This window comes from Candidatus Bathyarchaeia archaeon, assembly GCA_041447175.1.
Taxonomy (GTDB): Archaea; Thermoproteota; Bathyarchaeia; order Bathyarchaeales; family Bathycorpusculaceae; genus JADGNF01.
In genome coordinates, this window is sequence record CP166960.1 from 383,365 (window position 1) to 498,707 (window position 115,343).

The 115,343-nt window shown below is 47.8% G+C and carries 111 protein-coding genes (1 of these 111 running past the window's edge); 36 read left to right on the forward strand and 75 right to left on the reverse strand.

The features are described 5' to 3' along the window. Window positions 1-1,405: beta-propeller fold lactonase family protein (locus ACBZ72_02000; protein ID XES77661.1), on the reverse strand; the 1,405-nt coding region annotated here is incomplete at its 3' end. A 277-nt stretch (window positions 1,406-1,682) separates the two neighbouring features. On the opposite strand from ACBZ72_02000, the gene ACBZ72_02005 reads away from it, so the two are divergent. Together ACBZ72_02005 and ACBZ72_02010 are read left to right on the forward strand one after the other, a co-directional pair. Then, the gene (locus ACBZ72_02005; protein XES77662.1) at window positions 1,683-2,549 is read left to right on the forward strand and encodes a hypothetical protein; all 867 of its coding nucleotides are present in this window, start codon (window positions 1,683-1,685) and stop codon (window positions 2,547-2,549) included. A gap of 27 nt (window positions 2,550-2,576) precedes the next feature. After that, window positions 2,577-3,167 (forward strand): LytS/YhcK type 5TM receptor domain-containing protein, encoded by a 591-nt coding sequence (locus ACBZ72_02010; GenBank protein ID XES77663.1) that lies wholly within the window; start codon window positions 2,577-2,579, stop codon window positions 3,165-3,167. A gap of 34 nt (window positions 3,168-3,201) precedes the next feature. Here the strand turns inward: ACBZ72_02010 and ACBZ72_02015 are convergent, their stop codons facing one another. The 7 genes from ACBZ72_02015 to ACBZ72_02045 form a co-directional block, all read right to left on the reverse strand. Next, window positions 3,202-3,897 carry a TIGR01548 family HAD-type hydrolase gene (locus ACBZ72_02015; GenBank protein XES77664.1) on the reverse strand — a complete coding sequence of 232 codons (696 nt, stop codon included), beginning with the start codon at window positions 3,895-3,897 and terminating at the stop codon, window positions 3,202-3,204. A gap of 147 nt (window positions 3,898-4,044) precedes the next feature. Then, window positions 4,045-4,278 carry a hypothetical protein gene (locus ACBZ72_02020; GenBank protein XES77665.1) on the reverse strand — a complete coding sequence of 78 codons (234 nt, stop codon included), beginning with the start codon at window positions 4,276-4,278 and terminating at the stop codon, window positions 4,045-4,047. 117 nt (window positions 4,279-4,395) lie between these two features. Continuing rightward, complete coding sequence (locus tag ACBZ72_02025; protein XES77666.1) at window positions 4,396-5,382, reverse strand: NAD-dependent epimerase/dehydratase family protein; 987 nt, start codon at window positions 5,380-5,382, stop codon at window positions 4,396-4,398. Window positions 5,383-5,506: 124 nt separating this feature from the next. Beyond that, window positions 5,507-7,063 carry an AAA family ATPase gene (locus ACBZ72_02030; protein ID XES77667.1) on the reverse strand — a complete coding sequence of 519 codons (1,557 nt, stop codon included), beginning with the start codon at window positions 7,061-7,063 and terminating at the stop codon, window positions 5,507-5,509. 88 nt (window positions 7,064-7,151) lie between these two features. Further along, window positions 7,152-8,624: an N-6 DNA methylase gene (locus ACBZ72_02035; GenBank protein ID XES77668.1), complete on the reverse strand. Its 1,473-nt coding sequence runs from the start codon at window positions 8,622-8,624 to the stop codon at window positions 7,152-7,154. Window positions 8,625-8,626: 2 nt separating this feature from the next. Further along, a complete protein-coding gene (locus ACBZ72_02040) occupies window positions 8,627-9,964 on the reverse strand; it encodes a restriction endonuclease subunit S (GenBank protein ID XES77669.1) in 1,338 nt (445 codons plus the stop codon). Further along, window positions 9,961-12,714, reverse strand: a complete 2,754-nt coding sequence (locus ACBZ72_02045; GenBank protein XES77670.1) for a type I restriction-modification enzyme R subunit C-terminal domain-containing protein — start codon at window positions 12,712-12,714, stop codon at window positions 9,961-9,963. The genes ACBZ72_02040 and ACBZ72_02045 overlap by 4 nt, the downstream gene beginning before the upstream one ends. Before the next feature lie 146 nt (window positions 12,715-12,860). Between ACBZ72_02045 and ACBZ72_02050 the strand changes: the two genes are divergently transcribed. Further along, window positions 12,861-13,100 carry a hypothetical protein gene (locus tag ACBZ72_02050; protein XES77671.1) on the forward strand — a complete coding sequence of 80 codons (240 nt, stop codon included), beginning with the start codon at window positions 12,861-12,863 and terminating at the stop codon, window positions 13,098-13,100. Here the strand turns inward: ACBZ72_02050 and ACBZ72_02055 are convergent. Next, window positions 13,092-14,063 carry a cobalamin biosynthesis protein gene (locus ACBZ72_02055; protein ID XES77672.1) on the reverse strand — a complete coding sequence of 324 codons (972 nt, stop codon included), beginning with the start codon at window positions 14,061-14,063 and terminating at the stop codon, window positions 13,092-13,094. The genes ACBZ72_02050 and ACBZ72_02055 overlap by 9 nt on opposite strands. Before the next feature lie 10 nt (window positions 14,064-14,073). Beyond that, on the reverse strand, window positions 14,074-15,213 hold the full coding sequence (cobD, locus tag ACBZ72_02060; GenBank protein ID XES77673.1) for a threonine-phosphate decarboxylase CobD: 1,140 nt from the start codon (window positions 15,211-15,213) through the stop codon (window positions 14,074-14,076). Between the two features lie 110 nt (window positions 15,214-15,323). Here cobD and ACBZ72_02065 point away from each other — a divergent pair, with 110 nt between their 5' ends. After that, complete coding sequence (locus ACBZ72_02065; protein XES77674.1) at window positions 15,324-15,875, forward strand: hypothetical protein; 552 nt, start codon at window positions 15,324-15,326, stop codon at window positions 15,873-15,875. Between the two features lie 93 nt (window positions 15,876-15,968). On the opposite strand, the gene ACBZ72_02070 is transcribed toward ACBZ72_02065, so the two are convergent. Then, a complete protein-coding gene (locus tag ACBZ72_02070; protein ID XES77675.1) occupies window positions 15,969-16,253 on the reverse strand; it encodes a hypothetical protein in 285 nt (94 codons plus the stop codon). 85 nt (window positions 16,254-16,338) lie between these two features. On the opposite strand from ACBZ72_02070, the gene ACBZ72_02075 reads away from it, so the two are divergent. After that, the gene (locus tag ACBZ72_02075; protein ID XES77676.1) at window positions 16,339-16,827 is read left to right on the forward strand and encodes an N-acetyltransferase family protein; all 489 of its coding nucleotides are present in this window, start codon (window positions 16,339-16,341) and stop codon (window positions 16,825-16,827) included. 41 nt (window positions 16,828-16,868) lie between these two features. Here ACBZ72_02075 and ACBZ72_02080 read toward each other — a convergent pair whose 3' ends face one another. The 4 genes from ACBZ72_02080 to cobT all read right to left on the reverse strand — a co-directional run bounded on the left by ACBZ72_02080 (window position 16,869) and on the right by cobT (window position 20,194). Continuing rightward, entirely contained in the window at window positions 16,869-17,657 is a 789-nt protein-coding gene (locus tag ACBZ72_02080) for an AIR synthase related protein (GenBank protein XES77677.1), read from the reverse strand. Then, window positions 17,654-18,175: an ECF transporter S component gene (locus ACBZ72_02085; GenBank protein XES77678.1), complete on the reverse strand. Its 522-nt coding sequence runs from the start codon at window positions 18,173-18,175 to the stop codon at window positions 17,654-17,656. Before ACBZ72_02085 ends, ACBZ72_02080 begins: the two co-directional genes overlap by 4 nt. 257 nt (window positions 18,176-18,432) lie before the next feature. Beyond that, a complete protein-coding gene (locus tag ACBZ72_02090; protein ID XES77679.1) occupies window positions 18,433-19,014 on the reverse strand; it encodes a hypothetical protein in 582 nt (193 codons plus the stop codon). 22 nt (window positions 19,015-19,036) lie between these two features. After that, on the reverse strand, window positions 19,037-20,194 hold the full coding sequence (gene cobT, locus ACBZ72_02095; protein ID XES77680.1) for a nicotinate mononucleotide-dependent phosphoribosyltransferase CobT: 1,158 nt from the start codon (window positions 20,192-20,194) through the stop codon (window positions 19,037-19,039). Window positions 20,195-20,207: 13 nt separating this feature from the next. Here cobT and ACBZ72_02100 point away from each other — a divergent pair, with 13 nt between their 5' ends. Continuing rightward, window positions 20,208-21,137: a ribbon-helix-helix domain-containing protein gene (locus ACBZ72_02100; GenBank protein ID XES77681.1), complete on the forward strand. Its 930-nt coding sequence runs from the start codon at window positions 20,208-20,210 to the stop codon at window positions 21,135-21,137. Here the strand turns inward: ACBZ72_02100 and ACBZ72_02105 are convergent. Further along, complete coding sequence (locus ACBZ72_02105) at window positions 21,134-21,316, reverse strand: hypothetical protein (GenBank protein ID XES77682.1); 183 nt, start codon at window positions 21,314-21,316, stop codon at window positions 21,134-21,136. The two genes, ACBZ72_02100 and ACBZ72_02105, sit on opposite strands and share 4 nt — an antisense overlap. A 535-nt stretch (window positions 21,317-21,851) precedes the next feature. On the opposite strand from ACBZ72_02105, the gene ACBZ72_02110 reads away from it, so the two are divergent. Together ACBZ72_02110 and ACBZ72_02115 are read left to right on the forward strand one after the other, a co-directional pair. After that, window positions 21,852-22,292, forward strand: a complete 441-nt coding sequence (locus ACBZ72_02110) for a hypothetical protein (GenBank protein XES77683.1) — start codon at window positions 21,852-21,854, stop codon at window positions 22,290-22,292. Window positions 22,293-22,619: 327 nt separating this feature from the next. Then, window positions 22,620-24,464, forward strand: a complete 1,845-nt coding sequence (locus ACBZ72_02115) for a heparin lyase I family protein (GenBank protein XES77684.1) — start codon at window positions 22,620-22,622, stop codon at window positions 24,462-24,464. Between the two features lie 142 nt (window positions 24,465-24,606). Here ACBZ72_02115 and ACBZ72_02120 read toward each other — a convergent pair whose 3' ends face one another. The 25 genes from ACBZ72_02120 to ACBZ72_02240 form a co-directional block, all read right to left on the reverse strand. Then, window positions 24,607-25,821 carry a MiaB/RimO family radical SAM methylthiotransferase gene (locus ACBZ72_02120; GenBank protein XES78640.1) on the reverse strand — a complete coding sequence of 405 codons (1,215 nt, stop codon included), beginning with the start codon at window positions 25,819-25,821 and terminating at the stop codon, window positions 24,607-24,609. A 109-nt stretch (window positions 25,822-25,930) separates the two neighbouring features. Next, window positions 25,931-27,166, reverse strand: coding sequence for a glycosyltransferase family 4 protein (locus tag ACBZ72_02125; protein ID XES77685.1), 1,236 nt, complete (start codon window positions 27,164-27,166; stop codon window positions 25,931-25,933). A 45-nt stretch (window positions 27,167-27,211) separates the two neighbouring features. Next, window positions 27,212-27,994 (reverse strand): polysaccharide deacetylase family protein, encoded by a 783-nt coding sequence (locus tag ACBZ72_02130; protein XES77686.1) that lies wholly within the window; start codon window positions 27,992-27,994, stop codon window positions 27,212-27,214. 202 nt (window positions 27,995-28,196) lie between these two features. Beyond that, on the reverse strand, window positions 28,197-30,659 hold the full coding sequence (locus ACBZ72_02135; GenBank protein ID XES77687.1) for a polysaccharide deacetylase family protein: 2,463 nt from the start codon (window positions 30,657-30,659) through the stop codon (window positions 28,197-28,199). A 19-nt stretch (window positions 30,660-30,678) separates the two neighbouring features. After that, window positions 30,679-33,366 (reverse strand): hypothetical protein, encoded by a 2,688-nt coding sequence (locus ACBZ72_02140; protein ID XES77688.1) that lies wholly within the window; start codon window positions 33,364-33,366, stop codon window positions 30,679-30,681. 94 nt (window positions 33,367-33,460) lie between these two features. Beyond that, entirely contained in the window at window positions 33,461-35,092 is a 1,632-nt protein-coding gene (locus ACBZ72_02145; GenBank protein XES77689.1) for an oligosaccharide flippase family protein, read from the reverse strand. A gap of 33 nt (window positions 35,093-35,125) precedes the next feature. Continuing rightward, complete coding sequence (rfbH, locus tag ACBZ72_02150; protein ID XES77690.1) at window positions 35,126-36,580, reverse strand: lipopolysaccharide biosynthesis protein RfbH; 1,455 nt, start codon at window positions 36,578-36,580, stop codon at window positions 35,126-35,128. Window positions 36,581-36,695: 115 nt separating this feature from the next. Next, complete coding sequence (locus ACBZ72_02155) at window positions 36,696-37,583, reverse strand: beta-1,6-N-acetylglucosaminyltransferase (protein ID XES77691.1); 888 nt, start codon at window positions 37,581-37,583, stop codon at window positions 36,696-36,698. Further along, window positions 37,576-38,727 carry a hypothetical protein gene (locus tag ACBZ72_02160; protein ID XES77692.1) on the reverse strand — a complete coding sequence of 384 codons (1,152 nt, stop codon included), beginning with the start codon at window positions 38,725-38,727 and terminating at the stop codon, window positions 37,576-37,578. Before ACBZ72_02160 ends, ACBZ72_02155 begins: the two co-directional genes overlap by 8 nt. Window positions 38,728-38,739: 12 nt before the next feature. Next, window positions 38,740-39,663 carry a glycosyltransferase family 2 protein gene (locus tag ACBZ72_02165; GenBank protein XES77693.1) on the reverse strand — a complete coding sequence of 308 codons (924 nt, stop codon included), beginning with the start codon at window positions 39,661-39,663 and terminating at the stop codon, window positions 38,740-38,742. Window positions 39,664-39,706: 43 nt separating this feature from the next. Further along, on the reverse strand, window positions 39,707-41,839 hold the full coding sequence (locus ACBZ72_02170) for a DUF2206 domain-containing protein (protein ID XES77694.1): 2,133 nt from the start codon (window positions 41,837-41,839) through the stop codon (window positions 39,707-39,709). Between the two features lie 59 nt (window positions 41,840-41,898). Further along, window positions 41,899-43,017, reverse strand: coding sequence for a glycosyltransferase (locus ACBZ72_02175; GenBank protein XES77695.1), 1,119 nt, complete (start codon window positions 43,015-43,017; stop codon window positions 41,899-41,901). A 98-nt stretch (window positions 43,018-43,115) separates the two neighbouring features. Next, entirely contained in the window at window positions 43,116-44,150 is a 1,035-nt protein-coding gene (locus ACBZ72_02180) for a Gfo/Idh/MocA family protein (GenBank protein XES77696.1), read from the reverse strand. 128 nt (window positions 44,151-44,278) lie between these two features. Next, on the reverse strand, window positions 44,279-45,460 hold the full coding sequence (locus ACBZ72_02185) for a glycosyltransferase (GenBank protein XES77697.1): 1,182 nt from the start codon (window positions 45,458-45,460) through the stop codon (window positions 44,279-44,281). A 37-nt stretch (window positions 45,461-45,497) separates the two neighbouring features. After that, a complete protein-coding gene (locus ACBZ72_02190) occupies window positions 45,498-46,853 on the reverse strand; it encodes a polysaccharide deacetylase family protein (protein ID XES77698.1) in 1,356 nt (451 codons plus the stop codon). 41 nt (window positions 46,854-46,894) lie between these two features. Beyond that, on the reverse strand, window positions 46,895-47,626 hold the full coding sequence (locus ACBZ72_02195) for a glycosyltransferase family 2 protein (GenBank protein XES77699.1): 732 nt from the start codon (window positions 47,624-47,626) through the stop codon (window positions 46,895-46,897). 22 nt (window positions 47,627-47,648) lie between these two features. Further along, on the reverse strand, window positions 47,649-48,110 hold the full coding sequence (locus ACBZ72_02200; GenBank protein ID XES77700.1) for an acyltransferase: 462 nt from the start codon (window positions 48,108-48,110) through the stop codon (window positions 47,649-47,651). A gap of 3 nt (window positions 48,111-48,113) precedes the next feature. Then, on the reverse strand, window positions 48,114-49,091 hold the full coding sequence (locus ACBZ72_02205; protein ID XES77701.1) for a Gfo/Idh/MocA family protein: 978 nt from the start codon (window positions 49,089-49,091) through the stop codon (window positions 48,114-48,116). Between the two features lie 28 nt (window positions 49,092-49,119). Continuing rightward, entirely contained in the window at window positions 49,120-50,223 is a 1,104-nt protein-coding gene (locus tag ACBZ72_02210) for a DegT/DnrJ/EryC1/StrS family aminotransferase (protein ID XES77702.1), read from the reverse strand. Window positions 50,224-50,317: 94 nt separating this feature from the next. Next, window positions 50,318-50,701, reverse strand: a complete 384-nt coding sequence (locus ACBZ72_02215; protein XES77703.1) for a hypothetical protein — start codon at window positions 50,699-50,701, stop codon at window positions 50,318-50,320. A gap of 226 nt (window positions 50,702-50,927) precedes the next feature. Further along, window positions 50,928-51,314: a hypothetical protein gene (locus ACBZ72_02220; protein XES77704.1), complete on the reverse strand. Its 387-nt coding sequence runs from the start codon at window positions 51,312-51,314 to the stop codon at window positions 50,928-50,930. 99 nt (window positions 51,315-51,413) lie between these two features. Further along, window positions 51,414-51,581: a hypothetical protein gene (locus tag ACBZ72_02225; protein ID XES77705.1), complete on the reverse strand. Its 168-nt coding sequence runs from the start codon at window positions 51,579-51,581 to the stop codon at window positions 51,414-51,416. Window positions 51,582-51,609: 28 nt separating this feature from the next. Further along, on the reverse strand, window positions 51,610-52,188 hold the full coding sequence (locus ACBZ72_02230) for a hypothetical protein (protein ID XES77706.1): 579 nt from the start codon (window positions 52,186-52,188) through the stop codon (window positions 51,610-51,612). Between the two features lie 128 nt (window positions 52,189-52,316). Continuing rightward, complete coding sequence (locus ACBZ72_02235; protein XES77707.1) at window positions 52,317-53,426, reverse strand: radical SAM protein; 1,110 nt, start codon at window positions 53,424-53,426, stop codon at window positions 52,317-52,319. 76 nt (window positions 53,427-53,502) lie between these two features. Beyond that, window positions 53,503-53,721: a hypothetical protein gene (locus ACBZ72_02240; protein XES77708.1), complete on the reverse strand. Its 219-nt coding sequence runs from the start codon at window positions 53,719-53,721 to the stop codon at window positions 53,503-53,505. Window positions 53,722-54,011: 290 nt separating this feature from the next. Between ACBZ72_02240 and ACBZ72_02245 the strand changes: the two genes are divergently transcribed. Further along, window positions 54,012-54,929 (forward strand): site-specific DNA-methyltransferase, encoded by a 918-nt coding sequence (locus ACBZ72_02245; protein XES77709.1) that lies wholly within the window; start codon window positions 54,012-54,014, stop codon window positions 54,927-54,929. Window positions 54,930-55,002: 73 nt separating this feature from the next. Then, window positions 55,003-55,323, forward strand: a complete 321-nt coding sequence (locus ACBZ72_02250) for a hypothetical protein (GenBank protein XES77710.1) — start codon at window positions 55,003-55,005, stop codon at window positions 55,321-55,323. A gap of 189 nt (window positions 55,324-55,512) precedes the next feature. Here ACBZ72_02250 and ACBZ72_02255 read toward each other — a convergent pair whose 3' ends face one another. Then, on the reverse strand, window positions 55,513-55,797 hold the full coding sequence (locus ACBZ72_02255) for a hypothetical protein (GenBank protein XES77711.1): 285 nt from the start codon (window positions 55,795-55,797) through the stop codon (window positions 55,513-55,515). A 140-nt stretch (window positions 55,798-55,937) separates the two neighbouring features. On the opposite strand from ACBZ72_02255, the gene ACBZ72_02260 reads away from it, so the two are divergent. The 5 genes from ACBZ72_02260 (at window position 55,938) to ACBZ72_02280 (ending at window position 64,293) form a co-directional block, all read left to right on the forward strand. After that, a complete protein-coding gene (locus ACBZ72_02260; GenBank protein ID XES77712.1) occupies window positions 55,938-56,138 on the forward strand; it encodes a hypothetical protein in 201 nt (66 codons plus the stop codon). Window positions 56,139-56,314: 176 nt separating this feature from the next. After that, on the forward strand, window positions 56,315-59,680 hold the full coding sequence (locus tag ACBZ72_02265) for a DNA-directed RNA polymerase subunit B (protein ID XES77713.1): 3,366 nt from the start codon (window positions 56,315-56,317) through the stop codon (window positions 59,678-59,680). Window position 59,681: 1 nt separating this feature from the next. Continuing rightward, entirely contained in the window at window positions 59,682-63,521 is a 3,840-nt protein-coding gene (locus ACBZ72_02270) for a DNA-directed RNA polymerase subunit A' (protein XES77714.1), read from the forward strand. Continuing rightward, a complete protein-coding gene (locus ACBZ72_02275) occupies window positions 63,518-63,859 on the forward strand; it encodes a 50S ribosomal protein L30e (GenBank protein ID XES77715.1) in 342 nt (113 codons plus the stop codon). The genes ACBZ72_02270 and ACBZ72_02275 overlap by 4 nt, the downstream gene beginning before the upstream one ends. After that, window positions 63,856-64,293 (forward strand): NusA-like transcription termination signal-binding factor, encoded by a 438-nt coding sequence (locus ACBZ72_02280; GenBank protein ID XES77716.1) that lies wholly within the window; start codon window positions 63,856-63,858, stop codon window positions 64,291-64,293. The genes ACBZ72_02275 and ACBZ72_02280 overlap by 4 nt, the downstream gene beginning before the upstream one ends. Window positions 64,294-64,370: 77 nt before the next feature. Here ACBZ72_02280 and ACBZ72_02285 read toward each other — a convergent pair whose 3' ends face one another. The 4 genes from ACBZ72_02285 to ACBZ72_02300 form a co-directional block, all read right to left on the reverse strand. After that, window positions 64,371-64,841 (reverse strand): hypothetical protein, encoded by a 471-nt coding sequence (locus ACBZ72_02285; GenBank protein XES77717.1) that lies wholly within the window; start codon window positions 64,839-64,841, stop codon window positions 64,371-64,373. Window positions 64,842-64,995: 154 nt separating this feature from the next. Beyond that, window positions 64,996-65,637, reverse strand: coding sequence for a hypothetical protein (locus ACBZ72_02290; GenBank protein XES77718.1), 642 nt, complete (start codon window positions 65,635-65,637; stop codon window positions 64,996-64,998). Further along, a complete protein-coding gene (locus ACBZ72_02295) occupies window positions 65,634-66,482 on the reverse strand; it encodes a hypothetical protein (protein ID XES77719.1) in 849 nt (282 codons plus the stop codon). The genes ACBZ72_02290 and ACBZ72_02295 overlap by 4 nt, the downstream gene beginning before the upstream one ends. A gap of 1 nt (window position 66,483) precedes the next feature. Continuing rightward, a complete protein-coding gene (locus ACBZ72_02300; GenBank protein ID XES77720.1) occupies window positions 66,484-68,412 on the reverse strand; it encodes an AAA family ATPase in 1,929 nt (642 codons plus the stop codon). Between the two features lie 359 nt (window positions 68,413-68,771). Here ACBZ72_02300 and ACBZ72_02305 point away from each other — a divergent pair, with 359 nt between their 5' ends. Next, window positions 68,772-72,014 carry a PAS domain S-box protein gene (locus ACBZ72_02305; protein ID XES77721.1) on the forward strand — a complete coding sequence of 1,081 codons (3,243 nt, stop codon included), beginning with the start codon at window positions 68,772-68,774 and terminating at the stop codon, window positions 72,012-72,014. A 151-nt stretch (window positions 72,015-72,165) separates the two neighbouring features. Beyond that, the gene (gene rnhB / locus ACBZ72_02310; GenBank protein ID XES77722.1) at window positions 72,166-72,828 is read left to right on the forward strand and encodes a ribonuclease HII; all 663 of its coding nucleotides are present in this window, start codon (window positions 72,166-72,168) and stop codon (window positions 72,826-72,828) included. Here rnhB and ACBZ72_02315 read toward each other — a convergent pair. From ACBZ72_02315 to ACBZ72_02350, 8 genes are all read right to left on the reverse strand, one after another. After that, on the reverse strand, window positions 72,825-73,052 hold the full coding sequence (locus tag ACBZ72_02315; GenBank protein ID XES77723.1) for a hypothetical protein: 228 nt from the start codon (window positions 73,050-73,052) through the stop codon (window positions 72,825-72,827). The genes rnhB and ACBZ72_02315 overlap by 4 nt on opposite strands. 50 nt (window positions 73,053-73,102) lie before the next feature. Further along, window positions 73,103-73,390 carry a helix-turn-helix domain-containing protein gene (locus ACBZ72_02320; protein ID XES77724.1) on the reverse strand — a complete coding sequence of 96 codons (288 nt, stop codon included), beginning with the start codon at window positions 73,388-73,390 and terminating at the stop codon, window positions 73,103-73,105. Next, window positions 73,387-73,626, reverse strand: coding sequence for a hypothetical protein (locus tag ACBZ72_02325; GenBank protein XES77725.1), 240 nt, complete (start codon window positions 73,624-73,626; stop codon window positions 73,387-73,389). The genes ACBZ72_02320 and ACBZ72_02325 overlap by 4 nt, the downstream gene beginning before the upstream one ends. Window positions 73,627-73,887: 261 nt before the next feature. Next, a complete protein-coding gene (locus ACBZ72_02330) occupies window positions 73,888-74,583 on the reverse strand; it encodes a fibrillarin-like rRNA/tRNA 2'-O-methyltransferase (GenBank protein ID XES77726.1) in 696 nt (231 codons plus the stop codon). Then, window positions 74,573-75,943, reverse strand: coding sequence for a C/D box methylation guide ribonucleoprotein complex aNOP56 subunit (locus ACBZ72_02335; protein XES77727.1), 1,371 nt, complete (start codon window positions 75,941-75,943; stop codon window positions 74,573-74,575). The genes ACBZ72_02330 and ACBZ72_02335 overlap by 11 nt, the downstream gene beginning before the upstream one ends. A 74-nt stretch (window positions 75,944-76,017) precedes the next feature. Beyond that, window positions 76,018-76,728, reverse strand: a complete 711-nt coding sequence (locus tag ACBZ72_02340; protein ID XES77728.1) for an ERCC4 domain-containing protein — start codon at window positions 76,726-76,728, stop codon at window positions 76,018-76,020. A 177-nt stretch (window positions 76,729-76,905) separates the two neighbouring features. Further along, window positions 76,906-77,877 (reverse strand): hypothetical protein, encoded by a 972-nt coding sequence (locus tag ACBZ72_02345; GenBank protein XES77729.1) that lies wholly within the window; start codon window positions 77,875-77,877, stop codon window positions 76,906-76,908. A gap of 112 nt (window positions 77,878-77,989) precedes the next feature. Beyond that, window positions 77,990-78,685 (reverse strand): hypothetical protein, encoded by a 696-nt coding sequence (locus tag ACBZ72_02350; protein XES77730.1) that lies wholly within the window; start codon window positions 78,683-78,685, stop codon window positions 77,990-77,992. Window positions 78,686-78,916: 231 nt separating this feature from the next. On the opposite strand from ACBZ72_02350, the gene ACBZ72_02355 reads away from it, so the two are divergent. From ACBZ72_02355 to ACBZ72_02365, 3 genes are all read left to right on the forward strand, one after another. Further along, window positions 78,917-79,642 (forward strand): nuclease-related domain-containing protein, encoded by a 726-nt coding sequence (locus ACBZ72_02355; GenBank protein XES77731.1) that lies wholly within the window; start codon window positions 78,917-78,919, stop codon window positions 79,640-79,642. Between the two features lie 123 nt (window positions 79,643-79,765). Continuing rightward, window positions 79,766-80,851 (forward strand): mechanosensitive ion channel family protein, encoded by a 1,086-nt coding sequence (locus tag ACBZ72_02360; GenBank protein XES77732.1) that lies wholly within the window; start codon window positions 79,766-79,768, stop codon window positions 80,849-80,851. A gap of 317 nt (window positions 80,852-81,168) precedes the next feature. Continuing rightward, window positions 81,169-81,864: a TIGR00266 family protein gene (locus ACBZ72_02365; protein XES77733.1), complete on the forward strand. Its 696-nt coding sequence runs from the start codon at window positions 81,169-81,171 to the stop codon at window positions 81,862-81,864. Here ACBZ72_02365 and ACBZ72_02370 read toward each other — a convergent pair. After that, a complete protein-coding gene (locus ACBZ72_02370) occupies window positions 81,861-83,399 on the reverse strand; it encodes an AMP phosphorylase (GenBank protein ID XES77734.1) in 1,539 nt (512 codons plus the stop codon). The genes ACBZ72_02365 and ACBZ72_02370 overlap by 4 nt on opposite strands. Window positions 83,400-83,564: 165 nt before the next feature. Then, window positions 83,565-85,019, reverse strand: a complete 1,455-nt coding sequence (locus tag ACBZ72_02375; GenBank protein ID XES77735.1) for a prenyltransferase/squalene oxidase repeat-containing protein — start codon at window positions 85,017-85,019, stop codon at window positions 83,565-83,567. 155 nt (window positions 85,020-85,174) lie between these two features. On the opposite strand from ACBZ72_02375, the gene rbcL reads away from it, so the two are divergent. Further along, window positions 85,175-86,398 (forward strand): type III ribulose-bisphosphate carboxylase, encoded by a 1,224-nt coding sequence (gene rbcL / locus ACBZ72_02380; protein XES77736.1) that lies wholly within the window; start codon window positions 85,175-85,177, stop codon window positions 86,396-86,398. A gap of 23 nt (window positions 86,399-86,421) precedes the next feature. On the opposite strand, the gene ACBZ72_02385 is transcribed toward rbcL, so the two are convergent. Together ACBZ72_02385 and ACBZ72_02390 are read right to left on the reverse strand one after the other, a co-directional pair. Next, window positions 86,422-86,880 carry a hypothetical protein gene (locus ACBZ72_02385; protein ID XES77737.1) on the reverse strand — a complete coding sequence of 153 codons (459 nt, stop codon included), beginning with the start codon at window positions 86,878-86,880 and terminating at the stop codon, window positions 86,422-86,424. Between the two features lie 23 nt (window positions 86,881-86,903). Next, window positions 86,904-87,824 carry a translation initiation factor eIF-2B gene (locus ACBZ72_02390; GenBank protein XES77738.1) on the reverse strand — a complete coding sequence of 307 codons (921 nt, stop codon included), beginning with the start codon at window positions 87,822-87,824 and terminating at the stop codon, window positions 86,904-86,906. Between the two features lie 56 nt (window positions 87,825-87,880). Between ACBZ72_02390 and ACBZ72_02395 the strand changes: the two genes are divergently transcribed. Beyond that, entirely contained in the window at window positions 87,881-89,062 is a 1,182-nt protein-coding gene (locus tag ACBZ72_02395) for a GH3 auxin-responsive promoter family protein (protein ID XES77739.1), read from the forward strand. Here the strand turns inward: ACBZ72_02395 and ACBZ72_02400 are convergent. Continuing rightward, complete coding sequence (locus ACBZ72_02400) at window positions 89,055-89,459, reverse strand: zinc-ribbon domain-containing protein (GenBank protein ID XES77740.1); 405 nt, start codon at window positions 89,457-89,459, stop codon at window positions 89,055-89,057. The genes ACBZ72_02395 and ACBZ72_02400 overlap by 8 nt on opposite strands. Before the next feature lie 127 nt (window positions 89,460-89,586). Between ACBZ72_02400 and ACBZ72_02405 the strand changes: the two genes are divergently transcribed. Continuing rightward, entirely contained in the window at window positions 89,587-90,090 is a 504-nt protein-coding gene (locus ACBZ72_02405) for a hypothetical protein (protein XES77741.1), read from the forward strand. Window positions 90,091-90,103: 13 nt separating this feature from the next. Here ACBZ72_02405 and ACBZ72_02410 read toward each other — a convergent pair whose 3' ends face one another. The 4 genes from ACBZ72_02410 to ACBZ72_02425 form a co-directional block, all read right to left on the reverse strand. Then, window positions 90,104-90,838 carry a dolichyl-phosphate beta-glucosyltransferase gene (locus ACBZ72_02410; GenBank protein ID XES77742.1) on the reverse strand — a complete coding sequence of 245 codons (735 nt, stop codon included), beginning with the start codon at window positions 90,836-90,838 and terminating at the stop codon, window positions 90,104-90,106. After that, window positions 90,835-92,736 (reverse strand): glycosyltransferase family 39 protein, encoded by a 1,902-nt coding sequence (locus ACBZ72_02415; GenBank protein XES77743.1) that lies wholly within the window; start codon window positions 92,734-92,736, stop codon window positions 90,835-90,837. Before ACBZ72_02415 ends, ACBZ72_02410 begins: the two co-directional genes overlap by 4 nt. Window position 92,737: 1 nt before the next feature. Continuing rightward, window positions 92,738-93,991, reverse strand: coding sequence for a glycosyltransferase 87 family protein (locus ACBZ72_02420; GenBank protein ID XES77744.1), 1,254 nt, complete (start codon window positions 93,989-93,991; stop codon window positions 92,738-92,740). Between the two features lie 95 nt (window positions 93,992-94,086). After that, window positions 94,087-95,355: a hypothetical protein gene (locus tag ACBZ72_02425; GenBank protein ID XES77745.1), complete on the reverse strand. Its 1,269-nt coding sequence runs from the start codon at window positions 95,353-95,355 to the stop codon at window positions 94,087-94,089. A 231-nt stretch (window positions 95,356-95,586) separates the two neighbouring features. Between ACBZ72_02425 and ACBZ72_02430 the strand changes: the two genes are divergently transcribed. Further along, on the forward strand, window positions 95,587-96,027 hold the full coding sequence (locus ACBZ72_02430) for a 30S ribosomal protein S12 (GenBank protein ID XES77746.1): 441 nt from the start codon (window positions 95,587-95,589) through the stop codon (window positions 96,025-96,027). Window positions 96,028-96,032: 5 nt separating this feature from the next. Beyond that, window positions 96,033-96,638 carry a 30S ribosomal protein S7 gene (locus ACBZ72_02435; GenBank protein ID XES77747.1) on the forward strand — a complete coding sequence of 202 codons (606 nt, stop codon included), beginning with the start codon at window positions 96,033-96,035 and terminating at the stop codon, window positions 96,636-96,638. A 41-nt stretch (window positions 96,639-96,679) separates the two neighbouring features. Here the strand turns inward: ACBZ72_02435 and ACBZ72_02440 are convergent, their stop codons facing one another. Next, entirely contained in the window at window positions 96,680-97,861 is a 1,182-nt protein-coding gene (locus tag ACBZ72_02440) for a GTPase (GenBank protein XES77748.1), read from the reverse strand. Window positions 97,862-97,986: 125 nt separating this feature from the next. Continuing rightward, the gene (locus ACBZ72_02445; protein ID XES77749.1) at window positions 97,987-98,289 is read right to left on the reverse strand and encodes a hypothetical protein; all 303 of its coding nucleotides are present in this window, start codon (window positions 98,287-98,289) and stop codon (window positions 97,987-97,989) included. Between the two features lie 291 nt (window positions 98,290-98,580). Between ACBZ72_02445 and tuf the strand changes: the two genes are divergently transcribed. From tuf to ACBZ72_02460, 3 genes are all read left to right on the forward strand, one after another. Beyond that, window positions 98,581-99,885 carry a translation elongation factor EF-1 subunit alpha gene (gene tuf / locus ACBZ72_02450; protein XES77750.1) on the forward strand — a complete coding sequence of 435 codons (1,305 nt, stop codon included), beginning with the start codon at window positions 98,581-98,583 and terminating at the stop codon, window positions 99,883-99,885. 596 nt (window positions 99,886-100,481) lie between these two features. Beyond that, a complete protein-coding gene (locus tag ACBZ72_02455) occupies window positions 100,482-100,805 on the forward strand; it encodes a hypothetical protein (GenBank protein XES77751.1) in 324 nt (107 codons plus the stop codon). A gap of 228 nt (window positions 100,806-101,033) precedes the next feature. Continuing rightward, window positions 101,034-101,303: an LSM domain-containing protein gene (locus tag ACBZ72_02460; protein ID XES77752.1), complete on the forward strand. Its 270-nt coding sequence runs from the start codon at window positions 101,034-101,036 to the stop codon at window positions 101,301-101,303. Window positions 101,304-101,308: 5 nt separating this feature from the next. On the opposite strand, the gene ACBZ72_02465 is transcribed toward ACBZ72_02460, so the two are convergent. Next, window positions 101,309-102,208, reverse strand: coding sequence for a serine/threonine-protein kinase RIO2 (locus ACBZ72_02465; protein ID XES77753.1), 900 nt, complete (start codon window positions 102,206-102,208; stop codon window positions 101,309-101,311). A gap of 148 nt (window positions 102,209-102,356) precedes the next feature. Here ACBZ72_02465 and ACBZ72_02470 point away from each other — a divergent pair, with 148 nt between their 5' ends. Further along, on the forward strand, window positions 102,357-103,061 hold the full coding sequence (locus ACBZ72_02470) for an RDD family protein (protein ID XES77754.1): 705 nt from the start codon (window positions 102,357-102,359) through the stop codon (window positions 103,059-103,061). Here ACBZ72_02470 and thiI read toward each other — a convergent pair. The 4 genes from thiI to ACBZ72_02490 all read right to left on the reverse strand — a co-directional run bounded on the left by thiI (window position 103,058) and on the right by ACBZ72_02490 (window position 106,292). Next, window positions 103,058-104,602 carry a tRNA uracil 4-sulfurtransferase ThiI gene (thiI, locus tag ACBZ72_02475; protein ID XES77755.1) on the reverse strand — a complete coding sequence of 515 codons (1,545 nt, stop codon included), beginning with the start codon at window positions 104,600-104,602 and terminating at the stop codon, window positions 103,058-103,060. The genes ACBZ72_02470 and thiI overlap by 4 nt on opposite strands. A gap of 397 nt (window positions 104,603-104,999) precedes the next feature. Further along, complete coding sequence (locus ACBZ72_02480) at window positions 105,000-105,467, reverse strand: hypothetical protein (GenBank protein XES77756.1); 468 nt, start codon at window positions 105,465-105,467, stop codon at window positions 105,000-105,002. Window positions 105,468-105,730: 263 nt separating this feature from the next. Continuing rightward, window positions 105,731-106,030, reverse strand: coding sequence for an archaellum operon transcriptional activator EarA family protein (locus ACBZ72_02485; GenBank protein ID XES77757.1), 300 nt, complete (start codon window positions 106,028-106,030; stop codon window positions 105,731-105,733). 46 nt (window positions 106,031-106,076) lie between these two features. Next, window positions 106,077-106,292 (reverse strand): hypothetical protein, encoded by a 216-nt coding sequence (locus ACBZ72_02490; protein ID XES77758.1) that lies wholly within the window; start codon window positions 106,290-106,292, stop codon window positions 106,077-106,079. A 171-nt stretch (window positions 106,293-106,463) separates the two neighbouring features. On the opposite strand from ACBZ72_02490, the gene ACBZ72_02495 reads away from it, so the two are divergent. Further along, window positions 106,464-106,889: a hypothetical protein gene (locus ACBZ72_02495; protein XES77759.1), complete on the forward strand. Its 426-nt coding sequence runs from the start codon at window positions 106,464-106,466 to the stop codon at window positions 106,887-106,889. Between the two features lie 68 nt (window positions 106,890-106,957). On the opposite strand, the gene ACBZ72_02500 is transcribed toward ACBZ72_02495, so the two are convergent. Next, complete coding sequence (locus ACBZ72_02500) at window positions 106,958-107,356, reverse strand: hypothetical protein (protein XES77760.1); 399 nt, start codon at window positions 107,354-107,356, stop codon at window positions 106,958-106,960. A 165-nt stretch (window positions 107,357-107,521) separates the two neighbouring features. Here ACBZ72_02500 and ACBZ72_02505 point away from each other — a divergent pair, with 165 nt between their 5' ends. Then, window positions 107,522-108,010 carry a DUF5752 family protein gene (locus ACBZ72_02505; GenBank protein XES77761.1) on the forward strand — a complete coding sequence of 163 codons (489 nt, stop codon included), beginning with the start codon at window positions 107,522-107,524 and terminating at the stop codon, window positions 108,008-108,010. A 5-nt stretch (window positions 108,011-108,015) separates the two neighbouring features. Here ACBZ72_02505 and tsaA read toward each other — a convergent pair whose 3' ends face one another. Further along, window positions 108,016-108,486, reverse strand: a complete 471-nt coding sequence (gene tsaA, locus ACBZ72_02510; GenBank protein ID XES77762.1) for a tRNA (N6-threonylcarbamoyladenosine(37)-N6)-methyltransferase TrmO — start codon at window positions 108,484-108,486, stop codon at window positions 108,016-108,018. Between the two features lie 62 nt (window positions 108,487-108,548). Between tsaA and ACBZ72_02515 the strand changes: the two genes are divergently transcribed. Continuing rightward, a complete protein-coding gene (locus ACBZ72_02515) occupies window positions 108,549-109,208 on the forward strand; it encodes a glycerophosphodiester phosphodiesterase (GenBank protein XES77763.1) in 660 nt (219 codons plus the stop codon). A gap of 66 nt (window positions 109,209-109,274) precedes the next feature. After that, the gene (locus ACBZ72_02520; protein ID XES77764.1) at window positions 109,275-110,066 is read left to right on the forward strand and encodes a DUF996 domain-containing protein; all 792 of its coding nucleotides are present in this window, start codon (window positions 109,275-109,277) and stop codon (window positions 110,064-110,066) included. A gap of 237 nt (window positions 110,067-110,303) precedes the next feature. Here ACBZ72_02520 and ACBZ72_02525 read toward each other — a convergent pair whose 3' ends face one another. Beyond that, window positions 110,304-110,753: a cyclic nucleotide-binding/CBS domain-containing protein gene (locus ACBZ72_02525; protein XES77765.1), complete on the reverse strand. Its 450-nt coding sequence runs from the start codon at window positions 110,751-110,753 to the stop codon at window positions 110,304-110,306. Window positions 110,754-110,836: 83 nt separating this feature from the next. Then, window positions 110,837-112,531 carry an MFS transporter gene (locus ACBZ72_02530; protein XES77766.1) on the reverse strand — a complete coding sequence of 565 codons (1,695 nt, stop codon included), beginning with the start codon at window positions 112,529-112,531 and terminating at the stop codon, window positions 110,837-110,839. A 236-nt stretch (window positions 112,532-112,767) separates the two neighbouring features. Between ACBZ72_02530 and ACBZ72_02535 the strand changes: the two genes are divergently transcribed. From ACBZ72_02535 to ACBZ72_02545, 3 genes are all read left to right on the forward strand, one after another. After that, the gene (locus ACBZ72_02535) at window positions 112,768-113,958 is read left to right on the forward strand and encodes a thiolase domain-containing protein (protein XES77767.1); all 1,191 of its coding nucleotides are present in this window, start codon (window positions 112,768-112,770) and stop codon (window positions 113,956-113,958) included. Beyond that, entirely contained in the window at window positions 113,958-114,359 is a 402-nt protein-coding gene (locus ACBZ72_02540) for a Zn-ribbon domain-containing OB-fold protein (protein ID XES77768.1), read from the forward strand. Before ACBZ72_02535 ends, ACBZ72_02540 begins: the two co-directional genes overlap by 1 nt. 113 nt (window positions 114,360-114,472) lie before the next feature. Further along, window positions 114,473-114,949 carry a hypothetical protein gene (locus ACBZ72_02545; protein XES77769.1) on the forward strand — a complete coding sequence of 159 codons (477 nt, stop codon included), beginning with the start codon at window positions 114,473-114,475 and terminating at the stop codon, window positions 114,947-114,949. A 79-nt stretch (window positions 114,950-115,028) separates the two neighbouring features. Here ACBZ72_02545 and ACBZ72_02550 read toward each other — a convergent pair whose 3' ends face one another. Continuing rightward, window positions 115,029-115,343, reverse strand: the 3' portion of a protein-coding gene (locus tag ACBZ72_02550; protein XES77770.1) for a hypothetical protein. Its footprint extends 24 nt past the window's final position; only the last 315 of its 339 coding nucleotides appear in the window; its start codon lies beyond the right edge, outside the window — the gene reads right to left on this strand; its stop codon occupies window positions 115,029-115,031.

Sequence of the window (115,343 nt, forward strand, 5' to 3'; positions counted from 1 at the left end):
TTGTGGTTGGGCTGGTTGCGTTTGGCGTTGTGGTTGGGCTGGTTGCGTTTGGCGTTGTGGTTGGGCTGGTTGCGTTTGGCGTGGTCATGTTGTTGGTGGGTGCCGTGCCTGTTTGGTTTGCGGCTGTTTGGTTGGCTCCGTTGCCCATGAGTAGTAGACCCGTGCCGTTATAGACCGCGTAAGAGGTGCAAGTGTTGTTTGTCACCTCACTCATGACCAGAATACCGTTGGATGTGAAAGCAAAAGCGTAAGGTCCAGGGTTGGTTGAGTTCACCATCATCGGTGGTGACGCAACGCCGTCCTGGTCAACCATGTACAAGTCAATCATGTCCGAATTCTTTTCTGCAACCACCAGCATGTCCCCGTCAGGGTTGAATCCTATCTGCTCGGGTGACGCATCAGCAGCTCCGCTCAAAGGCTGACTGGAACCCTCAATGTAAGTCAGGTTCCCCATGCTGTCAATCATGAACCCTGCAATGTTACCGTTTCCATCAGTAGGCGGTGTCTGTGTTTGGTTGGTGGGTTGAGTTGCGTTGGTTGGAGGTGTTTGGGTTTGGTTGGTTTGTTGGGTTTGGTTGCTTGAGGGTGTTTGGGTTTGGTTTGATGGTTGAGTCATGTTGCTGGGTGTTGTTTGGTTACTTGGGGGTGGTGATTGGCTTGTGGGTGGTCTTTGAGTTTGGTTTTGGGTCACATTATTTGATGATGTTTGGTTAGATGGCGGCATCAGATTAGTTGGAGTTGTTTGTGTTTGGTTGGTTGGTTGAGTTGTGTTGGTTGGGGTTGTTTGGGTTTGGTTGGTTGATTGGGTTTGATTTCCAGATGGAGTCTGGGTTTGGTTATTTGAAGGAGTTTGGGTTTGGTTTGATGGTTGAGTTACATTACTGGGTGTTGTTTGGTTAGTTGGTCCAGTTTGATTTGAGGGAGGCATCTGGGTTTGGTTACTTGTCTGTGTTTGGTTAGCAGCTGCTCCACCTGTCGTCATGTTGCCTGCCCCGCCTGCGTTAAGCACATAAACCATCTCGCCGTTCATGGTTAGGCTAATTGGCATTGTGCCCATCGAATCGACTTTGCTGACAAACGTCAAATTGTCTTCGTCCACTTTAAACACGGTGATTTCGTTGCTTCCCGCGTTGACCGCGAGAAGCCACTCGCCGTTGCTGCTAAGAATTACTGCTCCTTGACTGCCCAGTCTATCGCCTGTTCCCATTCCTTGAGTTGAAACATTGCCTACGAGCGTTAAGCTGCCGTCCATTCCTCGACTATAAATCATTATGGTGTTGTCTTCTGATGCATTGTCCATGGTGTAGACTACGCCGGTGGGTTGTGCATTGACGCTGAAGGTTGCGGCAAAAATTGCCAAAAACGCAATTGCTATGCTAAAAACTGCTACAAGTTTCCTTTTCATGAAATTTATTTCCTCCCATCAGTAAGTTGGGAGCGCAAGGGCATGTTTAGCAAAAATTTTCTCATAAACCTATGTTGGCGCTTCAGTAGAACTACGAATTGTAGCCTATCAAGTGATGCACAGTCGCTTATGCCTTTGTTTTGGTTGCTAACTGTTTTTTTCTGCGTGGTGTAGTTTAGAAACCTGCTGATTTTCTGTTTGCTAAATTTATAATCTGTATGGCGGATACGTAATCTTTTAAGCAATCTAAACAAATGCACGTAAAGCGTGAGCGGATATGAATAAGCCAAAAGTTGCGGTCGCCCTCCTAATTGTGATTCTGGTTTGCTCTTCAGGTATGAACTTTTATCAGTATACACAAAACACGGCGGCAACAGCCAAAAACGACGCTGCACAAATGCGGCTGGAAATGACTTCTCTGCTCAGTCAAGTACAACTTCAAGTGAACAATGAACTGAACAAACTTGACGCCGCATTAGCCGAGGCTTGTGCTCAACTTTCAACCACAGATTTGCAGGGTATTCAGGCGCGCAGTATTCTGAGCAGCTTAGCGGCAAGTAACCCTTTGATTGTGAATGCGGCGACCTGCGATGCTGAAGATGTGCTTTTGGCTGTTGAGCCTAGTCAGTACAGCAGCATTGAAGGCGAAGACATATCCGGTCAAGAACAAAACCTTCAGATGCATCAGACCATGCGTCCTGCCATGAGCGGCATGATTTTGCTGGTGGAGGGCTTCTACGGCGTTGTTCTGGTCGCTCCCATCTTTGATTCAGAAGCCACGTTTGTGGGCTCCCTGAGCATAGTTATTCAGCCCAGCCAACTCATCAAGGGCGTCGCCGAGTCAACCGTTGCAGGCAAGCCTGATTACTCGTTTTTTGCAATGCAGACGGATGGGCGAATGATATACGACGCCGACCCCGCCCAAGAAGGCAAAATGACCTTCTCTGACCCCGCCTACGCCAACTTCCCCGAGCTAATTGTTTTGGCGCATCAGGTGGCGGCGGAAAACTTTGGGTACGGCACATACCAGTACCATGAAACCCTCGCGTCACAGGATGTGGTGAAAAAGGAAGCCTACTGGGCAACCATCGGCATTTACGGCGCAGAATGGCGACTGGTCATGGTGCACGTTCTGGATGCATGACTAAAACACGAGGAGTAACTGAACCCAATGACACAAACCCTGATAAGCATCTTCACCCTGCTTGGAACAGCTTCTTTCATGATTGTACTCGCCCTTGTCCTGTCCACCTTTCTGTTTAAGCCACACACCACAAAAAACAAGACCCTTCTTGGAGTAGCCTTTGGCGTCCTCTTTGGGTTACTTGCAATCTACGGCACCCTAATGGGTACACCTCTTGAGGACGGGACGATAATTAATGTTCGGGAATTGGCAGTTATGGCTGCGGGCTTTGCAGGTGGACCCCTCGCGGGGCTCATAGCGGGCTTAATGGGCGGAATCCACCGCTACACCGTCGGCGGCGCGACCGCGTTGCCCTGTGCCATCTCCACAATCCTCATCGGAGTCATTGCAGGATTTGTTTCAGCCAAGCTATCTGGACGGCTTTATCTGGTGAAGGCGTTGGCGCTTGGGTTTGTGTTGGAGTCCGCGGCTATGGGCTTAATTTTGGCGCTGGTGCAGCCTTTCTCGGTAGCAGTTAGCATTTTGAGCCAAATTGCGGTTACAATGATTGCCGCAAACACGGTTGGTTTTGTTCTCTGGGTTTACTTGTTTAGAAAAGTGAGCCCCGAACAAACCTGACTTGCCATCCCCCGTTTAAAGAAGGACCGGTTTTTCATTTGAGAGCTTCTGTTATGTCGCTGATTTTTTCAAGGATTTTTTCTGCCCCTTTTTCACGCAACAGTTCCCGTAGGTTGCTTGCCGATACTTGAGGCGGAATACACCCAAACGCCCTAACACCTGCGCCCTTCGCGGAGGCTATATCGTCCACGCTGTCCCCAACATAAACCGCCTCCTGCATCCCCAGCTTCTCCAAAGCCAACCGAATCGGTAACTGGTCCGGCTTAGCTTTCTCAGGCGGGTAATCCTCCATCGCCACCACAGCATCAAAAAAGCTTTCTACGCCAAATTTTCTGAGAATGTAAACGGTTTCTTCTTTGGGTCTGCCGGTAACAATGCCTAACCGGTGCTCTTTGCGGAGGGTTTCCAGTTGCGGTTTAGGCAACAGCCACTTTTCATTTTCTATGAAGCCCAGCGTTCCCTCATTGCCAAGGTAGAGTTCCTGAAATTTCTGGACAACTTCCACTCTTGGCGGCGTTTTGCCTCTCTTTGCGATGATGGCTTGGGTGAGGTCCCAGTCGTTGTTGTAGCCGCCCTTCTGCTTGTACTCTTGAATCTCTTCAGGTTCGGCTTTAGTTCCTGTGAAGAACTCGACGGTTTCTTGGATGGCTTTACGGTAGGAGTCAGTAACGTCTACGAGTACGCCGTCCATGTCAAACAGCACAGCGGAGGAGTGGGCGGATTCTTTCAAGTTTCTTCCCTATAAGGCGTGGACATTTTGGGTATTAACCTTTTGCAGTGGGCTCCCTAAAGCCTGTCCGCCTTAAAAAGATGGGTCACGTGAAGAGGTCCCTTAAAGAAAGTATCTACCCAGACACGTTTCTCGGTTTAACCTAGATTATGTTGTTGCGGGGCTCATCTCGTTTTCCATAGAGGGTGGCTGGTGTCTAGCCATAACATGGCTCATGTAGTCCTCTCGGGAACTAAAAAGACTGCCACAGATGGGACATTTGAGCATGTAGTCCTCGGTCACTTTTGGTTCGGGAATGTTGATGTCTTGCATGCCGCCCGCCCGCGCCGTTCGAGTGTCGTTGCCGCCGTGAACGTTTGAGCCAGAATTACTCTTTGACAAGAACTCACCTCCACTACGCCAACGACAATGCATGCGGGTTTTTGTTCTTAAAGATATGTGACTGTGCCCACAAAGCAACAAAATACTTTTGCTTACCCGCGAACGCGTTTGCCGCTGTTAATTGTAAGGCGACATTTTCACAAGTTTCTTCATGATGACTTTTTGGAACAACACAATCGGCAATTTAAAAAACCTAAACGTCTCCTTCACCTGCTTAAAGTATTCGTCACTGACCTGATTTTGGAACCTAAATTCTTGCTGGGCTTCTTTAGTGTCATACCAGTCTAAATGATACGTGTTGATGTCTGGCGTGAAGTATTTGCGGTCAGGCACAGAAAGTGACAAAGACCCAAACAAACGGGATAAAAATTCGCCCCCGTGCATTTGCCAGCCGTTTTCTTCTCCACCCCCAAGAATATACGCTTGGTTTTTTTGAGTAGCTCCCGCTTTTAGCTTCTCCGCACCCGCAACCAAACCCGTCGCCACATCTTCAGCCATTATCATCTCAAGCCGCATATCTGGATGCATGTCAAAAATCTCCTCCAACAGCGGAAAAACGCTCACCAGCGACCATATGGAAAAGTTTGGAAGCACCCCTGCAAGCCTAAAAACCAGATAGTTGTCGGCGTTTTCTTTGAGGAATTGTTCGCATTTTATTTTTGATTCCTCATAATTCCCCGTTACCACCAAGGGGTCATTGCGGTTGACCAGTTTGTTTTGGAGTTGGGTGGGTCCCATCACGCTGGCTGACGAAGTAAAAACAAACGGGACCTCACGTTTTGTTGCTTTGATTGCGTTTACTAAATTAACTGTGCCTCCCAAATTAACATCCATTGTCAGTTCGCGGCGTTTTTTTGAGGCGGGAGGAATTATCGCTGCAAGATGAACCACTGCGTCGCATTCTTCAACCGCTTTTTTCACATCTTCAAAATTTCGAATGTCCCCAAACACCACTTTCTCAATTTTGTTTTGGTATTTTTTTGCGTCTTTGCGGGTTTTTTTGTTGTCTACCTCAAAAACCGTTACTTCGTGGGCTCGTTTGTGGGCTTCTTCTATGACGGCTTTTCCGATGTTGCCAAATGCTCCCGTGATTAGTAGTTTCATTTGTTGTTCCCCAGAGTTCTAGTACGCTGCGTTAATGAGCTTGTTGTCCCATCATGTTTGAGCATTCTAACGGTGAACCCGCCCTTTAGCCTTTCACCTGCTTTTTGTTTGTTCTCTTACGCATCTAAGGCTGTTTGTCCGCTTCTGAAGGTTTGGCTCGGGGGTCCCGCAGCAAGTCTTTGCGGAAGTCTTCGGCAAACGCCTCAAAATCCACCTCCGCAAAGGTAGGCGGCGCCGCCACCTGCAGGATTTTCTCCAACTCCAAATGTTCTTCCGCGGTCTGCAACGCTTTGGCGCCGAATTCTTCGTAGCAGATTTCCACCTCAGGAATTTTGCCTCGCCCCTCCACATCCACCACAGGAACTACCCCCAGCACCTGCACGCCCGCGTTTGCAAATGCGTCGTGGATGGCTTGTTTGACTTCGGGGGTGAGGTAGCCCATGCAGACGCGGTTGAGGATGACGCCTGCGGGTTTTGCTCCGAGGCGTTTGAGCAGGCTGATGTAGTTGAGGGCGCCCACCATGCCGCCTTCGATGCCTTCTTTGTCGCAGCCCACCACCAGCACCGTCGGCACGCCCAGGGACGCGGCGATTTCTGCCGTGGATCGCGGTGTGGGAATCTGCTTAAACAGCAGTCCCGTGAAGGCGTCCATGGCGCCCTCCACAACCACTAACTCGTAGTCCTCGGTTGCTTCTTTGAGGGCGGTTGTGTGGCGTTTCCAGCCGCAGCTTGCCACCGCCATAGACGAGTACCCATAGATGGGCTGCTTAATCAGGTAAAGTGCAGGAACTAAATCCCGAATGTCTGCGCCGACCTTCACCACTCCCACGTTCACGCCCCTTCGTTTGAGGGCAGCCACCAGTCCCGTCGTGAGGAAGGTTTTGCCTGACCCGCTCTCTAACGCGGTAACTAGCAGGGCGCGGGGCGGCTGGGGCTGTTTGGGGGTGGTTTTGGGGTGGAGGTTTGTGGCGATTCCGATTTCGTCTTTGATGGTGGCTTGGAGTTTGGCGTTTGCCCTGCGGATTTGTGCCTGTTCGGTGGGGGTTAGGTTGAGGGTTTTGGCGATGCCGTCGGTTAGGGCTGGGTTGTGGTCTAGCAGTGCGTGGGGCAGCACGCCCACCACGTTGCCCGCGGAGTTGGCGACGCCTGAAATGAGGTCTTTGGGTTGGCTGCGGTAATCCAAGTGCTGCACATGCGAGGTTAGGATGGGTTTGGCGTTTTTGCCCAAGGTGAGGTCGCCGTAGGTGTGGCAGTGAAACCCCGACGCCTTTGCGCCCACGGTGTCGCATAAAAAACTGCTGCCCGTTATGGTGGCGGTGACTTGGTCAGTGCAGATAAGCGGCTTAAACTCCACCTCCAACAGCCCCAACCCCTCCTTCACAATCGGCTTAGGCGAAAGCCGCCCCACATCAGTCCTCAAAGAAAGAATCTGAAAACCCGAGCATACGCCCAGCACAAACTTCCCCGAGTCCGCCATCCGCAGGATTTCCCGCTCTACGTTGCCTTGGATGGCGTGGGATTCCACTAAGCTGCCGCCTGGAATGACAAGCATGTCCAGCGTTTCGGAGGCTGGTTTTCCCTCCACAGTGCCGTCGGCTTGGACAAGGTCGGTTGGCAGGTTACCAAACGCTTCAAAGCAGGGCAGTGCACCAGGCACGTAGACTAAGCCGATGTGTTTCACTTGGGCTCCTCAGATGTTGGTTAATGGTGGCGGTTTATTTAATGTGGTAGGCTCCATCAACCAAGCTTTGGAAACGGAGCGGGGGCGGCTATTTTTCTGTTTGGTTAAGTTCCTCGGCTATGCTGCTGAACTGTTCCAGTGCGGCTTGCAGGTTTTCTGTGATTTCTCGGGCAATCACCTCTGGCGGCGGCAGGTTTTCGGTGTCCTCTAAGCTTTCGTCTTTGAGCCAGAAAATGTCCAGGTTGGCTTTGTCGCGTTGCATAAGCTCCGTGTATGTGTAGGGTTTGAAGCGGTCGGTGGGTTGGCGGTCGTGGCGGTTTTTCGGGTTATAGCAGGCGACGAAGTCTTTGAGGTCTTTGCTGGTGAGGGGGTTTGTTTTGAGGGTGAAGTGTTTGTTGGTGCGCAGGTCATAAATCCAAAGCTTTTCTGTCCACGGCTTTTCACTGGCGGGTTTACGGTCAAAAAAGAGCACGTTTGTTTTAACTCCTGGTTTATAGAATATCCCCGTCGGCAACCTAAGTAGGGTGTGAACATCACATTCGTCAAGTATTTTTTTGCGTATGGTTTCCCCTGCTCCGCCTTCAAAAAGCACGTTGTCTGGGACTACTATGGCCGCTCTGCCGTAAATTTTTAGGATTGTTTTGACATGTTGGAGGAAGTTTAGTTGTTTGTTGCTTGTTGTTGCCCAAAAATCCTGCCGTTCATAAGTTTGAGTCTCTTTGCTTGATTTGTCCTCACCATTGGTCACCGTGTAACTGGCTCTTTTGCCAAACGGCGGATTTGTCATGACCACATCAAAGCGTTTGCCCTTGTCATTGATAAGTGAGTCTCCCGTTTCTATTGGGCAGGGTTGGTCTGGCTCGCCGTCTATGCCGTGAAGGTACAAATTCATTACACATAAACGCACGACATTATCCACTATATCTTTACCAGTAAACGTATTGGAGCGCAGAAATTGTTTCTGTTCTACGTCTAAAGTTGGGTCCTTAGACATATAATCGTGGGCTGCAATAATGAAGCCACCAGTGCCACAGGCGGGGTCATTAACAGTCATCCCCACTTTGGGCTGCATAACCTCCACAATTGCTTTGATTAGTTGCCGTGGAGTGAAATATTCGCCAGCACCACTTTTGATGTCTTCTGCGTTCTTCTCCAACAACCCCTCATAAATGGTGCCTTTTACATCAATATCCAAGCCAAGCCAAGTTTCCCGATTTATTAGGTCAATTAGGCGTTTAAATTTGGCTGGGTCTTGAATCCGATTTTGAGCTTTGCGAAAAATTACCCCCAACAACCCTTTTTCCTTGCTCAAATCCTCAAGCAAATGGCGATAGTGAATTTCCAATTCTGCCCCGTCTTTAGTAATTAGGCTCTGCCAATCCAACCCTTCTGGAATTGTGGACGACTTGTTGAAGGGAGGTTTAGTTTGCTCATCAGCCATCTTCAAAAACAACAAATAAGTTAACTGCTCCACATAATCCCCATAACTAACCCCATCATCCCTAAGGACGTTGCAGTAATTCCACACTCTCTGCACAATAGGCGCTGCTTCACTTGACATATTTAGACAACTCCACTTGATTGGTTTTTTGATCTATTGCTTAAACGTTCAGTTTTAATACGTTCCACCAATTTCTCAGCTGTCTCATCGGCATGGTTTTGAGGCACCAGTTTCCCACTAAATGCTCGATTCAATATGCTTTGGCGTAAGGAGAAAGATTGCCGCAGGCTTTGCTCAAGTATTTGTTCGTTATACTCAATTATTGAAAAACCTGTTTGGATGTAATCTATGATTGCCTTCTGCTTTACAGAATCCAATAATGGAAACGGAATTTTTGATAAGCTCCCCTGACTTATCGTGTTTTGCCCCGCGCTTGATATTATGCTTGATTCAATATGCTTACGCGCTATTTGCGAATCAAAATAGTGCTTCACGTATTGTGACTCAATGCCTTTCTGCAAACGAATTCTTATCAAGTGGTCACAGAAAGCCCAAGGCTCCTTTTGGATAAAAACAACTAACTGTCCTGTATTACTTTTACTGCCATTAACCCTTATGCAAAGCAGGTCATTTTTGCTGAGTGAATACTTTTGTTCCTCATCATTAGTTAGCTTAATAGTCCGTGGAGCTTTGGCAGTTATAACTCCGTTTTCAATATCTGCAAGCCTGAGAACATTGATTGGTTTTCCTTCGTCGCTCCTTCTTTTTGATAAACCGTTCTGGTAACTTTCGACAACATTACTGAAGGGAACTATATGGTTGCCTTCAACTTGGAATGCTTGTTTTAAAACTGCTTGGCGGTAACGTTTAAGCTGCTTCTGCACCTCACGGAGCGAGGCGACGCCAGCATCCAAAAAAGAAAACAACTCCTCAACCTTACCAACAATACGCAACTGCTCATTGAACGGGGGTATATGGATTTCAAATTTCTTAATATCGTGCTGAAATAAATGAGGAACAGCGGTACCTGCTGTTTTCTGTCTAACCAATTCTTGAAATTTGGGACCCCTAAAATAGTAAAAAAGATATTTGGGAAGAATTGCTTTACACGATCTAACCACCAAGATTGATGAATTAACAGTAACCTTTGTAGGAAGATTTTCCACAAAGCCTATTTTGCCAATTGTGCCATCTTTGGTAACCAATACATCTTGGTTTCTAAGCTGAATTTCTGGGGATTCTTCATATCTAAAGTCACTTAGATGGTTAGTTACATCAAAATTAATCGAACCATTTTCAAGGATGTCTTTTACAGCTAATAGTGGAACCCCTTCTGTCAGGTATTCTTCTTTTTTTAAACCTCTCCAACCGATGCGTCCAGCAATAGATATGTAGTCTTCAAGGGTCACGGCTGTCCAGCCACCAGGTAATTTCTCAATAAATTTTTCCTGCAGGGTCATTTCGTTAGCACCGTGTTTAGTTCTTTAATTATGTTGTTTAGTTGTTGTCCGAAGAGTTTGTGGGCTTTGACTGCGCCTCCTTTCTGGTTAAACGGTGACAGCTCAAAGGCGTCTATGTTGATGGTTAGGCTGGTGGTTATGTGGTCTTTTATCATGTTTAGCCAGTCTTTCTGTTCAACCGTAAATGAGTGCCCCAGTTTTTCTTGGCTGTTTAGCCACTCACTGAAACGCCTATTTACCGCGTCGCTGAAAGGCTCCAAAACATCGGCACTGCCAACGGCAAATCGCACCAGCGAAACGATGTTGGTTAAAAGTTTCTGTGGACCTGCACCCTTCACTTTTGACTTTTCCAGTTGCTCGTAGGCAAGCCAAACAAGTTCAGGCGTTAAGTTGTAGGGGGGTTTTTTGATGGCTTCAGCTAACTCTTTGATGGCTGCATACGTTAGGTGCCTTTGCCCGTAGGGTTGACCATAAATCAGTTGCAGAGCAGTTAACTCATCCTTATTTTGTTCGATGAAGCCTTTGAAGGATTCAACGGTTAAACGGGCTTTCTCTGCAGCCTGCAAATCGTACCCCGCAAAAACTACCTCGTCTTTGCTTACGTTGTCGATGGTTTGTTCGTTTCGGCGTTTAACTTCGGCAAGGGTGTTTCTGAATTTTGGCGAATCAAACAGGACACATGCTGTTTTGGTGAGTTCTTCTGAAGCCTTCTGCACTTGCTCATTGGTCGGGTTTTCGGTCTGGAAAAGTTCTTTGGCTTTCTCCATGTGCTTGTCGGGGTCAACCGCATCAAACAATTCGTTAATGACCTGTTTGAGATTTTTGCCATTGCTCACGGCTTCAATTTCTTTTCGTGACGCTTCGTCCAGTTCGCGGTCAAAACGGGCAAGACGCCCAGCCAAAGACGTGAGTGTGTCCACATCTCGAATACCCAACGCCACTGAACCCAAAAGCCTGTCAAACGGCACACTCCGATTCCGCTCCAATGGTCGCGAGTCGGTCTTGTCGCTTTCACAAACCCCCACCGCATCCACGATGACAAACTGGGTTTTGTTTTCCACATCGGGCGTGACCGCTTTCAAATCCGTACTTGAAATCGTCCGCGTTCCGCGTCCCTTCATCTGCTCAAAGTAGACGCTTGAATGGATGTCGCGCATGAACAGCAAGCATTCTAGGGGGCGGATGTCGGTGCCTGTGGAAATCATGTCCACCGTAACGGCAATGCGGGGATTATAGCTGTTTCTGAAGCTAGAAATCAAGTCTTCCGTCCGCTCCCCCGTGGTTCGGTAGGTGATTTTCTTGCAGAAATCGTTGCCTTTGGCGAATTCTTCACGAATTATCTCCACGATGTCTTCCGCGTGGCTGTCATCTTTGGCAAACACCAGCGTCTTAGGGACCTCGCCCCGGGTGGGAAAAATCTCAGTGAACAGCTTATCCCGAAAAGTGCGGATAACGGTTCGGATTTGGTCCTTAGCCACAACGCTGCGGTCTAACTGCTTCGCGCAATACTCCAAATCGTCTTCTAGCTGCTCCCAACGTACCCTGCGGGTCTGTTTATCCCTTTTATCCACATAGAATCCCGCTTCAACTTTGCCGCCGCCTTGGGTGATTCGCGTGTTAATTCGGTAAACATCATACCCCACATTCACGCCATCAGCCACTGCGCGGTCATGCCCATACTCCATCACCAAATTCTGGTTGAAAAAGCCCAACGTCTGCTTGGAAGGCGTTGCAGTTAAGCCAACGATGAAGGCATCAAAATACTCCAACACCTGACGCCAGAGATGGTAAATTGACCTGTGACACTCATCCGTGACGATTATGTCAAACATTTCAATTGGGATGGCAGGGTTGTAGACAACGTCCACAGGCTTCATGCCGTTAAGCGACAGCTCAAACGCGGAGCCTTCCTCGTTCTCTTCGGGCAAGTCTTCGCCGCGGAGCATGGCGTAAAGCCGCTGGATGGTGGTTATGCAAACGCGGCTGACCCCATCGATATTGCGTGAAGTCAGCCTTTGGACGTTGTAGAGCTCGGTGAATTTGCGTCCATCATCGGGAGTCTGGTACTTTTGGAACTCCTGCAACGTCTGCTTGGCTAACGTGTTGCGGTCAACCAAAAACAAAACCCGTCGTGCACCGCCAAACTTGATTAACCTGTAAACGAAGGTGACGGAGGTGAAGGTTTTGCCGCTGCCGCTTGCCATTTGGATGAGGGCGCGGGGTCGAGATTGGGCAAAGGACTGCTCTACATTTGTGATGGCTTCAACTTGGCAGCCGCGTAAGCCTTCTTCAATTAGGGGCGGCATTGCTCGGAGCCTGCCGCGCAGGGTGTCGGGTTGGGTTAGCCATTCCTGCAGGGTTTCAGGGCGGTGGAATGTGAAGATGCGTCGGGAGCAGGAGTCGGGGTCACGTAAATCCCTAAAAAACGTCTCAGCGCCAGTGCTTTCGTAACCCAACGGCAGAGGGGTTCCAGCGCAGGGTACGTTTTCGGCTAAGCCCGAGAGGTATTTTGCGGTTTGCTCTGAAACCCCGCTTAAGGTGGTTCCTTCAGGCTTTGCCTCCAAAGCACCCACAGCGCGGCGGTCCACAAACAGCAAATAATCCGCCTCACCACAGGTCAAGGGAAACTCGCGGACAGCCACCCCCAAACCTGCCCCCAAATTCAAATCCTTAAAATCCTGAACTTGCCATCCAGCCGCTTTCAGCTGGGTGTCAATTTTTCTGCGTGCCCTCTCTTCAGGCGTCGTCATCAAGCAGCCCCAGACTTGCCCATTAGTAAGTGCCTTGTGTAGTTAAAACTTGCCCACCTACCTGCGGATTTATAAATTTATAAATTGATAAATTTCGTGAGCCTTCTTAAGCTGCGATTGCGCCATTTTGGGCAGGTGCATTTCACATGAAACAGGATGGGGGTGACTGCCAGAAAAAAACCAACACATTTTGGGGCTATTCCGAAAAAGTGCCCAATACAACAGGCAAAAAACCCGCCTATTTGCCGCCTATTAGCATCCAAATAACAATTCATTGCAGAACCTATAGAGGGGTAGGTCGACACGCAAGTTTTGCCGGGGAAAGCGTAGAGGGGGAGGGGTCTACCCGAAACGTAGCCTACCTACCGTGGGCAGACTTACAGTAGCAATGCTTCCAGTGCAATAATCGGAACAACCACTACCAGCCCAAACAGGAACGTGGTCACCTGCATTATCCGCCACGCCTTGGTGATGTCATCCGCAGAGAACCGCTCCGCATCGCCCAGCGCGTAGTGCCCCTCTTTCTCCAGCTGCGTGTTCAGGGCGCCCGCCATGGCAGATATGGTGTAGCCAGCGTTGGGGCTTGCCGTCTTGTTCCTGTCCCGTTTAAGGATGCGCCACGAACTGCGCCAATCCGCCCCCACCAAAGCCGAGGCAGCCACCATCAGAACCGCCGTAATCCGCGTCGGCACATAGTTGGTTATGGTGTCCATGCGTGCACTAAACCACCCAATATTCACGTTAACCGCGTCCTTGTAGCCCACCATCGAATCCAACGTGTTAATGACGCGGAAGGCATAGGCGCCTGGCACGCCAAACAAGGCAAAAAAGAAGAACGGCGAAGTGACGCCGTCCGTGGTGCTTTCTGCAATTGACTCCACGGCGGCAGAGACAATGTGGCGTTCGTCGAGCGTGTTGGGGTCGCGTCTGACGATGAAATGCATCCACTTCCGCGCCTCAGCCATGTCGCCACGTTTGAGGGCTTTTTCGATGGGGTGGGTGTAGTAGCGCATGCATTTGAGGGCAAACGTGGTTTTAAGCATCAGAGCTGCCATGATGATGTAGAGAAACCAGCCCACGACTGGAATGAGCCGCAATGCCCAGAGGATGGCAAAGGAGGCGCCCGCAAACAACGCCATCACCGACACGCAGAGCAAAACGCCGTTGGCTTTCTCCGTCTTAGGGTTTGAGCTTTTCAGGCGGGGTTTGAGGTAGTCTATGACTTTGCCCATCCAGACGGTGGGGTGGGCGCGGTCGGGGATTTCCCCAAATACGATGTCAATGGTGAAGGCTAAAACAAAAATCAGCACCGAGTCCACAAAGAAGGAGAAGTTAAAGAAGGGAAACATGCGTGCACTCTCAAACCTGCTTCTCCAGACTCACCTTCAACGCCGCCACCAGCCGCTCGTTCTCAGGATGCGTCTTGACTGCGACTCGCACAAAATGCTCATCTAAACCCGCAAAGGAGGTGCAGTCCCGAATCAGCACGCCCTGCGTGAGCATTTTTTCTTTGAGTTGGGCGGCGGTGAATCCGGTTTTTTGGATGTTCATAAATAGAAAGTTGGCGTCGGCTGGATAAATCTTCAAGCCTTTCACCCGCTTAAGCGCCTTGAGCAGGAAGGCTTTCTCTGCCTTTATCAAAGCCAACGTTTTTTGCAGGTGCGCCGCGTCGTTGAGGGCTGCAACCGCCGCCGCCTGCCCCAAGCAGTTTACGTTCCACGGCAACTTGGCGTTCATTAGCACGTTGATGATTTCTTTGGAGGCTATCCCATAGCCAATCCGAAGCCCTGTTAAGCCGTAGATTTTGGTGAACGACCGCAGCACAAACAGGTTCGCAAACTCGTTGATGCGGTTAATCATGGATAGCCCCTCGCCGTCGTCGACGAATTCAAGGAAGTCCTCATCCAAGAAGACCAAGATGTCGCGGTCCAGCGCCTGCTGGATGATTTCCGCAAGCTGGTCGGGCGGGGTTAGGATGCTGGTGGGGTTGTTGGGGTTACAGAAGTACACAATTTTGGTTTTGCCCGTCATGGCGCGCGTGAACCTTGCGGGGTCAGCCTCAAAACGGCTAGTTAACTTGACATACTTAACCCTCTCGCCAGTCTTTTTCACTGCGCTGTCGTATTCCCCAAACGAGGGCGCAGGCACCAGTGCGACGTCGCCTTTGTTCATGAAGGCTTCGGCAAACAGGTAAATCAGCTCCGTAGACCCGTTGCTCACAATGATGTTGTCTCTGCCTACGCCCGCGTAGTGGCTTGCGAGGGCGTCGCGCAGGGCGTTGGAGCATGAGTCGGGGTAACTGGGAATCATGCCAAAACCAGCAGTCACTGCTTGGAGAGCTTTTTCGGAGGGTCCCAACGGGTTAACGCTGGAGCTAAAATCCAAAATCTCCTCCCGCGTGCGCCCTGTTTTGCCAGCGGCTTCCAGTACATCTGCGCCATGAACGCAGGGCTTCAAACCACGAAAGTTCGCCTTCGCCAAATCCAACGCTGGTTTCATACGTCATCCCCAACACTTTTAGAAACGCCTAATAAATCCGTTATGAAACCCAAAAAGCATTTTCCCCTTAAACAAGCCCAAGAAGACAATTTGTTTTTGAGGCGTTTTTCTTGAATTGTGGAATACAAAAACTTAAAACTGAAATTACACCTCATTCAGATAAAAGAGCAAACAAAATGATTGAATACCTAAGCTTAGTACTTGGTGCAATTGGGACTATCACTGGAGTTCTCTCTCTTGTATGGAAGTTTGAGAACCAGAGACCAAAAATGAAAATTAAGGTAAAAGAGATTACACATACGTTTCATGAAACAAAATCTGGAAAGGAAATTCATTTTCTTGTGGATCTTGAGATATGGAATCACGGTGATAGAGGAACAACAATAAACAAAATTGAACTAGCATTTTCTGATGATAAAAAACGACACGTTTTAGAACAAGAAACGCGTGGAAGAGAAAACATGCGTACAGGTTTTTTTGGAACAAAAATAATTGAAGTTGAAAGAAAATGGGTAAACCCCAATGAGCTTATAGAAGAAAACCTTAATCTAACCGATGAATACACTGGAAGTGAAAAAGACGATATTCTTTGCATTATTACTCTTTATCACACCCGCAAAACTCTTAGAAGCGAAGCTATCTCTAAAAAAAAGCTTAATTGATTCTATCATTGGTTATACTATTATTCATTTAATTTGAGCAAGTTCAAATTTAATGGAATCGGTCACGAATAATTAGCTGGATGGAATTCGCTTTTAGTGGAAAGGAGAAAGAAGGTATGCAACAATTGTTAGTGGTTTTTTTATATTCTTCCTTAATTCTGATTGTGTCAACTTGGGCAAAGAAATCAACACGACGGTTGCTGGACCAGCCGACTTCTCAACATTAACTTGACTTTGTTCTGCGAGTTTGAATTTTAGTCCTGCCCCTTCCGCTAATGTTTCGATTTCGTGTGCGATACCTGTTGACCCGACAGGGATGATTTCGTGAACAAACTCGAGTTTGCGAAGCGCTAAAACGCTGTTAATTCCAAATCTCACACAAGCTCTGGGTTGTATTAGAAAAATATTTCTGCAAACCACGTTTCATACTATCAATTAGAGGTCTAAGCGAGTGGACAAAGTGGTGACGGAAAGAAAGGCAACTGTGGCAGATGTAGCTGCGATTACTGAAATCTATAACGAAGCTATCCTCAACACTACTGCCACATTTGATACGCAACCCAAAACCTTAGCTGAGCAGCAAACATGGTTCATCAATCATCAGCCCAGACACCCCATCATAGTTGCCCAACAGAATGGTCAAGTGGTGGGGTGGGCGTCGCTTAGCAAATGGTCAGACCGATGCGCCTACTGTGACACCGCTGAAGTATCCGTGTACGTCAGAAAGGAGTACCGTGCACAAGGAGTAGGCAGGCAACTGCTGAAAGTTCTTATTGATAATGGCAGAAACATTGGGTTGCACACCGTTATTGCTCGAATTGCAGGCGACAACCAAGCCAGCAGGCGCCTTTTCAGGTCTATGGGTTTTGAGGATATAGGCGTTATGCGTGAGGTCGGCAGAAAATTCGGCAAACTCTTAGATGTCTATTTGATGCAGAAAATCTACGACTAAACCCATTCTTCCTGAACACCTGTGAGTCGGGTTGGGTGCTTTCAGTTTGAAAGATGCGCAACACAGTTGATGGGTTTACTTACTGCGTTTTTCAGCTCAGACAGTTTCTGTTCGGATAATGCCGCTAAGACTACAGTTGCAGGACCCGCCGACTTCTTAACATCCACTTCCTGTTGCTCTGCGATTGTGAATTTGAGTTTGGCTCCTTTGGCTAAGGTTTCGACTTCGTGTGCGATGCCTGTTGAACCCACGGGGATGATTTCGTGAACAAACTCCAGCCGCCGCAACGCCCAAACGTCGGTTGACTCTGCAATTTTGCCTTGGTTTTCTTCGGCTAAGACTTCGGCTCCAACGCAGGGAACCCCAACAGCCACCACAACATCGCCTGCTTGGGCGGTGCCAATTTTAAGTTGCTCCTTGCGGCAGGTTCCCACAACCGTAACCCCAATGCCCGTCTGCTCCACCGCAATGTTCTTCTCCGTGCTGCCCGTCACCGCCAGCTTTGGGTCTAAGCCTGCCTTTTCTGCTTCATCTCGAATGCCGCGCAGGATTTCTGCACCCAGCGGTTCAGGCTCCACCCCCAACGCGTCTACAACGCAGACGGGGTTTGCACCAACAGCCAGAACCTCCATTAACGCCGCACGCGCCGTAAACTTGCCCAAAATGAAGCCGTCAACTTTCAGCTTATCCAGCGGCTTAGGACCAATGCCCCCCGCGGAGTCACAGCCCACAACCAGAACTTCGCCGCTGAGAAACTCAAAAAGCAGAACGTCGCGGTTGGTTTTTACAGGAAAAGGAAGAAGCGGGTTGGAGGGTGGGGTGGGGGTCAAAGTTTGAGTCTGCCTCTTATCCCAACATAGGCTAAGCCCGCAATAAAGACGTTTAGGACCGCCGCCGCAAACACGAACGGGATGAACGCCAACGCCAGGGTTAAGCCGTAGTTGGGGTCAGGCACCACCACAAACGTGAACAAGGTATTGATGATTACGCCTGCTGCGAGGGCGGGGATGAAGCCCCCGGTTCTGTTCATCTTGTTGATTATGCCTATTGCGGCGCCTGCCAGAGCCATGCCCAACGCGATGGGAAGATGGAAGTAACCAAGAGGAAACCCGCTGACCACAGCAGTTGCCAAATGCCCCAACCCGCAGACCAACGCACCCTCTTTGGCTCCGAAGTAGAGGGCAACAAAGAAGCCTGCGGCGGAGTCAAGGGCAAGCGAGCCGACGGGGCTGGGGATTTTGAGAAAGGAGCCCGCAGCGCACAGCGCAGTGAATATGGCTACGCGGGCAAGGCTCCACGTGGGGGAATTACGGGGAAGTTGGATTTGGGGTTGGGTTTTGTTTTGCATCTAAGTCAACCTTGCGTAACGGCGAAGGGTCTGAATAAAAGCATTTGCGCATACACTACACCTGTAGTGTGGCAACAATCAGAACCCATTAAACCCACGCGCCAAAACCCGACAACCCACGTCTTATCCTGCCAATCCACGACGTTTTACGCCGCAACCCAAACCCAAAACAAACCCCAAATCAAAAAAACAACCCAAAACGCGCCCTGCAAAAAAGGTAGGAGGTATAGAAGAAAAAACGCAAAAAGAAAAACGAGTTAAGTTAAGGGTTTGCCTTTGCGCCACTCCCAAAACGTGCCCACATACATGCCCCAACTCCGCAGCTTAGGCGAAATCGTCCGAAGCAACGCAGGACACGAAATCAGCACGATAGGCAAGTTAATGGCAAACGTGGGCACCAAGATTTCCACGGCCTGAGTCGCCGTGAACAACTGCGGCAAAACAGTGTACTGCCAAAGAATGTAGCCCGTGCCAGCCAACAAACTTACCGCGTACACACCCAAAAGGGCAACGAGGCTTTTGCGTTTGCCATCTTCAGCAGCCCGCGAAGGCATAAACACCCAGTTCAGCAGGTAAATCAGCAGCGCCACCACCGCTTCAAACACGCCCAAAAAGCCCAGCCCTTCGACAAAGGCGCCTCCCATGAAACCGCCAATCATGACGCCCACCAAGCCGCTCCAGCCAAACCAAACGGGGAAAACGCCCAGCAGTATGATTGGTAGGTAAAGCAGGGTAAAGTTGGGTAGCGTGACGGAGTAGGATAGAAAGAAGAATATGGCGTAGAGTGCGGCGGACATGGCCATTATGGAGGCTTGCTTAGATTTGCTTAGATTCTGCATGGCAATCAGCTTTTGGGCGTGCTTACTTGGAGTTTACTAGTTGCTCGTAGCTGCGCTCCACTTCTGCAAGCAAAGTCTGCTTGGTCACTGCGCCTTCGGATTTGACCATGGCAGCGATTGCTGTGCCGCCTATGCCAACGCCCTCCTTGACCACGCCAGCCTCGTAAGCACGCAACCCACTAAACCGCGAACCACCAAAATCAAGGTCCGCAGCCAACACAGGCACATCCGCAATCTGGCTCACTATGCCGTTAAGGTCGGAAGTTTTGTCCTCCACAATCCACCGTGTTGTGCCGATGGCAACATTGCCCAAAACTTTTGGGTTTAAGCCGTTGACTACGGCAAGAACGGCGGTCATTTGGGTTCCGCCAGCCATAACCACAGGCACACGCTCCGCCGCACCCAAAACCAAACCTGCAAAAACAGGCATCATAGGGTCACCCACAGCGGAAACCGCGCCCAGCGGGTCAGCCTTAAACGCGCCCACAGCAGCACCAGCAGCTTTTAACCCAGCCTCAACGGTTTGCAGCTTCAAATCATGCGGATTCCCAGGCATGCTACTGCTCACCTTGCCCTCCCCATGGTAGCCCATAGCCTGCAAAACCCCCAGCGCCGTCGTGGTGCCCCCAGGAATGCTCTCGCCAATGACAAGATAATCTGCGGTTTCCGACAGGATGCGCCCCGCCAGCTTAGCACGCGCCAGCACCTCAGCCGCATCCTCAACTGCCTTGCCCGTGCGAATGTCCTTTCCGGGTTTTGCGCCTACATCCAAATACGGCACGTAGGGCAGAACCCGTAGTCCAGCATTCACCGGCAGCGCGGTCATGCCTGCCAGTTTAAGCGCGGACATGGTGACCAACGCGGGGGTGGGGATGCCGTCGGGGGTGACGGGAACGCCGTTGATGCATCGGCATTTGCCCAGCAAGAGGAGTTCGATGTCGGCGGGTGGGGTGTAGTCGGTTATGTCGGGGTTTGCGCCTGCAGCTGATAACCCAGGGATTTTGGCGGTCTGCGTCGTGCCAAGCGTACAAATGAATTGAGGCTTTTTGCCCTTGAGGTTCTGAAGGAAGGCTTCTCCTTTTTGCGGTTCGTGTGTAAATATGATGTCTTGCATGGTTGTTTCCTGCGTCTTTTGGTTGCTGTAGTAACGGATAAAAGCCTTTGCACACACACTACACATGTAGTGTGTCCACGTGAAAGTCACAAACATACGCATCTCAGAAAAAATCCTCGACGAAACCGACCAACTCGCAAAACAACACGGACTCAACCGCTCCGAAATCATCCGCCAAGCCCTAACCGTATACCTACACCTAATCCAAAACGTCGGCTCCCTGCTCCGCCCAATAGCCTTCCAAGTCAAACCCGCACAAATCACCTACACCAGACGCGGCGACATCACCGTCATGCAAATTCCCACAGGACACGCCATCGTGGTGGGCTCCACCTCTTCAGGCGCCGTCGGACCAAAACCCCAAGACAAAGTCAAAGTGAAAGGGCGCATCGTAGGCAAATTCCTTGCACGCGTGGCATTAATGGATGTGGTTGCGGTAGGCGCGTTTCCCGTGCTACTATCCGTAACCTTAGGCGTCGAAAAAGAACCCACAGGACACGAAATCTTGGAAGGCATCCGCAGCGAAGCCGTGGTTTTGGGTTTAGACCCCAACCAAGTAGTGCTGGAGAAAACCGAAGAAAACTTCGCCACAGCCCAAACAGGTGCCGGCTTAACGGTGGTCGGCTTCGCAAACCAAGATGACTTGCGACTGGGCAAAACAGTACCCGGCGATTTGCTAGTGGCGGTTGGCAAACCCAAAGTCGGCGAAGAAGTGATTCCCGCAGAAGTTCACGGCGAAATCGCGGACCTGCGTAACATGGCAACGCTTTCCCAGCGACGCTATGTGCATGATATTGTAGCTGTGGGTTCACAGGGCATCGCGTATGAGGCGCGTATGATGGCGTTTGCGGTTGGGCGACAACTCAAATTTGCCGAGCAAACTGCGGTGGATTTGGAGAAGTCAGCTGGTCCAGCTTCGGTTGTGCTGGTCACTTTGGACCCAAAACGGTTGGAGGATTTGGTTTTGCTGCTACAAAAACCTGTAACGGTGATTGGCGAAATACTCTAACTTGACGGTGCATCGTCCTTTTGGGTTTGGATGGTTTTCTTCCATTTCTGCACCCATTCAGCGTTGCCCTCATCCATCGCCTGCAAGCATTCAGGGTCATTGGCATCAAGCTGAACTTTGGCTGAGTTCTGAAGCTTTGGGTTTTTGTTTGGCGTCTTTTTCCCCTCTTGTGCCTTCATTATACTTTTACGGCTAGTTTTTGGATATAAGGTTTAGGATAACCTACAGCCAACATCGCCTTGTAGCTTTCTGAGCAGTCTACCCCTGCAAATACTTTCCGCTCCGCTCGGATAGTTCAGAGTTTGTTTGTGCCCAAGTGGCATGCCGCTTGGTATGTAGCTTTGTGGGTTAGATGCATGTGGTTTTTTTCTGTTTTTGTGTGCACCTTATGAACATGAAAATTCAAATGGTGCCCGACTGCCTAAGTGAAAGTGGGTAGGCATTGTTGCGTGCCTACAAATGTAGCAAACTCTCAGACTACATTTCTGGCTAAAGAACCGCCCAAAACCCTAATTCAAAATCTCTGGGTCATGCGTAGGAAACATGCCTGCAACTGTGCCGCAGAGACGCCGTCTTAGCGGTGCTCAGGCTCAGATTCAACATCAAAAGAGGCTTGCAAAGGGGACTTAACAAACCCGCGAACTCTTATTTGCAGCAATAAATAAGTCAGCTTCAGCGAACTTACCGTAGAAACCAAGTGAGGGGACATCACATATGGTTAGACGTTCAATCTTTGATAGGATCTTTAAGGAAATGCAGACCATCCGCTTCCGGCTGGACGACTTAGAGAACACGATGGCCAGCTGGAACCCTCAACCCGTGACCATGTCCGAATCCAAGCTTATCAGTTTACCTGACCACCTGCGCAGAACATACATGGCTGTTGCCTCTAAGGGCGAATGCGATGCCATCCAAGTCAGCAACATAACAGGCAGATGCCGCGCAGTAGAAAGTGGCTACCTTAACCAACTTGCCCGTATGGGCTGGCTTCACAAACGCCGAATTAGTAAAACCGCACACTTCCGAGCCGTCTCTGAGAAAGTTCTTAACGAAACCCCACAAACCAAACCCAAAAATGAAAGCCCAAAAGACAACGTTTCCACTGGGGTACTGGATAATCAGGATGAAAACAGCTACTCCACCGCTTTGTACTGACAAAGATGTGCTGTAAGCCAGACCCAAGATAGGCGCGATTTAGCATCCGCTAAGGTTAACCGCAGCAACCAAACAGTTAGAATCTGCAGTTCCCAAACTAAACCGCCCTACGTTTGTGCTTGAGCAACGAAATAATGCCGTTTATTCTACAAACACAAAACCTCAACGTCTGTTTTTTCATACTAAATTTTAGATGCTGTAATTCTGTCTTTATTTAAGAAAATCGCCTTGATTTAGGTTTTTTAAGTCATTTTTTGTTTTTGTGATGAACACAAAGACATTGAGATATACTAAGTACGCAACCGTTTTCACGTTTCGTGAACAACGATGGCAAAAGGACAACTATTCAAAGCCTTAGCGATATCGCTAATTCTCTTGACAGCCCTCGCCGCAGTCGCCGCCATTAAGCCAACGCCAATCGCCAACGCAGCCACAACAGGAACCTTCGGCAACACCGCTGTTGGTCCCTACATTGACAGAACACCTGTAGGTGACAAGGACTCATGCAGGTATCAAGCAACCGAAACCGGAACAATAACTTCAGTCTCCATGTACATCCAGACCGCCAACGCCCCAGTAAGCTTTGCTGTTTACAGCGACAATAACGGGCAGCCCGACCAGCTTCTTGGTCAAAGCAGCTACGTCACCACAACTGGAAACAGCTGGGTGACCGCACCCGTTTCAGCACCTGTTACTGCAGGCCAAAACTACTGGCTAACGGTCATGTGTGACTCCATGGTTTACTGGAACTACGGTTTCGACGCAACAGCCGCAGCAGGAAACGGAGTAGAAGCATCCACAGCTTCCTATTCAGAAAGCTATGGTGATTTCACTCTCTGGGGACCTGCAACTTTCAGCATGTACGCAACCTACACCACAACAGGGTCTTCAACTCCAACAGCCACACCAACCCCAACCCCGACTCCAAGCCCTACCTCTGACCCACAGACAAACACCGCAACATTCGGATACACAACCGTTGGTCAATACACAGACAGAACCCCCTTAGACAACAAAGACTCATGCCGCTACCAAGCTTCACAAAGCGGAACCATGACCTCCATTTCCATGTACATCCAAACAGGAAACGCACAGGTTCGCTACGCAGTCTACAGCGACAACAACGGGCAACCCGGTCAGCTCCTTGGTCAGACTGACTTAGTCAACACCGCCGCCAACAGCTGGGTAACCGCTCCCATATCCGTGCCCATAACTGCAGGACAGTACTATTGGCTAACCGTCATGGCATCCTCAATGATATACTTCAACTACGACTTTACTTCACAAGCCATATCGGGCAACGGAGTAGACTCATCAATGACTTACTCAGAAAGTTATGGTGACTTTACCCTTTGGGGACCCGCTACCTTCAGCATGTACGCAACCTACACCACAACAGAGCCCACAACCCCAACAAACACCCCAACACCAACAGCAACTCCTACACCAACCCCAACTCAGACACCTACCCCAACAGCAACACCCACACCAACCCCAACCCCAACACCAACATCAACACCAACCAACCCATCAGCCACGCCAGTTTGGAGCACTGACGCAGAGATATCCAGTCTCAGCCAGCTAGGCATGAACTACTATGTTGAGCAAGGCGGTAGTGGCGACAGCGTACAAATAACTTCAGCAATGGCAAACAGTGGATCACGAAGCTTCCAGTTAAGCACCTCTAACGGTAGAATCGAACTAGACCTGTACCCAGGTTCAATGATACAAAACGACATCTACGTCAGCTTCTATGCCTACGTTCCCTCGTCATTCCAGATTGGAAGCTACCTAACTATATTCCAGCTGGAAGGCAGCATCCTGCCGAACTATGAACCAATCTGGGCATTCATGATACGCCCCGATAACAACAATAACGTCATACTATACGGCAGAGACAACAACGGCGACAAACTAGGAAACGACGGCGTACAAGCAGACAGCGGAATGTCTTTCCCACGTGACCAATGGGTACACATCGAATACTACACCCACATTGCAAGCAACGGCAGAATTGAAGCATGGATGAATGGCGCAAAACTCTGGGATGTTTCATGCGACACCTCAGGACTAAAGCTAACACCGATGTACTTCTCTCCAATGGTCTACGGCAGCTCAGGAACAATCTACGTTGACGATATCGCCATGTACAACACCAACATAAGAGGATAAACTCCTCTCCATACCCTTTTTTTATAAAAATTTGTAGTTTTCACTATCAACCTCCCTTGCTCACGAATTTTACATGAAGAAAACAAACGAGGTTGACAAAACGGCTTTAACGAACAGAAAACGTTTTTTGACTTTGGATATGCTACATTCTGTTTAACAGAATATTTTTTACTTTTCTAGGCGTGCGGTTATACACTGCTTTACGGTACAACTTGAGAAATCGCTGCCGTTTTACGTCCTTGGGCACTTTGGGCTCCAACTTTGCCGCGACTGTTCCCGGGCGGGCAGAGAACTCGTAAACTTCAACATAGTCAAAAGTGATCTCATCAAGCAGTCTCATGGTATCTTGAAATTCTTCGTCTGTTTCTGTGGGAAACCCAGCAATTATCTGTGTACGAATAATAATCGGTGGGTAAGCTTTGCGAATTGTCGAAATTAGATTTTTGTATTCCTCTACCGTGTAGTTACGGTTCATCAATTTCAAAATCCGGTTATTTCCAGATTCGGCAGCAAGTTCTACATACTTGATTTTCTTCGTTTCTAAAACCTCAATAAAGCCCTCCAGCATGTTTTTAAGGTGAAAGGGGTGAAAATTGCGCAGAAAAATGCTGTACTTTCCTTCCAAAGCAGTCAATTCTTTTAAGAGGTCTATAAAGTTACAACCCAAGTCAACTCCATAAGACCCTGGGTCCGTGCCCATTAAGCTGAATTTTCGGTAGCCTTGCTGTAACCCTAACTTAAACTCCTCTATGACGCTTTGTATGGGTTTACTTTTGGTGGGTCCACGAGAAATCCTAACTGCACAATAAGCACAGTTACTTCGACAGCCCGTGGATATCTTGATGTAGAAAATCGAGGGGTCCTTGGACCGCACCAAGTTAAATCGGGAGTTAAGGTAGCCGTCCCAACGTAATGCTGGTTTCTTCCAAATTTGACTTATCGCCGAGCCTTCAAAACGAACGTATTCAGGTGCGTTCTCTTTTGTTACCGGCCAAACTGTACCTAAATAATTCGCAAACGACTTATCTATTGGCTGCTTTAGCTTCAACACTTGCTGAAGCTCAGAAAGTTCTGAACCAAAAGAAATCTGACCTTGATACTCTTTCCTTAACCCTTCCAAATCAATTTTCGGAAGACACCCCCAGACAATCAACTGTTGCTCACTAGTCATTTTGCTCTGAATCTCTTTAATTATGCCAATCGAGTGGCTCTCAGTTTTGCTAGACCTCCCACACGCGTTAAACAGGATAAGGTCAGCTTTGTTCATGTTCCTTTCAACCAACCAACCGTTCTCCAGTAAGTACCTCTCTGCCCTAGCAACATCCAACCTGTTTTCAGGGCATCCGTTGCAGACCACAAAAACATGCCTACCTTTATTGGGTACTTTGTCAAAATCCAAATTTACACCCCAATTAATCGCGAGCAAACATTAACCGGGAAGCTTGTGCCTCTCTACAAGGCTTCAACTATGCCTTAAGTTGTAAAGGAGTACTAAGCCTTAAAAGGTACTCTTCAAAGCTTATGGCGACGCGGTCCCAACTGAATTTCTCGTCAACTATTGCCCGTCCCGTTGCTCCCCACTCAGGCAGCTTATCTCGATTATCATGAACATACGCAATGGCTTGTGCAACGTCTTTGGGCGATGCAGAGCTTATGTAAACCCCACATTTAGCTTCCCCCAGCACGTAACTGTTTGCAGGGATGTTTGTGGCTATGACAACTTTTTCCATGGCAAGGTACTCCAAAAGTTTTAGGGCGCACTGATTTCTCCACAACTGCACGTCAGGTAACGGCACCAAAGCAACATCGCATGACGCAATGTATTTGGGGACCTCTTTATGACTCACCCGATCGTGGAACATAACCATTTCCTTAACGCCGTATTCTTGTCGTAGTTCATCAATCCACGGATAACTCTCTTTGTCCCCAAGCATGAACAAAACCACATCAGGGTATCTCTGTCGAAGAATTTTTAGGCTTTCTATGCTTCCCGCCACGCCCCGCACACGACCAAACGTGTATGATGGACCCATCGAGCCATGGTAGAAAACAACAAATTTATCCTCAATTCCCAAGCTTTTCCGCAAACTGTCTTTATCGTATTTTTGTGGGTTGAAAAACTTCTTCGAAACGCCGCTGGTCCAGACACCTATACTTTGGGGGTTTAGTTTAAATTTGCTGCATATTTCTTGCCGCATCATGGGCGTAATTATTGTGATGCCGTCAAAGAACTTTTTTGACACCTTTATTGCTGTATTGAAAAGCCATGTTTCAGTGAAGCCACCGCCCACTGGTACACTTCGGATGTCTAAGACAATTTTTGGTCGAACAGGTTTGGGGATTGCAAGAAGAGATGTTGCGCACAGAAAGGTGGCGTCACGGGGCTCCACAATTATGTAGTCTTGTTTGGAGCGCAGACAGTAGACGGGTAAATAAAGGAAAAGCAGAATCGAGTACATGAACATAGTTATGGTTGCAACGTACCTCATGGGTATTGAGTGGATGTTCACCTCGTTTGCTTCAGAGACGTACTTCTCTTGGGTGTTTATTCCAAAAAGAGATGTTGCGTGCCCCCGTTCCGCTAATTTGCGCAGAATCTCAATTTGGGATGTTTTATGAAGGTCTCTGTCTAAAAGTAAAAAACTAACCCAGCAAATCTTTTTTCGAGAATCACCGTTACAGTTTGCCGTTTTTCTATACACCTATTTTCGTCAATATAACTGAAGCTGCATCTGGTAATTCTGCAGTTAATGGGCATCTTGTTTTGGTTTGAAGAAAGGTTCCACTTTCTTTTGTGCTGAAGCCATTGTTTCTAGACTTATCGTGCCGCAGTTTGCCTCACTCTGTGCATATTTTAGCAGTGGCCGAAACACTCGGTTTATGCTCCTCTCTATTGACAATTTTGAAACCCCAAAATTCCACAGATGAAACCACAAGTGAAGAGGCGCTCTTTTTAAAATGGCAATTTTCAATATTGCACATAAAATTGAAGAGTTTATGCTTTGGTCCAAGTTCAAGCTTGGGTTAATGTTGTACAGGTTGCCGCGTTTCTCTATTCGCATGCAGTCTAATCTGAAATTCCCGTAACTTCGATAGGTCTTGTAGCCGTATTTTTCTAGAAAGTCCAAGTGTGCTACGGCGTTTTTGGGGAAAATGAAGCTTGTGGGGGTCACATTGAAATCCTTCATTAAAACTCCCAGTTTATTTAGCTCGGAGTCCACTTCATGTGATGACATCTCGTTGAACATCTTGTGAGAAAAACCGTGTGAACCAATGTCGTGGTGGACACTGGACTTGATGACTTGTTCTAAAATGGTTCCGTCCACCTCCAAGGTTTGCCCCCGGATACCAAATGTAACCGGTACGCCGTACTGGTCAAAGAGTTCAAGAAAAAGCGGTAACGCCTTTTCCTCAATTTCACCGACGGTTTGTTCACTGAAATAGTTATGGACATTTCGGTCATTTCGACCTTTGTTTACTATTCCTACGACTCTGCTTCCTACGTCTACGTCAATGGAGAAAATGAGCATGCCTTGTTTCAGTTTTTGGATCGCTGTTTGGTCAGTTGAAAATAAAACTAAATGAAACAGTTGTGACACTACTGAACTGGGAATTTTTAGTTCTCTATGATATTCTTGAAATCCTAACAAAACTGTAACTTCCTGCGGAAAACCATTGTTTTCCACTCTTTAACTTTCAGTTTTTGGTGCCAAAGAAAATGGGTGTGACTATTTAATCTGTCAGTGTTACCGTGTCGATGTACAGGTTGTCGGCGCCCCAAGAATACGCGCAACCAACTCCAACGCGTCCTATGTTGCTTGAACCAAGGTTGACGTTTGCTTCATCTATTAGCAGTTCGCCGTTGCACCAACCCTGAAGTGCACCTGATGAGCCTACAGACACTCGCATCCTCACATTGTACCATGTGTTTGTGCTGAACACAAACGGTGCAGACGTGTAAATTTGGCCATTTGCGTAATTGGCAATCTGAAGAACCGCTGACTCAGGACCATAATAGGCGATGCGTAAATACGCAATGTTTGCTTCTCCGCCTTCGGTTTGGTACATTAATAATACGGGTTGAGTGTCACTGTTAAAGGTAGCGAAGTTTACATAGAGGTTTGCGTTAACCGCAGGCAAAGAATCTGCCATGTTCTGGTAAGTGTTTGCGTTTTGACCCGCAGCCGAAGTTGTTACATGCGCCGCGTTTTGGCCATCGTGAACTGGGCTGGTTGCGGTTTGTAGTGAACCGCCGCTGCTTGTTGCTGTTCCGCTCCATGCGTTAAAGTCTCCTTCTTCAAAGCCGTCGCTGAAAAGAGGCTGAGTTGTCTGTATGTACTTGGCGGTGGCTGTCATGGTGGAGGTTACTAGGAGAGTTGTGGGGTTGTTGGGGTCTATGTTCCCGTTATAGGTAAAGTTCTGGAAAGTGTATCCGATGGGCGCATTAACTTGAAGAGTGTGCGAGCCCTGTGACACGCTAAATGTTTCTCCCGCAGCCCCAACGGGGTTGTTATCGATTAAAACCGTTGCAGCAATCTGGATGCCATAATTATCGTACGCGTTAACCGTAAGTTCAAAAGTCGGAGGCGGTGGAGGCGGCTCACTGTTCCTGCTGATGTAACCCGTTGCAGCTGTGAAGTCGTCGCAGTAAGAAGTGAAACCAGCAGGAGTTGCTCCAGACGGGTTGCCTGCCTGTAAGTGTTGGGCATTGGTTGGCAGATTTTGTCCCAACGCCAACGCCATCAAGGTGTCGTCAATCCACAGGTTTGCAGCTCCGTCAGTGTTGTATTCTATCTCCAAAAAGTACCAATGATTCGGCTCTATGTTTGCCGGAGCAGAAAGGAACCAGTCACCGTTAACGTTTAACAGCCAGTAGTTATTACCGCCGAAGCTGTACATGCCGCCAGCGACCACATGGGTGTACGGCGTGTCATATACATTCATGAAGTAAGTTGCCTGGTCGTTTGATAATAAGGCTGGGAACTGAACATACCCTGCAAAAAACAAGTCATTGTAGCTGTTGTCGAGGAGTTTGTCCCAGTAAGAGTAGCCTCCGACTGCTTGAGCTGCATAAGAACCCATATGTGCCGGTGAAGAAACAACAGCGGGGGCGCCATCGGTCCACCACCAACTGCCAAAGCTTCCACTTTCAAAGCCGTCTTGGAATATTGCTGAAACACTGGTTGGGACAAAGTTTGCGGTTAAACTATGGAAGCTTCCTCCACTCTGAGCGGGCAACGTCACGGGGTTCCCAGTCAAGACGTTTCCGTCAAAGAGCCAACTGCTAAACCTGTAGTTTGGCGCTGGGTTTGCAGTTACTGTTAGCGGGCCAGATTCAATGTTTACTATGCCTGAAGGTGTAGTGTATCCTGTCAGTGGTGGATTTGAATTGATGGAAACCGACCAGCTTGTAGGTTCAGGGATGTTAGCCATCTGAGCCACCATTCCCCAGTTAAGCCGGTAGGGGTCATTGGCGTCTACAGCTTGTCCAATTATGTAGCTGGTTCCTGCAAGTCCTCTGGCGGCAAACATTGGCCAAGCAACCGTGTAGTCCGTGACCCACCCATCGTCAAAACTTATCACAACAACTGCTTTTTGGCCATCAAAATCCATGTAGGCTTGGCGCATCGTTAAAACCTCCAAGTTGCCTGCATCTTGCTGGGCTACTAAATAATCCAGCACTTGACCTAAAATCTGAGGTGTAGTTCCATAAACTGCAGGTGGATTAGTAACTTGGTGCGTGAACAAATTCAATAATTTCTTCTGAACCACCGCGTTATCAATTAACGCCTTCAACTGGTTAAAATCAGCATCAGCTTGCATACACGCCGCAGACATAGTAAACCAGTCTGGCACAGGGTACGGTTCAGGACCCGAACCACCAGTGGTTCTGCCCGTTAAACGGTACTGCGAAACAACACTTACCACCTGCTCGTTGAGGGCGCCAGTGGGGTAAGCAAGATGCAAGGGCGGCGGTAAACCGTGCGTTTGGAAAACAATATTCATTGATGTGAGTTCATTGGCGATTTGGATGGGCGTTAAAACCGTTAGGTCTGGGTGGGTGAGTGTGTGGTCTTCAAAGTTCCAGGCGGGCGACGAAAAAGCTTTCGTGGGAAATGCCAAGCCTGCAAGAGAGAATATGGTTGCAGAAACCAACAATGCTGCCAAAAATATAGAACATACTTTGCTTTGCACAATAACACTCTGCCCGTTTCTAACTCGCCCCCTGTCCTTTAAAAAATATGTTGCTACACTGGTGTGCCAACACAAATTTAAAAGCCAATGTTGTATCCTGCGTTTTCTCTGTTGACCTTTTTGGGCTGAATAACGATTTCACTTTTTTTGCTGTTTTGGGGTGTCTCCAGAGGATAATAATTACAACAGCTGCTGCCGTCACAGCAACCAAGACAATTGTCACCGTCCAATCAATTGGTTCTTTCGGGATTTCCACAGTGAAGTAAGCAGAAACAACTTCCACTTTATCCGTGAAATAGTCCTTAACGTAAACTCTCAGCATGTGCGGACCTTCTGTTAACCCACTTAACGTAGTGTTACCCGCAATCGTTACGTTATCTGCGTCATCTAAGTTGTAGGTTATCCACGAGGCAGAGCCATTTATGTTAAGCGTTAAGGGAACGTTGCTTAACGTAACGGTTCCATTTTCTGGCGAACTTAACAAAACCGAGAGTTCAGTTCCAACAGGTACATAACTCCAAAGTGCAGAGTAAACCGCGTCGCCCACTACAGTTATAGTTCTGGGGTTTGGTTCGTCACCGTCTGTCCATTGGGAGAACGTTAGTCTGGCGCCGCTTGGGTCAACGGTTGCGTTGGCGAAGATTGTGTGAACAGAGTTTTTAGTCCATGTGTAGTTGGTTTTAGTTGTTATTGGGGTGGATGAGTTATCTACGTATACTTCTCCGCCGTTAGGGTCAACTGTAACGGAATATGAAACTTTTTCGGGGCTGACGGTGAAGTAGACAGTGTCTGAGCGGGCAACGTTTTCGGATGAGTCTATGGCGGTCACGGTTATGCTGTGAGTTCCAGCGCTCAAATCCCGCAGGGTGACGTTTTGAGTTATAGCCACTTCTTCTTGTCCATCTAAACTGTAACCCAAGTAGATGGCTTCCCCTTGTACCTTTAGAGTCAAGGGAACATCAACAGTTGCGTAAGTTTGGTTTGTGGGAGAAATAACCGAGATGGAAACGGGCGTGGGTGTTGGGACGATAACTGTCTTCCAAACTGCAGTGTATGATGCGGGGCCTGTTACAATTATGGTTCGTGGGTTAGATGTATCTCCATCTGACCATTTAGAGAAGACCTTCTGGGCAAAAAGTGGATCTGAGGTGGTTTCAGCGAACAGTATGTGCATTGAATTTGATAGCCATTGGTAACTTGTTTGGGACGTAATCGGCGAGGAGGAATTATCTACGTATATTTGACCACCCGCAGGGTCTATAGACACTGTGAAGACTTCAACCTCTGTGATGTCATCGTCAGAATTCGCCAAAAACACAACTTCCCCAGAAACAGCGCCCACCGCCGAAGAAGCGTAACCCCCATGAACTTCAACAAAGTCTCCCTGCATCAGGGAATCTTGTTCGTCCGCCAATGAGTAATTCCATGAAACCTGGACAGTTTGACCTGCTTGCATTTCGCTTGTGGGGTCTGATATTACGTTTTCGATTCTGACTTGGTATAGGTTACCGGCTGTTGGGGACTTGGTTACGTTGAGGATTTCGCCGTTGAACGTGACATAGTCTTCTACAGCGCAGAACTGGAACCCGTCTGTGCTCGTTTCGTCGTTAGTTGACGCGGCAAAGTCCACGCGCCAGTACCCTGCAGGTCCATTGATTTTGGGCGCTAAACTGTACGTTTTGACCGAGAGCTGCTCGCTAACTAACGTGGTTGCTTTACCTGTGGGGTCGGTTAAGGTGAGTTTGCCGTATGCATCTTTGTTGACGGTGCAGTAAAGCTGCAAAGTGCTTCCTAGCTTGTAGCTTCCCAGGCAACCTTGTGGACTTGGGAGCTGCAGGTTGTCTCCTTTGTCGCTCCAAACGTCTGCATGTAATGGGGGTGGAGGTAGTCCGTTCCAAACTTCCAAGTCATCCACCCATAATCGGTAGACGGATTCATCAAGGATGTCATGGTAGATTTTGGCTATGGTGGTGAACCAACCGCCAACCTCGGGGTTTGTCATGTGCAGACTGTTCTTTTCTAGTATGGGGTCGTTTTGCCTTGCGGGGTCATCAATCCAAACCTTGATTACCCCTTCGGTTGCGTCGCGGTACACGTAGTATTGAAGGTTGAACCATCGTCCCACGGGCAAATCAAAATACGAAACCTCTTGTAACACGGAAAAAACGTTGTTTACATCCCGTTGAACAAGCCTAAGACCATACCCCGAATCTAAGGTGCTTTTGGTGACCATCACTGCAAAGTATGGCGCGTAAGCGGGGCTTGCCGTGAAAAGGGGGTCAATGATTTCAAGCCAATTCTCCCCCGAAAGGCTCATCTGGAAGTCCTCAGGCAAATATAGCCAAACCGAAATGAACAGTTCGTTATCAACAAGGTTTTCCATATTAATCAGATTGAATTCATTACGGTACCCACTGTCTACATCTAAACATACATCTCGGTTGCCGCTGTGCGGAGTTGGTGAATTTTCTTTAAGAGTGCCGTCGTCCATGAATACCTCGACGTTTTCGCCATCAAAGTCAAAGTAGTTGTCAATGCCCATGTTAAGACTGTGGCGATTCCTTTTTGTTACCGACTCAAAATCTGTAGAATAAACTTCTTGAGCCCCATCATCTGTGTCTCCTCGGATTACTGGTACAGAAATTGACGCAAGAAGAATTAGGAAAAGGCAGAAAATCAAGAACGCCCTCCTGAAGCTTTGCTTCATTTCTTGCACCGACAAATTCTGGCTTACATGTTTCTGAACGCTTCTGGCTCCCGCTCTAAAGAGACCTTGAAAATGAAGAGCATCCCCATTCCGTTTAGACCTCAAGCTGGCTCTTGCTCAAGGTTTGTTTATGCCGAATTTTGAGGGATTTCTCCATGAACCTAAACGGAATCTCAAGCATTTTGGACACCACACCTAAACCGGAAAGCATGGTTCTTAAGTTGTTGAGGTCCGCTTGGTTAATTGCCCCAACAAGGGGTGCACTGGATAGATACACTACAATGAAGGCAGTGAACCCGAAGAATAGCCGTAACCAGTCAGGTGCATAAAAAACACTTAGTAGAAGAGCGGTAGCAACCGAGGCTATAAGCGATGCTATGGCGATTTTTGCTGAAGAATGAATGTCCACTTTAACTTTGTAGTGTTTCCAAATCCAGTAAAGTCCCCAAATCATGCTGGGTACCGCTGCGAAAAGGTTTCCGAGTATACCTCCAACGACGCCATATGTGGGGACTAAAATGAAAGCTAACGGTAGCCCCAATGCTAACGTGAGGATGCCTTGTTTCATAAGCAGTTTTGTTTCGCCTACGCCTGCTAAAAAATTGCCTACACTGTAGTTTCCCACTAACGCAAAGAGGTTAACTGCGACTGTGAGCGCCAAGAAGTAGGGTGCAAAGGCATATTTGGGGTCGCCTGAGGGTAAGTAACCAAACAGGGTATTCACCATGGGCGTGGCCAGAATCATTATGGCTAACGTCGCAGGTACCATGAACACTGAGGTGTACTTCACTGAAGAAGCGAAAACGGTCTGCAATAACCCTTCATCTTTATCCGCGTTTAACTTCGAAAAAGCGGGGAACAGAACTGTGTTAATGGGTAAAGTGAGAAATGTTGAAAGAACAGCAAAATTTAACGCTGCTGTATAGTTGCCGTACATCAATGCCCCAGCGTAAATGAACATCAACGAGTTAATTACAAGTGGAAGTACGCCTATTACAAAATTGGAAACCATCAAAGGCGCGCCGAAAGCAAACATCGGTTTGATGGTTCTATAAAAGTGGTGTTTGTTACCTTTGCCTTTTTTCTGTAAAGGTCTGAGGAAAAAAACAAAAACAGCTGCTGCACCGATTGCTCCTGCCGCAACATATGACACTGCAGCTCCAATTATTGCTCCGTACACGCCGTATCCTACTATGACAAGAAGTGGTCCAACAGCGGTTTTAACGATGGCTTGGCACACCACCGTCAGGCTGTTGAGTTTCATGTTTTCGTACCCAACAAAGATGGAAGTGGCTGCAGCCAGAACTGCTCCTGCGAATATGGAGACTGACATGATGGCAATTAAGGGTGCGGCTTCAGGGGCGTTGAGCACGGTGGCTAAGAAGCCTGACAAGACGTAACACAGCAAAGATAATGCGGCGCCGCTGACCACCTCAAAAATCATGCCTGAAACAATTACTTCATGGACCTCTTCGTTTCTGTTTTCTGTTCTGAGGCTGGCTATCTGTTTGGTCATAGCCGAGTTTATTCCCCAGTCTCTGAAGAAATTGATGATTGAGGAAGGTATTAAGGCGACTCCGTATATTCCGTACTCTGAGGCGTCAGGTAACACCCGCGCTAAAAAGATGGTTCCAACAGCCATTATCACCGTGGAGAGAACCACGCCGACCATGAGCTGAAAACTGCCAGTAGCCGATGTCTTACCCATGCTCAATGCTTTATCCATTAAATCACCAAAACACGATGGCGAAGTGGGCGACTATTTTCCCAGAAAATTCTCCGCCGAGTTTGTCATGGGTGAATTGGCTACGTGCCTGTTGTTTCTTAAAAGTTGGAGTTCGCTGTTTGATTTTGGTTGAATCAGAGGAAACTGACAAATTGAGTGGAAGAAAGACTGAAAAACGTTACAAATGTACGTTATGTGGTTTTGGTTAAGTCCAGGGTAAACGCCTACAAAAAATGAGTTATGCATCACAAGGTCTGTGTTTGTGAGTTTTTGAGCAACACGGTAATTGGCGTTTAAATATGCGGGGTGCTTGATTATGTTGCCTCCGAAAAGCACTTTTGTCTCAATTTTACGTTTTATTAACCAAGTGACGAGGTCGCTTCGGTTAAACGGGGCTTCCTCGCGTATGGTTAAGGGAAAAGCGAACCAGCTAGGCTCACTTTCTTTGGACCATTTAGGCAGAATAAAGAATTCTTCATAGTTCTTGAAGAACTCATATAGCTGGTTAAAGTTTTTTTCTCGTTGTTTAATGAATTGAGGCAGCTTCTTAAGCTGAGCAAGACCCATGGCGGCTTGAATTTCAGTGGGTTCAAAATTGTATCCGATGTTTATGTAGGAGTATCTCAGGTCATAGTCTTGGGGTAACCCTTTGAGGTTGTATCTTTGTTCATAGCTTGCTGACCTAGGGCATGACCTGTCGGTGCAGCTTAGCGGAAAACACATGTTCATCACACATGCCCGTCCCCAATCTCTCATGGACCGAACAACCTTTGACAGGTTTTCGTTGCTTGTGACAACACATCCGCCTTCTCCCGTGGTTATGTGATGCGCTGGGTAGAAACTGAAAGTTGCAAGGTCCCCAAAAGAGCCAACCTGTTGCCCTGCATACTTAGACCCCAAAGCGTCACAAGCGTCTTCTATCACAATCAAATCGTGGTTCTGGGCAAACTCCAAAAGCAGCTTCATGTCATTGGGGTTTCCCAGAGTATGCGATAGCATAATTGCCTTGGTTTTGCTTGACAAGGCATCGGACAGGCAATCTGTTGACATATTGTATGTGCCCAAATCTGAGTCCAAAAACACTGGAACCAGACTATTCTGTAATATTGGATTTATCGTTGTCGGAAACGCCAAGGCAGGCGTTATAACTTCATCTCCTGGTTTAAGCCCGCCATTTCCATCAAGTCCATACCGCATTATAGCCGAGACTGAAAGCAAGTTGGCTGAAGAACCCGAATTAGACATAATCGCCTTTTTTGCACCAATTAGTTTTGCCAACTCTGCCTCAAACTGATTGGTATTTTTACCTACGCCGAATCGACCATCCAAAATGGCGTTTATCATTCCGTTGATTTCTTCATCGTCATATACTGCACCTGAATATTGAACGCCGAACCCTTGTGTCTGTTTTTTAGCGCTCATGGAACGCTGTGCTAAAATTTCTTTAATATTCTTAAAAATGGTTTTGCGAAGAGAAAGCTCATTCATCTAAAAACCTCGTGTTCAAAAATGTTTTTAAAGAAAAACTTGAGATTCTAAATCTTCAGTTTTTAATAACGGTGAACTGATTCAAATCAGGCTTTTTTGACGCTCTGCATAAACGTTAATTTATTTTCTCTTTTTGCAGATTTGTGTGGACTGCCTCGTCTATTCTTTGAAGTATGTTTGCGTCGGCTGATAGACTGAATTTTCGAGCAAAAAACTTGCCGCTGTTAAATGCGACTTCCAGGTCGGCTTGTGTCAAGATTTTTGGGTGTCCTTGGTCGCCTTCTTTCCAGTTGATGTATCGCATATTGTTGTTGATTAGTTTTGATTTGTAAGGTGAATTCGCTAAAACCGTCTGGAAAAACATCTCGTCTGAACCACCTGAACGTTTATAGAAGCTTTTTAGTCGAGGATTTGAATCAGCAAAATCTGCTGCGTACTCAATTTGTTCTTTTGGTAAACAGAACCACACAGAACCACCATAAGGTGAAAGGTTTCCCGGGACTTTTCTTATCAGACGCGGGATGCTAACAATTTTAGGGTAAGGTTTTCTACCGAAACTGAAAAAGTAGAAACGTTGATACAGCCTGTCTAACCCGCCGTTACCTGACCAGTGGGTGCAGGGTAATTTGAAGAACTCAAGATACCCCAAACTGGATCCTTCAAACGTCTTCTTTATTTCCCTAATAGGCTTGATGGGGTAACAGTCACCGCTCAGGTTGATGTAGTAATTATAGTCAAACTTTTTGAAGTATCTTGCAGCGTCCAGCAGGGCTTCAACGTTTCCAAACGAGCCCCATTTACAGAGTCTATGCGAAACCACGGTGAGGTTTGCAGATTGACAGTTTGCTTCAATTATCTGTTTCCATTCTGCGAATTTTTGCTTTCCGACTTTTTTGTCGAAATGAACGTAGAAGAGGTCTTCTTCGGTTTGGAGCCTGTTAATGAGCCTAACTACTCTTTCAGGCTCCTTATAGGTCAATATGCAGTACGCAAGTTTAACCATAACTCTGCCTCACTTCAACGGGAGACTTTTGTTTTAGAGTTTTAGCAAAAACGTCGTAAAGTTGGTCACCCACAACTGACGCGTCTTTTTTGAGGCTTTCCTTCAAGCCGTTTTGTTGAAGTTTCAAGTAAAGTTCAGGTTCATTGTATAAGCGGTTAATGTTTCTAATCAATGCGTCTGTCTCTTCTGAAACCAAAGCATTACTTCCGTTCTCGACGTAATTGTCGTGGTAATTCATGACAAGCGGGGTCTGTGTGCTCCAGCAGTCCCCTATAAACCCCCAACCGCCTTTCACAACCGGAGTGTAAGCATAGTAACTGCCAGCCATCAACCGCAACGCTTCAAGACGAGAAACACTGGACATATACTTCACCGCGCCGCCTGTTACCTTTTCAAGATGCTTAACCATTTCAGCATGGGGACCCGGACCGACAACCAGAAATTCCTCTGTTGGAGTTTCCTTTAAAATTCGGGGCAAGACCCATTCAAAAATCTGCGTGTTTTTTGAGCTAGATAACGAGCCCACATAAATTCCTCTGCCCTTCTCTTTGACTGAAGAAACCATTTTTTCCGATGGCACATGGCTTGGCCAGTGCAAAAAATATACAGGTTTACCAAACCGAGAGAGCACAGGTAACTTGTCGATGTCTTTTGGGTGACAAGTGATAATTGCGTCTGCTCTTTTGTTCAACCAACCCCAAAGTCTCCGACCGCTGGGCACCCCCAGAAAATTCATCGCAAAACTAAACTTGGTGGCTCTGTAGGCTTCTCCCGAGTTTATTCTGCCTGCATCCTCAACCAGCAGAACAATGGGCACATGTAATTCTTTTTGCAGCGCCAAAGCAAGGCGCATGTTGAGTTCTTGAGAGCAGAAAATCAGGTCAGGTTTTAGGTCTGAAGCGATTTTTAGGCATTGTTCAATTTTGGTTCGGGGAAAAGCAAACATGTCCATATGTGTGTTGTAAAGTCGGTGGATGGGTATACCTGCCATGTTTTCGTAGTCGGGAAGAGCCTCCTTTCCTTTAAACGCCATGTCTTTGCAGGCAATCACAGCCATTTGGGTGTCCTTTTCAAGTAGGCGTAAGAGCATTTGTGCGTTGTCGCATCGCTCGTTCATTCCCGGATATATAGACAGAACGTTCAACTGCAATCACCTTTAAAACGCAAGAGGCATTGAGCGTGCTGTTTTGTTAGTTTTTTGTTTGTGTCCATACCCCTCCAAGTCCGCGCGGAAAAAGCCAACAAACCCTGCGGCGTTCATGAAGAAGCAAAAGGGCGCCAAAAGAAAAACCGTCTTTTCAGGAAGCACCTTGTATAATGCGAGGGCGCTTTTTAGGCCTGTCCAAAAACCCAGCGGAAAGAAAAGCTCCCAACGAGCTGTTTGGTCTTTATGTTTATGGTAAACGAAGTGGCGTCCATAGCCGTACCAGAGGTTTTTACACCAAACTGCTTTCCACGTTTCAGGGCGGAATTTTCGGTAGTACTTCGCGGAGGGATTGGCTGAAACCGTCCATCCCGCTTTTTTTAGCCTGATAACCAGGTCTTGGTCTTCAGATGCGCCTTTGATTTCAGGGTCAAATCCGCCGACTTGCTTTACTGCTTTTAGCCGGAAAATTTCAAATCCGCCCAACGGAGTTACTTCCGGATGTAAATTGCCCAGATAAACCAAGTAGTATTCAAAGAGTGAGAGGAACGTGGTTTTGATGGGGGTTTCTTTTGCTATGGCTGCGGCTATTTTGGGGTTTTGCTCCATGAATTCAACGTGTTTGCTTACAAAGTCTTCCTTTAAAACGAAGTCGTCGTCAACCCAGACAATGTAGTTGCCTTCTGCGTTTTCGATTGCTATTTGCCGTGACGCCCCCAGTCCCCTATTTTGAACTTGGATTATGGCGGTTTTTATGTCGGTTTCTTTTGCGAATCGGTTTATGTTTTCTGGGATTCCGTTGGGTTCGTCTTCATCAACAATTACTAAGCTTAGGTCTTGGTGGGAGTAATTTTGCTGTGATATGCTTTGAAGGGCTGTTTCAACTCGTGTTCCTGAATGTTTAATGCATAAGCCTATCGTTACTTTGACACCCATCTTAAACCACATGTCTGTACATGCATTTTGCGAGGCTTTCCTGTCACGGACTGAAGTAAATTTCGCTGTTTCCATTTGAGTAAATTCTGTTCTTGTCTTGCAGTTCACTTGACACGTAAGTCATGTTCACAAGACCCTCGTAGGGGTCAACAAGGTAACCTTGAATGTTCATGGTCCGCAAGTACACATATGCATCTGGCGGCACGTTGGTGTCATTGCACAAAATGTTATTCATGTCAACCACTGTCAGTGCGTAGCCTCGTAAAACATGCTGTCGCGCATCAACATCTGCGTAGAGGCTGGTTTTGTTTGTCACGCAAGTCGCTAACCAGTTCGCACTGTAAACGTCACAGTCGGGAACATAAGCGCCATATAACGTTTGTAACACGATAGGGTCAGTGCTTGAAGTCATTTGGTTGTAGCTAAACGAGATGGATGCACCAGGGCTAAGGTCGTCAGTGACCTCGTAGAAGTAGCCCACTTTAACTAAGAAAATTAGCGCAAACAGGATGCAAAGAACTGCAATTGCACTCGAACGGGCTTTTGCTGGGTTCATGAAGTGCTTTGAAATCCATGATAGGGCAGTTATTCCTCCGTAAAAGCAAAGCGGAGCTAAAAGGATCAGTGCCAAGTGAAAGAACCTGAATTCAACAAAGGACTCCGCTAACGAGGGAACCACAAAAGTCAACACAAGAATTGAAAGAGCTGCAAACGCCATCAGAACATATTCCAGTTGGATGTTCAACTTCTTGTAGTTAAGAACCAGCAGAATGAAGCCGATGCCTATGAGTAAATAGGGTATTTTGCTTATGAAGTAGTCTGTGGCGTAGGTTAAGGTCATGGTGCTAAAGCTTGGGGCAATAAATTCAGAAACTGTGCCGCCTCTTGACGCGATGTCTGAAAATCCTGATGAAAACGTTGTTGAAAGATTAGTGATGAACGTGATGAAAGTTTGGTATAGCGAGGTGGAAACAAAGGTGTACCAGAAAGCTCCGAAGGCAAAAAGCAGCAGCAAAACTCTTGCGGTTAACGCTTTTTTGATTTCAAGCGGTTTAGTCAACTTAAATTTTTCCAACAGAAAGATAGCTACCCAAGCAACCACCGCGCAGAACATGAACACGTAAAACGTTGAGTAATGAGAAACCACCAATGCTGCGCCGAAGATGCCAATTAAGAGCTCCTTTTTCTTTGAGCTTAAACTGTATGTTAGAATGGTGAAAATTATCAAGACTAAAAACAGTTCGCCGACTATTTGTCGTCTTTCTTCGCCGAAAAACCGCGGGAAAATCATGAAGTAGAAGGCACCCAAAAATCCCGTGGCTATCCCAAAGTTTTGTTTGTACATTTGATACATAGTCAAAGGCACAAAAGCGTACAACAAAAAATATAGAATTTTGAAAATCCATTCCCCGTTGAGGTTTAGCAGTTTTGAGTACATTGTGGGCAGGATTGTTACGCTGAGCATAGAATTGTAATCGCTTAACTCAGACTGAGTTAAAGACAGAAACGGGTTCCACAACGAATGTGTATTTGCCGAGTTGAACACGTAAAATTCGCCGAAAGTGTCAAATCCCAACAAATTTTGGGTGATGAACTCTCTTTGAAAAATGAGGGAAACCGCTACAATTACTAGGATTGCTGGAAGAACGATGGAAGGCAAGGATTTTCTAAAAGAAAGCGCAACCCCTGCCACTACGACTATCAATGTTGCCATTAGAAGCAAGGCTAAACTGTTGTGGTAGGCTGCCCCATAAATTGAAAGGGCAAGAATCGCGGCTAGCATGCCAAACAGGGATAACTGCCAGAAATTTGGCAACGTGAAAGTGTACTTAAAGCCCGGGCTGTCCCGTGCAATAAAGGTGATAAGCAACAAAACTGCGCCCAGAACCACTAACAAAGGCATCAACGATAGTGGCTGGGAAAATCCCATTAGCGGTAGTAATTCATTTAGTGCTAACCCTAAAAACATGGAGAAAGCAATGCTTAACCCTACAGCGAGTACAAGAGTTTCAACCATGCTTTTCAGGTTGAGTTTGAGAATCCTAACAATCAGCAGTCCAGGCAAAAAAGAAACATAAATGAATCCAAACACAAGCCGAGCAATTGGAATGTCAAAAAATATTGTGACTATAGCCAGTGCCTGAATGATTAAAGCCGATTTCAGAAAATTATCCAAAAACTTACACCTTCAAAATGAGTTTCATCGTAGGAGTCTGTTTAACCGCTCATTTTTTTCTACCGAACCGTTTCTGCTAACCCTATCGATTTGACCATGTCGTGTAACACTTTTTTGCTGTCAAACTTTTCAACGACAACTTGCCGAGAAAGGCTCCGGATTTGTTGCTTTTTTTCTTCGGGGAGGACCAAGATTGAGCGGATTTGGTTGCTAAATGCCTCCGAGCTTCCAGGTGGCACCAGAAAGCCGTTAACGCCATTTGTTATCACGGAACTAACACCTCCTACATCGGTCGCGACTGGAATGCAGCCGCAGGACATGGATTCTATGAGTACACGCGGCAAGCCTTCAACATAGCTTGATAACGTAAAGATGTCGGCAAGGTTGTAAAGCTCTAAAAGTTCAGGTCTGTTTCTATAACCCAAGAATAAGACCGAATCCTGAAAACCCAGCCGTGCCGCAAGAGCTTCCAACGCTTTGCGTTCAGGTCCTGCGCCTGCAACCAGTAGCATGGTGTCTTTTGAACCAATAGTCTTTAGGGCGTTAATCAAGATGTCTACCGCCTTGTTTTTGTCAAGTCGGCACACCGCCAAGATGACGTTTTTGTCGGCGTCTATGTTCCATTTTTTACGTAGCTCACTTTTTGAGTTTAAAGGTCTGAAAAAGGAGGTGTCCGTTGAAGACGGTGCGAGAGTAACCGAAACGCCGTGCTGGCTTTCAATTTTCCGTTTTAGCTTCCAAGAGACGGCAAAGATTCTGTGGCAGTTTTGGTAAACAAACTCTTTTGCTATTTTTTGAGCGGGGCTGTTTTCGAAGTTCACGTCGCTGCCCATGGCGACCACGCAGAGACGGTAGTTAAGCATTCTACGCATCAGAGCCAAGGGGTACGCGTGCGTGACGTAGTAGCAGATTACCACGTCTGGTTTGCTGCGGTTTAGAGCATTAAAGATGGAGAAAAAATCTCTTACAAGAGTTCTTGGGTTGAGTAAGTTTCGAAAACTGGCATTTTGGCTGTTAATGTAAATAGGGTCAAAGAAGGTGTTCTGGGTGACTTGATTTAGTTTAGTTATGGTTTCTTCAAAGTTGGGCTTGTCTTCTTTCTTGATTAGTGGAGTTATAACAAAACTATGGTTGTACTCTTCAAAGAAGTTTGTCCAGTGCGCTAGTTCCACCTTCATTTCTTCAGCCCAACAAAAAAACAACACCTTCATTTAATCAAACCCAACTAACAACAAAACACTTTGGAACCAAAAACTGGAGGCTGCCTTGCGGGTGGTTATATTTGACTGCAGATGGTGTGAACTGCTTTTACGGTGTCTCTGCCGTCTTCACCGCTGGTTGGGAGCTCACTGTTGTTTTGGATGCCTTCAATGAACTTTGATATGAACGTGTAGTGTGCACTAACTGTGATGGGGTCTCGGATTGCTTTTACAAGTGTGGATGCTGTGCTACCGACGACAGAGAAAAGCTGTCTTGATAAGGCAATGTTGCTCATGCCTACAGATTTTGCGTCTAAGCCGTGGGGCTTGTAAACGATCACTGTTCGACCCCAAAGGTCGCCGGAAAGGGCTGTTTTTGTCCCCACGATTTCGAATGTGTCCCCATGCATAAACGAATTGCAGGTTACCGAAACTTCGCCGACTGCCCTGCCGTTTTCAAAAAGTACCTTCAGTTCGTCTTTGGGAACCCAGGCGGCGTCACCAATTTTTTTGCTTAAAACATCTCGAACCTCGCCACCTTTCAGAAAAGACAGAAGCAGATACACTGGGTGAGGAATGATTTCAAAGAAAATGCCTCCGGGAAGGCGATGACTCCAGTGGTCTTTGTCACGCATCGCGTCACTGTTTCTCATTTCAAACGTGTGAACGTTGACACTAAGTACGTCGCCTATGGCGCCTGAATCCACGATTTCTTTAGCTTTTAAAACGGCTGCATTACAGAGGTTCTGATGAACGATGCAGAGCCTTACGTTGTTACGTTTTGAGGCTTCAATCATCTCTTCAGTATCTGCTATACTCATAGCCATGGGTTTCTCGCAGATGACGTGGCATCCAGCATTCATGGCTTCCACCGCTAAGTCTTTATGCGTTGCAGGAGGCGTGCAGATGTCGACAACATCAAGTTTTTCCTTAGACAACATCGAAGTTTGGTCTTGGTATACTTTTTGTGCTCCAAACTTGCCGGCGAGTTTGGTTGCGGCAGGCAAGCGCTGGTCGCAGATTGCGGTTAATTCGACGTTTGTGTTTTTTTGGTAAACTGGCAGATGCGACTCTTCAGCAATGTGGCCAGCACCAACTAATCCAACTTTCAAATCATTCAACTTCCTTCAAAAATTGTTAATATTAATTTCCATTTTCTGTTTATGTCACATATAATTTTTTGTGACTGTGAAGACACAACAACAACCAGCAGGCTGTTTCTTTGCTGCTCTGTTGTCTGTCAGGAAGATGTTACCCGAAGCTCCGCCAAACCGCCAACCAGCAAGCCCTCCAACTGCGCCGCCAAAACACTAAAATCATGGTCTTTGGCGAACTCTCTGGCTTTTGCTTCTAATGTGGCACGCATTGTTTTTTGGCTTAGTATGTTTGTCAATTTTGTTACAAACTCCGTTGCGTTCCTGTACAGGAACACGTGTTCACACCCAAGAGCCGCGACTTCAGGGAGCGGCGTGGACAGCACCGGTTTACCGTATGCGGAGTAAACGAAAAATTTTTCAGGCAGACGGATAACCGAGAAAAAGCGGTCCAGCCGGTAGGGCATTATGCAGCAACAGGCTTCTTGCAGCTGCCTTTTCAGTTGCTGAGCAGAGATGTAACCAGTGACTTTGACTTTTGAAGCCAGATTCAGAGCTTGAACGCGGGCCTCAAACTGGTCCCGAAACGTCTGTTTCTGCCACGGACCAATAATGACCAAGTTGAGTGTGGGAAACTTATCAGCAAGAATGCTAAGTGCTTGCAGGGGGGTTTCAAAGTCCAGCCAGTCGTCAATTACGCCCATAACCACCAACGTTTTATCTTCTGGTGCATTTTGGGGGCTGTCATCTTGTGGGATGTTAGTGTTGACGCCGTTAGTGAGAAGATAGCAAGGTTTAGCCCTGTCTATTTTTGCTGCTGCTTGAATGAGCGACTGACAAACAGCTAAACACATGTCTGAAGCCTTGATGTTAAGTTTAGTTACAGCCAAGGTGACGCCTTCAACGAGTTTTTTTGCCACATCCGAAGAACCCGTATAGTAAACTGAAGCTGACTCCGGGAAATAATCCGAAAAATCAAACACCTTCAAAGTTGTCCTTCCAGCCGCAAGAAATGCAACCAACCCGCACAGGACGTTCTCGTTGATGACTACATCAATTCTAAGGCGCCTTATGGCTGCAAAAACTGCGGGGCTTTGCACCAGCGCGTTTAACGTGAAGAAAACGGCGGGGTCCCGTAGCGGAAGAGCTTTTGAACTAACAAGTTTCACGTTTTTGGGTTCCCGTTTGGGCGGTTGGTTTCGGTAAAGGTCAAAGTTCCACGCGTAAACTTTGTGTCCTCTTTGGGCGAGTTCTTCGGCTATGTAGTTTATGTGTCCTGCGCCTGCAGCTCTTGTCCAGTCATTGGTGGGTATGACCAAAATATTCATCAGTTCACGGCTTTACGGGTTTATGGTTGTGGGTAGGTTACTCGTTTATGAGGCTGCATGTTCTTGAGGGGACAGTGACAGTTGCTTTCGGGTCATCTGCAACTGCGCTCACCAACTCTTCGTAGTACTCGGTTTTTCCGTCGCCGAACTCGTAGTCCGGGTGTACAAGAAACATGCAGACGCCTCCTAAATCTCGAATTACGCTTGCCATAACCGCCCATGACCTGAGCACTTCTGCGGGTTTTAACTCTAAAACATGCAGCATTTGATGGTCCTGCGGCAGAGTTAAGGGAATCTCAGTTAAGCCGTTTAAGGTTAAAGGGTAAACAGTTCCAACGCCGTGAGGTCGCATCGTGTAGGGATGCTTTGGTTCCCATGACGGAATTGAAGTGTCATACTTGTAGCCCGCCTCAATTAAAGCCTGAATGATGGTTGGGTTATGTTGTAGAATTGGGGCGCGAAAGCCTTCGATTGGGTGTTGAGTGATTTTTCCTAGCGTCTTTTTGGAATCGGAGACTCTTTGGACAAGTTTTTCTTTAGATAAATGTGCCAGCTTGCCGTCGTGTTTGGTGTCGTGTGAACCTACTTCTCCATGGTTAGCAAGTGCTCGCAATGCGTCGCCATTAAGTTTGTATCGGTTTGAAGGCACATACCACGCTGAGCGGACGTCATATTTTTCCTCCACTTTCTTTAAAATTCGAGCTTGCTGTAACCCGTTAGCTGTTTCAACGTCATGCGTCAGAATACAAATATAGTTGTTGGAGAAGACAGGTTTCTTCTCTAAAACTTTACCTGAAGCTTCCTCAATTGCCCTTACTAAGGCGAATCTGAGAGCATCAATTGGGAGTTTGTCGCAGAATGACAGGTTTTGGACTCCTTTGTCGGCTTTTAGAAATAAATTGCGGATGCCTTTTGGTGCCAGCCCGTAAGGGAGTGGAAGTCGTGTGAAAAGTTGGTGAAGTTTTGATTGTTTCGGATTTAAAGTTCCCTCTATTAGGGAATTGAATTCGTTGACAACATCAAACTTTAAGACAACTTGGTCTTCTTCAGGTGCGATGTCTATGGAGGTGTTGTCGTCAAAGGCGGTGTTGTTTGGCATGTTGTAGCAGTACCGCGTTTTGGGGGTAATTGACAACGCAGTGAGGGGAGTTGCGGATACAAAAGCGAGTTGTCCTGGTTTGTTCACAAAGTCAATATGCGCGTTTTTTGTCCATTTTTCAAAGTGGGTGGACTCCGATGGAATAATTACGGAGGGTTTTTTGTCGCTTATTTTTTCTTTATAGTTGATGGCGACCTCAGCGTTTTCTGGTTCCACCAATGACACATTCCACGGTGAGAGTAACTCTCGAATGATGGGTGTATCAGAGGGTGGCGCCAGAATTGCAATTTTCACTTGATCACCGCAAAATAAAGAGAAACGTGGGCTAAGCTGTTCTATTTTCTTACGCCCGCTTTAAGGTATATAAGGGGTCCAACTATTTGCCACCAGTCATGAAGAGGCGAAATATTTGAGTACCCCCCTTTGTGTCTGAATGGATAAATCTTTGACACAGGCACTTCTTTAGTTTTATACCCCAAAGTCAGCGCCTTATAATGAATGTAATATTCAAGCTCGTAGCCATCCAGCCAGCTTTGGCTTATGTCAATTTGCTGATCTTGGAATAGGCTTAGCTTGTAGGCTCTAAACCCGTTTGTAACGTCGGTGCATCGGGATTTAGTTAGTAAACTCCAAACAATGGGGTACAGGCGGCTGAACATGCCTCTTAACAAAGGATTTTTTACGCGTTTTCCCCCATTAAGAAACCTTGACCCCTGAACATAGTCGTACTTTTCCTTTAAAATCGGCGCTAAAAGCCTAGCAATTTCGTTGGGTTGGTCTTTGCCGTTTCCAGCCATTATGACTGCTACATCATAGTTATTCTGGATAGCGTATTTGATGCCTTCACGAATTGCGGAGCCTACGCCTCTTCTTTTCTGTCGCCGTATTATGCAGACGGGAACAGGAGTTTTTGAAGCTGCTCTTTCAACTTGGTTGATTTCTGGTTGTGTTGCTCGGTCAATAACGATGCAAATTTCGTCAACAAATTTTTTTTTGAAGTTAGCTAAAACCTGCACCAGTTGACGCGTGTTATTGCAGGACGGAATTATGGCAATCATCCTGCACATAGCAGCATCCCTCCACGTCAACTTATATTCTTCCAATAATACGCGCTGGATTTCCAGCAACAACCACCCCCTCGGGCACATCTCTTGTTACAACCGAACCCGCTCCCACTAGCGCCCTCTTCCCCACAGTGATACCTGGCACGATTACACTGTTTGCCCCGATGGATGCACCCTTTTTAATAACTGTCGGTAATAGTTTCCATTCTCCTTGTGCCTTGGGGTACTTATCGTTCGTGAAGGTAACGTTTGGTCCGATGAACACGTCGTCTTCAATTGTGACGCCTGTGGGTATGAAAACGAAGGGTCTGATTTTGCAGTTGTCACCTATAACCACGCCTTCCTCAACGTAAACATATGAATCGATTTTGCTATTCTTACCCACTGTACACTTAAACAAGTTAACCAAATCAAAAACGCGGGTGCCCTCCCCAATTTTAGCCCCATTCACCACCGCGAATCTGGGCTCACTCTGCGGGTTCTGCATCTACTACTCCACTTGCTCCGTTTTGCCGTTTTCCATGGCTTTACGGGTAAGCTCCAAAAGCCTTACCACGTTGGCTCCGACGATGCCATTGTTTTTGTTCAAAAATGTGTCGCTGGATGCGCGTCCTTCCCTAATGCAACGGACAAAATGAGCTAACTCCGAGTTCATTGTGTTGCTTGGCACAACGGGTATGTCAAAGAAACTGTTGTTTTCGTAACCCGTAATCTTTTGGTTTATGCAGTCAATTTTTGCAAACCTGTCTGAACCCATAATCTGCACTTCTCTCACTTTAACTGGATGCAGCCAGCTCACTTCGATGTGAGCCATCAGGTTGCTTTTGAATTCGCTTGTGATGTAGGCTGTTTCTTCTTTTTGCCCTGTTCGGTGGGCTTTTGCCACACAGGTTACTTTGCTTGGCCAATCGTTGGTTAGGAAGTTTAGTATGTCAAAAGGGTGAGGCGCTAAGTCTGTGATTATGTCTCTGCCCGTCATCAAAGGCATAAGTGCGGTCCAAGTTAACTTGATCCAGTACATGTCACCAAACCAGTTGCTTTCCACCAACGTTTTCGCTTTCTCGATGGATGCATCAAACCTAAAAATGTGGCCTACAGAAAGTACCAATTTTTTTTCATGCGCCAAATCCACAAGTTTAATGGCTTCCAAGGAATTTAGGGTCATGGGTTTTTCTACTGTTACGTGTTTGCCGTGGTTGAGCGCTTCTTTGCAGATTGTGTAGTGAGTTACGCTGGGCGTGCATATGTGAACCGCGTCTATGTCTGGGTTTTCAAAAATTTCGTCAGGAGTTTTTGCCAGAAAAGGGACACCAAATTTTTCTTGACAGAACGCCAAGTTGTTGTCAAAAACGTCGCAGACTCCCAAAAGGTTGACGTGGGGGTCAGTTTCATGCATTAAAGCGTACTCTGAGGCAATTTTTTTGCCCCAATAACCTACGCCTATCACGGCAACATTCATTTTTTCCATTTTTTCATCTCCCTTTAAAAGACCAAAGTTACTTTTTGCGTGCAAAAAATTCATGAATACTTTGGGACACTTGTTCAATATCTGATGGTTTAAGGTCAGGGTACATCGGCAGGCTGAGGACTTCCTTGCAGATCTGTTCGCAGATGGGGAAATCGCCCTCCTTATAGCCGTAAAGCTGCCTGTAGATTGGTTGCAGATGAATCGGTATGGGGTAGTGGATGCCACATTGAATGCCCCTGCCTTCGAGGTGCGCCTTTAATTCATCTCTTTTTTTCAGTCTGATTGCATAAAGATGATAAACTGGAACGGTCTGGGCGTTTTCGCTTGGAGGCAATTCGATTTCAGATAAATCGCTAAGCAGTTCATTGTACCTGTTTGCTGCTGCCTGACGTTTTTTATTCCATTCTTCAAGTCTTCGTAGTTGAACTCGACCTACCGCGGCATTAGCCGTGTTAAGCCGTGCAGTCACGCCAATTAAGTCATGCTCGTAGTGTGAGATGCGTCCGCAGTCTCGTAGCTTAGCAATGCGGTTGGCAACCTCTTCATTATCGGTTACTGCCATGCCGCCGTCCCCGCCCACGGTCATGTTTTTTGCGGAATAGAAAGAGAAGCATCCTACAGAGCCGATGCTTCCGACGCGTTTGCCTTGGTATTTGGCGCCATGTGCTTGGCAGCAATCTTCCACCACAACACGTTTTCCGTCTTCAGTCAGTTCGGAAACTGAGTTTAAATCGGCAGGGTAGCCGTAGAGGTGGACCGGCATTAGTGCTTTAACCTCCTCAGTGAGTTCCTGCTTCATTTTTGCGGGGTCTACGTTGTAGGTTGCCGGGTGTATGTCGGCGAAAACTGGTTTTGCCCCTGCGCAGTAAATGGAGTTTGCGGTGGCGATAAACGAGAAAGGCGTCGTCACAACTTTGTCTTTGCAGGTTACACCCAACGCTTGCAGGGCAAGCTGTAGGGCAAACGTTCCTGAACTGGTTGAGACGGCACGTTTTACGCCGCAGTAGTGGGCAAATTCTTCTTCAAACTTGTAAACACTCTCGCCCAAAACGAATTTCTCGTTCTGTAAAGCATCTACCGCGGCGTTCTTCATTTCCTCATCAAAAACTGGTTTCGCTAAAGGAATTTTCATTTGATAAAACCTCGTACTTATGAGCGCCCGCAAGGTTGACAGGCATGGTGTCCCCTATCCAGATTTAGTTAACAAAAACTTGTAGCCGCAGAGGTTAAGTTTGAAGGTGCAGCCACCCTCGTCCGCTTTTTTTGAACCGTTTAGGCGGCTTACGTTCTGTGGGCTGCACTTTTTTTGGTTGCGTTTTTTTCTGCGGTTTAATCATCGTTTGGCTGAATTTTCCCCAGCCGCCAGTTTCAGGTTGTGGCGGTGGATATTTGGTGCCGGCGTGTTTGTGCTGTTTTAGGATTTCTCGGTATCGAAGAGGCTTATTTTTTCCGGGGTCGCCTACTACTGTGCCTTTTTCGATGAAGAGTAGGTTGTAGTCTCTGTCAGCTATTTTTTCACCGTGCACCTTGTCCCCTATCAGGTTGCGCCAGAGGTTTTTCCATTGGTCGTTGAATTCGGTGCGGAATTTTTTTTCTTCTGCACTCGCCACTGCAATATCCCTCCCTGACAGGAGCAGACAATTCATCTGTTTAAAAACTTCAACCCAAAAGAAGCGGTCAAATAATACGCTCTCAAGCAGCTTCTTAAGCATGTGTGATTGCAACAATACAACAACAACCGCACACATCTTCGGTGGTTTTCGCCTATGCTGATTTGGGTTGGTACGGTTATGTTGATGGTGGTGGGTTTCTTTACGGTGAAGTCGCCTTGAATGGTTAGATTGTTGAGCAATGTGTCCGTGGCGCATATGCGGTATTTGATTTGGCTTCCCGCTGGTTGCTTGGGGATTGTGGCTGTGCAGGTTTGGTTGCTGAATTGCATGGGCTCTTCCGTTGCAGTTGCCCATTGATCCATTGATCCAACGTGTACTGTAGGGTGGCGGAGGTTAAGGCGGTACCGTTGGTGGTGTAAGTGAGGGTAGTCTGGTTTTGGGGGGCAACCTTGTTAATTAGCTTGGTGGCGTTGGAGGGCATCAGGGTTGCTTCCCCGAATTGGGTTTTTATAAGCAGGTCAACTCTGCCATAGCCCACCTCAACGATGAGTACCAGTTGGTAGAGCGTTTTCTCTAAAGAAGCGTCGGTGGTGTTGTAAGTTAACTGCATGTCTTGACCTTTAACTTTAAATTCGCAACTAGCGTGGGCGACGCCGCGGTAACCGTCGCTGTTGAGGTTAAATCCGCCGACCGTTCCTGAGCGGTTGTCCTATAAACCGGGTTCCCATGGCAGAGGCGAATCGTTGATGATTAGCGAGTCGGGGTTGCTCATCTTGTAGAGCCTTGCCTCATACATGTCCAGCGTGTTGGGGACGTTTATGGTGATTTGAATGTTGGATGCGTCGGTGACAAACTCGTATGCCCATGCGGTATCCACTGCGGAGTCTCCGTTGGGGCGTTTGCCTTCAAGGGTTGCGGTGGTCCACTGGTTGCATCAAGTTTTCAATTGCCATGAAGGTAGCGGCTTGGGTGCTGTTGCTTTGGCGGGCATCGTTCTCCACCACAAAGGTGTAGTTGCCCGTGGTTTTGGGGGTGAAGAAGGTGTCGTTGACGCGTGTACCCAGATGTTCGGGGAGTCCTGCGGCTTCAGTGTGCTCGCTTTCCAAGATGCCGCGGGGGTCGTAGACGTAGATGTCGTAGTCGGTTTTGGGGGTGGAGCCGTTGTGAACCCAGTCACCGTAAATGTAGACATGGTAGTTATGTCCTGCGACGAGGGGTTCGGTGATGCTCCAGCGGGTGCCCATGGGGATTTGGGTTTCGTTGAAGAAGATGGGGAACACGGGTTTGCCCACGCAGGTATAGTTGCCTTTGGTGATGCTGTTAAGGTAAGTGTGGACAAACTGCGTGTACTCGGTTTGCTCTGTTGCGATGACCTGCGTGGTTTGGGCGCCGACCAAAGGAGACGCGAAAATCAGCGTCAACACGAGAGCTACCCCTAACAGAGCAAGCGCTTGAATTTCAGGTTTGACGCTTTGACAGTTCATCGCCTCTTCCCAGAGGCTTCTTTGACTGAAAACTGCCTATATCAATTATGAAAACAAGCTCTGAATCCAAAATCTGCAGATGAGGCGTTGTAGACGAAACATTGAAAAATAAAAAGCAATCTTGCGTTTCATGTGGGTTTATTGCTGTTGTCTTTTACCCAGTTGAGCATGGCTTTGTTGAACTCGCAATCGTATCCTGGTGCGTTGACGTCTCCCTGGTAGTAGTAGGCGCTTGCCGCGCAGCCTCCTCCACATATCTCTTGGAATTCGCAGCTTAGGCATTGGGTGATGTTTTGTTTTCTGGTTCGGCACTTTTTCATCTTTTCGGAGTTGTAAATTGTCAGAAGGTCATCGGTAAGCAGGTTGCCGCATGCCCAGTTGGGGTCGTTGTTGAATCTTCCACAGGGATAGACGTTGCCTACATGGTCTACGGCAATGATGCTCCAGCCTGCATCGCAGGGGTAGCATCGGTGACCCAAGTTGGGGGTTTTCTGTGCCAACCCAATCAGTGTATCCACGGTGTCTATTCTTGGCCAGCCCCTGGCTGCTTGGCGTTCATACAAGGAAATCACCGTTTTCGCATACTCGTCTGCACTAACGCCGTGCTCTGCTACAAAGTCTACGCCACCGCCAACGGGGACCGCAGGGTTTAGCATAACACCGTCAAGTTTGATTGAAGCAAAAAAACTCATTATTCTATCCATAACGTTGATGTTTTCTTTGCTTACCACACAGATGCAGCCAACGCTTTTTTGGGTTTTCTTTAGAATTTTTACGCCCCGCATTATGGCGTCAAATGTTTTTTCTGGGTCGCTGTTTTTTCGGGTCTTGGAATTAGCCAAAAAATCCCCATCTAACGAGAAGCCGACTGAAACTTGTTTTTCTTTGAAGAATTCTGCCATCTCCTGAGTGAGCAAGGTCAGGTTGGATTGCAAGCTCAGGCGGATGGTTTTTGAATCCCCCAGGTTGCCTCTCGTGAATTTGATGAGTTTTGACAGAGTGTCAAATTCCATAAGCGGCTCTCCTCCATGGAACACTATTTGGGTGAAATTCATGCTGACGTTGGCGATTTTTTCTAAAAGCTGTTTGCCTGCTTCAAAATCTAAGCTTGCCTGTTTTCTTGATGCTTTTCTGGCGCTGCAGTAGCTGCAGTTTAGGTTGCATCGTGTTGTGGTGCATACAATACAATATAGGGAGTTGAGGGTTTGGTGGGTGGCGTACGTTTTGGTGTGTGTCATAGCTTAGCTTCGCTGCCTTTTTGGTTCTGTGCTAAACCCTCTTTGGTCTTGTTCATTGGTTCTTTATCTCCATCGCTTAGGGAGATGGCGGGGGTGGATAGATTTTTTCTGCCCACTTGTCATGGTATGTGCTTCCGTCCTTCCATTCACACCAAACATCTGCATAGCCGCGCTCTTCTTTTTTGGAGCTTGGCCATGGTTTGGTCTGGAATTCTGCTTCAAACTGTTTGAGCGGCATCTCTGTTACCTCGCCTGTTCGCACGTTCCTAAGCAACACCTTTTTCTCCTCATTCATACAATTGGCACCTCCCTTTTTCTTCCCAAGTTTCAGTGCAACTGTCTGCGCATCTAGTATTTAGTTTTTTCCACTTTTTCCTCACATACTGGTTAATTTTTTATTTGTTTATTCATATTTGAATCTAAATCTGGCACTGAACTTTGAGACAAAACCGCGAAAAACCGAATCGGATTGTATCCTTAAGCATGTAGTGTAATCTTCTGTTTTGGTTGGCTTGTGCGTGTTTGTTGTTACCAAAAAAGTAAAACGCTCCGCATAAGACATACATAGAAAGGAACCGCCACACCATGCCCCCACAGACCCAGCACAAAATCATCCTCGGCAACAGTCAAAACATGCCCGAACTCTCAGAGGCCACTGTCCACCTCATGGTCACCTCGCCACCCTACCCCATGATACAAATGTGGGACAACCAGTTCTGCGAGTTAGACCCAAAAATCGCCGCCCTCTGGCAACAGCTAAAGCAAAAACCGCAGGAAAACGTTGTCACCCAAATCTACGACGCTATGCACGAAAACTTAGCCAAAGTTTGGGCGGAAACCTACCGTGTGCTGGTGGAAGGCGGAATCGCATGTATAAACATCGGCGACGCTACCCGCAGCGTAAACGGAAGGTTCCGCGTCTTTTGTAACCATGCCCGAACCGTTGAGCATATGGAGAAAATCGGCTTCACCACCCTACCATACATTTTGTGGAAGAAGCCCACCACTAAGCCGACTTACAAGGGCAAAGGTGCGTTCTTGGGTTCAGGTTTTCTGCCGCCAAACGCGTACGTGACGTTGGACTGTGAGTTTATTCTGATTTTCCGCAAAGGAAAACTCCGCAGTTTCCCACCAAAGGACCCCGACCGCTACGCCAGCGCGTTCACGAAGCCGCAACGGGACGAATGGTTCAGCCAAATTTGGCACGTTACAGGCACAAGACAAACCGCCGACGAGTTAGAACGAAGAACGGCGGCGTATCCAGAAGAAATCGCTGACCGGCTCATCAAGATGTTTAGTGTCCAAGGTGACACGGTGTTGGATCCGTTTGTGGGTTCAGGAACCACCGTAAAAGCTGCAATGCAAAACGCGCGAAACAGTGTCGGATACGAGGCAGACCCGAATTTGTTGGCGACTATAACAAAAAAGATCCGCGATACTGGCTTCAAATTGACTGTAATAAATAGCGAAAAAACTGAATTGATTCCTGAAAAAGGGTGTTGAACCAATCAAACAAGTGTATTCTTGGCAACTTTTTAATACAGGTTCAGCAAGTAACACCCAAAAGGTTTCAGTAATGGGTAAAAGCAATTCCGAGGAGCATCGTCCGTTTGGGTTTGGGAACACTTCCCGCAGGTTCAGCCAGTACAGCCTCAAACGGGAAAAAGGCAAAATCGCCAAAGACCGGTTCGCCTTTGAGCAAGCCCAAAAAGGAAATGACTGCACCAAAATTCGCAAGGATGGCGATTTTGTGGTTCAGGAGCGGGACTTTTTTGGAAACGAAATCGGGCAGCCCAAGGTTTATGACGTGAAATCGGGGAATACGCGGTTGACGGAGGCGCAGGCGAAGCGGAAACGACGGTTGGGTAGAGACCGCCACAAAGTTGTCAGATACTGAAATTACTGTTTTTTTGTAGGTTGCTCAGGTCAGTTTGTTTGAGGAAAGTTTTCTCGAAGAAGCCTCCTTAACGGTATTGACTGCTAGTTGAAACTAGACGTTTCAATATGAATGGTCGTTGGTAACGATGCACGTGCGAACATGCCTGACTTGATTTGACCAAGTTTCCTTTAGGCGTTTTGTTATTAGTTATGGTTTTATGGGTATGTCTTCCCAGTTGAGCATCTCAAACGGAATCAGAGTTTGAGTCTTTCGGACATAGGGCAGTTTTCGCATCTGCAGAATTCGGCGGTCTATGTCATATTTGTTTCCGCTCAGTATGACAATTAAATCGTAGACGCCGTGAACAAAATCAAGCTTCTCAACTTTAGAGTCTAAAATTAAACCCTCAGCGATAAGTTTGTTGGCGAACTCCTGTTCTTTTCCAGGCTCAATAGCCACAAGCACGTAAGCCCGACTGTTTTCGCTACTCACAAAATACACCTCAATAGAAAAATAGGTCAACGACGCTAATATAACTTGACAAAAGCGCTCATGAATAGCAATTTTGGGTTAAGCACATACTACCGTGTTGTGAAGCGAAAACTCGTCGCGGTAAACCTGTAGAAAACACCGTGACAACCTATAACTCAAACAAGCCTAACTCAAACCCCAACCCTACACAAGACCCAACAACCGTTTACACCCTGATGGGGGCGTGTGCGCAAAATTACGTGTTGGCTCCTCAACCGCGTCATTCAAACAAAACTAGCCACAAAAACAAACACGACACGCAAACAACCACCAAAACACAGACTAAAACCCTAAACACCTAATAAAAAGGTTTATTAGAACGTTGCGTAGCATGTGTTTGTGCTCTTAAATACATTAAAGACCCCCTTTTGCGAGTTGGACCCACCAAACTCGGAGGAATATGCACGTTTGAAAAAACCCGCACCAAACCACACATCAGGACACTTTCACAAACTAAACGGCGGGAGAGAAAAACAAATTGACTGAACTTACAAAAGAAGACACCCATCTGTTATTGAAGACCTTCTTTAACGAAAAAGGCCTTGTCCGCCAGCATCTCGACAGCTACAACGAATTCATTGACCATGGCCTGCAAGAAGTCGTCGACGAAGTCAACCAAATCCCCATCGAAATCCCCGAAAACCCCTACAGCGTCAAACTTGGCCAAATCTGGGTCATCGACCCCCAAAGCCGCATCACTGGACCCTACGCAACCGAAGTTGACGGCACCAAACACGAAATCTACCCCATGGAAGCCCGCCTCCGCAACCTTGCATACGCAGCCCCCATCGCGCTGGAAATGACCCCCATAATTGACGGGAGAGAGCAAGACACCGAATTAGTCTACATCGGCAATATTCCAGTTATGCTTAAAAGCAAACTTTGCTTCCTCAGCCAACTCAGCAAAGAAGAACTCATCTCAGCAGGAGAAGACCCAGACGACCCAGGCGGCTACTTCGTCGTAAACGGCTCTGAACGCGTCATCGTCGCCATGGAAGACCTGGCACCAAACCGCGTCATTATTGACCTTGACGAGAAAGGCACAAGCCCTGTTTACCAAGCAAAAATCTTCAGCACCACAGTAGGCTTCCGCGCCCGCATCGAACTTAAACTCAAAGCTGACGACGCCATATACGTCTCCATGCCTGGAGTTCCAACTGAAATTCCCTTCATAGTTATCATGCGTGCCCTCAACTTAGAAAAAGACAAGGACATCGCTGAGGCAGTTTCACTAGACAAGGACATCCAAAAAGAACTGGCTGCCTCCTTCGAGAAAGCCATCGGCGTCGACACACCCCAAGACGCCATCCTGTTCATCGGCAACCGCGTCGCCCACGGACAAGTTGAAGAGTACCGCCTCCAAAAAGCCGAAACCGCCCTGGACAAAAACTTCCTCCCCCACCTAGGCAGAACAGAAAAACAACGCAAAGACAAAGCCATATTTCTGGGCGAAATGGCAAGCCGTGTAATACAACTCAAAATGGGCAGACGCCAACAAGACGATAAAGACCACTTCAAAAACAAACGTCTACGCCTCGCAGGACCCTTGCTGGCTGACCTCTTCCGTGTTGCATTCAGAAACCTAACACGCGACATAAAATACCAGCTTGAACGCATAGGCGTCAAAGGGCCCATAATCACCGTCTCCGCCGCAGTGCGTCCAGGCATCATCACTGAACGTTTCCAGCATGCATTAGCCACAGGAAACTGGGGACGAGGACGCGTTGGCATAACCCAGCTGTTAGACCGAACAAATTACATTTCCACGTTAAGCCACCTGCGCAGGTTACAGTCCCCGCTTAGCCGTAGCCAACCAAACTTTGAAGCCCGAGACTTGCACCCCACCCACTGGGGACGTTTATGCCCCAACGAAACACCTGAGGGCTCCAATTGTGGGCTCGTCAAGAACCTTGCGTTGTCCTCTTCCATTTCGGTGGGTGTGAACCCTGACAAAATCAGGCAACTTCTTTTCGAGATGGGCACAGTTCCTTCACAAGAAGTTAACGAAGCTATGAAAATTAACGGCGCCAAAGTTTTCGTCGATGGCAACATCATAGGTTTTTGCAGTAACCCCGAAGATATGGTTAGCAGTTTTCGCGAAAAAAGGCGCACAGGCGAAATCTCCACCGAGGTCAACATAACCCACTTCACTAAAGCGCAAACTGAATCTGAAGAAGTCCACATAAACTGTGACGAGGGCCGCGTTAGACGACCCCTGATAATTGTGGAAAACGGGGTTCCTAAACTGCAGGCTAAACATTTGGAGCGCATAGCTTTAGGTGAATGGGCTTGGGAAGACTTAGTTAAAAACGGGTTAGTTGAGTATTTGGATGCTTCAGAGGAAGAAAACGCCTACGTTGCTATATCCCTTGACAAAGTTGGTCCAGAACATTCACATGCTGAAATTGCAACCTTCACTATTCTGGGGATCTGTGCTTCTACTATTCCCTACCCTGAACATAATCAGTCACCCCGTAACTCTTACCAAGCAGCCATGGCTAAACAAGCTCTAGGTATCTACGGAACTAACTTCCAAAACCGCGTTGACTCCCGCTCACACGTACTCCACTACCCACAAGCACCGCTGGTGGAAACTGAACTGATGGAAGTTATGGGCTACAAGCAGCGACCCACAGGTCAAAACTGTGTTGTTGCTGTGCTCAGCTTCGAAGGCTACAACATGGAAGACGCCATCATATTCAACAAAGCTTCCATCGAACGTGGTTTAGCCCGCTCAACCTTCTTCCGCATCTACGAGGCAGAATGCCGCCAATACCTCGGTGGACTAAAAGACAAATTTACAGTCCCTGAACCTGGCACACGTGGATACCGCGGCGAACAATACTACCGACTGCTGGAGCCCGACGGCATCATAAGCCTCGAATCAGCTGTCACTGGCGGCGATGTGCTCATCGGAAGAATCAGCCCACCAAGATTCCTTGAAGAATACAAAGAATTCGAAGTTAAAGGTCCCAGCATGCGCGACACCTCAGCCGACATGCGTCCATCCGAAAACGGTGTGGTTGACGCTATCTTTATCACCGAATCGGGCGAAGGCAGCAAACTCGTCAAAGTCCGAGTCCGTGACCAACGCATCCCCGAGTTGGGCGACAAATTTGCCTCTCGTCACGGACAGAAAGGCGTCATCGGCTTAATTGTCCCACAGGAAGACCTGCCCTTCTCTGACGAAGGAACCGTCCCCGACCTTATCATCAACCCACACGCTATCCCCTCCAGAATGACCATCGGGCAGTTTATTGAATCCCTTTCAGGTAAATGTGCTGCCGCCAGAGGCAAACCTGTGGACGGAACACCATTCACCAATGAAGGTCCTACAGAAATCCGAAACAGCCTTGTCAAGCTGGGTTTCAGCCACACAGGCAGCGAAGTCTTCTACAATGGAACCACTGGCGAAAAATTTGTTGCCGACGTGTTCATTGGTGTTGTCTACTACCAGAAACTGCACCACATGGTTGCTGACAAGATTCACGCTCGAGCCCGTGGGCAAGTGCAGATGCTCACAAGGCAGCCCACTGAAGGTCGTGCTCGCGGTGGTGGTCTTCGTTTCGGAGAAATGGAACGAGACTGCCTTATTGGACACGGTGCTGCTATGCTGCTTAGGGACAGGCTGTTAGAAGAATCCGACAAGTACACCTTATATATCTGTGAGAACTGCGGTCAAATTGCTTACTACGACATGAAACAACGCAAATACATCTGCAAGATATGCGATGAGAAAGCTAAAGTAGCACCAGTTATTGTGTCATACGCGTTCAAGTTACTGCTGCAAGAGCTTCAAAGCTTATGCATAACCCCCAAACTAAAACTAAAGGAAAGGGCATAAAATGGCAAGCGAGGAACTAATCCATAAAGTAGTTGACGAAATTAGCTTTGGCTTAATTTCGCCCAAAGACCTGCGTAAACAGTCGGTTGTCGAAATCCAAACCCCCGACACCTACGACGAAGACGGCGCTCCCATCACCGCTGGACTCATGGACGGAAGACTTGGCACCCTTGAACCCCGCCAACGCTGCAAGACCTGCGGCAACACCGCCATACGCTGCCCCGGCCACTTTGGTCACATAGAACTTGCCGTGCCCATCGTACACATTGAATTCACCAAAATCATCTTTGACCTTCTCCGGGCAACCTGCCGCACATGCGGACGCATACTGCTTTCTGATGAAGCGGCAAAGAAAACTCGCGCAAGAATCGAACGTTACATGGACCTCTTGGGACTTATTCCTGACGAGATTTACAAAGAAATCATCCAAGAAATCAAGACCAAACAATGCCCCCACTGCGCTTCAGGGCAATTCAAGATAACTTTTGAGAAACCCACAAAGTTCATTGAGCAGACTGAAGCTGGCTCTGAACCTTTGACGCCAAGCATGATTCGTGAACGTCTCGAACGCGTAAGCGATGAAGACTTGGAGATTTTAGGTTTTAACCCAAAAGTTGCCCGACCGGAATGGATGGTTCTGCAGGTTTTACCTGTTCCGCCAGTGTATGTGCGTCCTTCTATCACGTTAGAGTCTGGTATCCGCTCTGAGGATGACTTAACTCACAAACTTGTCGACATCATCCGCATTAACCAGCGTTTGAAGGAAAACATGGAAGCAGGTGCACCCACGCTTATCATTCAAGACTTAAGTGAACTGCTCCAGTACCACGTAACGACTTACTTTAACAATGAAGCTTCAGGCATTCCTCCTGCCCGCCACCGTTCAGGAAGAGCGCTCAAAACCCTTTCACAGCGGCTTAAAGGCAAAGAAGGTCGGTTCCGAAGTAACCTTTCTGGTAAACGTGTAGACTTCTCAGCCCGCACCGTTATCTCTCCTGACCCGAACTTGGACATAAACGAAGTAGGTGTTCCTCGAGATGTAGCCATGCGGCTTTCCGTTCCGGAGAAAGTTACTGCTTGGAACATCGAAGAGCTAAAGAAGCTGGTTATTAACGGACCTGAAAACTATCCAGGTGCGCTCTACATTATTCGCCCTGACGGTAAACGAATAAGGTTGGAGTTCGTTGTTGACCGAACCAAAATTGCAGAAGCCATAGAACTGGGCTTTGTCATTGAACGTCACCTCAAAAATGGCGACATTGCAATCTTTAATCGGCAGCCTTCACTTCACCGCATGTCAATTATGGCGCATTATGTGCGTGTTTTGCCGTACAAGACTTTCCGTATGCACCTTTGTGTTTGCCCACCTTACAACGCTGACTTTGACGGCGACGAAATGAACCTTCACGTTCCCCAAAGTGAAGAAGCCCGCACTGAAGCTTTGTTGCTGATGCAGGTGCAAGACCAGATTCTTTCACCCCGCTTTGGTGGACCCATCATTGGTGCCATCAGGGACTTCATCACCAGCGCCTACTACTTCACCCGTAGAAGTAACTTCCTTACCCGCGAAGAAGTCAGCCGAATTCTCACCGCCACAGGTTATCTTGGTCCTCTTCCTGAACCCGCAAAAACTGACCCTCAGCCAATGTGGTCAGGCAAACAAATCTTTAGCTTGTTCCTACCAAAAACGTTGAACTACGTTTTGAAGGCAAACATCTGCCAAGGTTGCGTTAAGTGCAAAGAAGAAGAATGTGAACATGATGCATACGTGGTGGTTAAAAACGGCGAGCTCGTGTCGGGTATTATTGACCGCCGCAGCATTGGCTCTGAGCAGTCCGAAAGTTTGCTTCACAGGATAATCAAAGATTACGGTACGCAAGCGGGACGAGAATTCCTCAACAAGATAACTCGTATGCTCAAACTCTTCATATCAATGCGTGGCTTCAGCTACACTTACGACCAATTGGTTCTTTCGCCTAAAGCTAGGAACAGAATCGCAAAGACCATGGACCGCATTGAACGCAAAATAGAAGAACACATCGCCAACTACAAGAGCGGCAACCTTCCACGTTTGCCCGGTCAGACGCTGGAGGAATCCTTTGAAATCTACGTCATGCATGAACTTTCTACAGCTCGAGACGAAGCAGGTAAAATCGCTGACGAAGACTTCACGCTGGAAAACGCTGGCATCGTCATGACTCGAACTGGAGCAAGAGGCAGCAGCCTTAACATCGGTCAGATGGCGGCTTGCGTTGGGCAACAATCAGTCCGTGGCAAACGTATCTTGAGAGGCTACGCTAGACGTGCACTACCGCACTTTGAGCCAGATGACCCCAAGCCGAGTGCACGAGGTTTCGTGTATAACTCTTACCAGACAGGTTTGACTGCCATCGAGTTCTTCTTCCATGCCATGGGCGGCAGAGAAGGATTGGTTGACACTGCCGTGCGAACACAGCAGAGCGGTTACATGCAGCGTAGGCTCATCAACGCTCTTGAACATATACGCCTTGAATATGACGGCACCGTGCGCGACTCTGCAGGCGATATTATTCAGTTCAAGTACGGCGAAGATGGTGTTGACCCCGCTAAAAGTGACCACGGCAAAGCTGTAAACGTCAGCCGTCTTATGGACGCCATCAACATAAGCGAAGAGAAAGGTGCGCCAGCCACTGCCGATTACATCAAAAAGCAGCTGAAAGAAGTGGAAGGGCAACTGACTCCCATTCTGGTGGATCAGCTTAAACAGCATTTGTCTAAAGGTAAATTCACCAAGAAAGGTGTTGACAAAGCAATCACCACAACCGCTGAGCGCTACAAACGGGCTTTGATGGAGCCAGGCGAAGCGGTAGGCATCGTTGCAGCGCAGTCAATTGGTGAACCTGGCACGCAGATGACTCTCAGAACTTTCCACTATGCAGGTGTCAAAGAGCAAAACGTCACTTTGGGTCTGCCACGTCTTATCGAAATTGTGGACGCTCGAAGAATCCCCTCAACCCCCATTATGACCATTTACCTTACAGGTGAATACCGCAAGAGCAAAGAGGGTGCGGTTGAGATTGCGCGTCACATCATTTACACGTCGCTTGAGAATTTAGCGTCAGAGATTTACGAGGACCCCATCAACGAGGAAATCGTGGTTGAGCTTAACAAGACCATGATGGAGGACCGCGCCATAACCATTGAGGAACTTGAAGAACGCGTGGAAATACAGAACGCCACAACTAAAGCTAAAGGCGATGACGTGCTCACGGTAAAACCCAAGAAAGTGGAAACAATCAAGAAGGTGCTGGAGAAAGTCACCAACTTCCACGTTAAGGGTGTTGCTGACATTCGACGTGTTCTGGTTACTCAGGAAGAGAACGGCGAATGGGTTATCCGCACTGACGGCTCTAACCTTTCAAAGGTTCTAGAGATTCCTGGTGTTGACACCTCCCGTACGACAACCAATAACGTCCATGAGATTGCCAAAACCTTAGGCATTGAAGCAGCGAGAAATGCATTGATAAACGAAGCAAAGGGCGTGTTGGAAGAACAAGGTTTAGACGTAGATGTCCGCCACGTTATGCTTGTGGCCGATATGATGACTTCTAACGGTGAGGTACAGCAGATTGGTAGACACGGCATCAGCGGCAAGAAATCCAGTGTCTTGGCGCGGGCAGCGTTTGAAATTACGGTTCCCAACATTGTTGAAGCAGCTGTGAAAGGTGACAGTGACCCGCTGGCAGGTGTGACCGAAAACGTTATAGTTGGTCAATCTATTCCGATTGGCACTGGCCTAGTAGAGCTATACATGTCAACCTTTGAAAAGCAAAAGAATTCAGGAGGAAAAACAGAAACATGATAGACATAGACAAAGCATTAGCATCAGCCGTGAAAACTGGCAAAGTTTCTTTCGGCGCCAACTCGGCATTGCTGAACGCAAAGACAGGCAAAGCTAAGATGATTGTTTTGGCTTCTAACTGTCCACAAAACATAAAAGACGAGATAGAATATTATGGTAAACTCTCAAAAGTCCCCGTTATGACCTATAAGGGTGCTTCCATGGATTTAGCCATTGTCTGCGGAAAACTCTTCATCATCTCGGCGCTCAGCATCAGAGAACCCGGGGACAGCGAGATTCTGAAATCCGTAGAAATGGAATACTACGAAAACCCTGACATTGTTGGAGGAACCGAATGACAACCGGCATTAAAATCACATGCGACGAAATGCGTTACATCGCTTTGTTTGAAAGCATAAGCGGCGCCAGCGTCAAAGACTGCATCATCGACGAAGCTGAATCACGTGCAATCTTTATCGTGAACCCTGGTCAAGTTGGTGTTGCCATCGGCAAGGGCGGACGAAACATCCACACCCTTGAAAAAATGACGGGCAAAAAGCATGAAATCATTGAGTACTCTGAGGACCCCGTGCAGTTCATAAAGAACGCCCTTAAACCTGCACAGGTTCGAGAAGTGCGCATCACCGAAAAAACCGACGGCAAAAAAATGGCGGTCGTCACGATTAACCCAAAAGACAAGGGCATCGCGATAGGCAAAAACGGCAAAAACGCCGAGCGTCTGCGCTTTTTAGCAAAACGGTACTTTGACATTCAGAACGTCAGCATCACTTAGCCACCCCACTGGGGTCACGCTAAGGGATGACGCGTCGCTTTTTGTAGTCTTAATGTTGGCGCGTTTTGTTGAACGTTTTATAAGTTGAGCCTTCCATTTCCTGCCTGTTTGTTTAGCTTTTTGACTGCCATTATGCTTTCTAAAAGAAACGCTGCTATGGCAATTCCTGTGATGGTCATGCCTATTGCATAGTAGGTTTTGACAACATCGGTTTCCCATTGCCAATGAATCGCCAAAACAAACACTTCCAAAAAAAGCAGAAACGCAAAGAAGAAACAGTAAATCATTGTTCGGGGTAAAAGTTTTCTTCCAACCCAGAAAAACCCGCCTACTTTAGCTTTCTTTTTAAGAATGTATTCGCCATACTGGTTTCTTGTCAATAACCCGTCTGATTCTAAATTTTGCAGGTGCCTGTGTGCAACGCTTGGACTGCTGAGGCTTAATCCATGCATGACTTCTCGTGGACCCAATGGCTTTCTTTGTTTAGCCACGTACATGTACACGTTAAACGCGAGCCCTTCAAGCTTCTTTTCGTGGCTGTTAGGCATAAAGGTCTTTCCCCGTTTTCCCCTTCCGAGCTTCTTCGCTTAAAAAGCCCGTTTTCTATATGCATTGATGTTAACTTGATGTCCAAAAACGTTTTTAGGGTTTGTGGTTCAAAACGGGGCCGCAAAGAAAATCCTTTATTTTGTGACTTCTGGGTTACTGACTGTTCTCTTCATCTTGCGCTTCATCTGTTTCAAGTTCTTCATCTGGTTGACTTTGTTTGGGTGTATTGTTTTCTTCTTCGCTTCTTAGCAGCAAATCAATCAATGCTTTTTCGTCCACTTCTGCGCGTGTTCGCCAATCCAGATACAACTGCTCGTTATCATCCTGTTGCAGGTAGCCATAGCGGATGTATCGGTCAAGGTTTAAGCCGACTTTCCAACCCGCGATTTTTTCTCCCAGCAATTCTTCTACGTCTCGGCGTGCAGCTTGCCCCTTTTTGCTGATGATGTAAGAGATGGTTATGGCTAAGCCTGCTAAGTCGTCTATTCGCCACCCAATCATCTTGGCTTCTTTAGGCTCTAACTCCCCACGCAGCGTCACGTAGAACCGTGCCTTATCCATCTCGTCCACTGTTGGTTTCTCAGGGTTCTTCTCCTGTTCATAAACGGTTTTAACCTGCAAATCCAGCGGCTTCAAAAAATCGTCCAGCAAATCCAAAACCTTCGGGTAGTCTGAGCCTATGGCTTTGTGGAGTTCCCAGCCTTTAACGCCGGGTTTTTGGTGCCTCCGATAAAAAAGCATATGTGTGGCACGTTTCATTTTCGCGGCGTATGCGCCTTTCTTTTTGGTACTCAACTTGATTCTCCTCTTTTCCACTTCTGCCAGCTTTCAAACGTAAGCGTTACAGGCACGGAGACAGCTTGCATGTTAAGTTTTACCGCTGGCTCCTCAAGGGGGAGGATGTAAATTTCTTCTTCCAGCGGGATTACCTCTAAGGTGGCGTACCCGTAAGTGACTAAGAAGCTGGTTATGTAGGCTCGGTGAACGGTCTGCTCGTAGGTTTCTGCACCCACCCAGTCCATATAAAGAAGTTTTCCTTCTTTACTTTCCTTTTCCGCTTTCTCCTTGAGTTCTGTCCAGAATCTATCAAGTTCGGCAGAGAACGCTTCATCTCGCAGAACATTTTGATCCACCAATTCTCCTCTACTGGCGACACCCGTTGCGACTTCAGTTACGGCTGTTTGCTCCCAGCGTTCCCTGATTGGCACAAGCGCATTCCAATACCGCATTGCGTCTGCCATGGCATGCAGGGTTATCTGCTCCTGCTCCACGATTGGGTGCCACGCCTTAAGAAACAGTTGAACCATTTCCTGTTTGTCTTTCAGGATAATTTTTTCTTCCAGCAAAAACGGGTCGGTATACAGTGAGGTGCTACGTTGTTTAACCCACTCACTTTGCAGCTTAATCACTGATGCTAAGTGGTGGATGGCTTCGGAGTCAAGATTAAGCTCTTCAGGTTGGTCCCACGAGGGAAAATACTCCTGAACAATGCGGATGATTTCGTCAACGTTTAGAAGGAAAGGGTCTACGGTGTGGGCTTCGATGCCCCTCATCATGTCGATGACCCGTTCAAGCCGGTCCCTGCCCAGTTTCTTAGCCTCTTTTTGTTCCTTTGGGCTCTTAGGGTTTTGTGCCTGCATTTCACTGCACCTCACGCACCATAGATTTGCCTTCCACATTCTGCACCGCAACGATGTTGGCGTTTTCCTGCGCAAACGTAACTTGGCTGGGCGTGATAACGATGTATTGGGCGTTGGCGTCTTTGATGGTTGATATGAGAATTTTGGCTATCATCTCGCGGTTGCGTGGATCCATGTGAATGTCATATTCGTCCACGGCTCGAAACGGCGACCGTACATGCTGCTGTAGGGCTAAAAGGAAACTCATGGTTGCTGTGGTTCGCTCGCCGCCGCTTTGTGTGTATGCGTTTAAGGGCACGGGTTTTCCGCCTTTGAAGCCCACCATAATCTCCAGTCCCGCGGTTTCAATGTCCTGAGTGTTACTCAAACGGACTTCACCTGTGGCGCGGGTTTGCCCCATAATCCGCTGGTACTCGCGGTTGACGCGTTCCAACAAATCCTGCATAACGTTGCGCCAACTCTGCATGCGCGCCGAAACCTCATCGAGGGCTTTTTGGCGGTTCTCAGCCACCATCTGCGCTTTCTGCTTAAGCTCCAAAAAGAGCTTACTGTAAGACTCATATTGCCGCTCGATGTCTTCTGAGACACTGGAAAGCGCGGCGAGGTGCCCGTCGGTGAGACGAATCTCGTCTTGAATGTCTGCGACATTCTTTGTAACAGCAATTCTCGCACCAGAATGCAAGGCCTTAGCAACCGCTGCGTCCAGAGCCGTTTGAGCGTTTCTGATGGCAGATTCAAGTTTGCGGAGCTCTTTGGTTGAGTTTTCTTTTCGGAACTCTAACAGTGCCAACTGGATTTTGTGTGAAACAATTTTGAGGGTAAGTGCCTCGGCTTTCTCTTCTGCAGTGGCGATTTTAGCTTGTGCATCACTGTTTTTCTCGTGGAAACCTTTGAGCTGTTGATGGCTGTTTTCGATGAGGCGTTGAAGATTCTCAGGACGCAAAAATTCAAGTTGACCCACGGTTTTGGTGCCTTGCAACGTTTCGTTTAGCAGTTGTGCTTCAGTTAACAGCTTTTCAGCTAAGGTAACTGTTGCTTCTTCGGAGGCGATTTCATGCTCCAGTTTTAGGCGTTGTTCAAAAAGTGCTTTACCTTCGCTCTTCAGCTTGTCCTGCTGGATGCTCTCTTTCTCCACTTGCTCTTTGTTGGTTTGGTTTTCTTTTTCGATGTGCTCCAACGTCTGCTGGAGTTTCTGTTTGTCAGCTTCAATGTCTTTTAGTGCATTTTCTTTACGTTCCACTTCTGCCCACGCGAGTTCGCGTTCCAAAAAGCGCCGCTTGGTTTGAAGCTGTTTTTTTTCTTGATATTTGTCGTATTGTTCACGCCAGTAGTTGAGGGTTTGCTCGGCGGACTCTAACAGTTTACCCACGGATTCGGATTGGCTTAGGATACGGGTTAATTTCTGCTGAGCTTGCACCACGTTTTCGCGGAACGGCTCCAATCCGACGGCGGCTTCCACCATGTGAAGCTTGTCGGTGTTGCTTAAAAGGCTGAATTGTTCCACCATGTTCTGGTGCATGATGATGAGCATGTTGTCGGGGTCCACGCCGAACCTGCCCAGCAGCCGCTGAACTTCCTGTTTGGTGGCGGCTTTGTTTTCCAGTTCAAACCAGTATTGTCCGTCGCGGCGGAGGTGGCGGGTGAGAAAGAGTTGGTCTTTGCTGTACTTGGCGACTGGGCGTCTGCCGTGTTGTTTACTGTTGTCTAAAACGACGGTGACGCGAGCTTGGTCGTTGCCCCAGCGGATGAGGTTGCTGAGTTTTTTGCTGCGCTCCGTGTAGGTTTGCCCTAACGCTACCGAGATTGCCAAAAGCAAGCTGGATTTGCCTGCTCCGTTGGGTCCAACGATGAGGTTGACGCCCTGCTTAAAGGAGACTCTAGCGTATTCGTAGCTCATGAAGTTTTGAAGTATAACTTCGGATATCAGCATTTTTGCGTTTAGCCTCGTTAGGAGCGAAAATATTAGGTGAATTCTCTCTTATTAAAACAAATTGCACAGAAGCAGTGAAATCTCCCGCAACGTTACGGCAGTTATTTTTGTTGGCGATTCATGAATTGTCTTTGATTGTTTGGTGCATGCTCCGTTGGGTCTCGTGAAGGACAACTCTTCTGCTTTTTCTCTTTATTGTTCGGTTTAGTAATTTTGTTGATAGCTGATTTGTGGCTCAGTTGAAATTGTAACTGTTGCTTCTTGTTTTCTTCGCATGAATAATTGGGTTTTTTCTATGCATATCGATAAATATCTGCTTGTTGTACACTTTAACCCTAATTTACAGGGAGGATTCTAAAATGCCTCATGTTAACAACGGGTCAGAAGGCTGGTTGTGTTCCCCTGAGAACAGTTTTCTGAGTCAACTATTTGCAAACATGATGGACGGATTCGCCTACTGCCGAGTAGTTTTTGATTCTGCCGGGAAGGCGGTTAATTATGTTTTCCTTGAAGTTAACTCCGCGTTTGAACGGTTAACTGGCTTAAAACGTGTGGACATTTTGGGAAAAACGGTCACTGACGCTCTTCTCGGCACCGGAAAAGACCCCTGCGAATGGATTAGGGTCGGCGAAAAAGCTACCACTACGGGGAAACCAGCGAAGTTTGAAGCATGTGATACGGCAACTGGCAAGTGGTTTTCGGTTTCCGGTTTTTCCCTAAAAAAAGGATATCTTGTCGCCATTTTCGAGGACATCACTGAACGTCGAAAGCTGGAGACTTCTCTTCGTGAAAGTGAGCGGCGGCTGAAGAGGTCACAGGAAATTGCTCATTTGGGAAGCTGGGAGCTTGACTTAGTTACTCGTAAGCTAACTTGGTCTGATGAGGTGTACCGCATTTTTGGTTTGAAGCCGCAAGCGTTCGAAGCAACATATGACGCGTTTCTTGCGGCGGTATATCCAGACGACCGAAAAAAAGTTGATGCTGCCTATTGTGGTTCGTTAAGTGATGATGGAAACGTCTACGAGGTTCTGCATCGGATTGTGCGCAATGATACCGGGGAAGTTCGTTACGTGCACGAGAAATGCGAGCATATTCGTGACGCCTCTGGCGTAGTTGTTCGGTCGGTTGGCATGGTGCATGACGTTACTGAACAAAAAAAAGCTGAACAGAAGCTTGCTGACAGTTTGAAACGGGAACGTTTCTTGGCTGATTTGGTGCGGAAAACTTCGGTTGCTGTCGGCGTAGCTTATCCTGATGGGCGACTGGGTCTGGTTAATTCTGCGTTTCAGGAGCTTACTGGGTACAGTGCCCAAGAGCTAAAAGATATCCGTTGGACTGATGTTTTGACGCCACCTGAATGGTGGGAGCTGGAAGCGCAAAAGCTTGCTCAACTTCAGCAGACTAAAACGCCTGTGAAGTACGAGAAAGAGTACCTGCGGAAGGATGGGTCTCGAGTGCCAATAGAGTTGGTTGTGCATCCTTTTTTTGATGAAGCTGGTCGTGTGACGCATTATTTTGGCTTCATAACCGACATTACTCAACGTAAAAAAGCTGAAGCAGATTTGCGTGAAAGCGAAGTTAAGTATCGAACAGTTGCCGACTTCAACTATGATTGGGAGTACTGGATTGCACCCGACGGCAAGTTTGTTTATGTCTCCCCCTCATGTGAACGAATAACCGGATATCGAGCCGACGAATTCCTCCAAGACCCCGAACTCTTCACAAAAATTATTTTATCCCAAGATAAAACAAAGCTTGGCGACCACTTTGACCTCTTAGAATCCGGCACCCCACATGAACTTGACTTCCGGATTGTAACCCGTGATGAATGCATTCGGTGGATTTCTCATGATTGTCAGACGGTGTATGATGATAAAGGCAAATGGTTGGGGCGGCGTGCCAGCAATCGAGATATAACTGAGCGCAAACATTCCGAAGAAGCATTGCTTAAGCTGAATCGTCATTTGCGGGCTATAAGCAATAGCACTCAGGCTCTTATGTATGCAAAGACTGAAGAGGCATATGCAAACAAAATCTGCGATATTCTAATCAACGACTGTGGTTATGTACTGGTTTGGGTGGGTTTTGCTGAGAACAATGAAGCAAAAACAGTTCGCCCCATTGCGTACAGTGGTTTTGACAAGGAATACATTGATGAGTTGAATGTTTCTTGGTCCCGAGATACACTGAGGGGACGGGGACCAGCGGGTATAGTTATTCGGACTGGAAAGCCTTACGTGTGTAGAAATCTGCTTGAAGACCCCTGCTTTGAGCCTTGGCGAACTAACGCAAGTTGCAGGGGTTACAAAGCATCAATTTCTCTGCCTTTGACCTCCTTTGAAGGTGTTACTTTTGGGGTTTTATCCATTTACAGTAGAACGGTTGACCTCTTCTCAGATGAAGAAATGACGCTTCTCACCGAATTAGCCCACGACTTTGCTTATGGTATTGCAGTGATCCGTCTTCGCAAAGAAAGAGAAAGAACGTATGAGCTAATGCGAAGACAAGCGGCGCTAATTGACCTTAACCCAAATGCCATAATAACTCGAAAGATAGATGGAACGATAACGTTTTGGAATCGCGGCGCCGAGACGTTGTATGGGTGGACCCGCAAAGAAGCTGTGGGCAATAACATTAACTTGCTTCTTAAAACTAAGTTGCCCCAATCACTACAATCCATAATCGAAGCTATCAATCTGTATAAACATTGGTCGGGTGAAATTCTGCATTACGCCAAGGACGGGAGGGAGCTTGTGATGCAAAGTTACTGGTTGGCTAAGTTCAACCAAAATGGCGAAATCTCCGAGTTAATAGAATCTAACGTTGATGTTACCGACCGTAAACAGATGCAAATTAAGCTTGAAGAATACAGCGCACACTTGGAGGAGCTTGTGCATGACCGTACCATCCAGCTTAGAGACGCAGAACGTTTAACAGCCATCGGCGAAACTGCAGGCATGGTCGGACACGACCTCAGGAATCCGCTTCAAACCGTCATCGGTGAGGCTTTTCTGGCAAAGGAAGAAGTAAAGCACCTGCCTGACAGCCCCACGAGACGCAACCTTGAAGAAAATATTGGAATAATTGCGGAGCAAATTGGTTACATGGATAAAATCGTTTCTGACCTGCAAGACTTTGTACGACCCATCATTCCCGACAAGAAATCGGTGAACCTATCAAAGCTTTTGATAGCGTCCCTTGACCAGATAAATCTGCCAAATAACGTTAAAGTCCAAACTAACATCAGCGAAAACATTCCTCCAGTTATGGTGGATAGCCAATTACTTAAGCGGGTTTTCTTTAACCTGTTCACAAATGCAGTTCAAGCAATGCCTAACGGGGGTAAGCTCACAATAAACGCCTTCGTTAAGAAGAATGATAAAGGGAAGAACCGTGTTCAGTTAGAAGTTGAAGACACAGGCGAAGGAATACCTGAAAGCATTAAACCAAAAATTTTCAGACCGCTGTTTACAACTAAATCCAAAGGGCAAGGTTTCGGCTTAGCGGTCTGTCGGCGTGTCATCGAAGCCCACGGTGGAATCATACTTTTTGATAGCCAAGAAGGGCGTGGGACTCGGTTTATTGTGGAGCTTCCCGCGTAACCTTTCACTCTTTTAGGATTAAGACACTTTGCCTTAAATGTAAACATCAGAGCACACGTTTACTTCCCATGAAAACATCAACTAAGAAATCGTTATGAAAACAATATAGCCTAGAACAACCATAGGCGCTTCGAAGAGGCGTACTCTACAGTTGCTGGTTGCAGGAATCGACGAAGCTGGAAGAGGCTGCGTAATTGGGCCACTAGTTGTCGCAGGATTAGCCGTCCAAGAAAAAAATATTGCCACCTTATCAGAGTTAGGTGTTAAAGACTCAAAACTTCTGCACGCCAAAAAACGCGAGGAACTTGTTCCAAAAATCTTGCACTTAGTTGAAAAACATTTTGTGATGAAGGTTTCTCCGCTGGAAATCGACCGCGCCGTTGAAAGCAAACGCAGGCTTCACAAGTTGAACCGGCTTGAAGCGGAAACAATGGCGCGAATCGTAACGGAACTGGAACCTGACGTTGTTTACGTTGATGCCGCAGATGTTGTAGCGGAACGGTTTGGGCAACACATAATGGAAGCCTCAACCTTCAAAACCCGCATTGTGAGCGAACATAAAGCCGACCAAAAATACACTGTGGTCTCCGCTGCAAGCATCATAGCCAAAGTTGAACGCGACAACACCGTTGCTGCTTTGCGAAGCGAATTTGGGGATTTCGGCACGGGGTACTTGGGTGACCCCAAAACCAAATTTTTCCTCATTCAATGGTTAAAAACAAACTTTGATTACCCTAATTGTGTACGCCAATCTTGGAAACCTGCAAAACAAGCCAAAGCTCAGCGGCACCTTAAACAGCAGACCCTTTTTTAAAGTTTGGCGACAGGTTCCTCAGCTGAACGCATTTCCGATAACTCATCTAAATGGATACACAAAATGTCTTTGGCTGACGGTTCGTTTCTCTCCGTGACCAAAACAGGATAAGCCACTATAACTTTGCATATGCTTAAAATCTCGTTGACACGTTCATCAAGGAATTTCTCCCATCCAGCCGCCACTGCCCCCAAAACCGCCAGCCGCTCTTCGGGCACGTTCAAAATGAAATCGAAGGGGCAGATGTACCTGGGAAATGTCGCAGTAGGCAAATTTATGGAATACTTTTTTGAGCATACGCTGCTCCTCCATGGTCCGCTTTGATTTTCGCAGTAAACAGTGCCCGTTGCTTTTGAGTGGGTTGTAGTACGTCTATGGGTTTAGCAACTGGAACACCAAGTGCCTTTGCAAGGTTGTAGGCAGAAGCCACTGACGCCTTCGCCATTCCCCGTTCGTAGCCGTACAATGTCCTGCGGGAAACCCCAACAAGCTCTGCAAGCTTTCCTATCGAAAAATCACGTTCTTTACGCCGCTGCTCAACCAGCATGCCATCAACTTTCACCGAGTAGCCTCCTGGGTCTGCATAATCAGTGGAAACGCGGTATGTTCAGCAACATTGCGCAGCGCCTTGGGCATAACCACAAAAACGGAGTAGCGTGAATAAACCGTGTCATCTTCCAGCATATATTGTGACCGCTGGCTGACAACAAGAGCTGCAGCAGAAACACGGTCAGCAATAACTTTGAGTTCGCGGCTTTCCTTAGCGGAGAAGGCATTCACCTCAGAGTAAACCTTCACTAAAGCTAATCGGTCACCTTTTTTGGCTGCAAAATCAAAACAGCTGCTCCGAGAACAACAAATTTGGGAAACCTCAAACTCGAGTCGACTAACGCTACCCTAAAGTGACAGCGTTTTCCATCTCCCAATAATTAATGAGGCTGTAACACCAAAAAATTCAGTGCATCAAGAAATATAAGTCATACTTGCAAAGCTGGAACATCAAATTTAAAAAAGACTGTAAAAAATAAAGAAACCGCCAGAGAAATGGTTTGTCAAAATTTATCTTTGAGCCACAATCATCGCGTGTGCAATATCATACGGCTCCAAATCCACCACTTGCACCACGTGGAACCCGCGGTTTTTGAGTACTTTGGCTTCCATCTGGTAAACCTCCGCGGGCGCTTTGGATACGTCAATGCTTTGGGACTTTACTGCCAGCAGTACCCAGCCGCCCTCCTTGAGGAAAACGTCGGCGTTGTCTGCCAAAACCTTTGCTTGCTCAGGTTGTGCAATGTCGCAGTATAGTTCGTCCATTTTGCCCGAGATGAACATGCTGTACTTTTGGGGCATACGCGCATCAGCCAAAAACGGCGACATATTCGTCCGGTAAGCAACCACGTTAGTCACCAAGTCGCGTAGGCTACGCTGCGCAAACTCTACACAGTAAACCTGTCCCTCTTCGCCGACTATGTCGCTGATGTGGCTTGGTGTGGTTCCCGAAGCTGCACCCAAATACAAAACACGATGTCCAGCCGCAAACGGAACCGTCTTTAGCCCCTTCAGAATTGCGCCTGCCAGCTTGCTGCGAAACGCGTCCCACACACGGTACTCTACGCCGCCTACACGGAGCAGCCGCTCACCGTACACGTTTCGTCCAAGCGCAAAATTTTTCGTAGCTAACCGCTTCGCACCATCCTCCAAAACAACCTGGAAGATTTCCGCAAAATCGGGATGCGGTTTGACTTTAATCTGCACGACTGCTTGGTCTCCGTTGCTTGTCGCCTTTGTAGTCGCGGCGGTTTTTGTCTTTGAATCTGCCGCCCTGTCGATCGCCACCGCGGAATCTGCCGCCGCCCCGTTTGTCCCTAAAGCCTCCGCCGCTTTTTCCTGCGCGGAAGTCTCTGCGGTCACGGAATTCCCGGGGGCGTTCTTGGAATTGGCGAGGTTTCTGCTCTTTCAATGGTGGTGGTTCAGGGTATTTCTGGCGGATTTCTTCGATGCGTTTGTCAAGGGCTTTTTTGAGTTTGTTACCCACGTATTCACCGTTGAAGGCGTCAATGCGTACCGCGATGGCGAGTTTGCCTGCGATGGCACGTGCGATTTTGCCGCGTTGCCACTTTTTCGCGTCGTGCACCAAGGTGTGCTGGAAAATCAAGCCGTGTTTAGGTGGACGTGCACCCGTTTTTATGCTGCGAAACAGTGCCTTTTCTGCGCCTAAAACCTGCATGGTGCTTGCGGGGCGGCGGGACAAGTTTTGTAGTCCACCTGCGATGGCTATGAGTCTTGCGCCCAGCAGTGAGCCGACGATGGTTTTGGTGTTAGGCGCAACTTCCTCCATGGTGTTCTCCAGGTAGGTTTCCATGTTTTCGCGGAGATGGTACATGTCAAGGATGTTGCGGCTAAGCGCTTGGACCTGTGCAAGGTCGGTTTCAGATAGGTCTGCGCCCATGCTGGATTCGGCTATGCGGTTGATTTGTTCAGTTTTATTTTTCGGGAGGTCCTCTTTTTCAAGGGCTTCTAATGAGAAGTTTTCTCGTGTGCCAAGGTCAAGAACTAAGCGTGCGTAGGTTTCATGTTTCTCGACCAGTCGGTCCAGTTCAGGGTAATGTACACCGTACCACTCGCGGAGTCTGCCCATGAACAAGTTTAAGGTGCGGTCAAGGTCGTCAAGGGTTTGTATTGCCTGGGCGATGATTAGGTCACGTTTTTGTGTTTCTCCTTTCACTTGGAGTTTGGCAACTTCTACGCTGACGTTATGGACCCAAAGGTTTAGGTCCTTGGCGTCTTTGGCAAAGCCGGTTTGGATGGCGATTTCCTGCATGTGACTATGTGCGCTTTGGACGTTTTGGGGAGATGCAGTTTCGGTGGCTACGCCAAGTTTGGTTTGGGCTTGGCTGGCTACTGCTTGGTTTTCAAACGCGAAGGCGTCATACCCGCTTATTTGGAGCTGTTCAATTAAGGCTTGGGCTTCTTCAGAAAGTGTGTCCGGTTCTATTTTTGCGATTTTTTTGGCTGCTGCCTGTGGCTTTTTGGGGTACACCTTGCTTGCGGCTACTTTGCCGTCTTCGTCGAAAGCCACAACGCCGAAGGGAAACTGGATAAGGATTGCTTTCATCGTGATGGTCAACCTGTTAGTGTCACAAACGTAGTATTCCACACTGTTTGCTAATAAATAGTTGCTGTATTGGTTTATTCTTTGTATGGGGTGGTTAGGATTTGTTTGACTTTGTTGGTTATTACTGGTCCTAATCCGTTGACGGTTTTGCTCCAGTCATCTACGTTAATGAGCGCGTTCTGCGGCGTCTGATATGACTTGAGGATAGCTGTAGCTTTTTCCCTGCCCACATTTGGCAAACTCGCAACAAAGTACAGTTGCGCCTCTGAAACCGTGTCATAATTCTTAAACGCATGCACCACAGGTGAGCGTTTCTCCACAACCTGCTCTTGACGCGCCGCAACGTAAAGAAAATCAATGGTTTCTTTCTGGCTAGCAGTATTCACCATGGCAACACCATTTTTGGCGATGTTAAACATGGCGCCCCAAATGGCAGTGGGCTGGATTTTGCTGAACTTGTAAATCATGGGCATGTACCCCTCAATGAGCAGTAGCGATTTGGGGTAGGCTTCTTTGAGGCGGAAAATCTGTTCAAACAGGTACCTGCGGGTCAGCGTGTAGACGAAGTCTTGGACGGTTTTGCGTTCCACTGCACACTGGTCGCTGAGGACGTAGTCGCCTTTTTCAAGGTTCTCTGATTTGACGGTGACGCCTTTTTCGCGCAGTCCTTTGACTATTTTGGCTGCGCTGCTGGCTTCGCGGCAATCCACGATTATGGTGGGTTCTTCGGGGTCGCCTTGTTTTTTTTCTTTCGTGAATGGAATGAGCGTTTCGGTGCCTGACATGTCACTTCAACTCGCAAGGAACCATTTATGCTTTGGGTGACGTTAATTTTGTTTTGCTCCCACTCGAAGAGACAGACCATTGCCCCATTGACTGTAGACTGAGTTTCTTGTTTTACATTTCCAAAAGGTGGTGTCTACCAAAAATTTAGCTGAATAACAAGAGAAAAAGAGGTTATGTTATTTTTGCTTGTTCATCAGTAGCAATGGTAGTCCTGTGAATAGGAAAATCAGGCACCACAGGTAGGGGTTGTGAGGGACAATCATCTCATACCACGCGGAACGGTTAACGGCAAACCCCCCCGCAACAAAGTAAACCGCTACTGCAAAGGCAAAGTAGCTGCCAAAAGCCACGCTGACGGCACCCACGCGTTTGAGGTTTATCGGGTTAGGCTGTTTTTTGATAGCTGGATACGCAACTGCCAACCCAAACACTGCAATCAAAAACAACCCAAACACCGAGGAAGCGAAGCCTAAAAAGTTCATGGGCTCCAGCACCAAATCCACTCCCCATGTGCCTATCATGCCTGCCCACTGCATCGTGGAGTTAAACCAGAAAACCACAAACAAATACGCCACCGCGACAATGCCGCTCCACCGCAAAAGCTCTGCCTTCGCTGCGTCGTGAACGACAAGGGACCGCAACTTAAACAGCACCGGAGGCATCACCAGCACCATGGCTAAACATGCCACGCCCGCAACAAAGAAAACCTCTGGCACGGGGGTTACCTCAAAGTACCAGACGTTGCCTCCTGTGGATGGGAACACCAATCCCAGCCACGCAGATGGGATAAACATGAGGAAGTAGCCTGCTTCTAAAGCCAGCGCGGCGGCGAGTTTGCGGCGAATTTGTGGCCACGCTTGGTTACCTTTTCGCCAAAACAGGAATGCACAGTAGACCGCAAGGATGCTTGCGCCAAAGCGAAGGACGCTGCCTACGCCTCCGCCGAGTTCACTGGAGTAGAAGGTGGCTATCCACCATGGCATCTCCATCAGGGCAGAGTATGTGGGAAAATTGCTGATGAGTTCATTGGCAAAATAGTAGCTTATGATTACGTCGTATAAGGCAAGAACAAAATATGCGCAGACTGCAATCAGGATTAGAAGTGCGGGTGAAAACCATTTCTGTTTAGCCTCTGGGTCCATGCTCATTTTGTACACCTGTTTTTGTTTAGGTGACTGTGGTTCTAATGGTTCACTGTGGAACAGTTTGTTCCTACAGCGGAACAGCATCCCCAAAATTTTTGATAACTCAAGAGGCCAGTTAATGATGGAGGTCTTCGTATTCTGTTTTGAGTTTAAGCCAGATTTTTCCTATCGCTGACCCAAAACTTGTGAAAACCGTAACAACTAACGTTTCGATGAGGACAAGATTTGCTGCGGTTAACCACTGCGGGTTATCAATCACGAAAATAGTGATGGCTGCCGCGAAGTAAAGCCCCACAAACCCCATGGCAAGCTGAGCGATATGCAGAAATTTCCGAGCCTGACATGCTTTTGCCTTAAGCCATCTCACCCAACGAAAAGTTAGTCGGTTCACATCAGGCAAATCGTCCAGCACCAGCGAGAGCCCTCCCAACATGAAGAACCGTCCAACGTTAACCGAAAGATTGGTGGAGTTTATCAGAAACATGTTGAGAAGCGAAACCGACGTGCCTAGCATGATCCAAACTGCTGAGAGGAACATGACAAAGAATCCGTAAACGTAGTGATGGAACCATAAGCGTCCTGTGTGGACCTTGCCAAAGTTTGCTGAAGGGAAAATATTCAAAATCGCCGCCACTATAAGCAGCCAAAAAAGGGCGCCACTGTGCACGTAAGGCGCGAAGGGTTCCCAGTGTGGGTATGCAGCATAGTAGCCTGACAGGATGCCTACGGCATAGGAAATGGTGACTAACGCATTAAAAATTAAGAATATACCCAAGATTTTGCGGCCGTAAACCGATATTGCGCGGTGCACTAGTCGAAATCCACCCTTTTTTGCATCTCGATTTGTATGGGTTTAATGCATTATAGTTTGTGGTGAACCCTTTAATTCTGTTATGGTTTTTTGCTCCTAAACGGAAGGTGCATAATCGAAAATCTGGGTTCACACGAGTTGTCCACAACCACTTTTCCGCCAAATGTCCTTGCATCTTGAGCGTTATCGGGAATCGGCATACTGAAATACTTTGACGCCTGTTTGCTTACAATGCGCAAGCTCAAGTCATCCAACAATTACCTGCGGAATCAAACTTGGAAAAACCTGTCAGCAACCATTCTATGCATCGTCGGGTTTGTGGCTCTTGTTTTTTTGGCTGCCTTCGAAAAGTTGGTGGGTTGGAGTTGGCCCGTGGATTTTTTTGAGCTTGCGGCTTTGTTGGGCTCCTTGGTTCCTTTGGGTGGAGCCTTTTTTTTCTGGGGCAAATACCGTGTTTTCAAAGGGGGCTTGGAGGGAGAAAAACGTGTAGCTAAAACTTTAAGCTCAGCATTATCCAACAAGTTTTACCTGCTAAGCGGTGTGGCTTTTGGACGTGGCGACGTCGACCAAATTGTGGTTGGACCTAACGGCGTGTTTGTGCTTGAAACCAAAAATTGGAGCGGCAAAATAGGCTGTTCTGGAGATGATTGGCAAAGAAACAAGGGTGGCAAATTCAAAGGTAGCCCAAGCATGCAGCTTAAACGTAACGTTTCCCAAGTTAAAACGGTAATCGGCAATTCAGAATTCAAAGCGTTAAATATTCCTGTTGTGGGAATTCTTGTCTTTGCAAACAGGCACGCTGACCTGCATTTAAACCGTCCAACCGTCGCCGTAACTAAACTGGATAAGTTAGTTCGGTACATACTGCAGTTTCCCGAAAGAGACGACTTTTCAGGTAACCTGCCTCGGCAGCTTGGGAAAGAGCTTCTTAAAAATGCCCGTAAATCAAGCACCTGACTCTCTCATCCCATCTAAACATTTGTTGTTGGCAGTGATTGTTCTTGTTTTTTCCGCTTTGAAATAACAAAAAATAAATTAATGTTGGCGTAGCCTACAGTTACAATTTGAGGGGGCTCTATAGTGTCGGAAGTAGTGCAGAATGGAACAGACATATCCCGTTTCCTACATGACACTCTGCGTTTGGATATGTTGACCAGCGACATTCTTGCTTCCGTTATCGTGTTCTCTATCGTTGCCGTTATTGGCTGGGTGGCTTACTACATTTTCAGCCGATATTTCTGTGCGTGGGCAAGCAAAACAGAAACCACCCTCGATGACAAAATTCTACAAAGCATAAAATACACCTCAATTATTTTAGTTGTTGTTATCGGCAGCTACAACGCACTTACCTCCTTAACCTTTCTGGCAGACTATTTCACAACAATATTCCAAATCTTCATCGTCTTATCCGTTCTTCTTGTTTCATACGCCATCACCCGCGTATCCAACGTCGTTGCAGACTGGTACTCACATAGGCAGACCCAGCGGAACGCGGACTTAAACAACCACATGTTTTTCGTGTTCAAAAAAATCATCCAAATACTGGTTATGCTGAGTGCGTTACTTGTAATCCTGTATGCGTTAAACATCGACTTGTCTGGTGTTGTTGTCGGTTTAGGTGTGGGAGGCATCGCCGTCGCTTTGGCAGTACAAAACACGTTAAGCGACGTGATGAGTGCTTTCTCCATATATTTTGACAAACCGTTTGAAATCGGCGACTTTATCGTGGTGGGTGAGCATGCAGGTACGGTAACTGCAATAGGCATGAAATCCACAAGGGTCAAGCTGCTTCAAGGTGAAGAACTTGTTCTGTCCAACCAAACGTTAACTTCTGCACAGATACGAAACTTCAAGAAACTGCAAAAGCGGCGCGTCGTCTTCAAATTCGGCGTCGTGTACAGTACGCCTCTGGTCAAACTCAAAAAGATTCCCGATATTGTACGCGGAATAATCAACAACATTGAGTTTGCGGACTTGGATCGAGTGCACTTCTGTGAGTTTGGTGACTTCGCCCTGAAATTTGAAGTAGTCTACTACGTTGTTGTAGGTGACTACAACAAGTACATGGATACGCAGCAGGCAATTTACTTTGCCATTAAGGACGCTTTCGAGAAGGAAGGCATAGAGATGGCGTTCCCAACTCAAACCCTCTTCCTCAACAAATAGCCGTCTTTTTCTTTTTGTTGCTTGAACTTTGCTGCGTGTAGACCCCTCTATAGGTTCTGCATAGAATTGTTATTTGGCTGCTAATAGACGGCAAATAGGTTCGCGTTAGCCTTTGAGACGCTACCTATCTACTTGGTGTTTAGGGTTTGGAGGAATTCTTTTATGGTCAATATTTGGTTTTTCTTGCAGTGACCTATTTTTAGAATGCGGTTATCACGTTTGTTCTCCTACGTTACTTCTGGAACCAATCTTAATGAATTGGGCAATCGTAAACCTCAAAAGCTCATGTCTTCACTCATAGGTGGGGATGAACAGACTTGAAGTACGAAATTAAATACAAGCCATCATACGCCCTGCTTGTCGTGAACTTGGATCAAGGCGAAACCATAACCGCTGAATCTGGCTCCATGACCTACATGGACCCTAGCATTGAGGCACACACTCGTAAACGTGAAAAAAGCTTCTGGGGCAGCCTCGGATTAAGCTTCATTGGCGGACAAAGCTTCTGGGTCAATGACTACACAGCAACCAGACCTAACGCCGAAGCAGGCTTTGTCGCCGCGCCCGTGGGGGACATCGAAAAAATCGAAGTTAAACCTGGACAAGGTTACATCATCCAAAAATCCTCCTACATCGCCAGCACTCAGGGCATCGACTTAGACATCAAATGGGAAGGCTTCAGCAAGGGCTTGTTCGGACAGGGCTTGTTTATGATTAAAGCCACAGGTGAAGGCCAGCTTTTCATTAACACGTTTGGCGCCATCGATACTCACACTCTGCAAGCGGGGCAGACGCTTATTGTGGACAACTTCCACCTGGTTGCGTTCAGTGACAGTTGCAGCTACAAAGTCACCAAATTCGGCGGACTAAAAGAGACTCTGCTTGGCGGCGAGGGCTTGGTCACCCAGATTACGGGACCTGGAGACGTACACATCCAAACAAAGAACATGAAGGAATTTGTGGACTGGCTCTGGACGCTGATAGAACCCCGCGTGCAAAGCAAAGCCCGCTAACTCCCCTTATTGTTTTCTTTTTTTGTTTTAAGTGGATACTGCCCCAACAGCATTTGTTCGTCAGGTTTGCGACTCAAAACCACAGGCTCCAACTTCTCTGCCAAAGCCAGCGCATTCTCCAGCTTGCTTGGACGCTCCGCATACACTTCAAACAGCACATCGCCTTTGGACACTGCATCCCCCAGCTTGGCTTTAAGCAGAATTCCCGCGCCCGCCTCTTTTGGGGTTCCTGCCGCCCGCGACACCTGCACGATGCCCTCCGTTTTAATCCACAAAACCCGCCCCTTTTCTTTGGCGTAAACTGCCGCATGTTCAGGTCCAACGGGTATGTCTTCGGGTTTGATGTTTGGGCTTCCCCCTTGGGCCTCAATGATTTCTCGCAGTTTGCATTCTGCTTTGCCTGAAAGCAGCATTTCTTGGGCTTTCTGGCGACCGTTCTTTTCCCCTGCTAACTCAAAGAGTATGCCTGCGATGCTGACGGCTTTGTCATGTACATCTGGGGGTCCGTTGCCCATGAGGGTGTTGAGGGCTTCGCGGGCTTCCAAAGCTGGTCCAATGCCGCATCCCAACGGTTGGTCCCCAAACGTTAACGCGCACTGCACACCAATACCTAAATGTTCACCTAGGTGCACAAAATCCGCCGCCAACGTGTACGCTTCGGTGGGCGTCTTGATTTTTGCGCCCATACCCATGGGAATATCCACCACCAGATGGGTTGCACCTATGGCTTTCTTTTTGCTCATGATGGAGGGCAAAAGCATCGGGTCAATTCCCAAGGGATACTCCACTCTGATGAGCAGGTCATCGGCAGGTGCAAGTTCAAGAGCACCGCCCCAAACCAAACAGCCACCCGTCTTCTTCACCACCCGCTTAATCTCCTCAATCTCAAGGTTAACCGGGCAGAGAGTTTCCACGCGGTCAGCAGTTCCAGCGGGCGAAGTGATGGCACGCGACGAGGTCTTAGGAATCGTAAAGCCCGCTGCCGCCACAATGGGCACCAGTATCATGCTGGTTTTGTCGCCTGGAATGCCACCGATGCTGTGCTTGTCAAGAATGGGCGGTTTTCCAAAGTTGAGGGTTTTGCCCGTCTCTACCATGGCGCGGCTCATGGCTTCAGTTTCGCTCATGCTTAACCCATAAACTTTGAGCGCTGTGACAAACGCCGAGATTTCAATGTCACTTAAATGCTGCTCCACCACGTCCTTGACGATGGTAAAAATTTCTTCGTTTCGCAGCCGCTGACCTCGCAGTTTAGCTCGAATGTTGCCCAGTGATTCAGGCATCGGAGCCAACTGAACATCTACGGTTTCGCCGCCAGTGACGCCCAGAGCGTGGGCGATTTCGAGGTAAAACCAGATGCGGTCGGCAGGAAAATCCGAAGCCAAGTTGGCTATGGCAATGACTTCTTTGCCGCCGTATGAAAGTTTGACGCGGTCAGAGGAATGGACGCCTAGCAAGGCGGCGGTTTCATCGTTTAAAATGACGATTCGTTTGCCGCCTGTGGTTATGTTCAAGACACCAGCGATAAGTTCCATGAGCTTCACACGTTGCGGTTCTATGTGGGTAGGAAGGGGTAGTTAAATGTTTCAAGAACCAGTGTTCACAAGAGCAAATGTTTCTACTGTAGCTCGAAAACTGGATTTGAATCGAAAAGATGCGCTAGGAAAGAAGGGAAACGGTTGTCGGCGTCAACCTTTGTTTTAGTCGTGTTTTGTTTTGTTCATTACATGAGAGAGGATTTCTGGGAATCCAATCAGCAAACACACAATCAGCCCTTCGGTTGTTTCGCCAATGTAGAGCAGGCACGTTGCCAAGACGATGAGCGCCCAGATGGGGAAATACATGTAGCAGAATCGGCTGCGCGAGATAACCTTCTGCTTAAACCCAGTAAACAAGGCACCAAACGTCAGCAGGTACATCCCAAACAGGGTAACCATGACGGCAACTTCAAAACTGACAGCTTCAGTTAAGTAAGACATTCCAATCAGCGACGAACCCAACAGCGGGAAAAGCACAACCAAAAACGTGCCACTCACGTAAACGCTGGTTTCTTTTCGGAAGGGCGAAACTATCGGCAGCGACCGCAGCAGCCCCGCTTTCTCGATGATGGCAAGTTTGCTGCTCATGACCGAAACGTACTCGTCAAGGTGCTCCTGCATATACGCCTGCGCATCCAACAGCCCCCGCAGGTACTGCACCGACGCCCAGGGTCTCACATCCAAGTGACCAACAGCTATGTCTGTGACTTCTTTGGACTGGTAAACCGCGTCAAATCTCTTGAGGCTTTCCACGGCTTCTATGACCTGCTTTATCTCAACCTCCCGCGGCATGCTTCTCGCAAAAGAAACCAAAGCCGAAACAACATGCGGTGCGTTAAACCAGGAAAGCCGCTGGTCCAAGCCTTCGCCAAAGTACTTTAAAGTATAGTTTTCGTTGACGGTGCGCCAAGTGCCGTTTTCCTTGAATTCCGACAGGAACGAATCGAGCGCTTTCTTGTAGTTTTTGGGTTTTTCTCCTAACTGGAACAGCACGGTCACGGCTTGGCAGGTGCTGGCATTGTTTATTTCCTGCATATTCCCCGAGAATCCCCAACGCCCCGTGTTCTTGTCCTGCGCGAGCTTAAGCCATGCAATTCCGCTTTCCAAAGCAGCCTCTATTTTTTCTTCGTGGAAAACCGTGTTTACCTGTTTTAGCGCCAAAAGAGTGAACGCGGTTGCCGACACAAGGCTGTCCTCATATTTCCATATGCCCCAGCCGTAGTCGTCGTTTTGGTTCTCTAAAAGCCAGTCTTTGGCTTTTTTGACGGCTTCACTCGTTTCAGGTTCCTCAAGGAAGAAGGAAAGCGCCAAAATCGCCATGGCGGTAGTGTCGACAAAACTGTTGCCTTTGTTGATGAGGGGCCAGCCGTCGCCGTAGTCGCCGCCGAGGTTGCGGTGCCGCAGAAGCCACTGTTTGGTTTTCTGAACGCGTTTATCGGTGGGTGGCAGGATTTGGTATTTGAGCAGTGTGTAGAGTGTTTCGGAGGTGGTCCACACGCCGCCTTGGTCGTTGGGTTTTTCAGCTGGGAAACCTCCGTCGTCGTTGTCGCCGGGCTTGTTGATTTGCCAGCTAAGCACTTCAGCTTGTTTGCGTTTTACCCAGTCGGAGTATATCAAAGGTTACCACTGTTTTGTAGCGTGATGAAATCCGCTGTTGAATTCTCCAAAAATAGAGTTGACTGGATTATTAAAGCTTAATTATTACGGGTCCTGATTGAAAGACAGGGTTTTTAAGCAAAAACGCCTCCCTATTTGCAGGAGAACCGACCGTTTTGAAGTACACAGACTTTGTAGACCTAACCTACAAACCTAAAGATTCAGATTTACTCTGCACTTTCACTTTGGAACCCGACGGCATGACCTTCATGGAAGCAGCAGGCGCCATCGCGGCGGAAAGCAGCGTCGGCACATGGACCGAACTCACCACCGAAAAACCCTACGTCAAAAAACTCGCCGCCCACGTCTACTCCCTAACGGACGGCACCGCCAAAATTGCCTACCCCCTCGAACTCTTCGAAGATGGCAACATGCCCAACATTCTTAGCAGCGTCGCAGGCAACGTGTTCGGGCTAAAAGCACTACGAAACCTCAAACTCATGGACCTGCAACTGCCCGCCGAACTGACTAAGAGCTTCAAGGGTCCCCGCTACGGCATCGAAGGCATCCGTAAACTCCTCAACGTCCAAGACCGCCCACTGGTCGGTACCATCATCAAACCGAAGCTGGGGCTCAAATCTGAGGACCACGCAGAAGTCGCCTACGAAGCGTGGGCAGGCGGCTGCGATATAGTCAAAGACGACGAGAACTTGAGCAGCCAAAAATTCAACCCGTTTGAGGAGCGGCTTCACGCGACGCTGGACGCCCGAGACCGTGCTGAAGCGGAAACCGGCGAGAAAAAAGTGTACATGATTAACATTACGGCTGAAATGGAGACGATGATGGAACGCGCGGACATGGTGATTGACCACGGCGGCAGATACGTCATGGTCGACATCCTCACCTGCGGCTGGAGCGCACTGCAAACCCTGCGCAAGCAGGACTACCGACTGGTGATTCACGCACACAGGGCAGGACACGCAGCCTTCACCAAGAACCCCCTGCACGGCATCGCAATGCGTCCCATAGCGGCGGTTGCCCGAGCCATAGGCGTAGACCAACTTCACGTCGGAACCGTCGTAGGCAAAATGAGCGAAACCAAAACGGAAGTGATGGAAAACATTGACGCCTGCAAAGCCCCCATGCACGGACTCAAACCGGTTATGCCTGTAGCTTCCGGCGGCGTCCACCCACGGCTTGTGCCCGCGCTGCTGGAGGTTTTCGGCAAAGACGTGGTTATCCAAGCGGGCGGAGGCATCCACGGGCACCCCGACGGCACCAAGACTGGCGCGTTGGCGATGCGGCACGCGGTCGACGCGGCACTGCAAGGCATCAGTCTCGAAGAGTACGCGAAAGAGCATGTGGAGTTACGCGGCGCACTGGAAACCTGGAAAGCATAAATTCAGGGGAACTCCATCCCCTTTTAGTTCGTTTTTTTCTTGCGGGGAATCCCTTGTACAGCTTCAATCAGTTTTGCTCCCGCGGGGTCTTTTGCGATTTGCTCTAAAATCAAGCCCACAAATGGTTCCTGCTTGGTCCGTGAAGGCGTCTCATACATGCCGCCTTGCCCCGTGCGGGCTACATATAGGAAGTCTTCGATGGGCAACCCAAAATGCGCCCCCTTATCCTGCAGCGTCGTGATGTAGCAGAGACAACGGCTACGGCGTGGAGGTTCAAGACGGTACCGATGCCCAAACGCACGCCCTGCCCTGCGGTTGATTAAGACGGTGTTTTTTGTGGCTAACGACAAAACCGCCTGCCACAGGGCGTAGCAGGATGTGCCTTCGACGGCACAGACGCGGCAGAATTTTGCCTTTCTGTTACCTCGCCAAAATGAACAGAAGATAGTGTCCATCTCAGGCTTAGAACTAACCTTCTCCAAACCATTCTGCCGCCTAAATTTAATTATTCAAAGACCCATGGGTAGACTCTGTGCATAACCTCTGCCACCGACTGGGGCGTGATGATGCCTTCTTCGCAGATTAACCCGCTAATCAGGTCCCGCGGCGTCACGTCAAAGGCGGGGTTGCGCACGGTCAGTTCGGCTGGGGCTTCTTTCCAGACTTCGTTGCGGCTGCGCTCCTCAATCCGCTCGTACTCGCCGTAGAGGGTGGCGGGGTCGAATTTGAGCAGTTCCGACACGGCGTAGAAGGGTTTGCGGGCTTCATGCGCCAAAACCGCAATCGCCGATGACCCAATCTTGTTGACGATGTTGCCCTCCGACGTGATGGCGTCGGCGCCGACAACCACCAAGTCCACATTATGCATAAGTGACCGCGTAGCTGAATCCACGATGAACGTGGTCTTTAACCCCAGCCCAAGCAGTTCCTTGGCGGTTATCCTGCCTTGAAACGCGGGTCGGGTCTCCGTGCAAACCACCTCGAAGCTTTTCCCGTCCGCCTTCGCCTTTGCCAGCATGTTGGTGACGGTGGAGCTGTGGCAATGCGTGAACACGGTCGAGCCGTCGCGGATGCGTTTGGAGCCGATTTCGGCAATGCGTTCCTTGGAGGCAGCAAGGTTCTGTTGGAATTTTTGGGCGCTAAAAGAAACCAAGTTGGCGAGTTCAATGACTTTGCGTTCGTCACTGTCCTCCACCTGCGTGATGACCCAGCGGACGGCGTTGCGCATCAGCGGCTCAGTCTCTCTTGCGGCAAACAGTAGGTCGCGGGCTTGGCAAAGCTCAGCAAGAAACTCTTTGCGGGTTGTGGCTTGGGTGTTTTCGGCTAAGGTTTGGTAAGCATTTAGGGCGGCTATGGCAACGTTTCGGGCGCCCTGCACTTGAAGCCTGTGAATTTTCTCTGCGGTTTCGGCGACGGATTCGTTCATGGGGGTCACTTTAAGAACGGTGTTTGTGGGATTATTTGGATGGCGAAACATATAAGGTGATTGAGACAACCTGCTCTGAGGGACGCAACGTGTTGCCTGAGGATGAGTTCATTGATGCCAGCACTATTCTGCAGAGGTTTGTGGGTCCATGGTATGAATCACTTAAAGACCCTGCGAAAGCGCAGGAGTTGGCTTTGTGGGATCTGCTCAAAAAATACGGTGTTACGGACTATGGTAAAACGCATAACGCCCCTCAGACCTCCAGCATTACGGATTACCAGAAAAATTTTCCCATAACCGACTACTACGGCTACCAACCCTACTTTTCCAAAGTCAAAGAAGGCAACTATCAAGCCTTTCTTTCTGAGGCGCCTGAATGTTGGGTCATGACCCGCGGTTCCACAGGCAAACAATCTAAAGTCCTTCCCGCTACCCCCACGCATCTGCGGCAGATTTTCCTCTGCGGCGCCCGAGCAATCATCCACTTTGCCATGCGCACGGAGAACTTTGAGGTGTTGACGGGAAACATTTTGAACTTGAATTTTCCCAGCAGCGTCCATACCCTGAACCAGAATGGTGCGGAGATGAATTACGGGTACAGTTCAGGCACTTACGCGCGGCTTAACCCCATGCTTAGCCAAGTTAGCTTGTTGCCGCGGCAGGAAGACATCGACGCGTTAGGCTCAGGCATCAGCAAGGCGGACTGGGAGCGGCGTTTTGAGTTGGCGTATCAGCAAGCGTTGGAACAAAACGTCGTCGCCACCATGGGCGTTACCCCAGTTGTGTTAGCGTTTGCTAAATACGTGCAGCGTAGGCACGGCAAAACACCCGCTGACCTCTGGAAGTTCCAAGCCTTATTCTGCACGAGCGTACGCAAAATCCAATTCAAATACGGACCCGTGTTGCAGAAGTACTTTGGCAAAGCTCCAATCGTGGAGATGTACACGGCTACGGAAGGCGTTTTTGGACAGCAATACGATGACTTGCCCTATATCACGCCAAACTATGACGCTTACTTTTTTGAGGTTGCCTTGGGTAACCGAGTGGTGCCGTTGCATGAACTCAAACGGGGTCAATGGGGCAAACTTATAGTCTCAAGTTGCATGTTGCCCCGCTACGACATCGGCGACATGGTTGAAGCGGCGGGAAAAAACTATTTCCGCATCTTTGGCAGAAACAACCTGTGGACGCTTTTGGAGCATCGGCTGTATCGGCTGTTTGTTGGGTGGCTCATCTAACGTTAGGTGAGGGGTGCCGTTTGCGTGCAGTCATAGCCATGTAGACAGCAACGATTATTATTGCAACTCCTACCACCAAAAGTATTAATGGGCCTTCAAAGTTGGAGGGTATGAAGTTGATTGCACGTAAGTAAGCCAAAAGCCCAATAACTATGACAATTATGCCTCCTATTAGCCATCCGACAAAGCCGGACTCGCCTTTTTCGTGTTTTTCACCTTTTTCAGGCTCGTTTTTTTCTTGTTTTTCGCCTTTCTCTGATTTTTCGTCTTTGTGGTAACTCGGCGGTGGAGGTGGCGGAGTAGGTCTGGGTGCTTCCATTTTCAGGGGTGCACCGCATCGAGGGCAGAAGGTCATGTTTTCTTCAACTTGGTTGCCGCATTTGGGGCAGTAAGGCATACTTTTCACCTGGTCTCTAGTTGACTATTGAATGCGTAAGTATTTAAAATATTCACTTAGGATATGCCTATAAAAAGTGTTATATCTTTAAGCCTCTGAATAGAAATTAGGCAAGGAGAAGCGGAATATGACTCAAACCCACGATACACGCGTTCACAAGAAACGCAGCGAAAGCCCCGTTGTTACGGCAGTATCCGTTGGGGGCTTTTTCATCGTGGTGGGCTTAGTTTTCGCCATGAACCCGGGTTTGATTCAAAGCATCGGTGACTTCTTTACCGACTTAACTTTAAAGGCAACCCCCTTCTTTGGTAACTCCCACTTTGCTCTACCCGCCCCCGAAAACCCTGCTGCCCATGAAACTCTCTACAACGCGATCTTGCAGTTTGACATAAGCATCGGCATCTTGCAAGTTATTCTGTTAGCGTTTAGGCTGATGCTTCAATCGCGTACGGGAAGAATCGCTGAAACCGTGGGTGACTTGGTGTTCTGGTTTGGCGCCGCTTACTTGGTGAGCACTTTTCTTCTGGTGGGAACGTTAGCGGCATGGTTCCAGTACTGGGCAGCGTTAATTGTGGTGGTCGGCTTCTCCATAATTGCCCGAGGCATAGTTTACTTGGCAAAAAACCATTAACCCTTGAGCGGTGTTACTCTTTTTTGAATTGCCACCAAAGCTTAAACACCTGTTTGCCCATGTTGTAGCTGTCCTCAAACAGGTTCACTTTGGTTTTACCCCCGCTTTTCCACTCAACCGCAATCTCTTTTATTTTGCATCCTTCACGGGCAGCCCTAACCAGAAACTCGGTGTCCCAGAACCAGTGATTTGCCCGTACCTCCCCAATCAGTTTCAGGGTCGGTTCACGTTTGAAGCCTTTAAAGCCGCATTGGTGGTCTCGAAGCTTGGAGCCTAACATTTGCCGCACCAAAAAGTTGTAGCTTTTGCTGCTTATGCTTCTGCGTAAAGTCCGTTCCACTTTGCTGTCAGGCAACATGCGGGAACCCGTGGAAAAGTCGTAGCCCTCAACCGAGATTGCCTCTACCAGTGGGCGAAGAAATTTGAGGTCAGTGGCTAAATCTAAATCCATGTAAACCAAAACTTTGCCCCTGCTTTGTCGGAATGCGTTGTTGAGGGCGGTTCCCCTTCCCAGTCGTTGTTCTCCGTGGATGTGTTTTACGTAGGGGTATTTTTGGGTGAGTTCTTCGGCGCGTTCAGCGGTTCCGTCGGTGCTGCCGTCCTCGGCGATTATGATTTCGTAGCTGCGGGTGAACTGGTTGAGGACTTCGGTGGTTTTTTCCACAGCGTCATCTAAGTAACCTACTTCGTTGTAGGCGGGAAACACCACTGAAACGTCTACGGTTTGGGGGTTGTTTGGTTTTGTCATGGCGCAAAGAACCAGCTTGGGAACCATTTCAGGTCATGTATATAAGAGATTGAAGTGGGCATGCCCGAGATTACGGGGTAGAACACTGCAAACAGCACAACCACGGCTGCAAAGAGGGCGATGGTGACTATTTTCCCTTTTCGGCTGTTCCAATGTTGATTGATTAAGTAAGCGGTGGCTAAGCAGAGGAAAGGCACGCTCACGTAGAAGTGGTAGATGAAGGTGACTCGGGATATGAACACGTAGGGAATCCACGAGAAAAAGAACATCGTCGCAATGAATATGGCTGATATGTCCCATTTCCGTCCTACCTGCTGCGGTTGGGCTTCAGGTTCTTCAGACTGCATGTTGAGGGTTTTGGTGGGTGCGTTAAGGGTTTGCTCTGTTTCGTCTGCTGGGGCTGCAGGTGGAGTATCCATGGCTGGAACAGGAGTCAGGTCAGGTTCATTTCGGTGGGTTAACCGTTTCTTTAAACCTTGTAAGAGTTCTTTTCCGCGAATAGCTCTCTCCGTCACTATGAGTATTGCGCCAAAGCCCACCCACCAAACCGCAGGGTTCCCCATGACTGAGATGGTTGAGTCTATGCTGTTGGGCAAGTAGGTTATGTCCAGCCAGAGGGGCACATATCCATGGGTGGCAACCATGAAGGGCCAACTCCACCACGCTGAAGCAAAATCGTGAGTCGCCACAAGAGTAGAATGATAATTGTACATGGCGAACTGCAGGTCGATGACGCCGTTGCCGTAGGTGCCTATGAAGGGGCGCCCAGTTAGCATGTCGGGTATGTACATCAAGAAGTACATGCCAACGCCTAACCCGATAAACCCAAGCAGCAGCAGGAAGGGGTGGTCAAACAGCGCCGCGTATTTTCGTCCCAAATTTGTCTTTAACCTCGATACATCTCTTATTCTAAGTGCCACCAGAAGCATCAGCATGCCCACGGCGCCGTATAAGGCAACCCACTTGGTTGAGAAACTTAGGAAAAAGAACATCACTGCCCCAAACAAAGGCCAAACAGACGTGCTCCAGCCCTTCTTAACGACGTTAGAGAAGTAGATGAAGAAGAACAGTTGCGCGACAAGGGCAAAGAACACGACGTAGGTGTCGGCGGTTCCCATGCGTGCCATGGTGAAATGCATGAAGTCAAAGGTTAACAGGAAAGCAGCGGCAAAGGCGCCAATCCATGTGCCAAACAGACGTTTGCCCAGCAGGTACATGACGGGAATCATGAGGGTGCCAAAGATTACTCCAATCAGGCGCCACCCGAACGGGCTGAACCCGAACACGACGATGCCTGCGGCTTGGATAAGTTTGCCCAGCGGCGGGTGGGTCCATTCGTAGGGTGACTGCAGATGCAGATATTGGCGTGCGGTGCGAACAAAGTAGATTTCGTCAAAGTAGGTTTGTCCCATGTAGGTGGCTGGTAAGTGAACTTTGGTTTGTTCGTCGATGAGGTTTTGTAGGTCAGGGTTAACGTTTTCTAAGCCTGTTATTTGGGTGATGTTTAGCAGTTGGCTGTTTGTGTCGGCGACTGCAATTTCCGCTATGATGGGGTTAGCAGATGAGGACTCAAAGTCAACCCTAAGGTGTTGGGTGGCTTGGTTAATTTTTACTTCGTTCCATTTGTAGTAATCAGTAAATGTTGCTCCAGAGGTAACCAGTTGCCAGTTGTCAGGTGAACCTGAATAAACCGTCACGTTGTAGGAGCCGTCTTCAAGCAGAAAATTAAGTGAACCCACATACTGCGACTCATCCAAAGTTAAGTAGAAACTTTGCCCATTGGAGAACGTGGCAGTCGACGTTGGGGTTTGGGTGTAGCCAAGGCTCCACGTAGACATTCCAAAGAATACGATGGACAGCACCGCAATTGTTAGCAGGTCTCTCTTGGTTATCTGCATTTTATGTCTCCCGTGATTTGGCGAAGTCCCCATTTGATGGCTTTAAAGTTGGACTGAGGCTTAACCGTGGTTTGCCCCGTAGCTCGCCTATCATCAGTACGAGAACGTATAGGAACGCTATTAAATTAATCAAGCTTACTGTTACCATCACAAGGTCACCTGACATTATGAACGTACCAGCGTTCAGAAAATCCAGCACATATGCCTGATTAACAAAACACGTTGCCGTTAAAACCACATACAACGGGCGGGTCCTTTTAAGAAGCGGAAACATCAAAGCCAACATCGCCATCGCGGGGAACAAGTATCGCTCATGAATTCGTGTGGGAAACATGAAGAAACCAAAAAACAGCACGAATGCGGCGAAGAAGATAAGCAGTTCCCGATTGCTGGGCGCCCGTTTATGCACCAGATATATTGTGAAAAGCGCCAAGGCTCCAAACATTGCCCAACCCGCGATGAACGTCCAAAGTACGTCGGGAACCCACATGCCCCCAAAACCCCACACGTTAAACGCGTTAAGCGTCGTGAATTGGTAGCCGCCGTAAGCACCAAAATAGATGTCCGTCAAGAAAGTAACTGGGTTGCTCCACTCAAACGGCAAAATCACCGCAAACACCGTAGCCGCTGCAACCAGAACCGACGTAACCAGACCTTTCCAGTCGGTTTTCCTCCAAACTAAAAAGAAAAACAGCGGCGCTAAAGCGATGCTTTGGGGTTTGGTCAAGATTCCTAGCATAAACGCCACCACCGATAGTTTAGGCTTCGAATAGAAAACCAAGATTAGGGATAAGACGAGGAAGAATGTGTAGATAGCGTCGAATTGTCCCCAAACTGCCGTGTTGAAGATGACGGCGGGGTTAAACGCGTAAAGCGCGGTGCCTATCAGCGCCAGTTTAAAGTTGGATTGCTTTCGAACAAAAGCGAATATAAGAAACGCCGTTGCCATGTCAAAAAGGTTTGCTGGCAACTTCATAACATAAGTGAAAGCGGTTGTCCCAAATACGGCAAGATGTTCAGCTAAGGAGCCAAACATCCAGAAGAAGTAAATGTTAAACGGCGGATAATCACACCACGTTTGCAAGTAGAAAGCTCTTAACCCGTAATTTGCTGCTGTCTGGAACCAAATCATGAAGTCAACCGTGTCAATCTTTGCGTATCCTTGATGAGAGAAAAACACCAGCCGAACCAAGAACGCAACCAAAAGCAGCACTGCAACGGTGGTTAACTCTCGTTTTGTGAACGGAATCTTCATTTTGGCTGCTCCTTACTGGTAAGCAGCTTCTTTTAAATAAAAGAGTTTTCGAAAAAATGCTAACCCGCAGAATCAGGTTAACCGTTGAACACGCATTATTTCCAGCTAAAGTAGCCTTCTTGAGTTGCCGCCTGAACGTTTGACCCCGCGATAAGTGTCGTGTTTTGGCTTTGGTCCCACATGATAGACAAGTACCTGCCGTTCATAGACCAGTTGCAGCTACCATAGTCGGTCGCTCCCGCAGCGTTTGCCATGTCATGGAAGGTCACGTAAAAGTCACTGGCGTCGCAGTTGCTGCTCCATTGAATGTTCCAAGTGAACAGGTAGTCGCTGTCTCTTTGATAGTAAGTGAAGTTGTCTCCTAACCAGCCCGCCGCGGATTGCTCAGCTTTGGTCTGGTTGAGCCATCGGTCCAGCATAACTTGAATGAAGTATTCGCCTAAGCGGTCGGATTTCTGGTTATAGCTGTTGGTAATCTGGCTCCAATTGTCTTCGGCAAGCGTCGGCGAATTTACGGGTTGGGCGGTTTGGTTCTCAAAGTACATGTCGGGGTGAAGAATCTGCGCTGTGGTTGCGGGCATGTTCTGGTAGGCGTCGTTTACGGTTTGCCAGCCGCCGCTGTCATGAAGCGCATTGACAAAGATTTTGCCTTTGTCGTAGGGGAAGAAGTTGAGCTGCCAGATGCTGTCGGGCATCGGGTGGATGGCGTTTAAGGCGGGGTTGTTTAGAAGGAAAACGGGTATGTTGTTGACCATCATCATGGAGTCTTCAGTGGCGACTGCGTCGTTTCCGTAGTTTTCAATGAAGTAGTCCCCCATGTACGAGGCGTCCCCCTCAATCAACGCCGTACGTGCCTTGTCCGCGTCAAACGTTGTCGCATACGGAAGGTTAGGCTGCCAAACATGCGTGAGTTCATGCACAAAGGTGGCTTCCGCGTCAGGCAAGTTGAACGGGTCAAAGTTTTCTTTAATAACGTATATGTCGTTTCCCAGTGTTGCGGCGCCCCAGTTTGCCGTCCAGTCAACCGTGGCTTGGTAGAGGCTGTCGGTTTCGTTAATTATGAACAGGGTTTTGTAGATGTTTTCTTGCCTCTGAATAAGCGCCAAGTTTGCATTCGCCGACGTTGTGCCCCACCGGTCCACCGCATCCTGCTTTGTTATCACGTAAAGGTGCACGTTGTTAGGCAATGTTACGTTACGGATTTGCTCCACTAACGTTTTGGCGTTTTGGAAGTCTTTTTGGGCTTGCGCCGTATAAGAGTCGATGTCAACGGTGTGCAGAATTTGGGCTACAGCAAAGGCGCTAACCAGAAGGGCTGCAATAAAGATGGTTGCCACGAAGGCAATTGTTTTCTTGTTTTTCACGTGAAGCACCAGACGGCACGGTTACCTTTAAAGTTGGGTTTTGGTGAAATAAAGTTTGCTCCAAAACTTCAAAGTTTCTTCCTCGCCGAAAAGGCTTTGTGCCTTAAGCTGGTTACCTTGGGTGTTTGTGGTGGCTTGAAGAATCAAACAACAAACACGGCAACTTTGTTGTTTCTTTAGTGCTGTTTAAATATAAGTGTTGGAATTCTAACTGTGCAAGAGGATAATCGAATGGGTTCAAAGTCACCACGAGGCGAGTTCGCAGCTCGAAAGCTCCAGAACAAACGGAAAGACTTCCGTTGGAGCGACAGATACTATAACCGACGCATGCTTATGCTAGACGAGAAAGTTGACCCCATGCAAGGTGCACCTCAATCTAGGGGTATCGTTCTGGAGAAAGTAGGCGTCGAATCCAAGCAGCCTAACAGTGCCGTACGCAAATGCGTAAGGACACAATTAATTAAAAACGGAAGAGTCATCAGCGCCTTTCTGCCCGGCGACGGCGCCCTTAACGTTGTTGATGAACACGACGAAGTCGTCGTAGAAGGCATCGGCGGCACCCGCGGAGGCGCCATGGGAGACATTCCTGGTGTTCGGTGGAAGGTCGTTATGGTTAACGGCGTATCTCTTAACGAGCTTGTCTACGGAAGGAAACAGAAACCCGCAAGGTGAGCATGATGAGCACAACAACAACCACCCCAGCCGCACCTGCCGCTCCAGCAGACATCAAACTTTTCGAGAAATGGAGCTTTAAAGAAATCAAAGTTAACGACCTCGGCTTGGCACGTTACATGAATTTAACCCCGATGGTTGCCCCCCACAGCATGGGTAGACATGAACACCAACGTTTCCGCAAGGCAAACGTGAACGTCGTTGAACGGGTCATCAACAACCTTATGCGCCCCGGCAAAAACAGCGGTAAAAAAGCCAAATGCACAAACATTGTCAAGCAAGCCTTTGAAATCATCAACCTCCGCACAGGCAAAAACCCCGTGGAGGTACTGGTGCGCGCTGTTGAAAACAGTGCCCCCTGCGAGGACACCACACGCATCAGCTACGGTGGAGTTGTCTACCACTTATCCGTGGATGTTGCACCCCAACGCCGCGTCGACTTGGCAGTCCGCCACATCACCGCAGGCGCAAGAGCAGCCTCAATTAACACGCCAAAATCCATTGAGGAATGCTTAGCTGATGAGCTTGTGCTTGCCGCAAACAACGACATAAAGAGCGCAGGCGTAGCTAAACGGCACGAAATTGAACGCGTAGCTCAAAGCAGCAGATAAACGCGTTTCTTTTCTTCTTTCCTTTTTCTTGCAAGAACTTGTTATTTAGTGTGGATTTCTACGATGTCGCCGTCTTCTAACGCAAACGTTAACCCAACTTTTTGTGGGCTAAAAACCAGCCTTTTTGCCCAAACTCTGGCGTATGCGAAGTTGTGCACAAATTCCCCATGAATGCTTTTAGCTAAATCCTGCAGGGTGGCTCCTTTTGTTAGCGTGAAGGGTTTGTTGCTGGGTTCACGTTTGCTTGGTTCCTTGGTGTAGATGCGTATGATTTCCATTGTGTCAAAGATGGCGTCTCCCAGCTTATCCATGCCCAGTTTTTGTTGGCAAGAGATGGCGATAATCGGGAGTTTGCCGTTCACAAACTGCGTCAGCCGCTGAAGATTGGCTTTGGCACCGGGCATATCCAGCTTGTTTGCAACAACCAATGTTTGCTTGAACATGGATGTTTGGAAGATGGTTTCTTCGATGTCTTCAAAGCTGACTTCACCGCTTATCTTAACAATCGCGTCGTTTATGCGGTAGCTTCGAAGCAGCTCCTCCACTTCCTTCATGTTACAGTCCAACAGCTTGCCTACAAGAACAATCCGCAGGGCGGTGCCTGTGTGTTTTCGGTCAATTTCCACTTTACCTTTAGGCTTGGTGGTAGCTATACGAGCTTTCTCTAGTTCTCCCAAAAGCAACTGAAGCTGCCACACAGGGTCACTACTGAGGTCAACCATCAAGATTAAGCCATCAGCGTTACGAGCCGAAGAGATAGTTTGAGTTCCCCAAAGTTTTCCATCAGCTGAACCTTCAGTAATCGCCGGAGTTTCCAAAATCTGCAGCTGAATATCTTTGTAGTTCATGATGCTGGGAACAGGGTCACGTGAAGTATATGGAACAGGCGAAACTTCAACTTTAGCATTTGTCACGGCGGCTAACAGGCTGCTTTTACCCACATTAGTCATGCCCAGCAATGCAATCTGTGCGGAGCCTCCTTTTTCAATGAAAAATTTGGGTCCGCCGCTTCTTAAGCCAACGCGTTTAGCTTTCTTGTCGTCTAAATCCTGACGGATTACTGCCATTTTCTTTTTTACTTGTCCTCGAAGCTTTAGTGTGCCTTTATGCTGGGGAACTGCCGCTAAAAACTCTTGGTATTTCTTCAGCTTCAGTTTTGGGTCATTGGTGGCTTCTACTTCAGCCCATTTGTCTTTTGCTTCGGGAGGCAAGTTAGTAGGCATAATGTTTCCGTTAGAGTAGTATATTTTCAGCTTAAATACAATTTCTAATCTATCAGTAAAAATTTTCCCTCAGATAACCAGCGTCAGGAGCCAATGTTGATTTAATCACCCAAAAAACCCGCTGTTTAGTTCATCCTTCCAGATTCGGCGGCTAGTTTTTCGGCAAGTTCCGCTCCCTTTACAGTGAGCTTGTACACGCGGTACGTGTTACGGTGGGTATACTTAATTTTTGACTTCACCAGATTAGATCTTTTAAGAAAACCCAAGTTTTTCTGGTCCCTGTTCGCGTCTGCTTGCCGAGTTCCTTCCATCCAGACTAAAACTTCCAATTGCTCCAGTTCAGAAATCTTCAAAAGTAGCCCCTTTATTCGCGGCAGATCCTCTTCAAGCTGCTCTTTTTCCTTTCTAAAGTTTTCTTGAGCAATCATGTCTAGTTCTGCCTTTAAATCTGTTGACAACAATAACACCAAATAATCAAAGTTGCTAACCCTATTTAAGCAAACCAGCCATCAAAAACCCGTGCATCCTGTGAGGAGGAGTTTTCTGTCATTTTTTGGTTATTCTCTATCGGATTTATAGGTGTTTTTTGTTTTAGTAAACGGTTTTGTTGCTTGTGTTGTAAAGGTTAGGCGGTATAATAAACTTAAAATAATTGGAGGACTGATGTGTTAACGAAATCACTAAAATTTAAGGAAACTCAAAAGTAGAGGAATGTAAAGATGAGCAAAAGCGAGAAACCCCACATTAACCTCATCATCATGGGGCACGTTGACCACGGAAAATCCACCACAACCGGCCACCTGCTCTACGATGCAGGAGCAATTGATGAAAGAACAATCAAAGCTTACCAAGAAGAAGCAGATAAAATGGGTAAAGGCACCTTCAAATTTGCATGGGTGTTGGACAACCTCAAAGAAGAACGCGAACGAGGTGTCACCATTGACCTTCGATTTCTACAGTTCCAAACTAAAAAATACAACTACACCGTTATTGATGCCCCTGGACACAGAGACTTCGTAAAGAACATGATTACAGGTGCAAGCCAAGCAGATGCTTGTGTACTTTTCTGCTCTGCTAAGAAAGGCGAATTTGAAGCAGGCATTGGTCCAGGCGGCCAAACACGTGAACACGCTTTCTTGGCTTTCACTTTGGGTATTCGTCAAGCAATAGTCGCAGTTAACAAGATGGATGACATATCTGTTAACTACAGCAAAGAGCGATATGACGAAATCAAGAACGAAGTTAGCCGCATGTTACGAATGGTCGGCTTCAAGGTTGACAAAGTAAACTTTGTTCCAGTTTCAGGCTGGACTGGCGAAAACCTCGTCAATAGAAGCGACAAGATGCCCTGGTACACTGGTCCAACCCTTATTGAAGCATTAGACATGCTCGAAACACCCGCTAAACCAACAAACAAACCCTTGCGTATTCCAATTCAGGACGTCTACACAATCACAGGCATCGGCACCGTTCCAGTCGGCAGAGTTGAAACTGGTGTCCTTAAAGCAGGCGACAAACTCATCTTCATGCCAAGCAACAAGACCGCTGAAGTAAAATCCATCGAAATGCACCACTCTTCAATACCCACGGCTGAACCAGGCGACAACATCGGCATGAGCGTCAGAGGCATCGCAAAGAACGAAGTTCACCGCGGAGACGTTGCAGGTGCAGTATCTGCTCCCCCAACAGTCGCAAAAGAATTCATCGGACAAATCATCGTTATCTACCATCCAACTGCAATCGCAGCCGGCTACACACCTGTTTTGCACTACCACACTGGACAAATTGCTTGCCGCTTCACCGAACTGCTGAAAAAGATTGACCCACGCACTGGACAAGTCACCGAAGAGCATCCAAGCTTCATCAAGACTGGTGACGCCGCATGGGTCCGCATGGAACCGCTTCACCCTATCGCTGTCGAAACCTACCTAGAATTCCCTGAACTCGGACGCTTCGCCGTCAGAGACATGGGCACAACAGTCGCCGCAGGCGTAATCAAAGAAGTGACCAAGAAGGGTCCATAAACCCTCCTTCATTTTTTGTTTTGAATCTTTTTTTGCATTGTTTATTATCATTTATAGAACAATTTTTTGTTTGTTCTGTTTTTTAAGCGTGAATTGTTGTTGCCCCTTGTAGCCACATATTCTTAATAGTTGTCTGCAGCATTCTTGTTTTCAGTCTCCACGAGGAGGAAAATAGTATGCAGTCAGAAATTCGCCGCGTAAGACGGCCCTTAACCAACAATGAATTAGATATCCTATTCATACGAAAGGACACGTCCGAAGATTTGAAGGGAGTTATCCAAAAAATTTCCCTCGAACATGTATCCATAGAAGAGAGGCGTAAGGAAGCCAATAAACCCCTTTATCTTGTGAGGTACGAGTAGCCGAGCGCGACTGTAACCTTCACACCTTTTGAATAGTTTACTTTGTGCCATTTTTTATTTTTGACGTAATGTAGCCTCCTTTTGCTTAAAATTGATTTTTCTGTTTTTTAACAGGGCTTTCTTTCCACCAAAAATCACTAACCAAAACCTTGTTTTTTGTTGTTGCTTTGTGGCAATCACATATTGTTTTAAGGCATAACCGCCAATATCGATAAACTAGGTCGAGGAAGGAGTATGAATCCTCAATTATGCATCTTAAAAGTAAAACCTACAAAAGATTACACAGCCAAAAAAGTCCTCCGCTTCGCCATTGTGGATCAAGACCGCGATAAAGTGTACCCCGCAAACTTTGTTTGCATTCTGCCACAACACATGAGCCCCGCAAATGCCGATTCAAGCGTCTTCTCCAAAACGTTTAAGGAACAACGCATAGAAGTCGCAAAAAAGCTTCTAAACGACGCCTTACAAAAAGAGACTGACCCCGCCGTCAAAAAAGAGATAAAAAACCGACTAAAACAGCTTGCTCCAAAACCTTGGCAACCAAGAAACTACCCCTAACCCCCTTCACATAAAACATCGCTGTCCCAAACTGGGCAGCCTGCCAGCTTTCCCTACTCAAGTTTCTATTTGTAAACGGGTCTAGTCGAAAAGAGCCGTAACTGCTTCTCCTTTGGACTCTACACTGCTGCGTTTCGTGTATGCTAACGATTAGGAATGGTCAAGTTTGCACAAACTTCACTTCCCTCTTCATAAAACTTTTATAGGTCGTGTTGGGTTGTGAAAGGTATGCATCCCAATTCATTTGATCACGGTGCCATGATGGAACCAAGCAAAAAACCCCTAAACGTCCTCATCAAGCAGCTCAACGGTAACATTGAAGTTGTCCTAAAGAACGGCTGTGAATACAAAGGCAAAATGATAAAAGTTGACGGCCACATGAACATCCTGCTGGAAGGCGCAACCGAATACAAAGATGAACAAATGCTCACCAACTACGGCAACGTGTTGCTACGCGGAAACAACGTCCTCTACATCGTCCTCGAAGGCAGACACTAAGGCGCCTAAAACTCCAACGCCTCAGTTTCTCCCAATACAAACTCAACTGCACCTTTTAAGCCGACTTTGAGCCTGAATCTGCGGGCAAAAAAATCCAGCACATTTTTAACATCTCGATCCAGCTTTTCCTGCGCATTTGGATGCGTTCTCAAAACAAACTGTGGCCAATCAATAATCAACACGTGCATATCTGGCTTCAAAATGATGTTGTATTCACTTAAGTCGCCATGAACCACACCCGCATCCAAAAACGCACGCCGCACATTGAACAGAATCTCCCTCAAAACTGCCGCTGCATCTTCAATTTTTCGCCATTTACTCAATTCGCCCCCTTCAATGACGCCCATAACAATTGTATGCCTGTTCTGATAAATAGGCTCGGGCACCGCAACTTGGTATCGGTGAACAAGGTTTAGGGCTTCAAACTCTTTTTCTGCTGCCAAACGGCTCTGAAACAGCCAGCCCGCACGGTCAAGCATGTATCCTCGTTTGCGTCTGGTTTGCCGAAAACTTATCCTGCCCAACCTGTGAAACTTTACCGCGACACGTGTTCCTTGGGGGGTTAACGCATCAAAAACATCCGCTTCTTTGCCTACGCCCAGCGGTTTGCCAAACGCTTGGAGCACTTGTGCTTTGACCATTGCGTTGATGGCTAAGCAGTCGTATGCTGAGTAGTTAATGGTGTAGCCGACGTATCCGCCTTGCATTCGGTAAATTAAGCCAAGCTTGTCTAGTCGGTCCAGTTCATAGTCGATGCGGTCCATGGGCACCTTGGCATATTTCTGGATTTGTCCAGGCGGAACGTATTCACGTTTACTCATGCCTGTCTCGATGAGCTGCAGGGTTCGCAGGTCCTCTGGCGTGAGGTTTCGAAATATGCTTACGGCAACTTCCGCAGACGACATACTTGAAAGATATGTTTCTATGCTTATAAGAATAGATTTTGGTCGGTTTGGGGGTTTGCTTATATTCTGGTTTGTGACCCTAACCTTATTAGGTACCGGCTGCACGTTAATTGAACCTTACCCAGAGTTATCCAGTTAGGTTTTGGGCATGTCAGTAGACCAAGAAAACGTCACAAAAGTCCTTTCAGTGTTGTCACACCGAATTCGCCGAGAGATTCTTCTAATTCTACGTGACAAAGGCGAAAGCAGCTTCACTGACCTCATGAACGCCCTAAACGTGGACACCGGCAAGCTGAGTTTTCACATTCGCAGTTTGCAGCCCTTTCTTGAGCAGACCGAAAACGGAAAATACACGCTTAGTAGAGCAGGCGAAGATGCCGTGCGCGTCATCCGTGATGTGGAGTCGTGGGCTGAAGTTGCCGATGTGGACCGGAAGGCGTCTTCGTTGCCTTTGGCGTCGTTTGCGAAGCGGTCCTTTGCTTTTTTGGTGGATTTCTCGATTATGTTTGCGCTTGCTCTGCTGTTTTTGCTTGAAGCCTTCATCTCGATGGTTACTGCGAACTGGTTTGTTGTTACCGTGAATGTGTTGTTTGTGGCTTTGGGGATTTTGTGGGTTTACTCAACGCTTCTGGAGGGCTTTAACGGGCAGAGCATTGGAAAAAGCCTGTTCGGGTTAAAAGTGGTGCAGACTGATGGCCGAAAACTTTCCTATGACCATGCGGCGGTGCGTAATTTTGGGAAGGTGCTTTTGCCCTTTGATTTGTTCTTTGGGTGGATGCTTAACGACCGCCGCTTCATTCGGTACTTTGACAAGTTTGCGGGAACAACCGTCATTGACCTACGAAAACATTAATCCCGTTTGAGGTCAACAACCACCGTCGCCGCCAACGCCGCCTTCACCATTTCGGTGATGTTTAAGGCTGCTTCCGCGTCTTTAACCATGTTTAATCGTGCCTGTGTTGAGGGCATGGAGGGCGCGGCGGTGCAGCCTTGCTCTTTTTTGATGGAGATTTCGTAGGTGCCGATTTTTTTGGCTAAAGCTTCTGTTTCCAGCTTATCAAACCCGAGCAGGGGGCGGTGGATGGGCATCTGCGTTGCGGCTTGGTCGATAACAAAGAGGTTGTGCATGGTTTGGCTGGCTTGCTCGCCCACTGCCTCCCCAGTGACTATGCCTAGGGCGTTTTCTTTTTGGGCGATTTCTTGGGCGATGCGGTACATGAGGCGCTTGCAGAGCAGGCACGTGAATTTTGCGGGGGTTTTTTGCTGTATAGTTTTGATGTTTTCACCGTTGGGCACAATGTACATTTTACGAATTTTTCCCGCGCTCCACTGGCTGAGTTGTTGGGCGTTTTCAATGGCTTTCTGCCTTGCGTGCTCGTCGGTGTAGGGGGTGTTGTCGATGTAGATGGGAGTTGGGGGACTGCCGCGTTTGAGGGTAAGCCAGCAGGCAACTGGGCTGTCGATTCCGCCGCTGAGCAGGCACACGGTTTTAGCTTGGGTGCCCACGGGGAAGCCTCCTGAAGCTTGGATTGTTTGGGTGTAGACGTAGGCTTCTTGTTCGCGGATTTCCACGGTGAGGGTGATTTGGGGGGTGGTGAGGTTGACTTTTGGGTTTTTCTGCTGCAGGTGGCTAAGGATTTGTTCGCCGAGCATGCGGCAGATGTCTTGGCTGGTGTAGGGGTGGGTTCCGACGCGGTGGCAACGAACCGCAAACGTCGTGTTCTCTTCGATGGCTTCTTCGGCGGCTTGGAGGGCGGTTTGGGTAATGTCGGCGGTTTCCGCGGTGGTTTGTTTGGCTGGGGAGAGGCTGCTTATGCCAAAAACCCTTGTGAGCGCCTGTGCGGTTTGTGCGGCTTTGGGGGTTTGGATGTAGATTCTGCCCCTCATGCGCACGAGCTTGGCGGGTTTAAGGTCTTGGGCTTCGAGGGTGTACTTGATGTTTTCGAGGAGTTGCTTTTGGTAAATGCGTTTGGTCCATTCGCTTTTTACGCCTGTCTCGCCGCTAAACCTGACAATAACTGTATCTGCCTGCGTGATAATCCTGACCTGCACACTTTTAATGTGGGAACAAGCCGCTACTGGAGATTTAACAGTTATGGCACCAAACTCCCGTTTCTGTTTGCATCCGTTTACAGAAACCCCCCATGGTGCTTTGGGTGGGTAGGCTACGTTTCGAGTAGACCCCTTCCTCTCTACGCTTTCCCAGTTCCGATGCTCTGACCGCAGATTCTGTCTGTATCGACCCTCCCCTCTATAGGTTCTGCAATGAATTACTATTTGGATGCTAATAGGCGGCAAATATGTCCGCGTTTCTCCTGTTGCATTGGGCACTTTCTCAGAATAGCCCAAAACAAAAAATGCCTTTTCTTTCTGAACTTCACCTCCACAAATCACGGCTTTTCACCAACCAAAACCTGTATGCTGTGGCTTAATAATCATTGCAAAATTTAGAAATTCATAAATTTACAAATTGAGATTAATGCTTTTACTTAAATAAATTTGCTGGTGTTGCATCAAAACATGAGCCACGCCCTCAAAGACCCAATATAACAAAAGGATGTAAAGTGAATGAATATGTGAATCCGTGACAGAAAAAAAATCATCCAAGGACTAAAACGCACAAACATACTCAAAGGCTACAGACTATTCCACAACTACATACGAACACACGAAAGTCTAAACGGCAAAACACCCGCTGAAGCATGCGGAATAACTGTGGAAGGCGAGAACAAGTGGAAAACTTTGATACAGAACGCTAGTAAGAAGAACCGAGAAATAAGGTAATTTGAAACTATGCCTTTTTACAGTAAGTGCAGGGGCGTCTTTTTTTGCAGTGTTTCTGGGCTTCATTCCAGTTATCTCTAACTTTCTGCAAGTATCCTTCTGTTATGTCTTTCAATTCAACTTCTCTGTAATTGGTGTATAAGATGTTGAGCCATCCTGTTGTATTTTCTTTTTCTCCACATTTTAACAGGTCTTGAGGCACATTTTTTGCAGATTGAAATTGAAAACAAATGTCATCCTTCCTAATCTCAGGACGAAGAATTATGCAGACTTTCTCTCCTCGTTCATCCCTTAAACCATAATACCAACAGACATGATTGCGCTTAGTATGCACTCTGGACTCGTAGATTATTAGTTCAGGGATTTTGTCGAGAAACTGTTTGCATTTAATGGCATACTCCCGATAATGTTCAATTTGGAAATACCAGTCCTGAAGAGGAGTCGCAGAAGTAACTTTTAGGCATTCATTACTCATAATAATCCCCAATTGCCAAGTATTTCTACAATTTGCCTTAAGAATCTTTTTGCGGCGCTTATCAACCGAAATTTGACATGGAAAAACCCCAAGAATTTTCATGTTGGTTTATCAACCGACTTTTGACAGCAAACCCCGAAACTCACTCATCAACCGAAGACTTGAAAGAACCCTCATCAGGGTTCTGTTAACTTAGCATGGGATGGGAAACTCTGTTAACTGTCGTGGGATGAACATTTCCCCCAAGAAGAGCCTCATAACCCTCACGAAGAGTCTTCAACTAATTTCTTTCCATCTTCTGTCAAGCTATAGAAAGCGTATCCCTTTGCTTCAGTTAATTTCTGAACAAAACCTTCATTGATTAATTTATCAAATTCTTTGTTAAATTGGTTGTCTGTAAGGTCTTTGCATATACGGATTCTTTGATTTTTTTCGTTACATAATGGTTCTACGCTTAGTCCTAATGCAACACAGCATTCACGATGAATGTGAATTCGACAACAGGAATCATAACTTAGTTGGCGTAGAATTGTTTGTCTTATGACTTCGCTATTATCTGACATAACCCTTCAAAAATAAAGTGGAAATTCTGAATAAAAAAATATTGGTTTACTTAGAAGCGTTTTGGATTATGGTTTTCCACTTGTTCTTTCCTTCAACGATTATTCCGCATGCTTCCGCTGGAGTCTTTCCATCTAAAGATAAGTGAGGTCGTACATAGTTGTGGTAAATCTGGTAGCCTTTGAGAATATCCGTATCTTTGGTTTTGAGTAAAAGCGAGAGATTCAGTATCCCACGATAATTAACATGAACCCCTAATCCCACAACAAGTTAACAGAACCCTCATCAGCAATATTTAAAAGGAGCTTAAAAATTTGTAAACCTTTCGTTTTTGGTCCATTGAGTGACGTTCTTTTCAGAGACTGCCTTTTTGGGTGGTTGTGGATATGTTCTTATAGGGTTTTGTGGTTGGTTTTTGTGTAGGAGTTTTGGAGTTTGACTTCTATTCCTGTCATCGGCGAGTTGACGGTTATGAATGTGCTGTTTTTCTTGATGGGCTTCATAATCCTGTGGGTCTTGGTTTCCGTTCCCGTCTATTTAGCAGGTAAAGTCGTCACTTCCGGGCAATCTACGTTGGGCGATGCCATGATAGCCACCGTGTTTGGTCCCATAGTGTACGTGGTCACGTTGCTGGTTGTGGATTTGCTCTTCAGCTCTATTCTTGGTTCCACCGCGTACATTGTGGCGTTGGTTTTGGCGTTCATCGCTTGGTTGGGCGTCTTCAAAATAAGCTTTGGCACCGGCTGGCTGGGCTCGTTAGCCATCGCCCTGCTGGCAATCCTTGTGTACGCCGCCATAAGCACCCTGTTTGGCATACTGCTGGACGTGGTGATTCCCGCGCCGTTCTTTCCAAAATTCTAACCGCCCCCGCATGCTACATGTATGGAGTATGCTGAGGGCTACGGAAAACAGAAGCCGCGTTGTTTGGCTTAACCTTGGTAGATGGTTGCGGTTTTGAGTGCTTCCAGAAGCGTCTGCACCTGAAGGGAAGTTAGCTCGCATTTTTCGGAGCTTTTCAGGAAGGGGAATTTTTCGTTGGCGTTTTTGATTATGTGCAGGTTTTCCCAGATGAGTTTGATGTTGCCTGAAAAGGAGTGGCTGTTAATTTCGCTTAGCCAGGTGCCTGTTTCAATTCGCGTGGCGCCCTCGCTTGCCGCCGTGAAGGGACCTACCAGCGATTGGTTTTGGGGGTTGTACATGAAGAGCACCGAGCCCTTTTTGATGGTTTCCACTTCGCCTTTGTGAGTGTCCGTGCACGTGTAGAGGCGTCTGCTAACGCATTGCCCAAAGGTTTTCTGGTCACAGAAAAGAACAAATCCTGAATACATAAGAAAACACTGGTTTAAGCTGCTTATAAGAATACTGCGCAGAGCCTCTATAAACTAAATAGTGCCCTTTTTGCTGTACGTAGACCATTCTGGTGGCAGTAGTTTGGGGCATTAATGCTTTTAAGGTTCCTTCACAGAAATAGTCTAGTGTGTGAGGGATACTTCTTGATTGAACAAGAAACAAAAATTTTGAAGCTCATGAGCGAAATCACGGGGCGCATGGACATGACAGAGTTCGCCAAAAAAACCGACCTGACCCCTAACCAGATTGTTGGGCACATGCAGCAGCTCGCCAAAGAGGGCTTTCTCCGAAAAGTCGGCGGAGGCTACGCCCTGACCGCGAAGGCGAAAAAAGTCCTCAAAGCCTCCGAGCCAGTGCCTGAAAACCTCAAATTCCAGTTCTACGTCGCATTGGGTCAACCACTTAATGTTTGGGCGGGAAGCATCCAAGAGTTCCTTGAGGTAATCCCAACCGTGGATGCTGCTTCACTGGAGTTCCACGTTGGCAGGGACGATTTTGAGAATTGGCTTCGAAACGCCGTGGGTGATGCCGACTTCGCAGAGGAGCTGGCAAAACTCAAAAGCAACAACCCCAAAGGCGAAGAGCTTAGAGCAGCAATTCTTGCTGCCGCCCAAAAAAACAACTACTTGTAAGGCAGTTACTCTTTTTTCGTTTTTTCTTCCTCCAACCTTAACCACCACTGCGGCAGTTTCGGTTTGTCTATCCTTTCCCATGTGTCGTAGGGTTTAATGTCTAATACAGGTGTGTCGTTGAAGGCGTCTAATCCGCGCACCGTCAAAACATTGCCCTCCACTTTAAGCAGCTCCACCAACGTGAGACCGATTGAGTTGGGATGGAGGTTGGTTCTTGCCGCGAACACGCCGACCAAGGGCAAATCGCTTCTGCCTCGGGGGTGCACGTGAAGCGTTTGGGTCTTTTCTTGGGGAATTTGGTGCATCCAAAACAGCACGTAAATGTGGGAGTAGTCGGTTATGCCGTCGAGGGCGGGTTGCAGTTGGGGGTCAATTACGATTTCGGCGGTTCGGGTTTTGTCTCTAACTTGGCTGCCGATGGCTTGGGTCTTTATGTAGCCTATGGGTTTTAGGGTTATAGTTGTGGGAGAAGACACGTTTTTCCCTCACAGTTGGAGGCGACTGAACCTATATAAGGCTTCAACCAGCCAGCATTGGTATGCTGAAAGTGGGTCACCGAGGCGCAAGAGCCTACGAGCCTGAAAACACCTTGCGCAGCTTCCAAAAAGCCATCGAACTGGGCGCTGATGCAGTAGAGTTGGATGTGCGCAAAACCAAAGACGGAGAAATCGTTGTCATCCACGATGCAGACGTGAAACGCACCACTAACGGCAAAGGCTTAGTCAGCGAACTCACCCTCCAAGAAATAAAACGCCTAAAAACCGACAAGGACGAGCACATCCCCACCTTAGCGGAAGTCTTTGACCTGTTGGGCAAGCGAGTAAAGATTTTTGTTGAACTCAAAGAAGCAGGGTTAGAAGAGCAGCTTTTGGCGTTAATCCAAAAGAAGGACCTTTTGGCGAATGTGGTTGTGGTGAGTTTTCTGGAGGACGCCTTGGCAAAGGTTAAGGCGCTTAACCCCCAAATTGAAACGGGGCTGATTTATGTGAAGCATAAAAACCCGATTAAAGCCGCGTTGGCTTTGAAGGTGCAGTGGCTGGTGACGCTTTACCGGTTTACGCATACGGCTAACGTGCAAAAAGCCCACGAGAACGGGTTGCAGGTTCTGGTTTGGACGGTGAACACGGCTGAGGAAGCCGAGGTGATGGCTAAGAAGGGTGTAGATGGTATAGCCAGCGACAAACCCGACATACTCTAAACTTTATACACGTTAAGGATACAAAAAATTTATCAGTTTAGAACCCAATGTGGGCTGGGGACTTTGATGTCGTTTGAATCAGGAAAAACCTTGGGAAAAATCAGCAGTTTACTAACCGTGATTTTACCCGTGATAGTGGTGCCCTTAGTTGTCCTTTTCATGTTCTTGGCGGTACCTGTGTCTTCAACGGGGGCAATCTTACCCGCTTTCGTGTTACCTTACGTTGCCCTTGCAGGTTTAGGGCTGGTCAGCTTCATCCTCTTCCTTTTAGCCATGCACAACCTATCAAAATACTACAATCGACCTGCAATCTTCAAAAACGTCCTATACGGAATTATCGTGAATATTGTTGGCGTAATTGTTGTTTTAGTGGTGGAATCTGCTTTCCTCACCATCGTTACAAGGCAAGTTCACGTTGACGTACCTAATGCTCTATCTAATGGTCCCTTAGCCGTTTCTTCAGTGCAATCAGTGTTCTTACCCGTCGTGTCGCTGCTGCTGACCGTGTTCATTTTCGGCATCATTTCAGCATTCTTTTACATGCGCGCCTTCAACGCTTTAAGCGAAGAATCAGGCGTAACCGCATTCAGAACCGCTGGGGTGCTGTACCTAATTGGCACTGTTTTAACCCTCGTCATGGTGGGTGCCTTGCTGGTTTGGGTTGCTTGGATTTTTGTGGCGATAGGTTTCTTCTCACTAAACTCCTCCCCCAAAACGGCGCCAGTAACCTCCACTAACTCCTCAGCCGAACAGCTTTCCTCCTCTACTTCGCAAATGAAATATTGTACGTACTGTGGAGCACCAAACAACACCGACGATATCTACTGTAACCGCTGCGGAAGAAGCCTCACAACCTAAGCGGCTAAGTCGCCTCTTTTTTGTCTTTTCGATGTGATGTTTCTTTTTCTCTCGAATTCTGCGCTTGTGGTCAAAAAGTTTTCTTCTCTTTGCCCTCAACGGGATATTACAAGAAACGACATGTGCTTGGGGTGGACTCAGAGGTTAATAAGCCGCAAAAACCACTGAGGTATTGGTGGAGCGCAAGAGAAGGAGAAGGCTTCCATCACACCCACTTCTGGCGGGTCCCAGGCAAGTCTATAAGACCACGCCACCCATGGGTAGCGCTTCCGGCGGGTAGCGCCCCATGGCATCCAATATTTCTTCGGTTAAGGTTTTTTTGCCGAGGTTCCGAACGAAGTCGGATGCTACGACGATGCCGACTAGCTTGTTTTGTTTGACGACTGGGAGTCGTCGGATTTGGTTTTTGGACATGAGTCGCGCGGCTTCTTTCAATGAGACGTCGGGTTCGACGATGACAAGGTTTTTGGTCATGATTTCGGAGACTTTGACGTTGTGAGGAAGGTTTTGGGCGACGATTCGGCGTACGATATCTCTTTCAGTGACCATGCCTACGGGGGTTTCGTCTTCCACGATGACGAGGCAGCCGATGGCTTTGGTGTTCATGAGTTGGGCGGCTTCCAGAACGGTTTTGTCCTCCGTTATGGTGATGACGTTTTTGGTCATGATGTCTTTAACTGATGGCATAAGTTCATTGAGGACAGTTTGGAGATAAAAGGATTTTTGCTAAGACTCAGGACGCAAACAAGGGTCCTTGGTCTTGGCAGTTGTTATGCAGTGTGGTTTTTAGGGGTGTCTTCTTGTGTTTCTTGTCCGTTAACGTAGTTTTTGCCTCTTAACGCGGAGCAGGCTGCTGCGATGAAGCACATGATGGCGCCAATGTAAAAGGCTTCCTGCAGGGCAACCATGAACGGCGACGAAATCGCTGTAGGGAAGAATACGGTTCCCGTGATGTAGTTGTAGGTGTTAGGCGGGATGGATGCCACCAAAGCTTGCGGCACCCCTTGCAGGATGGTTCCGATGGGGTTGTAGCCTAAAAACGCCCCGAAAAGTGCTCCTGCTGCGGGAGTAGATGCAAAGACTTGCCCCACCTGAGCGGGTGCGCCCGCAGTTGTCACGGCAGTGGATAGGGCTCCTGGGAGGGTGGCGGTTAGGGATATGATGATTATGGCGAAGAATATGCCTTGGCTGATGGTTTGTCCGCAGTTCTGCAGGGTTGCCCGCATGCCTGAGGCGACGCCGCGGTGTTCAGGTGGAACCGAATTCATGATGGATGCCATGTTGGGTGAGAAGAATATGCCGTTGCCTAAGCCTAGTACAAACAGGATTGCTGCGAAGGGCAAGTAATCAAAGTTGACTGGCAGCAACGCGAACAGTAAGAAGGCTACTCCAGAGATTATCATGCCTGCAGTGGAGAGGGTGCGGGCGCCGTGTTTGTCGCTGAGCCAGCCGCTGATTGGTCCTGTCAGGGCGATGCCTAGCGACATGGGTATCATGAATATGCCTGCCCAGAAGGGGGTGTCCTCGTAGCTGAAGCCATGCAGGGGTAGCCAGATGCCTTGAAGCAGAACAATGAGCATTATCATGACGCCTCCGCGTGCCATGGCGCCAAGGAACCCTGCAAAGTTGCCCATGCTGAAACTTCTTATTTTGAACAGGTCCAAGCGGAACATGGGGTCAGGGGCACGTTTTTCAATGAATGGAAACGCGATGAGCAGGGCAATTCCAGTGACAAGTGAGCCGATGACCCATGGGCTGCCCCAACCCATTGGTGAGTCGCCGTAGGGGACCAGCCCGTAAGTGATGCCCACCAGCAGTAGGGTTAGACCTACACCGAAGGTTATGTTGCCCCATAAGTCCATTTTCTGGTGGCGTCTAACGGTGCCTTGTTCTTTGAGTTTCCAGTACGACCAGACTGTGCCCGCAATGCCCACTGGGACGCTGACAAGGAAGACTAGTCGCCAGTCATAAACTGCCAAAACACCGCCCAGAACCAATCCGACCAGGGAGCCTGCGAGGAAGGCAACTTGGTTTATGCCCAAGGCTTTGCCGCGTTCGTTTGCGGGGAACGCGTCGGTTATGATGGCGGCGCTGTTGGCGAAGAGGAAGGCTGCGCCGATGCCTTGGATTATGCGGAAGACTATGATTTCGATGGCGCCTAAGTCGCCTTGGTTAGGCGTTAGAAATAGTAGGATTGAGCCCACCGTGAATATGGCAAATCCAAGGTTGTAGAGGCGTACTCTGCCGAACATGTCGCTGATTCGGCCAAATGTCACCAGCAAAGTGGCGGTGACGATGCTGTAGCCGAACATGACCCACAGCAGGTACTGGAAACTGTTGAAGGGGTCAATGTTTATGCCTCGAAAAATGCTGGGCAAAGCAATAAGGACGATGGTGCTGTCGATGGACGCCATGAGGACGCCCAGAGTCGTGTTTGATAGAGCTACCCATTTGTATTGAACCATAATGTCGCCAGGTTAAACTTGAAGTTTAAGCTGCACTCAGCTGTATTATTCACTGCCATGTATTCAGAGAAGATATAAACCTTCCGAGCCAACTTGCCCCAGAACCACAACTAACTGTGAAGACAGCGTCAGCAGCCTTCCTTTTTGATTGGTGGCTTTTTGGGCGCAAACGTTTTAGGACAGCATCCCCCTTTGCATACTCTTTAAACGCCACCATTGCACATTATGGCGTACGGATGGGAAACCAAGGATTGAATGGAAAACCGCTTGTCTCCATAGTCAGCGCAGGCTTATCCAAATTCGGCAAACACGAAGGACTCTACGCCCGAGAACTCTTCAGCTACGCAGCCAAAGAAGCTTTTGACCGCTGCCCTAAACTGGAACCCAAACGCGACGTGAAAGCCATGTTCATCGGGCACATGGGCGAAGCCTACGAACATCAAGGACACACAGGCTCGGCAGTTGCTGACTGGGCAGGGCTTTTGGGTGTTGCCGCCACACGAACCGAAGCCGCATGCGCCTCAAGTGGAGCAGCCCTGCGGTCGGGTATTTTTGCGGTTCTTTCGGGCTTAGCCGATGTGGTTATTGTGGGAGGTGTGGAGAAAATGACTCACAGAAGCACCAGCGAAGTAACCGAATACCTTGCTATGGCTTCCGATTACCCGTTTGAACAGTTCCACGGCATCACTTTTCCAGGTTTATTTGCGTTGATGGCGACGGCGCATATGAACGCTTACGGAACAACACAGGAGCAAATGGCAAAGGTCGCCGTGAAAAACCACCACAACGCAAGCCTCAACCCAAAAGCGCACCTGCAAAAAGAGATAACCGTTGACAAGGTCATGGAGTCTAAGATGGTGGCATGGCCTTTCAAAATGTATGATTGCTCTCTGATTACTGACGGCGCCAGCTGCGTGGTGCTTGCCAAGCCCGAGTTAGCCGCCAAATACACCGACCAACCAGTGCACATAGTTGGTTCGGGACAAGCCAGCGACACCATCGGCTTGTACGAACGCAAAAGCCTAACCAGCCTGCAAGCCACCAAAACCGCAGCAAAAACCGCCTACGACATGGCAGCCGTATCCCCCGCGCAGGTTCAGGTGGCAGAAGTTCACGACTGCTTCACTTACGCTGAGCTTATGGCGTACGAGGACCTTGGATTCTGTCCTGTCGGCGAAAGTGGAGCGCTGATTGACAGCGGCGAAACCTGCCTCGGCGGACGCTTGCCCGTGAATACCAGCGGAGGCTTAAAAGCCAAGGGGCATCCCGTGGGAGCCACTGGAACTGCGCAAGTTTACGAGATTTATCTGCAGTTGACTGGGCAAGCCGAAAAACGCCAAGTCAAAGACGCCAAGTTGGGCTTAACCCATAACGTTGGCGGTTCAGGTGCCACTGCAACCGTACACCTCTATAGGAGCGACGCTTAATGAGTACCCAAGTGCCCTTTACAATTGAGCAGTTCTACAAGTTTCTTGCTGAAGGCAAGTTGATGGCGGCAAAATGCCAAAAATGCGGAAAAATCCACCTGCCCCCCAGACCCATGTGCGACAACTGCTATGGCCAAGATTTTGTGTGGATGGAGGTTTCAGGCAAAGGCAAACTACTAACCTACACAACAATTCATGTGGCGCCGCAGCAGTTTCAATCGTTGGTGCCATACACGGTGGGGATTGTGGAGTTAGAAAACGGGTTAAAGCTGCCCGGCATGATTTCAGGCATACCCCCAGAAGCCGTGAAGATAGGCATGGCGCTGAAGGTGGAGTTCAAAGCCTGTGACGTGGGGCAGACATGGCCACAGTGGCAACGGTACTGCTTCAAACTCACCTAACTTTGCGTTTTATTTAACGTTTTTGCCTATCTGTGGTGAACCGCAATTTTTATTTACCATGTAATAGAGTTTTTTGTTGAGGTATCTGCACGAACAAACTCGTGCTTTTAACGTTGTCAATTATTATTGTTGCGACGGCGCTTATCGAAGCTGTAATTTTTTTGCGCGTCTACCGTTTTCCATTCATCTACGTTACTTTTCTTGGTTTAACTTTCCCCTTGTCTCATTGGATTGGCTGGGCAGGCGCCCTATACATCATCATCACAAGCCCAATTCAACCCATTGTGAAACGAAAAGCTCCACAGCGCTTCCGCACCTTTTTATCCGTCCACATGATTGGGAATTCTTTGGCGTTTCTGCTAGTTTCCATCCATTTTGCACAGCAAATAACCCGACCAGCATCAAATTATCCTGACCTCGGCACCGGCATAGCCCTCTACGTAGCAACAACCCTTCTGGTAGCAACAGGTATCGTTCTTTATGCTGGTATGACCAAAAAATACTCCAAATCACTGCGTTTTCTACACCCCGCCTTTGCCATAGCATTTTACTTGATTATACTAGTTCACATCCTCAAAGGAATCCTCTGAGTTAGTTTAATGCTTCACAATGATAGCTTGGTCGCCATAAGTCCAGTGATGGTTATTGAACAAAAAGGAAACTGTGGCTTTATCCGAAAATAAAGCCCAAAATTAAGCCTATTATGAAACCGATACCCAGCGGAAGCATTCCAAAGAGCAGAATTGCTTCTTGAGCGGCAATTGGTCCGTATTGTTCTACTAGTCCGCTCAGAGTGCTTAGACTTAAGCCGAAGAAGCCAAAGTATGCGATGACTGTGACGATTACGCCGGCTATGATTGCCCATTTGAGAACTTTTTTGATGAGGTAGCCCACGACTAAGCCAATGATTAACGGAATAGCCATGACTGCTATGGTTGGAAGCCCGCCCAATGAACCCGTGATGCGCCCTAAAAGGTCGCTGAT

Coding starts and splice junctions, on each gene's coding strand:
- ACBZ72_02005 (XES77662.1), top strand. CDS start 1,683: ATGAATAAGCCAAAAGTTGCGGTCGCCCTCCTAATTGTGATTCTGGTT.
- ACBZ72_02010 (XES77663.1), top strand. CDS start 2,577: ATGACACAAACCCTGATAAGCATCTTCACCCTGCTTGGAACAGCTTCT.
- ACBZ72_02025 (XES77666.1), bottom strand. CDS start 5,382: ATGAAACTACTAATCACGGGAGCATTTGGCAACATCGGAAAAGCCGTC.
- ACBZ72_02035 (XES77668.1), bottom strand. CDS start 8,624: ATGTCAAGTGAAGCAGCGCCTATTGTGCAGAGAGTGTGGAATTACTGC.
- ACBZ72_02040 (XES77669.1), bottom strand. CDS start 9,964: ATGACCCTGCAGGAAAAATTTATTGAGAAATTACCTGGTGGCTGGACA.
- ACBZ72_02045 (XES77670.1), bottom strand. CDS start 12,714: ATGACGACGCCTGAAGAGAGGGCACGCAGAAAAATTGACACCCAGCTG.
- ACBZ72_02050 (XES77671.1), top strand. CDS start 12,861: ATGAAACAGGATGGGGGTGACTGCCAGAAAAAAACCAACACATTTTGG.
- ACBZ72_02055 (XES77672.1), bottom strand. CDS start 14,063: ATGTTTCCCTTCTTTAACTTCTCCTTCTTTGTGGACTCGGTGCTGATT.
- cobD (XES77673.1), bottom strand. CDS start 15,213: ATGAAACCAGCGTTGGATTTGGCGAAGGCGAACTTTCGTGGTTTGAAG.
- ACBZ72_02085 (XES77678.1), bottom strand. CDS start 18,175: ATGCAAAACAAAACCCAACCCCAAATCCAACTTCCCCGTAATTCCCCC.
- ACBZ72_02090 (XES77679.1), bottom strand. CDS start 19,014: ATGCAGAATCTAAGCAAATCTAAGCAAGCCTCCATAATGGCCATGTCC.
- cobT (XES77680.1), bottom strand. CDS start 20,194: ATGTGTAGTGTGTGTGCAAAGGCTTTTATCCGTTACTACAGCAACCAA.
- ACBZ72_02105 (XES77682.1), bottom strand. CDS start 21,316: ATGAAGGCACAAGAGGGGAAAAAGACGCCAAACAAAAACCCAAAGCTT.
- ACBZ72_02110 (XES77683.1), top strand. CDS start 21,852: ATGGTTAGACGTTCAATCTTTGATAGGATCTTTAAGGAAATGCAGACC.
- ACBZ72_02115 (XES77684.1), top strand. CDS start 22,620: ATGGCAAAAGGACAACTATTCAAAGCCTTAGCGATATCGCTAATTCTC.
- ACBZ72_02130 (XES77686.1), bottom strand. CDS start 27,994: ATGCTCATTTTCTCCATTGACGTAGACGTAGGAAGCAGAGTCGTAGGA.
- ACBZ72_02140 (XES77688.1), bottom strand. CDS start 33,366: ATGAAGCAAAGCTTCAGGAGGGCGTTCTTGATTTTCTGCCTTTTCCTA.
- ACBZ72_02145 (XES77689.1), bottom strand. CDS start 35,092: ATGGATAAAGCATTGAGCATGGGTAAGACATCGGCTACTGGCAGTTTT.
- rfbH (XES77690.1), bottom strand. CDS start 36,580: ATGAATGAGCTTTCTCTTCGCAAAACCATTTTTAAGAATATTAAAGAA.
- ACBZ72_02155 (XES77691.1), bottom strand. CDS start 37,583: ATGGTTAAACTTGCGTACTGCATATTGACCTATAAGGAGCCTGAAAGA.
- ACBZ72_02165 (XES77693.1), bottom strand. CDS start 39,663: ATGGGTGTCAAAGTAACGATAGGCTTATGCATTAAACATTCAGGAACA.
- ACBZ72_02175 (XES77695.1), bottom strand. CDS start 43,017: ATGAAGGTGGAACTAGCGCACTGGACAAACTTCTTTGAAGAGTACAAC.
- ACBZ72_02185 (XES77697.1), bottom strand. CDS start 45,460: ATGAATATTTTGGTCATACCCACCAATGACTGGACAAGAGCTGCAGGC.
- ACBZ72_02195 (XES77699.1), bottom strand. CDS start 47,626: ATGTGCAGGATGATTGCCATAATTCCGTCCTGCAATAACACGCGTCAA.
- ACBZ72_02200 (XES77700.1), bottom strand. CDS start 48,110: ATGCAGAACCCGCAGAGTGAGCCCAGATTCGCGGTGGTGAATGGGGCT.
- ACBZ72_02205 (XES77701.1), bottom strand. CDS start 49,091: ATGGAAAAAATGAATGTTGCCGTGATAGGCGTAGGTTATTGGGGCAAA.
- ACBZ72_02210 (XES77702.1), bottom strand. CDS start 50,223: ATGAAAATTCCTTTAGCGAAACCAGTTTTTGATGAGGAAATGAAGAAC.
- ACBZ72_02220 (XES77704.1), bottom strand. CDS start 51,314: ATGCAGTTAACTTACAACACCACCGACGCTTCTTTAGAGAAAACGCTC.
- ACBZ72_02230 (XES77706.1), bottom strand. CDS start 52,188: ATGAACTGTCAAAGCGTCAAACCTGAAATTCAAGCGCTTGCTCTGTTA.
- ACBZ72_02235 (XES77707.1), bottom strand. CDS start 53,426: ATGACACACACCAAAACGTACGCCACCCACCAAACCCTCAACTCCCTA.
- ACBZ72_02240 (XES77708.1), bottom strand. CDS start 53,721: ATGAATGAGGAGAAAAAGGTGTTGCTTAGGAACGTGCGAACAGGCGAG.
- ACBZ72_02245 (XES77709.1), top strand. CDS start 54,012: ATGCCCCCACAGACCCAGCACAAAATCATCCTCGGCAACAGTCAAAAC.
- ACBZ72_02250 (XES77710.1), top strand. CDS start 55,003: ATGGGTAAAAGCAATTCCGAGGAGCATCGTCCGTTTGGGTTTGGGAAC.
- ACBZ72_02270 (XES77714.1), top strand. CDS start 59,682: ATGGCAAGCGAGGAACTAATCCATAAAGTAGTTGACGAAATTAGCTTT.
- ACBZ72_02275 (XES77715.1), top strand. CDS start 63,518: ATGATAGACATAGACAAAGCATTAGCATCAGCCGTGAAAACTGGCAAA.
- ACBZ72_02280 (XES77716.1), top strand. CDS start 63,856: ATGACAACCGGCATTAAAATCACATGCGACGAAATGCGTTACATCGCT.
- ACBZ72_02285 (XES77717.1), bottom strand. CDS start 64,841: ATGCCTAACAGCCACGAAAAGAAGCTTGAAGGGCTCGCGTTTAACGTG.
- ACBZ72_02295 (XES77719.1), bottom strand. CDS start 66,482: ATGCAGGCACAAAACCCTAAGAGCCCAAAGGAACAAAAAGAGGCTAAG.
- ACBZ72_02300 (XES77720.1), bottom strand. CDS start 68,412: ATGCTGATATCCGAAGTTATACTTCAAAACTTCATGAGCTACGAATAC.
- ACBZ72_02305 (XES77721.1), top strand. CDS start 68,772: ATGCCTCATGTTAACAACGGGTCAGAAGGCTGGTTGTGTTCCCCTGAG.
- ACBZ72_02335 (XES77727.1), bottom strand. CDS start 75,943: ATGAAAGCAATCCTTATCCAGTTTCCCTTCGGCGTTGTGGCTTTCGAC.
- ACBZ72_02340 (XES77728.1), bottom strand. CDS start 76,728: ATGTCAGGCACCGAAACGCTCATTCCATTCACGAAAGAAAAAAAACAA.
- ACBZ72_02345 (XES77729.1), bottom strand. CDS start 77,877: ATGAGCATGGACCCAGAGGCTAAACAGAAATGGTTTTCACCCGCACTT.
- ACBZ72_02355 (XES77731.1), top strand. CDS start 78,917: ATGCGCAAGCTCAAGTCATCCAACAATTACCTGCGGAATCAAACTTGG.
- ACBZ72_02370 (XES77734.1), bottom strand. CDS start 83,399: ATGGAACTTATCGCTGGTGTCTTGAACATAACCACAGGCGGCAAACGA.
- ACBZ72_02390 (XES77738.1), bottom strand. CDS start 87,824: ATGAACGAATCCGTCGCCGAAACCGCAGAGAAAATTCACAGGCTTCAA.
- ACBZ72_02400 (XES77740.1), bottom strand. CDS start 89,459: ATGCCTTACTGCCCCAAATGCGGCAACCAAGTTGAAGAAAACATGACC.
- ACBZ72_02405 (XES77741.1), top strand. CDS start 89,587: ATGACTCAAACCCACGATACACGCGTTCACAAGAAACGCAGCGAAAGC.
- ACBZ72_02410 (XES77742.1), bottom strand. CDS start 90,838: ATGACAAAACCAAACAACCCCCAAACCGTAGACGTTTCAGTGGTGTTT.
- ACBZ72_02415 (XES77743.1), bottom strand. CDS start 92,736: ATGCAGATAACCAAGAGAGACCTGCTAACAATTGCGGTGCTGTCCATC.
- ACBZ72_02420 (XES77744.1), bottom strand. CDS start 93,991: ATGAAGATTCCGTTCACAAAACGAGAGTTAACCACCGTTGCAGTGCTG.
- ACBZ72_02430 (XES77746.1), top strand. CDS start 95,587: ATGGGTTCAAAGTCACCACGAGGCGAGTTCGCAGCTCGAAAGCTCCAG.
- ACBZ72_02435 (XES77747.1), top strand. CDS start 96,033: ATGAGCACAACAACAACCACCCCAGCCGCACCTGCCGCTCCAGCAGAC.
- ACBZ72_02440 (XES77748.1), bottom strand. CDS start 97,861: ATGCCTACTAACTTGCCTCCCGAAGCAAAAGACAAATGGGCTGAAGTA.
- ACBZ72_02445 (XES77749.1), bottom strand. CDS start 98,289: ATGATTGCTCAAGAAAACTTTAGAAAGGAAAAAGAGCAGCTTGAAGAG.
- tuf (XES77750.1), top strand. CDS start 98,581: ATGAGCAAAAGCGAGAAACCCCACATTAACCTCATCATCATGGGGCAC.
- ACBZ72_02455 (XES77751.1), top strand. CDS start 100,482: ATGAATCCTCAATTATGCATCTTAAAAGTAAAACCTACAAAAGATTAC.
- ACBZ72_02460 (XES77752.1), top strand. CDS start 101,034: ATGCATCCCAATTCATTTGATCACGGTGCCATGATGGAACCAAGCAAA.
- ACBZ72_02465 (XES77753.1), bottom strand. CDS start 102,208: ATGTCGTCTGCGGAAGTTGCCGTAAGCATATTTCGAAACCTCACGCCA.
- ACBZ72_02470 (XES77754.1), top strand. CDS start 102,357: ATGTCAGTAGACCAAGAAAACGTCACAAAAGTCCTTTCAGTGTTGTCA.
- ACBZ72_02480 (XES77756.1), bottom strand. CDS start 105,467: ATGAGTAATGAATGCCTAAAAGTTACTTCTGCGACTCCTCTTCAGGAC.
- ACBZ72_02485 (XES77757.1), bottom strand. CDS start 106,030: ATGTCAGATAATAGCGAAGTCATAAGACAAACAATTCTACGCCAACTA.
- ACBZ72_02500 (XES77760.1), bottom strand. CDS start 107,356: ATGTATTCAGGATTTGTTCTTTTCTGTGACCAGAAAACCTTTGGGCAA.
- ACBZ72_02515 (XES77763.1), top strand. CDS start 108,549: ATGCTGAAAGTGGGTCACCGAGGCGCAAGAGCCTACGAGCCTGAAAAC.
- ACBZ72_02520 (XES77764.1), top strand. CDS start 109,275: ATGTCGTTTGAATCAGGAAAAACCTTGGGAAAAATCAGCAGTTTACTA.
- ACBZ72_02525 (XES77765.1), bottom strand. CDS start 110,753: ATGCCATCAGTTAAAGACATCATGACCAAAAACGTCATCACCATAACG.
- ACBZ72_02530 (XES77766.1), bottom strand. CDS start 112,531: ATGGTTCAATACAAATGGGTAGCTCTATCAAACACGACTCTGGGCGTC.
- ACBZ72_02535 (XES77767.1), top strand. CDS start 112,768: ATGGGAAACCAAGGATTGAATGGAAAACCGCTTGTCTCCATAGTCAGC.
- ACBZ72_02540 (XES77768.1), top strand. CDS start 113,958: ATGAGTACCCAAGTGCCCTTTACAATTGAGCAGTTCTACAAGTTTCTT.